The organism is Rhizobium sp. P1_B8, from assembly GCF_056406515.1.
Map to the genome: position 1 here is coordinate 57,672 of NZ_JBFTZZ010000006.1, position 112,396 is coordinate 170,067.

Sequence of the window (112,396 nt, forward strand, 5' to 3'; positions counted from 1 at the left end):
TCGATCGACCACTGCACGCGTGAAATAGAACCGTCGCATTCCTGTTACCGTCGAATCGGATAGAAAGGACCGCCGCCAATCCCCAAGGAGTGGGTCTTGTTCCTGATTTCGAAGCTTGTCTGGATTTTCGCTCAGCCGCTGTCGGTGGCATTCTTCCTCGTCTTCTTTGCCCTGCTTGCCGGTCTTCTGCGCTGGCGTACCTTAAGTATCCTCGGCGCAACGGGTGCGGCCCTCATCCTTTTCGTCGCGCTCTACACCACGGCCGGCAACCTTCTGATGCAGGGTCTCGAGCAGCGCTTCGCAAAGCCCGCCGCTGATCCGGGTAGCCTGCAATGCATGATCGTGCTCGGCGGCGCCTTCGAAAATGAGGTGAACACGGCGCGCCACGGCATAGAATTCAACGGCGGGGCCGACCGCTTCATCGAAGCCTTGCGGCTTGCGCAGAAATTTCCGCAGTCGCGCATTCTGGTATCGGGCGGCGACGGCTCCATTTCGGGCATCTACGAAGGCGATGCGGCGGCATCCGAGCGCTTCTTCCCGCTCTTCGGCGTTGGCAGGGATCGCCTGATCGAAGAGAGGCAATCGCGCACGACCTTTGAAAACGCCGTTAACACCAAGGAATTCCTGGCAAGCCAGGGGCTTTCCAATTGCCTGCTGATCACGTCGGGTTTCCACATGCCGCGGTCCGTCGGCATCTTCCGCAAGCTCGGCATCGATATCGTCCCCTGGCCGACCGATTATCGCACCGATGGCCAGGTGAGGCTCGGGCTCGATTTCACCCAGCCGAACCTCAACGCGCAGAACCTGGCGACGGCGATCCGCGAATGGTACGGCCTGGTGGGATATTATCTCGCCGGTCGCACGTCGGAACTTTATCCGCAATAGAGCGCCGCGCGTCCAGCAGGACGCGCCAAGGACGCTCTATCACTTTGAATTTGCGAATGACTCGAAAATCGATTCCGATTTCGGGTCATGCGCTGAGCTATTTCTTCGAGATGGTGACGAATTTCGTGCCGCGGACGCGGGCCGTCACGATGCAGGGATCACCTTCGGTGCGGTCGCAGAAACGCGGATGCATCTTCATCGCCAGCACCATGTTGCCGAAGCGCTGGACGAAATCGTAGCCATAGATCTGCGCCGTCGCGATCATGAAATAACCGCCCTCGGCAACCTGCAGGTAGAAATTATAGGTGCAGCCATCGTCATTGCATTGCGGCCCCTTCTGCCCGTCACAGGTCAGCTGGCCCTCGTTGACCACGGCGTCGATCAGGCCGTCATTGTTGATGTCCTGCCGGATGATGAAGCCGTCGGCAAATTCCGCCGTCTTGCACTGCTCCTGGAAGTGTTTCTTCTCGTAGATCTCAGGATCGGAAATCAGCGATTGCTGGCCGAAGGCGACAGCCGGCATGACAAGCAGCAGGACGATATTCAGAACGGCGAGCACCAGCGTTTTCACGGCTTTCCTCTTTTGGATAAAGGCTCTGTAGCCCAATGCATGTCGTCCAAAAGTGTGCAGCGGTTTTGGGACAACGACATGCATCAAATAAAGACCTTCGCTTTATGACGCCGCCGCCTTGCGCCGCCCTTGCCGCCGTGGTTCTTTCCCGAGAACAGGTAGAGCATGATGTCATCCGAAAACCGTTGACACTTTTCGGCATCATGCTCTGAAACTTCTGCCGGTTCCGAGGTTCGCATGTCCTTGCTCGTCTATCTCGATTATGCCGGCATTGCGCTGTTTGCCGCGACGGGCGCGCTCGCCGCCTCGCGCAAGCAGCTGGACCTGATCGGTTTTCTGTTTTTCGCCATGGTGACGGGAACGGGCGGCGGCACGGTGCGCGATATCGTGCTCGGCCGCGTGCCGGTCTTCTGGGTTCTGAACCCGGCCTATATCCTCGTCTGCTGCGTCATGGGCGTCATCGTTTTCTTCACCGCCCACCTGCTGGAATCGCGCTATCGCCTGCTGATCTGGCTAGATGCGATCGGCCTTGCCGCCTATTGCGTGATCGGCGCCGCCAAGGGCCTCGCCGCCACCGGCTCGCCGACCATCGCGATCGTCACCGGCACGCTGACGGCGACGTTTGGCGGCATCCTGCGCGATCTGATGGCAAACGAGCCTTCGGTGTTGTTGAGGCCGGAAATCTACGTGACCGCAGCCCTCATCGGCGCCGGCGTCTTCACGCTCGCCAATGCGCTCGGAATGCAGCTCTATCTGGCGTCTGCCTGCGGCGTCGTGGCGGCCTTTGCGGTGCGCGGTGGAGCCCTGTGGTTCGGCTGGACCTTCCCGACCTACAGGCACAAGCCTGGCCGGCATCCGGACGATGTCATGTGAAGCCTAATGCATGTCGCCCAAAAGTCCGCTGGGACACCGACATGCATAAAAAAAAGATCTAAAGGGCGTCGCATGAGGCCGATCCGGCGCGGCTCTAGAGGCGTCGTCAGCCCTGCTTCGCGCGCAGGCGGATCACCACGTCGACATGGGCGATCTCCATGCCTTCAGGCGKTTCAGGCAGATTGGCGATCGTCAGGTTGCTGACGGGAATGTCGAGCACCTCGTTTTCGCCTTCGACGAAGAAATGGTGATGGTCGGAAACATTGGTGTCGAAATAGGTCTTGGCGCTCTCGACGGCGAGAACCCGGATGAGACCGGCTTCCGTGAACTGATGCAGCGTGTTGTAGACGGTTGCCAACGACACTGGCACGCCGGCGGCAACAGCCTCCTCATGCAGTTCCTCGACGGTCAAATGCCGGTCGCCCTTGGCAAACAGGAGGTCGCCTAGCGCGACACGCTGGCGAGTAGGGCGCAAGCCCGCACCGCGCAGCCTTACCTCTATTGCGATCGGGAGTGCACCCGTCATCAAAACCAACTCCGGTTATTCTGGCATAAAGCAATCATGTTTCTTTAAGGGGTATAACTTTTGCATCGGAGCCTTTCAATAGTTCAATGGGGACAGGAGCCTGATAAACGCGGCAAAAACGGGCTTTTGACGCAAATAGGTCTGGTCCCGGCCCTAGCCTTCCTGTATGCGACCACCAAATAATGGCGCAAGCCTGGTCCGGGGAGATGAATGAAGCTGCCTTGCTTGTGCTTCATTTTCTGAAGAACTTGGACTACACGTTCACATCCATCGGCTTGATGCGGGGGGAAAAGAAACTTTATGACGACCAGACAGTCCAGCTTCTCGTATGAAGAACTCATTGCTTGCGCACATGGCGAGCTGTTCGGCCCCGGCAATGCGCAGCTGCCCCTGCCGCCTATGCTGATGGTTCACCGCATCACGGATATTTCCGAAACGGGCGGCACCTTCGATAAGGGCTACCTCCGGGCCGAATATGACGTTCGCCCCGACGACTGGTATTTTCCCTGCCATTTCGAAGGCAATCCGATCATGCCGGGCTGCCTCGGTCTCGACGGCATGTGGCAGTTGACCGGTTTCTTTCTGGGTTGGCTCGGCGAGGCAGGCCGTGGCATGGCGCTTTCAACAGGCGAAGTGAAATTCAAGGGCATGGTCCGGCCACAGACGAAGCTGATCGAATATGGAATCGACTTCAAGCGTGTCATGCGCGGTCGTCTGGTCCTCGGCACCGCCGACGGCTGGCTGAAGGCGGACGGCGAGACCATATACCAGGCGGCCGACCTTCGCGTCGGTCTATCGAAAGAAAAGACGGCCTGAAACCGCATTTCGAGCGGCTGACGAAAACAACAAAGGTTTGATCAGATGAGACGGGTAGTTGTCACAGGTCTGGGTGTCGTGTCCTCGATCGGAAACGACGCGGCCGAAGTCACCGAATCCTTGCGGCAGGCAAAGTCGGGTATCTCCTTTTCGAGCGATTTCGCCGAACATGGATTCAGGTGCCAGGTTTGGGGCAGCCCGAAGCTCGGTTCGGCGGAACTTGCCGAACTGGTCGACCGCCGCGCCATGCGCTTCCTGTCGCAGGGCGGTGCCTGGAACCATGTCGCCATGAAGCAGGCGATTGCCGATTCCGGTCTCGAGGACAAGGACATCGGCAACAACGAGCGCACCGGTATCATCATGGGCTCCGGCGGCCCGTCCACCCGCACCCTCATCGAGGCTGCCGAGATCACCGTGAAGAACAACAGCCCGAAGCGTATCGGCCCCTTCGCCGTGCCGAAGGCGATGTCCTCGACCGCATCGGCCACACTCGCCACCTGGTTCAAGATCCACGGCGTCAATTATTCGATCTCGTCGGCCTGCTCGACGTCGGCGCATTGCATCGGCAACGCCGCCGAGATGATCCAGTGGGGCAAGCAGGACGTGATGTTCGCTGGCGGCCACGAGGACCTCGACTGGACGATGTCCAATCTCTTCGACGCCATGGGCGCCATGTCCTCCAAATATAACGACACGCCGGACAGCGCTTCGCGCGCCTATGACGTCAACCGCGACGGTTTCGTCATCGCCGGCGGCGCCGGCGTGCTGGTGCTCGAGGAGCTGGAGCGTGCCAAGGCCCGCGGTGCAAAGATCTATGCCGAAATCGTCGGCTACGGCGCAACCTCGGACGGCTACGACATGGTTGCCCCCTCGGGCGAGGGCGCTATCCGCTGCATGCGCCAGGCGCTCGCCACCGTCAAAGGTGACGTCGACTATATCAACACCCACGGCACGTCGACGCCGGTCGGCGACAGCAAGGAAATCGGCGCCATCCGCGAGGTATTCGGCTCGAAGATTCCGCATGTCCAGTCGACCAAGTCGCTGACCGGCCATTCGCTTGGCGCTGCCGGCGTGCAGGAATCGATCTATTCCCTGCTGATGATGCAGCAAGGCTTCATTGGCGAAAGCGCTCATATCACCGAGCTTGATCCCGAATTCGAAGGTGTCCCGATCGTCCGCAAGCGCATCGACGACGCCAAGATCGATATTGCCCTCTCCAATTCCTTCGGCTTCGGCGGCACCAACGCCACGCTCGTCTTCCAGCGCTATAACGGATAATAATATGACGGGAATCATGCAGGGTAAGCGCGGGCTCATCATGGGCGTCGCCAACAACCACTCGATCGCCTGGGGGATTTCAAAAGCTCTCGCCGCACAGGGTGCGGAACTCGCCTTCACCTATCAGGGCGATGCGCTCGGCAAGCGCGTCAAGCCGCTTGCTGCCGAGGTCAGCTCGGATTTCGTGCTGCCCTGCGACGTCGAGGACACCGCCTCGGTCGATGCCGTGGTCGACGCGATCAAGGAGCGCTGGGGCAAACTAGATTTCATCGTCCATGCCATCGGCTTTTCCGACAAGAATGAGCTCAAGGGTCTCTACGCCGATACGACGCGTGAGAATTTCAGCCGCACAATGGTCATTTCCTGTTTCTCCTTCACCGAGATCGCCAAGCGCTGCGCTCCGTTGATGGAAGATGGCGGTGCGATGCTGACGCTGACCTACAATGGCTCGACGCGCGTCATCCCGAATTACAACGTCATGGGGGTTGCCAAGGCAGCGCTTGAGGCTTCGGTGCGCTATCTCGCCGCCGACTACGGCCCGCGCGGCATCCGCGTCAATGCCATTTCCGCCGGCCCGATCCGCACGCTTGCCGGCGCCGGCATCTCGGATGCGCGCGCGATCCTCTCCTGGAACCAGCGCAATGCACCGCTGCGCAAGACTGTGACCATCGATCAGGTCGGCAACTCGGCTCTCTACCTGCTCTCCGACCTTTCCTCCGGCGTCACCGGCGAAATCCACTTCGTCGACGCCGGCTTCAACGTCACCTCCATGCCGACGCTGGAAACGCTGCGCAAAGCGGACGTCGAATAGACATTATTCGATCGAAACTCAAAGGCCGTGCGCAGATGATGCGCACGGCCTTTTTCTATCGATAAGAATGATCGGATCGAGGCTGCTTGAGCCCTATTTCTTCGCCCACAGCACCTTGAAGCGGGCGTTGCGGCAGGTTTCCCCGCTTTCCCTGAAATTCGCCGCCAGAACCGGTTCGTAAGGCAGGCCGCGATTGGCGACGAGCATCAGGCGGCCGCCGCCGCGAAGGGCGGATGCGGCAGTCTTGATCATTGCCTGGCCGAGTGCCGGCTCGGCTGCGTGCCCCTCATGGAAGGGCGGGTTCATGATGACGAGATCGTATTTGTCCTTGACCGGCTCACCCGCCAGATCGTGCCAGTAGAAGCGCGCAGGCGCGTTCGGGCAGTTCTCCGCCAGATTATCCCTGGCAGCCCCCAGAGCCGCGTGATCGGCCTCGTAGAGGTCGAGGCGCGTCAGTCCACGCGACTTCTGGGCCAGCTCGACGGAGAGATAGCCCCATCCGGCGCCAAAATCCGCAACGTCGCCGGTGAAATCCTGCGGTAGGCGCGAGGCCAGCAGTTCCGATCCGGCATCGATGCGGTCATGCGAGAACATGCCGGCGGTTGCATTGAAACGGCCGTCGACACGCACCGGCGCCTTTGCCAGCTTGGAGACAATCTCATCGGCATCCGCCGGCCGGCCGAACCAGAAGGCGACGCCGTGATATTTCGGCATATGATCGACTGCGAGATTGAAACCTTCCATCCGCTTGCGCAGCGGCTGGATGCCGTCTTCCTTCGCGCCGGCAACGACGATCAGGCCGCCGAGCCGCGTGCGGGCGATAGCGGCAGCAAGATTGGCCTCGTTCTCACCCTTGTGCTTGGTGCACAGCACCAGAGCCGCATCGTAGTCCTCGCCGTCGATCTCCGGCTTCGCTTCGATGCGCTGCGCCAGCAGCTGCCGATAGAGCGGCCGGAAGCCCTGGACGGCGCTGAGCGAGGCGGCAAAGCCTTCCGGCAGCGCAAAGCCTGCCTCGGCGCCGAGGAAGAGCACGCGCTCGCCCTCGCCGGGTGCCTCGACTGTGCCGCTGGCAAAGGGATGGAACAGGGTCTTCAGCGTCTCGCTGCTCATGGGCCTCGTCTCGTCTTAAAGCATGTCGCGCAAAAGTGTTCAGCGGTGTTGCGATCACGACATGCGCAAAACCAAGGCCCTAAAGTGTGACAAGCGAATCTGAAAGATCGCGCCACGCTTTAGGATACAAAAAAGGGCGCGGAAGCATTCCCGCGCCCGATATTAAATTTGGAAGGCGGCTTATTCGGCCGCTTCTTCTTTCTTCTTCTCGTTCGGGATTTCCTGGCCGGTGGCCTGGTCGACGACCTTCATCGACAGGCGAACCTTGCCGCGTTCGTCGAAGCCGAGCAGCTTGACCCAGACCTTGTCGCCTTCCTTGACGACGTCCTGCGTCTTGGCAACACGCTCGGAAGCGAGCTGCGAGATGTGGACGAGACCGTCGCGGGCGCCGAAGAAGTTGACGAAGGCGCCGAAGTCGGCGGTCTTGACGACCGTGCCTTCGTAGACCTGGCCAATCTCAGGCTCGGCGACGATCGAGTGGATCCACTTGCGGGCCGCTTCGATCTCCTTGCCGGAGGACGAAGCGATCTTGACGGTGCCGTCGTCCTCGATGTTGATCTTCGCGCCGGTCTTTTCGACGATTTCGCGAATGACCTTGCCGCCGGAGCCGATGACTTCGCGGATCTTGTCGACCGGGATGTTCATGACTTCGATGCGCGGGGCGAATTCACCCAGCTGGCCGCGGCTTTCGGTAATGGCCTTGGACATTTCGCCGAGGATGTGAGCGCGACCGCCTTGGGCCTGGCCAAGGGCGACCTTCATGATCTCTTCGGTGATACCGGCGATCTTGATGTCCATCTGCAGCGAGGTGATGCCGTCGGCGGTACCGGCGACCTTGAAGTCCATGTCGCCGAGGTGGTCTTCGTCACCGAGAATGTCGGAGAGGACAGCGAAGCGATCGCCTTCCAGGATCAGACCCATGGCGATACCGGCCACCGGCTTTGCCAGCGGAACGCCGGCGTCCATCAGAGCGAGCGAGGTACCGCAGACCGTTGCCATCGAGGACGAGCCATTCGACTCGGTGATCTCGGAGACGACGCGCAGCGTGTAGGGGAACTGCTCGACGGTCGGCAGCATCGGACGGATCGCGCGCCATGCGAGCTTGCCGTGGCCGATTTCGCGGCGACCCGGGGAGCCCATGCGGCCGGTCTCGCCAACCGAGTAGGGAGGGAAGTTGTAATGGAGCAGGAAGCGCTCCTTGTACATGCCCGTCAGGCTGTCGACATACTGCTCATCTTCGCCGGTGCCGAGCGTGGCAACGACGATCGCCTGCGTTTCACCGCGGGTGAACAGCGCCGAACCGTGCGTACGCGGCAGAAGACCGACTTCCGAAACGATCGGACGAACGGTTTCGAGGTCGCGGCCGTCGATGCGGCTCTTGGTGTCGAGAATGTTCCAGCGGACGATCTTTGCCTGCAGGTGCTTGAAGATCGCGCCGACTTCTTCGGCCGTGTACCTGGCGTCGCCTTCCTCGGGGAGGAAGTGTGCCTTCACCTTCGCCTTGACGGCGTCGACGGCGGCGTAGCGGTCGGCCTTCTGGGTGATCTTGTAGGCTTCGCGAAGTTCACCTTCGGCAAGGCCGAGCATCTCGCTTTCGAGAGCGGAGTAGTCTTCCGGCTGGAAGTCGCGCGGCTCCTTGGCGGCAACTTCGGCGAGCTTGATGATCGCGTCGAGAACCGGCTGGAAGCCCTTGTGGCCGAACATGACGGCACCGAGCATGACGTCTTCGTTGAGTTCCTTGGCTTCGGATTCCACCATCAGCACGGCGTCGTAGGTGCCGGCGACGACGAGGTCGAGGCTCGATTCGTCCATCTCGTCGAGATGCGGGTTGAGAACGTATTCACCGTTGATGTAGCCGACGCGCGCACCGCCGACCGGGCCCATGAAGGGAACGCCGGACAGCGTCAGCGCTGCCGAGGTGGCAACCATCGACAGCACGTCGGGATTGTTTTCAAGGTCGTGCTGGATGACGGTGACGACGACCTGCGTGTCGTTCTTGTAGCCTTCCGGGAAGAGCGGGCGGATCGGGCGGTCGATCAGGCGGGAAACGAGGGTCTCGTTCTCGCTCGGGCGGCCTTCGCGCTTGAAATAGCCGCCGGGGATCTTGCCGGCAGCGTAGGTCTTTTCCTGGTAGTTGACGGTGAGCGGAAAGAAGTCCTGGCCGGGCTTCGGCGACTTGGCCGAGACGACGGTGGCGAGAACGACGGTTTCGCCGTAGGTGGCGAGAACCGCGCCGTCGGCCTGACGGGCGATCTTGCCGGTTTCGAGCTTCAGCGGGCGGCCGGCCCACTCGATTTCCACTGTGTGTGTATCAAACATCTCTTGTCCTTCGATGCGGGAGCACGCGCCATCGCCGATATCAAGGCGCAGCGCACAGTCGACCGCAATCAATGTGACGTATCACGGGCAAGACAACGGGAGGCTTTTCATCCTCGGCTTCCTCAGGAGTTCTTGAGAAACCGGGCCAAAGCTCATTGATAAGCCTTGGCCGAAAGCATCCGGCAATCCTGCCCCATGACAGGTCAACGGTTGGTTTGGCAGATCCGGCCCATCCGGGTCTACCGGTCTTTCCACCGCGTAAAATAGGGCGCGGCTGGAACATTTCATCGGGAGCCGTGTCCCGAAACACATCCGGCGGACGCTTGGAAAGCGCCCGCCGGATAATCTTAGCGGCGGATACCCAGGCTGGTGATCAGCTTGGAATAGCGGCCTTCATCCTTCTTCTTGAGATAATCAAGAAGCGAGCGGCGGCTCGAAACCATCGTCAGCAGGCCACGGCGGGAATGGTTATCCTTCTTGTGGTCCTTGAAGTGTTCGGTCAGGTTATTGATGCGTTCGGTCAGGATCGCGACCTGGACTTCCGGAGAACCGGTATCGCCTTCAACGGTCGCATATTCCTTGATCAGCGCAGACTTGCGCTCAGCAGTGATCGACATCGGGTGATCCTTTCTAAGAGGAGGAGATAGAGTCGCCAAAAGCCGGGATGTCGTCCAGCTTTGGCCGTGAATGCAAACGGGCGTACCCGATGCTGGCGCTGCCTATAAACCAAATATGGATCGATGGAAAGAGGGGTCGTCCTTGGCGGCTTCAACGGCCCGCCATGGCGCCCCGGATCATCCCGTCATAGGCTGAAGGATCCTGCAGCATGGCGAAATGGCTCACATCTTTCAGGATGACGAGTTTAGCGCCCGGAATCTGTTTTGCCATCATTTCCGTATGGTCGAGCTTTACGGCTTCATCATGATCGCCGATGGCAAGTGTGACCGGCACCGAGATCTTGCCAAGATCGGCGGCCGTCCAGGCAGGCTGGGTTGCCCACATTTCGGATATCTGCTTGACGAAGGCGTCGTATTCGTTCGGCGTCGGCGACAGCTTCCTGTAATATTCGCCGGCGACGTTGATGTAGTCGTTGAAGACCTTGTCGTTCAACACGTCTGGCTTGACGCCCTCTGTCGTGACATTGGCTGCCTGGGCAATGACCCGCGTCAGCTTCTCCGGATGTTTCATCGCCATGTCGATGCCGATGATGCCACCGTCCGACCATCCGACAAGCGTCACCTTGTCGATCTTCAGATAGTCGAGAAGTGCCACATAATCCGATGTCATCAGGTCGTAACCGAAGGGCTGCTGGCTGCGCGTCGAGCGTCCATGGCCGCGGCTGTCGGCAACGATGACCAAGTGGTCCTTGGCAAAATCGGCGACCTGATGACCCCAGACCTCGGCATTTCCAAGTCCGCCGTGAATGAACAGGATGGGGTCGCCTTCGCCGTATTCGGCGTAATACATCTTGATGTCGTTCACTTCGGCCATGCCGCTCGTCTTTGCCGCCGGCATCGAAGGAAAGGCCGGGAGCTCGGCCCAGCGCTCGGCGGATCGAGCGTTGGCCACGGTCAGGAACATCGAAAAGAACGTCAGTATTCCGATAGCAGTTACGCGCATATTCTTTCTCCTGTCGGGCCACCATGGCCCCTCGGGCCGCTATGGCGGCCCGACAGGGAAGATATCGCATCGTTACCGGCTGACAATCGCTATCGTTGTGGGTTCAGGCGAAAACACGCTTCGGGCGAAACTCGCCCTGGCCGATCTCGCCGATCGCGATCAGCCTGCCGCGGGCGGTCGCATAGGCTTCGCTTTCGGCAACCGGCGCATCGCGGCCACGCACCAGGATCGGGTTGCCCATCTTCAGCCTGTGCGCCTGGTCGTCGTTGATGACGAGATGGGGCAGGGCCGATAGCGCTTCGCAGGTGTCGATGAGCAGCGCGTCGAGGGCCGCCAGCCGCTCGTCCATATCCTCGATCGCCTCCAGTGCCACGAGATCTGCGAGCGGCACCATGGCCTCTTCCGCGAACGGCGCGACGAAGGTGCGCCGCAGCCCGGACACATGGCCGTAGCAGCCGAGTTCGCGGCCGAAATCGCGCGCCAGCGCCCTGACATAGGTGCCCTTGCCGCATTCCACTTCGAAATGCGCGCTGTTGGCGTCCGGGCAGGCAAGCAAGGTCAGCCGGAAGATATCGACCTCACGTGAGGGGATTTCGACGGTTTCGCCTTCGCGCGCCAGATCGTAGGCGCGTTCACCCGATATCTTGATAGCGGAAAACTGCGGCGGCACCTGGCTGATGGTGCCGATATATCGAGGCAGGATATCGCGGATCTGCTGTTCGCTCGGGCGTTTGTCCGAACTCTCAGTTACCTCGCCCTCGAGATCGTCGGTCGCGCGCTCCTCGCCCCAGCTCACCGTGAATTCATAGATCTTGCGGCCATCCATCACGTAGGGAACGGTCTTCGTCGCATCGCCGAGCGCGATCGGCAGCATGCCGGAGGCGAGCGGATCGAGCGTGCCGGCATGACCGGCCTTCTGCGCCTTGTAGAGCCACTTGATCTTGGAAACGGCTTCCGTCGAGCCGAAATCCACCGGCTTGTCGAGGATCAGCCAGCCGGAAATCGGCCGGCCCTTGGGTTTGCGTGGTTTGGACATGCGTCTCTTCTGTTTATTGTTCGTCATTATCGCCGTCGAGGTCGCGGCTCACCTCGGGCGAACGCAGCAGCTCGTCGATCTTCTTGTAGTTGTCGAAGCTGGTATCGTCGCGGAAGCGCACCTCCGGCATGTATTTCATCTGCCGGAGCTGCTGCCCGAGCCGGCCGCGGATGAACCTTGCATTACGGTTCAACGCCTCGATGACGACGCTGTGGTCTGAAACGCCGAGCGGCGTCACATAGGCGGTAGCGATCTTGAGGTCCGGCGACATGCGCACTTCCGAGATCGAGATCACGGTCGCTTCGATGACGTCATCACGCACTTCGCCGCGCTGTAGCACCTGGGTGATAGCGGCGCGAACCTGTTCGCCAACGCGCAGCATGCGCTGCGAAGGCGCGGAAGAAGTTGCTCTGGTCATTGTTATCTCTATTTGCCGATGCGGCTGGGAATCGAACCCGTCAAAGGAGAGCGTCCATGACTCTTTTGGTCGAAAAGGTCAAGGCGGCAGATGCCCGAAAGCCATCCGCCGGTGGCGGATGGCTTTTGGAAAGCTCAGGCGCAGCAGTTTAGAGCGTGCGCGTGATATGCTCGACGCGGAAGCACTCGATGACGTCGCCGGCGCGCATGTCTTCGTAGTTTTCGAAGGCCATGCCGCATTCCTGACCCATCGGCACTTCGGACACTTCGTCCTTGAAGCGCTTGAGCGTCTTGAGCTTGCCTTCGTGAACGACAACGTCGTTGCGGATGAGGCGGACGCCCGCACCACGTTCGACCTTGCCTTCGACGACACGGCAGCCTGCGACCTTGCCGACCTTGGTGATGTTGAACACCTCGAGGATCTCGGCATTGCCGATGAAGGTTTCGCGCCGTTCCGGAGACAAGAGGCCCGACATCGCTGCCTTCACGTCATCCACGAGGTCGTAGATGATGTTGTAGTAGCGGATTTCGATGCCTTCGCGTTCGGCGAACTGGCGTGCCTGCGTATTCGCACGAACGTTGAAGCCGATGATGGCCGCGTTCGAGGCTTCGGCGAGCGAGATATCCGACTCGGTGATGCCGCCGGCACCCGAATGGACGATGCGGGCGCGGACCTCGTCGGTGCCGAGCTTCTCCAGCGCGCCGGCAATCGCTTCGATCGAGCCCTGCACGTCGCCCTTGATGACCAGCGGGAACTCCTTGATGCCGACGCTTTGGCGCTGCATCATCATCTGTTCCAGCGAACCGCGCTGTCCCGACTGGCGGGCAGCCGCCTTGTCGCGGGCCAGACGCTGACGATATTCCGAGATTTCGCGGGCGCGGCTTTCGCTTTCGACGACGGCGAACTTGTCACCCGCCTGCGGCGTACCGGACAGACCGAGAACCTCGACCGGCGTTGCCGGACCGGCTTCCTTCACATGGTCGCCCTTGTCGGTGACGAGAGCGCGCACGCGGCCCCAGACGTCGCCGGCGACGATGATCTGGCCCGGACGCAGCGTGCCCTTCTGGACGAGCACGGTCGCGACCGAACCACGGCCACGATCGAGCTGGGCTTCGATAACCGTTCCTTCCGCGGTCCGGTTCGCATTGGCCTTGAGATCGAGAATTTCCGCCTGCAGCAGGATCGCCTCGAGCAGCTTGTCGAGGTTCTTGCCGGTCTTGGCCGAAACCTCGACGTCAAGCACTTCACCACCCATGGATTCCACGAAGACTTCGTGCTGCAGCAGCTGGTTACGGACCTTCTGCGGATCAGCCTCGTGCTTGTCGACCTTGTTGATCGCAACGATGATCGGAACACCGGCCGCCTTGGCGTGGTTGATCGATTCGATCGTCTGCGGCATCACGCTGTCGTCGGCTGCGACGACCAGGATCGCGATGTCAGTCGCCTGCGCACCGCGGGCACGCATTGCCGTGAAGGCAGCGTGGCCGGGCGTATCGATGAAGGTGATCTTCTGACCGTTCTGCTCCACCTGATAGGCGCCGATATGCTGCGTGATGCCACCGGCTTCGCCGGAGACCACGTTGGCATGGCGGATGGCGTCGAGCAGCGAGGTCTTGCCGTGGTCGACATGGCCCATGATGGTAACGACCGGCGGGCGCGAAACCAGTTCGCCATCCTCGTCGGACACGTTGAAGATGCCGAGTTCGACGTCGGATTCCGACACGCGCCTGACCGTATGGCCGAATTCGCCGGCGATGAGTTCGGCAAGGTCGGCGTCAATGACGTCGCCCGGCTTCATCATCTGGCCTTCCTTCATCAGGTACTTGATGACGTCGACGGCGCGTTCGGACATGCGCTGCGACAGTTCTTGAATGGTGATGGTCTCGGGCAGAACCACCTCGCGGGAGATCTTCTCGCGGGTTTCCTGCATCTGACCGCGGCGGAACTTCTCCTGCCGGCGACGCATCGCCGAGAGCGAACGACCGCGGGCATTGTCCTCGCCGTCCACGTTGGCAGTGGTGATCGTCAACTTGCCGCGACGGCGCTCTTCATCCGTCTTCGGACGCGTGGTGACCGGCTTTGCGGGTTCCGGGCGAACGACTCGGCCACGGACCGGACCGCCGCGCGCTGCGCCACGATCGTCGTCTTCCTTTTCCTCGCGACGGCCGCGAACGGCGCCGGGGACGGCAGCGCCGGGTGCCGGACGGGCAGCAGGTGCTCCAGCCGCATCGGACCGGCGTGCAGCCGGTGCCGACGATGCGGGCTGCGGCGGCCGTGGCGCGTCGGAGCGTGCTTCGGTCGGAGCCGGTTCTGCGACTGCGGGTTCTGCGACAGCGGGTGCCTCAGCCTGCCGGATAGCCTCTTCAGCGGCCCTGCGGGCAGCTTCTTCCGCTTCGGCGGCCTTGCGGATCACCTCTTCTGCGGCACGGCGCTTTTCTTCCTCGGCGCGGCGGATCGCATCCTGGGCGTCACGCGCCTGGGAGTCGGCAAGCGCGCGGCGCCGGGCGTCCATCTCTTCCGGCGACAGATGGTTCAGCACCACCGGGCGCGGACGATCGTTCTGGCGCGGCGGCTGGTGAGACTGCTGCGGCGGACGCTGGTTCGTCTGGTTGTTGTTGCCCTGCTGAACCCGCGGAGCCGGCGTCGGCTGCTGCGGACGCGCCTGCACGGGTGCGGGCGCCGGTTCGGCTGCACGGACGGGGGCCGCCGGAGCGACGGGCGTGATCGGCTTTTCATCTTCCGGGCGCATCGGGCGCCGCTTACGGGTCTCGACGACGACCGCCTTGGTGCGACCTCGACCCATATCCTGGCGAACGGTGCCCTGGCTCATCCCCGATGGTTTCAGGGTGAGTGTCTTTTTGCCCGCTACGCTGATTGTCTTGTCGTCGTTACTATCGGTCATTCGTTCCCGTTCCTTCGGACAGGGAGCGATGACTAGATCAGACCCTGTCGTTCAATACTGTCGATCAATGAGTATGGGACCGGCCGATGCCGGTGACCGCCTCATTGTTTTTGCCGGCCAGCGCCGCCCGCTGCCCGGGACTGACCGCCAATACGGTACTGTTCGAGCATCTTTGCGCGCTTCACTACACCTTCACCCGCCTGCCCTGCAAGCACTGCGGCATGGATAAAAGCATTCTGGCCCATCAGGCCTTCCATTTCGCTCTCCGAGAAGAGACGGAAGGAAGGTATCTCCTCCTCGGTCTCCATTCCGAGGTGCCAGGCCTTGCGGGCCTGGTCGATTTTCCGGACGCCGTCGTCCGCTGCCCCAGTCGCGTGGAACACCGCAAGGGCTGCTCCGCTTCTGACCGCGGCATCCACTTTCGAGGATCCACTGACGAACTGGCCGGCTTTCCGCGCCATGTTCATCATCTGCATCAGTTGCGCCGCGAGCAGCCGATCGACACTCGCGCCGAGATCGTCCGCCGCCTTTACATCCGTCTTCAGTGCACGGGCGAAGAGCTTCTTCGCCACTGCCCTGTCGACCAGCGACCGGTCGATCTTCACCCAGCATCCACGTCCCGGAAGCTCGCGCTTCAGGTCGGCGACAACTGTTCCATCGGGAGCGGCGACGAAGCGGATCAGCTCTTCCGGCGATCCGCTTTCGCGCGTCACGATGCACATGCGTCCGTTCACGTCATAACCTGCAAGATCGTCGTCCTCGAGAGGAGCGTCCGGTTCATGCGCGGTCATCATGCTTCTTGTTCGGCTTCGGTGACCTCTTCTTCGGTCCCCTTATCCAGGTCCTCTTGCGTGATCCAGCCGGCCGAAAGGCGGGCCTGGACGATCATCTGTTCTGCTTCGACGCGCGACACGTCGAACTTCGAGAACAGACCCTCGAACTTCTTCGTTTCGCCGTTCTTGCGCTCCGTCCAGCCGACGAGATCGTCGGCAGCACATCCGGCAAAGTCCTCGATCGTCTTGATGCCGTCTTCGCCGAGTGCCACCATCATCTGGGCGGTCATGCCGTTGATTTCACGCAGTTCGTCCTGAACACCGAGCGCCTTGCGCTTCTCGTCCATCTCGGCTTCGAGACGCTCGAGGAATTCGCGGGCGCGCTGCTGGATTTCCTGCGCCGTTTCCTCGTCGAAACCGTCGATCGAAGAGATTTCGTCGAGATCGACATAAGCCAGTTCTTCAACCGCGGCAAAACCTTCCGAAGCCAGAACCTGGCCGACCATCTCGTCGACATCGAGCGAATCCATGAACAAGTTGGTGCGCTCGTTGAATTCCTTCTGGCGGCGTTCCGATTCCTCGGCCTCCGTCATGATGTCGATATCCCAGCCGGTCAGCTGCGAGGCGAGGCGGACGTTCTGGCCGCGACGGCCGATTGCAAGCGACAGCTGCTCGTCGGGAACGACGACTTCGATACGCTCTGCATCCTCATCGAGAACGACCTTGGCGACTTCGGCCGGCTGCAGGGCGTTGACGACGAAAGTCGCCGGGTCCTGCGACCACGGAATGATGTCGATCTTCTCGCCCTGGAGCTCGCCGACGACGGCCTGAACGCGCGAGCCGCGCATACCGACGCAGGCGCCAACCGGATCGATCGAGCTGTCGTTCGAGATCACCGCAATCTTGGCGCGCGAACCCGGATCGCGGGCGACCGACTTCACCTGGATGATGCCGTCGTAAATCTCCGGCACTTCCATGGTGAAGAGTTTCACCATGAACTGCGGATGCGTGCGCGACAGGAAGATCTGCGGACCGCGCTGCTCGCGACGGACATCATAGACGTAGGCACGGACGCGGTCGCCATAGCGGACGTTTTCGCGCGGGATCATTTCGTCACGGCGGATGATGCCTTCGCCACGGCCGAGATCGACGATGACGTTGCCGTATTCAACGCGCTTGACGGTACCGTTGACGATTTCGCCGACGCGATCCTTGAATTCGTCGAACTGGCGGTCACGCTCGGCTTCACGCACCTTCTGCACGATCACCTGCTTGGCGGACTGTGCGGCGATACGGCCGAAATCCATCGGCGGCAGCGGATCGGCGATGAAGTCGCCGAGTGCGGCGTCCGGGTTGCGGTCGCGAGCAAGCTCCAGCGGGATCTGCGTCGAATAATCCTCGGCCTTCTCGACGACTTCAAGCAGGCGCTGCAGACGGATTTCGCCGGTCTTCGGATTGATGTCGGCCCGGATGTTGGACTCGGTGCCGTAACGGGAGCGTGCCGCCTTCTGGATGGCATCGGCCATTGCGGCCAGCACGATCTCGCGGTCGATGACTTTTTCGCGCGCCACTGCATCTGCGATCTGCAGAAGTTCGAGCCGGTTCGCACTGACTGCCATTGTCTTGTTTCTCCGTCTTTACTCGCCGGGTTCCCGTCCCTAGAGCGGTCTGTTGATCGGTTATTCTTCGTCTTCTGCTTCGTTCTGGTTGGCGGCCTGGGCTTTCGCCAGCTTGTCGGCGCGCAGCGCATCGCGGATCAGGTCGTCGGTCAGAATGAGCTTCGCATCGCTAAGCGCCGTGAAGGGAATGGTGACCTTCTGCTCTTCCCCATAGGCAACCTGGTCACGCTCGAGCGTGAAACCATCTGCGCCTGCTTCGACGATCTTGCCGCGGAAGCGCTTGCGATTGTCGATCAAGATCGACGTCTCGCATTTTACAAGGTGGCCCTGCCAGCGGACGAAATCGGATTTCCGCACCATCGGACGGTCGATGCCGGGCGAAGACACTTCCAGATGATACTCTTTATCGATCGGATCTTCCACATCGAGGACGGGAGAAATCGCCATCGAGACTTCTTCGCAATCCTGAACCGACATCGTGCCGTCGTTGCGTTCGGCCATAACCTGCATCGTCGCGCCGTTCTGGTTCAGCATACGGACGCGGATAAGCCTAAAGCCGATGCCGACGAGAACGGGTTCGATGATATCGGCAAGACGCTGGTCGAGCCCTGTTTCGGTAATCAGCCGCGGCTCAAGTTCGTTGTCTGCGTTTGTCATGTCCGACAAGCGGTGCGCTCCTCGCAATTTCATGCTGTTTAAGCGATCGCGGTAATAAAAAAGAGCGGGTCCTTGCGGCCCACTCTTCATCAAGCGATCAAGAATTTGAGAGGCATATAGTCGGGTTTTTCCGAAATTGCAAGGTCTGCGACCGATTCGGCCAATTCGCTTCCGGCGACGTGAACAGGCCTATGGCCAGTGCCGGTCTTGCGCATATATTGCCGTTGGCGCGCAATAACAAAAGCGGGAGAAATCGTGGCCTACACTTCGTCGACATTGGCGCCTTTGCGCCACGATACCTACCGCACCATCTGGTTTGCGAGCCTTTCCTCGAATTTCGGCGGCCTGATCCAGGCGGTTGGCGCCGCCTGGATGATGACGACGATCACCGCCTCGGAGGACATGGTCGCGCTGGTGCAGACCTCGACGGCGCTGCCGATCATGCTGTTTTCGCTGATATCGGGCGCTCTGGCCGACAATTATGACCGCCGCCGGGTCATGCTGACGGCGCAGTGCATGATGCTCACCGTCTCTGCGCTGCTGACGGCCTCAGCCCTTCTCGGCTGGATCACGCCCTGGCTGCTGCTCTTCTTCACCTTCCTGATCGGCTGCGGCACAGCGCTCAACAATCCCTCCTGGCAGGCCTCGGTCGGCGACATGGTGCCGCGCGCCGATCTGCCGGCTGCGGTCACGCTGAACAGCATGGGTTTCAACATCACCCGCAGCGTCGGCCCGGCAATCGGCGGCGTCATCGTGGCGGCTGCCGGCGCGGCCGCGGCCTTCGCGGTGAACACGCTGAGTTACCTCGCCTTGATTTATGCCCTGCTGCGCTGGCGGCCAGCCGCGCCCGTCTCGACCCTGCCGCGGGAGGCACTCGGCAGCGCCATCTTCGCCGGCCTGCGTTATGTCTCGATGTCCCCCAATCTCGAAAAGGTCCTCGTCAGAGGACTGCTCTTCGGCATCGGCGCCAGCTCGATCCTGGCGCTGCTGCCGGTCGTCGCCCTCGATCTCGTTGCCGGCGGGCCGCTGACCTATGGTTTCATGCTCGGCGCCTTCGGCATTGGCGCGATCGGCGGCGCGGTGCTGAATGCCAGGCTTCGCGAGGTGCTTTCCAGCGAGATGATCATCCGCCTCTCCTTTGCCGGCTTTGCACTGAGTGCCGTCATCGCAGCCTTCAGCCCGAGTGCCGTCCTCACCTCTGCCGGGCTGCTCGTCTCCGGCGCCTGCTGGGTCTCCGCACTTTCGCTCTTCAACACTATCGTTCAGCTTTCGACGCCGCGCTGGGTGGTCGGCCGTGCGTTGTCGCTTTATCAGACCGTCACCTTCGGTGGCATTGCCGGCGGCAGCTGGCTGTGGGGCGTCGTCGCCGATCGCTATGGCGTTGCCGATGCGCTGCTGATGTCATCCGTCGTCATGCTGCTCGGCATCGCCATCGGCCTGCGATTTTCGATGCCTGCCTTCGCCTCGCTCAACCTCGACCCGCTGAACCGCTTCACCGAGCCGGCTCTCAGTCTCGACATCACGCCACGCAGCGGGCCGATCGTCATCCAGGTCGATTACGAGATCGGAGATGACGACCTTGCCGAGTTCATGGAGTTGATGGGCGAGCGCCGCCGTATCCGCATCCGCGACGGCGCCCGCAACTGGGCGCTGATGCGTGATCTCGAAAATCCCAGCCTTTGGACGGAAACCTACCATACGCCGACCTGGGTCGAATACATAAGACACAACCAGCGGCGCACGCAGGCCGATGCCGAAAACACCGACAGGCTTCGTGCGCTTCACCGCGGCGAAGGTGCGCTGCATGTCCACCGCATGATCGAACGCCAGGCCATTCCACCAGGTGACGACGTCTTTCACAAGGCGCCGATCGATCTGCATCATTGAGATCAGCTATGCATAGATCAAGCATGTACAAATTCAGGCTCGCCCGCACGTCCGATCTTGCTGCCATCGTCCGGCTTCTGGCCGATGACGATCTCGGCGGCACCAGGGAGATCGTTTCGGATCCCGTCGACGCGCGTTATCTCTCGGCCTTCGCGGCGATCGAGACGGACGCCAATCAGCTTCTGGCCGTCGCAACCGATGCGGCCGATCGGGTCGTCGGCTGCCTGCAGCTGAGTTTTGTTCCCGGTCTTTCGAGGACGGGCATGTGGCGCGGCCAGATCGAAAGCGTGCGTGTCGCAAGCGATCTTCGCGGCTCAGGCCTCGGCTCGCACTTCATCGAATGGGCGATCGCCCAATGCGCCGAGCGTGGCTGTGGCCTCGTGCAGCTGACATCGGACAAGACGCGGGGGGATGCGATCCGCTTCTACGAGAAGCTCGGTTTCGTCGCCAGCCATGAAGGTTTGAAACGCACTCTCTGAAGCCGGTTACTTCAGCTTGCCCTTCATCGTGGCCTCCGGAAAACATGTCGGCTTCATGCCGTTCTTTGCCTGCCACTGGCCGATCGAGCGCCGCGTCTTGTAGCCCGGCAGGCCGTCGGAACCGCCGACATCATAGCCCTGCCGTTCCAGCGCCTTCTGCATGGCGGCGACGTCCGAGCGCAGCATCTTGCCGACATCGCCCCATCTGCCCTGGAAGGCGGTGCCATTATAGGCGATCCGGTCGGCGAGATTGCCGATATAGAGCGCGTAGAGATCGGAATTATTATATTCCTTGATGATGTAGAAATTCGGGGTGACGATGAATTCCGGTCCGTCGCGGCCGGCCGGTACCAGCATCATGCCCTCAGCCTTCATCTCGCCTGAGGGAAAGCCCTTGCCGGAGATGCGGTCGATGCCGAGCGAGGCCCAGTGCGACAGCGGCTTTGCCAGATCGGGTCCCTCCTGTGCGCAGGAGACCGCCTCCGGTATCGACACCTCGAAGCCCCAGTCGCGGCCGCGCTGCCAGCCTTTTTTGACCAGGTAATTGGCGATCGAGGCGAGCGTATCCGGCACCGAGGTCCAGATATTGCGGTGACCGTCGCCATCGAAATCCACCGCATATTTCAGATAGCTGGTCGGCATGAATTGCGGCTGGCCGAGTGCGCCCGCCCACGAACCCTTGAAATTGGCAGGTGTGACGTCGCCGCCGTCGAGAATATGGAGTGCGGCCACCAGCTCGGTGCGGAACATCTCCTTGCGCGTCGACATGAAGGCCTTGGTCGCCAGCACCTCGATCGCCGAATTCGGGATCTTCGCCGCACCGAAGCCCGTCTCCCGGCCCCAGATAGCCAGCACGATCGAGCCCGGCACGCCATAAGTCTTTTCGATCCGCTTCAGCGTCGAGCCATATTGGGCGGCAAAGCCGCGTCCCGTTGCGGCAAGCTTCTTCAGTTGGTCTTCGTTGAAATAGGGAGCGGGCGAGGAAAACTCGGCCTGCGTCTGCTTCTGTTCCTTCGGCGGCGGGAAGCCCGGCGGAGCGAGATCGGGCAGGCTCCAGTTCAGCGTGATGCCAGAGAAAGCTGCTTGAAAGACCTTCTCCGAAATGCCGTTGGCCTTCGCCTCCGGCCAGAGGTCGCTCTGCACCCATTTCTCGAACAGCGCCTCGACATCGGCTTTCGAAGTGGCCGCGTAACAGGAGAGGGGCAAGAGAGCTGCCGCCAACGCGAGTGCGAATATCCCCGTGCTCTTCGGCATAGACAAGCCTCTCATATCACCGTCCGCGCCCGAAGTGCCGCCGCAAGCGTGCCCTCGTCGAGATAGTCGAGTTCGCCGCCGACCGGCACGCCATGCGCCAGCCGTGTGATCTTCACGTCGAGCCCCTGCAACTGATCGGTGATGTAATGCGCCGTCGTCTGTCCCTCGACTGTGGCGTTGACCGCGATGATCAGTTCCCGGATGCCGCCTTCGCCGACCCGGTCGATCAGGCCGCGAATATTGAGATCGTCAGGACCGACCCCGTCGAGCGGTGACAGCGTGCCGCCGAGCACATGATAGGCGGCGTTCATCGCGCCTGCCCGCTCCAGCGCCCAGAGATCCGATACGTCCTCGACGACAATGATGACGGATTGATCGCGTTGCGTGTCGGTGCAGACAATGCAGGGATCGACCGTATCGACATTGCCGCAGCGCGAGCAGATCTTCACCTTGTCATAGGCCTCGCCCATCGCATTCGACAGCGGGCCGAGCAGCTGGTCCTTCTTCTTGATCAGATGCAGTGCCGCCCGGCGCGCCGAGCGCGGCCCGAGGCCCGGCACCTTCGCCAGAAGCTGGATGAGTTTTTCGATTTCGGGGCCGGTGACTCGTTTTGCCATGCGCCGTTCTTAGCTGATATGGAACGGAAACGGAATCGCGGAAGGATTGCCCGTCTCATGAAAATCCTGGCCTTGTGCACCGGCAATCCCGAAAGACTGCCCGGCAAGAGCTACAAGACCGGCATCTTCAAACAACCCGTCAATGGCGCGGTGATGATCGATGATGAAGGTCTTGTCGGCGATGCGATCTGCAACCGCAAACACCATGGCGGCGTCGACCAGGCTGTTTATGTCGAGGGATCGCTGACACTCGACTGGTGGAGCAGGGAGCTCGGCAGGCCTTATGAGCCCGGCACTTTCGGCGAAAACATGGTGATATCGCATCTCGACAATCGCGACGTCGCAGTCGGCGACCGTTTCGTCGCCGGCGATTTCGTCCTCGAAGTCACGTCATGCCGCATTCCCTGCGCCACCTTCGCGGCCAGGATGGCCGATCCGACATTCGTCAAGCGCTATACGGACGCCGCCCGTCCCGGCATCTATTGCCGCGTCATCAAAGGCGGTGTGGTCGAGGCCGGAATGCCGGTCGACCATCGGCTCTTTACGGGAGAGAAGGTGACGATGCCGGAGCTGATGAAAACCCTTGGCCGGCGGCTTTCGGAGGCGGACTGGGCGCGATATCTCGCCTCACCGATCCACTACAAGCTGAGAGCGTTGTTGGAAGCCGGGCGCTGACCACTGGGCATAGGCGGCGTATAGATCAAAACGGCAGCTTGAAGCCGGGCGGGATCGGCAGGCCGGCCGTCAGTGCCTTGGTCTTTTCGGCGGCCAGCGCCTCGGCCTTGTCCTTGGCGTCCTTGTGGGCGGCGACGATCAGGTCCTCGAGAATCTCGACGTCGTCTTCCTTGAACAGCGACGGGTCGATCTTCAGGCTCTTCAGCTCGCCCTTGCCCGTGATGATGACGGTGACGAGCCCGCCGCCCGCCTTGCCTTCGGCCGTGAGCTCGGCGATCTCCGCCTGCATCTGCTCCATCTTGGCCTGCATTTCCTTGACTTTGCCCATCATGCCCATGATGTCGCGCATCGTCTCGCTCCTTCTTGAAACCTCAGAATTCTATGTCGTCGCCCGGCAGGATGTCACCTTCCTCGGATTCGGCGGCGGCCGGCGGCGTCGCCTCGCCTTCCTCCTCCGGTTCGGGCGCCCGTACGCGCACGTCAATGATCTTGGCACCGGGGAAATGCGCAAGGATTGCCGCTACGTCAGGGTCCTGGCGCGCGTCGATCACATGCTGTTCCCGGGTCCTGGCCTCCGCTTCGACAAGCGTCGGCTGGCCCTCGTCGCGGCTGAGGCTGACGATCCAGTGGATGCCGGTCCATTCCTTCAGTTTGACGGCAAGCTCGTTGAGCAGTGTCGTCGGCGCACCGGGAGCCAGGCTGACGTCGAGCCGGCCGGCTTCGATCCGCACGGGGCGCAGGAAGGTGCGCACCATCGCCTTCAGCTTCGGATCGCGTTTCTCGGTGGCGAGGTTGACGATATCATTGACCGTATTGACCGGGACGAGCGGCTTCAGGGCTTCCGCCGGTTTTGGCTCGATCCGCCCGACAGACATCGTCTCGGGCTGGCTGCTCGGCACGGCACGCAGCATCGCCACCGGCGCCGAAGGCTGTGGCGGGCTCGGTGCGGCTTCCGCGGCGCGCGCCGCGACACTATTCTGATAGGGCCGCATCCTCGGGTGCCGGCAGATGCGCGGCATGTGCAAGCCGGATCAGCACCATCTCGGCGGCCCCTGCCGTCCGCGACGAGCCTTCCGTTTCCGGAATGCCCTTCAGCAGCATCTGCCAGATGCGCGACAGCGTCGTCACCGCAACGCCCTTGGCGAATTCCGCCGCCTTGGTGCGCTCGACCTCGCTGAGCGAAGGATCGTTTGCCGCATCCGGCACATATTTCAGCCGCGTCACCAGATGGGTGAAATCGGCAAGGTCGGTCAGCACCACCACCGGATTGGCGCCGGCTTCGTATTGGTTCTGGAACTCGCCGAGTGCGGCGGCCACATCGCCTTTGACGATATGCTGGAAGAGATCGACGATCCGGGCGCGATCGGCAAGGCCGAGCATGCCGCGCACGGCTTCCGCCTGCACGACGCCCGCGCCATGGGCGATCGCCTGGTCGAGCAGCGACAGGCCGTCGCGCGCCGAACCTTCGGCAGCACGCGCGATCATCGCCAGCGCGTCGGCTTCCGCCTCGATGCCTTCCTTGGCGGCGATCGTCGTGAACAGCCCGACGAGATCGGAGGCGCTGATGCGGCGCAGGTCGAAACGCTGGCAGCGCGATAGCACGGTGATCGGCACCTTGCGGATTTCGGTGGTGGCGAAGATGAACTTCACATGCTCCGGCGGCTCTTCCAGCGTCTTCAACAGGCCGTTGAAGGCCTGCGTCGACAGCATATGCACTTCGTCGATGATATAGACCTTGTAGCGCGCCGAAACCGGGCGGTATCGCACTTGCTCGATGATCTCGCGGATATCGTCGATACCGGTATGGGAGGCGGCATCCATCTCGATCACGTCGACATGCCGGCCTTCCATGATCGCCTGGCAGTGCTCCCCCGGCGTGCGAAGGTCGATCGTTGGCTTGTCGATTTCCGATGTCTTGTAGTTCAGCGCCCGCGCCAGGATGCGCGCCGTCGTCGTCTTGCCGACACCGCGCACACCCGTCAGCATGTAGGCTTGCGCAATGCGGCCGGTTTCGAAGGCGTTGGTGAGGGTACGGACCATCGGCTCCTGGCCGACCATCAAGTCCGTGAAATCCTTGGGGCGGTATTTGCGAGCCAGCACCCGGTATCCGGTGCCCGTCGAGGCGGCATCTTTTGATTGTCGCTCGGTGTCGCTCATCGCCCTGCTTGTCGCCCGGATCGTCGGGCACTTCGTGGAGAGAAGGTGGGAGGCTGGCACGATGACCCGTGCCGGGCTCGTTAGGGCTGCTTCCTTCCGGACCTGACCCGGTTGGCGAGTGGCTCGTCCACCACCAACCTCCCGGATGCACATATCGGCAATATCGTCATCAAAAGCAAGCCAACATGCAAAAAAACTGCTAGTCGTTGGAAAACATGAGGAGAATGCCCTTTGAAAGGTTTCGCGCTCGACCCTCGGCTGGAAAACGACAGCGTCAGCATCATGGTCACCGGTCTCTGCGATCTGAGATTGTCGAGGGATGCCCGCTGGCCCTGGCTCATTCTCGTGCCGCGCCGGGCCGGTATCACGGAAATCTTCGAGCTGACGCCGCTCGACCAGGTGCTGCTTGCCTTCGAGACGGAGCTGGTCGCCAAGGCGCTGAAGGAGATCACCGGCGCGACAAAAATCAATGTCGGGGCTCTTGGCAATATCGTCCGCCAGCTTCATGTTCATATCATTGCCCGCTTCGAAGGCGATGCGAACTGGCCGGGTCCCGTCTGGGGCTTCGGGCGCGCGGAGCCCTACGAGGACGGAAAGAGAGACGAATTTATAGCGAAGCTGCGGGAAGCCCTTTCATCATGAGTCATTCGCTTTTCGATTCGGATGTGCCGCATCCGGAACCCAGCAATCTCACGGCCTTTGCCGCCAACGACCTCAATCGTGATTCCGAACATCGCGATGAACAATCCGTCGAAAAGGCGCTGGCAAAGGAAGGCACCCATATCTTCGCCTTCGCGGGGGATAAGCTGGTGCTGAAGCATGACGGCCAGGTGCTCGACCCGCTCTTTGCCCGCTATGAGCTGCAGGGATTGCAGCCGGATTGGGATGAAACGGTGCTTCTCGGCTACCGCAAGACCGGCGAGCCGCGCCTTGCCGTTCCCGTCGGCATCGATGTCGACGACCTCACCAGCCAGTACAAGCCTGCCGACGGCCGCACGCTGTTTCGCGAAATGCTGATCGACGAAGTGTTGCTCGGCGAATTCGCCCAGGCCGCAAGCCTCATCCGCTGGAACGGCGACAATCGCTTCTGCGGCCGCTGCGGCTCAGCGATGGAGATCCACATCGGCGGCTACAAGCGCGTCTGCGCCGCCTGCGAGCACATGATCTTCCCCCGAACCGACCCCGTGGTCATCATGCTGACGATCGATGAGCAGCGCGACCTCTGCCTGCTCGGCCGCAGCCCGCATTTCGCGCCCGGCATGTATTCTTGTCTTGCCGGCTTCCTCGAACCCGGCGAGACCATCGAGAACGCCGTGCGTCGCGAAACGCTGGAGGAATCGGGCATCCGCACCGGCCGCATCCGCTACCACGCCTCGCAGCCCTGGCCGATGCCGCATTCGCTGATGATCGGTTGTTACGCCGAGGCGAAATCCACCGAAATCAGCCGCGATGAGACGGAACTGGAGGATTGTCGCTGGTTTACCCGCGAGGAAACGATCGAGATGCTGGAACGCCCGAGCGCGACAGGCAAGGCCTCGCCGCCGAAAGGGGCGATCGCCCACCGCCTGATGCGTGACTGGGTGGAGTGGAAGCGGTAGCGCCATGCCGGTCGCCCGCTCGGAACGGCTGCTGACGCTGCTCCAGACGCTCCGGCGTTACCGGCGGCCGGTGACCGGCTCGGTGCTCGCTGAGGAGACCGGTGTCAGCCTGCGCACGCTCTATCGCGATATTGCCAGCCTGCAGGCCCAGGGTGCGATGATCGAAGGCGAAGCCGGCATTGGCTATGTGCTGAAGCCCGGTTTCATGCTGCCGCCGATGATGTTTTCCGAAGAAGAGCTGGAGGCATTGGTGCTTGGCTCGCGATGGGTCGCCCGCGCCGCCGAGCCGCGCCTTGCCGGCGCCGGCGCCGACGCGCTGGCCAAGATTGCCGCCGTCCTGCCGGCCGATATGCGAGAGATGATCGATTCGGCAGCGCTTTTCGTCGGCCCTAAACGCAGGGATGAGGACAAGGCCGATGTCTCGGCCATCCGCAAGGCGATCCGCTTGGAACGTATCCTCGAACTGCATTATGGCGACGAGCAGGGCCGTATTTCGCGCCGCCGCGTCTGGCCTTTCGGGCTCGGCTATTACGAGCATGTGCGGGTCCTCATGGCCTGGTGCGAACTGCGCCAGGATTTTCGGCATTTCCGCACCGATCGCATCATCGATATGGCGTTGCATGAGGGGCGTTATCCGCGCCGCCGCACGGTGCTCCTCAAGGAATGGCGCGAGACGCAGGACGTGCCGATGGAGAACTGAACGCTGCTGCCATAAACTGTCAGCAGATGGAGTTATTATCAGTGCCAATCCACCAGGAAGGAGTACTGATCATGGTAACGCCTCCAGCCATTCATTTCACCAACGACCGTTTTGCGGCCGAGGCCTTTGCCGATGTCATTTCGGCCGAGACTTTTGCCGATGTTCGCCAGTCAGCGCCGTCCGGCCTGCTGGACCTGGTCATGAACATTTTCCGATTTCGCAGAGGAGACCGCACCGGCCTCGACCTTGAAGCGACACCGGATTACTTGAAGCGCGACCTCGGCTTCATCGACGGACGCGACCCGCGCTGCGAGGACCGTTTTCCGCTCTAAAGCATATCGCGCAAAAGTGTGCAGCGGTTTTGCGACAACGACATGCGCGACCGCTTTGGGCCGCCCATCCTTATCAACACTCTGCCCGACGAGAACGGGGCGTTGCGATCGCAACGCCCTCGGTAATCTGCTGCCATAATCTGTCAGCAGACGAGATCTCTCGCGGCGCCATTCTTAAATAACGGGAGAACCGAAATGACCAGCCCCAATCTCATCATTCTTTACGTCAAGGACCCCGGTGAAAGCGCCAGTTTCTACCGGAACCTGCTCAATCGCGAACCGGCCGTGGAGGCGCCGAATTTCGTCGCTTTTCCGCTTGAGGGTGGCTTCACGCTCGGTCTCTGGCGGCGCAGCAAGGTCGAACCGCAGCCTTCCGCCATCGGCAATCGAGGCGAAGTGGCCTTCATGGTCGAGGGAGAAAATGCTGTCGCCAGACATTATGAGGACTGGCGACAGCGCGGCCTGCCGATCGCCCAGGAACTGACCGAACTGGATTTTGGTCCGACCTTCGTCGTGCTCGATCCGGATGGGCATCGGCTGCGTGTCTGTGAGCCGGATAAATAATTAAGGCGACTTGCGGGGCTTACCTTACAGCTGGCCTCGCATCGCATGCCCCTTGTAGACGCCGAGGATGCGGACTTTCTCGGAAAAGAAACGCAGTTCCTCCAATGCCCGGCGCACGTTCGGATCGTTCGGATGGCCTTCGATATCGGCGTAAAACTGCGTCGCCACGAATTTTCCGCCGAGCTGGTAGCTTTCCAGCTTCGTCATGTTGATGTTGTTGGTGGCAAAACCGCCGAGCGCCTTGTAGAGCGCGGCCGGAATGTTGCGGACGTTGAAGACGAAGGTGGTGACGACCTTTTCTTCCGCCGAATTCCGCTGCGCCCATTCCTCGTCGCGGGACAGGACGACGAAACGGGTGACATTGTTTTCGGTATCCTCGACATTTTCGGCAATGATCTCGAGCCCGTAGAGATCGGCGGCAAGGCGTGGTGCCAAGGCGGCCATCGAGCGGTCGCCGGTTTCCTTGACGAGTTTTGCCGCCCCTGCCGTATCGCCGGCGATCACCGGTTTCCAGCCGTTGGCGCGAACGATCTTCCGGCACTGGCCGAGCGCGTGGATATGGCTGTGCACCGTGCGGATCTCGTCCTTGGTGACACCGGGCAGCACCATCAGCTGGAAGCGGATCGGCATGAAATATTCGCCGATAATGTGCAGCCGCGACTCCGGCAGCAGATGGTGGATATCGGCGACGCGCCCGGCAATCGTGTTCTCGATCGGGATCATCGCGATATCGGCGTCGCCGTTGTCGACCGCCGTGAACGCATCCTCGAAGGTCTGACAGGGCAGCGGCTCCATGGTCGGAAACATGTCGCGGCTGGCCATATCGGAATTGGCGCCGAATTCGCCCTGGAAGGCGATCCTGTTGGTCTTGATGTTCATGATGGTTCCGTCAGTTCGACTTTGCGGAGAGGATGCGCCGCGCTTTTTCGAGGTCGGCCGGAGTATCGACACCGAGCGGAACCGTGTCAACGATCTCGGCGTCGATGCGCATGCCGGCTTCCAGCGCCCGTAGCTGCTCCAGCGATTCGCGCTTTTCGAGCGTCGAAGGACCGAGCGAGACGAACTGTTCGAGCGCCGCCCGCCGATAAGCATAGAGGCCGATATGGTGGTAGAGCGGCCCTTGGCCGTAAGGGGCCGTTGCCCGCGTGAAGTAGAGCGCGTGCAGCCGGGCGTCGGAAATCGGCGAGCCGACGATCTTGACGATGTGCGGCGCGGTCTTGTCCTCCTCATTGTCGATTTCGGTTGTCAGCGTTCCGATATCGACCGCCTCGTTCTCGAGAGGGCGCAAAGCCGCGCGCACCGTTTCGGGATCGATCGTCGGCAGATCGCCCTGGACGTTGACGATGATTTTCGCCTTTCCGTCCGGATCGACTTTCTTCAGCGCCTCAAAGATTCGATCAGAACCCGATTGGTGGTCTACGCGGGTCATGACGACTTCGAAGCCGGCGGCGGCGACGGCATCGAACACTCGATCATCGTCGACGGCGACGACAACGCGGCCGATGGCTGCCTCCCTAGCGCGTAGCGCCACCTGGACGATCATCGGCAGGCCGCAAATATCGGCGAGCGGCTTGCCAGGAAGCCGGGTGGAGGCCATGCGCGCCGGGATCAATACGAGCACGCCGTCTAAATTTGAATCACTCATTGTTCGGGCCTTCTATTCCGGGCTGAAAAGTGTCAAAAAGTCTCACGCACAAGACCATTTAGACAGTTGCAACGATCAACCAAAAGACATAGGTTCCGCGCGATTTCAAGATGGTCCGGTTTATGGTCTGCCGGCTGCAAGGGGAGCATTGCAGATGAATTCATACGTCAATACGGCCGTGGGGGCGCTGCTCGGAACGATTTTCGTTCTGATGTCGGTCTCCATCGCGTCCGAAGGGATCTTCCATTCCGAAGCACCGGAAAAGGAAGGTTTCGCGATCGTTGCCGAAGAAGCGCCCGCCGCTGGTGGTGAGGCTGCGCCTGCCGTTGCTGTTCCGATCGCGCAATTGCTCGCTTCTGCAGATGCCAAGGCCGGTGAAACGGTCTTCAAGAAGTGTCAGGCCTGTCATGACGGCACCAAAGGGGGACCGAACAAGGTCGGTCCCAACCTCTTTGGTGTCGTAGATCGCCCGATCGCCTCGCATGAAGGCTTCGCCTATTCCGCTGCCATGAAGGATTTCTCCAAGGGCAGCAGCGAGAAGTGGACTTTCGAATTTCTCAACAAGTTCCTGCTGGCGCCGAAAAAGGACGTTCCGGGCACCGCCATGGGCTTCGCCGGTCTGGCGAAGGATCAGGACCGCGCCAACGTCATTCTATACCTGCACACGCTCGCCGATTCGCCGGTGCCGCTGCCGGATCCGAACGCCGCAACGCAGTGACGTGGCAGACAATCGCATGACATCGAAGCCCGGCCCGCAAGCCGGGCTTTTCGTTGTGCAGAGAGCCGCTTAAAGCATGTCGCGCAAAACTGTGCAGCGGTTTTGCGCTAACGACATTACGACGCGCTTTAGGCGCCGAGGAAATAGGCCCAGAGCGAGACCGTGATGGCGCCGAGCGCCGTCGTCACCGTGATCGTCGAGGCGGCGAGGCTGTGACCGACGCCGAAGCGATTGGCAATCAGCCAGGCGTTGACGCCTGTCGGGACGGAGGAAGTCAGCACGATCGCTGCCGTCCATTCGGGACTGAGACCGAGGAGATGGCTCGCCGCCCACACGCAGCCGGGCAGCAGCAGCAGCTTCAAGGTCGAGGTGACGCTGGCGATGCCGAGATTGCCGGAGACGCCGTATCTCTCCAGCGCCATGCCAAGCGATATCAGCGCCGCCGGACCGGCAATGCCGGCGATCTGCCCGACGACCGTTGCCACCGTCGTCGGCATGGTGAGACCGGAAAGGTGCATTGCCATGCCGGCCGCAAGCCCGATCACCAGCGGGTTGCGCACGAGATTGACCGCGATCTGGCGAAGCACGAGCACCATGCTGCGATCGCTTTTGCCGGCGATCTTGCGCTCGGCATGCTCCATCAGGACCGTGCCGGCGACCATCATCACCGGCAGATGCACGGCAAGCAGGATCGACAGCGCCACCAGCCCTTCGTCGCCGACGGTTCGCTCGACCAGCGGCAGGCCGATGAAAATATTGTTGGCGAAGGCCGAGGAAACGCCGGCCAGCACGCCGATCCGTTCGTCGCGGCCGAAGAGGCGTGTGGCCGCGATATGGCCGGCCGTCCAGGTGATGGCAACGCCGGAAAAATAGACGATCCAGAGTCGGAAGGGCGAGGCGCCATGAAAATCCGCCTCGGCGATGGTGCGGAAGAGCAGAAGCGGCACGGCGATCTTGAAGACGAATTCGCTGAGCGCTTCGCCGACATTCGACGCCATCAATCCGCTGCGGACGATCACCCAGCCGATGAGAATCAGGATGAAGATGGGAAGGACGTCGAGAATGATGGCTGACATGGGGGAGGCTGCTCTGCGCGGGGGAGTATTCGACGTCTACAGCGCCGCGCGTCTTTTCGAGAGCCGCAAAGGACGCTGTAGCACTTTGAATTGCTGCATAATTCCTTAAATCGATTCCGATTTAAGGAATTATGCAGTAGCAGCAAACCGCTTGGATTGAAAAGGCAATCGCCGTCCAATCAGGCGCATCGGCAAAACAAAAAAAGCGGGCATAGCCCGCTTTTCCGCTCCGGTCTTGCCGGAAACCCGGATCACGAAGCTGCCAGTTCATCCGTGGTCAGCGTCGCGCCGGTAAGATCGAAGGGATCATCCCTCGTGCGCCCGGCTGCAACTGAAAGCTGCTCATGCCGGTCTTCTTGCGAGTATTTCTAGATTTGGAAGATGACAGGGGCATGACGAATAGGCGGCACTTTTGCGAAGAAATAGATGCGCCATCCACCATTTATCCTTCCAAACCGCGGAAATTTCGCTAAGACCAAACCCCGGCTATCACAAATCCGGGACCCCCCATTTCATGACAAGATTCGATGTTCTGACAGTCGGCAACGCAATCGTGGATATCATTGCCCGTTGCGACGACCAGTTCCTCATTGACAACCAGATCACCAAGGCGGCGATGAACCTCATCGATGCCGAACGCGCTGAACTCTTGTACTCGCGCATGGGACCGGCGCTCGAAGCCTCCGGCGGCAGCGCCGGCAACACGGCGGCGGGCGTGGCTAACCTCGGCGGCAAGGCTGCCTATTTCGGCAATGTCGCCGAAGATCAGCTCGGTGATATCTTCGCGCACGACATCCGCGCCCAGGGCGTCCACTACCAGACCCGGCCCAAGGGCACCTTCCCGCCGACGGCACGTTCGATGATCTTCGTCACCGAGGATGGCGAGCGCTCGATGAACACCTATCTCGGCGCTTGCGTCGAGCTCGGCCCGGAAGACGTCGAGACCGACGTCGTGGCCAACGCCAAGGTCACCTATTTCGAAGGTTATCTCTGGGATCCGCCGCGCGCCAAGGAAGCCATCCTCGATTGTGCCCGCATCGCCCATGAAAACGGCCGCGAAGTGTCGATGACGCTGTCCGACAGTTTCTGCGTCGACCGCTATCGCGGCGAATTCCTCGATCTGATGCGCTCCGGCAAGGTCGATATCGTCTTCGCCAATCGCCAGGAAGCGCTGTCGCTCTACGAGACCGACGATTTCGAGGAGGCGCTGAACAGGATCGCCGCCGATTGCAAAATCGCCGCTGTGACGATGAGCGAGAATGGTGCCGTCATCCTGAAGGGCCGTGAGCGTTTTTACGTCGATGCGATCCGGATCAAGGAAGTTGTGGATACGACGGGTGCCGGCGATTTGTTCGCCTCTGGCTTCCTCTATGGCTACACCCAGGGACGTTCTTTGGAAGATTGCGGCAAGCTCGGTTGCCTGGCTGCCGGCATCGTCATCCAGCAGATCGGCCCGCGCCCGATGACCTCGCTTTCCGAGGCAGCCAAACGGGCGGGGCTTATTTGAAGGCTTCGCCAGGATAGGCGCCCCAGATCTCCGACTGCGCCACCCAGCCCGAGGCGCCGTCGGTTTCGGCGCGGCACCAGTCGCCGTTGCATTCGCCAATGGTGATCATCACGCCGGGTTCCAGCTTGGCGACGATCGAGGCGGAGGGCTGCGCCTCGCGGCGCAGATTGACATAGACGCCTTTGCCCTTGGTCTTCATCCACGGGGCGGCAATCGCCGCGCGTTGGCCGGACAGCAGCGACTGGTTGACCCAGCCTTCGGTGCCGTCGGCATCGCGGATGCGGCGCCAGTTGTCGTATTCCTGGATGATCTCCACCGGCAGGCCGGATTTCAGGTACATCCACGAAACGGCGTAATCCGTTCCCGGACCGATGCGCAGGTTGACGCGCTTGGATTTCAGCGTGACGAAGCGCGGCAACGGCAGTCCGCTTGGCCCCTTGGCCGCCTGCGCATGGGCGAATTCGACACTTCCCATGGATGCGGCCAGTGCGATGGCAAGGGCGAGGCAGGACTTCAGGACTTTGCTGCTCATGGAAGTTTCCGTTTGCTCGAATTCGCGGGCAGGCCCGGCCTGCTCGCGGTCCGGGCTTTGACATTCCCCGGCTGCACCGCGAGTTTTGTTTGTCTTCGCGTGCGGGTCTGGTAGAAAATGCCCGGAATGGGAAAATTATCACCCCTCTTGGTTAAAGACCTCTGAACAAGGCACCACAGGCAGCCATGACAGCGAAGAAAAAACCGAAGGTCTACATCACCCGCAAGCTGCCGGATGCCGTCGAAACCCGCATGCGTGAACTCTTCGACGCCGAGCTGAACATCGACGACGCGCCGCGTTCCGTTCCCGAGCTTATCGCCGCGGTCAAGACCGCCGACGTGCTGGTGCCGACCGTCACCGATCGCATCGACGCGGCGTTGATCGAGCAGGCGGGACCGCAGATGAAGCTGATTGCAAGCTTCTCCAATGGCACCGATCACATCGACGTCGAGGCGGCGGCGCGCAAGGGCATCACCGTTACCAACACGCCGAACGTCCTGACCGAAGACACCGCCGATATGACCATGGCGCTGATTCTCGCGGTGCCGAGAAGGCTCGGCGAAGGTGCGCGCGTGCTGACCGACAAGCCGGGTGAATGGGCAGGCTGGTCTCCCACCTGGATGCTCGGTCGGCGCATTCACGGCAAGCGAATCGGCATCGTCGGTATGGGCCGCATCGGCACGGCGGTGGCCCGCCGCGCCAAGGCTTTCGGCCTGTCGATCCACTATCACAACCGCAAGCGCGTCAATCCGGCTGTTGAGGACGAACTGGAGGCGACCTATTGGGAAAGCCTCGACCAGATGCTCGCTCGTGTCGACATCGTTTCGATCAATTGTCCGTCGACGCCGGCGACCTTCCACCTGATCTCGGCCCGCCGTCTGGCGCTGCTGCAGCCGACGGCCTATCTCGTCAACACCGCGCGCGGCGACGTGGTCGACGAAGCTGCGCTGATCAAATGCCTGAGGGAGGGCCGGATCGCCGGCGCCGGCCTCGACGTCTTCGAGAACGAGCCTGCCGTCAATCCGAAGTTGGTCAAGCTCGCCAATGAGGGCAAGGTCGTGCTGCTGCCGCATATGAGCTCGGCGACGATCGAAGGCCGCATCGACATGGGCGACAAGGTCATCATCAACATCCGCACCTTCATCGACGGTCACAGGCCGCCGAACCGCGTGCTGCCGGGTCGTTGAAAAACGCTGTAAATCAGGCGACGCAGATTGGAGGCGCAAGGACCTTGCGCATCTCGACGAATGTCGTCCTGGCAAAGCCGGGATGCGTCTTTTCGGCGGTTCTGGAAAATCCACAGGCGGCAAAGACGGCGTGATTGTCGGTGAGTTCGATCCGCGTTTCCAGCCGCAAAGCGTGAAGACCGAGCGCCGCAGCCGTTTCCTCGGCAATCGCCAGCAGCCGCTTGCCGAGGCCCTTGCCCTGCATCTCAGGCAGGACGGCGAGCTTGCCGACATAGAGACAATCGGCCTCCGGCCGCAGGAAGAGGCAGCCGATCAGCTTTTCGCCGTCGATGGCGACATGGCCGATCTCGGCCCTGGCCTTTTCGGCCAGTGACTCCGTCGTCAGCTTGAGCGCCGAAGATGGCGGGTCGATCCTGCCGTTCATCGAGGCGAAGGCGGAAAGGACGAGCGTCAGCAGTTCGTCCCAGCGCGTGAAGCTATGATCAAGACGAATAATCGTCATCCGGCTGGTCTTTGTGTTGTACGGCGTCGTTTGTAGCGAACCGTGTCGAAGCGGGCCGAGAGCGCGTCGTAGAGCAGCAACCGTCCGACCAGCGGTTCGCCGGTGACGGTGACGAGCTTGATCGCCTCCATCGCCATCATCGTGCCGATGACGCCTGTGAGCGCGCCGATGATGCCGGCCTCGGCGCAGGAGGGAATCAGACCCGCCGGCGGCGCTTCCGGAAACAGGTCGCGATATCTAGGGTTGGACGTTCCGTCCTCAGCCGTCTCATAGGGCTTGAGAACCGTCAGCGAACCATCGAAACGCCCGACGGCGCCGCTGACGAGCGGGATGCGCGCTTCTTCCGCCGCATCGGCGGCGGCATAACGCGTGTCGAAATTGTCGGAGCCATCGATCAGCAGATCGAAGCCGGAGAGCTGACGGCGGGCGGCCTCCGGGGAAAAGCGTTCCTCGAAGCGGATCAGTCGGACATGCGGATTGAGCCTGGCGATGGCGAAGGCGGCACTCTCCGTCTTCAGCTCGCCGATCGTGCCGGAATCATGGATCACCTGGCGCTGCAGGTTCGACAGCGACACCCGGTCGTCGTCGACGATACCGAGCGTGCCGACGCCGGCTGCGGCCAGATATTGCAGGACCGGTGCACCGAGGCCGCCGGCGCCGATCACCAGAACGCGGGCGGCTTTCAGTTTCTGCTGGCCGGCGCCGCCGATCTCGGGGAGCAGGATGTGGCGGTGATACCGCGCTATTTCTTCTGGGCTGAGCGGTTCCATGGCGCCGATGTTATCATGACGCCCGACGCCGGGAAAAGCCGCCTCCGTCATTCGAACACCCTTCCGTCGGAAACCGTGAAAAACTGCGCCCTGTCGCCGAGTGCTGAAAACATCGCGCGATCCGTTCCGGTCATGAAGGCCTGGCCGCCGAGCCCGTCGATAAGGTCGAACAGCGCGGCGCGTCTGTTCTCGTCGAGATGCGCTGCGATCTCGTCGAGCAGCAGGATCGGCGCATGGCCGGTGAGATTGCCGACGAGCCGCGCATGCGCAAGCACCAGGCCGACAAGCAGCGCTTTCTGCTCGCCGGTGGAGCAACGTTCCGCCTCCATCGCCTTTTCGCGGTGATGCACGATGAGATCGGCCCGGTGCGGCCCCTCGAGCGTGCGCCCTGCGCCGGCATCGCGGTAGCGGCTCTCTGCCAGCATCGCCGCGTAGTCATCCTCGAGGTCGACCGAGGGGCGCGAGAACTGACCGTCCATGAAGCCCGAGAGCTGCAGCGATGCCGAAGGGAAGGGCGAGCTCTCCCGTGTTTCCTCGATCAGCCGGGTCAGGAGGCCGAGCATCTCCTGCCGGGCGAGCGCCATGGCGATACCGAGGCTTGCCATCTGCTCCTCGATGCCGGCAAGCCAGGACGGATCGAAGCGGCCTTCGTCCAGCAATTTGTTGCGGCTGCGCATGGCGCGCTCGAAATCGCTGGCGCGGCGGCCATGAGCGGGATCGAGTGACAGAACCAGCCGGTCGAGAAAGCGGCGCCGGTCGGAGGAGGCGCCGGTAAAGAGCCCGTCCATCGCCGGTGTCAGCCAGAGAAGGCGCAGATGGTCGGTCAGTTCGTCCGCAGTCTTTGCCGTCGTGCCATTGATGCGCAGCCTGCGGGCGATGGACTCCTCGCTCGTTTCGATGCCGGTGCCGATCTCGACGTCGCCCTCCATGCCGTCGAGCGCGGCGAAGATCGAAAAGCCACCGGCGGCGCCGACGCGGGTAATATCGCCATAAGCCGCGCGGCGCAGGCCGCGGCCAGGCGAAAGCAGGGAGACGGCCTCCATGAGATTGGTCTTGCCGGCGCCGTTATCTCCCGTCAGTACGGCATGCCGACCGTCAAGGGTAAGGGCCGCCGCCGCATAGTTGCGGAAGTCTGTCAGCTTCAGACGGGAAAGAGAAACCTTGTGCGGCATCGAATGTCCGGAATCGTAAAGCGTGACAGCTAAGCCGAAGCGGCGCTGATGGCAAGGCTGGCAGCTTTTTGGCCGTGGGATCGTACCGTCGGTGCTGCCGCAAGTCAGGGACGCGGCGGCTGGCGGCACCCAGGACATATATTCCAGAGATCCCGTGACCGAAGTCCTGGTGTCCGACATCTTCCCGGTGTAACGGCAGCCATGACACTTTCGAAATTCTGCTAAAAATACAACCACCGGAGATGGTCTGACATCGCCAAGCCGATACTGTCGACAGTTATTGTCAATGCCTCCCAGCTCCGGATATTCAGGGTTTGCTGCCATCCTTTAAGGCTATTGACGTAACGTAAAGCCCAAAAAAAGTCGGTTGAATTTTGCAACTGCAGGGTTGAGTTATCTGGTGCAGACGATATGGTAAACGGAACGTTTATGTATGAGAGAGTGATGAAGTGCCAGATCCGGTTGATATTATCGTCGGTCGCAACGTCAGACAGTTTCGCGCCCTTCGCCGTGTTTCCCAACTTGAGCTTGGCGAAGCACTCGGACTGACTTTCCAGCAGATCCAGAAATACGAAAAGGGAACGAACCGCGTTTCCGCCAGCAAGCTGCATCAGATCGCGGTTTTTCTTGACGTTGAGATCTCTGCTCTTTTCGAGGGCGCCGGCATGTCACCATTCGGCAGCCGTGTCGAACTCAGCCCCGACGCCTATGCGCTTGCGCTGAGCTACGACAAGCTGAACTCACCGGCAGGCAAGGAAGCGGTCAAGACCATCGTCACCCTCATGACTGGCGAAGTGGCCGAAACCGCCGCTTGATTCCACGACAGCGCCAGGCATCTTTTCGAGAGCCGCAAGGACGCTCTAGCACTTTGAATTGCTGCATGATTTTAATCCTGCATCGGTTCCGATTTAAGAAGCTATGCAGCGGGCAATGGATTCCCACCGAAAGCACGACCTGTTCAAGGTCTGGATGATCTCGGACCGATGCGGGTGTACAGCGGTTTTGGAAGGACGGCGTGCCTCAAGGCGAAGACCGGGAAGCAGGTCGCCCGGTTCAGGTTCGATGCCGCGCGCTTCAGTGAATCTCGCATTCGTGCAGCGCCATCAGCAGATCGTCCTGCGTCTGGTGGCCGGCATGATAGAGGTCGATCGCGATGTTGGCGATTGAAAGGCCCTGCTGGCTGCGAAGCTTGATGTTGCGCTCGGCGCACCAGGTGTAGATGGCGCCGGCGAGAACGTCGACGTCTTCGGACTGAGAGGAAAAGGCTGGCGCCATGGTCGATACCCTTGGTTTGGTTGTCCCCCGCTAGAGCGCCGCGCTAAGGACGCTCTATCGCTTTGATTTGGTGCATAACCCCAAAAGGAGATTCCGATCTTCGGAGTTATGCGCTGACCGCAGAGACTGAATTCATTTGGAAAACTTGCAAGCGGCATCATCTGGCTGCGTTAACGCAAGTCGTCTTCCCGTCCGCCGCCGTATCGATCCGGGACAGATTGGCCGGCGCGGGCGGCGAATGTCGCAAATCAGGATTCCTGGAACAAAAAAACCGGAGACGTTTCCGTCCCCGGCTTTCAAAATAGGCGTGTCGATTGCGGCTCAGCCTTCGAAGAATTCCTTCATGCGGGCAAAGAAGCCCGTCGATTCCGGATTGTTCTCCTTGGAGGAAAGCTGCTCGAATTCCTGAAGCAGTTCGCGTTGGCGCTTGGTGAGCTTTTGCGGCGTCTCGATCTGGATCTGGATGTAGAGGTCGCCCGTCTGCACCGAACGCAGCACCGGCATGCCCTTGCCCTTGAGGCGGAACTGTTTGCCGACCTGCGTGCCCTCAGGCACGGTTACGCGCGACTTGGTGCCGTCAAGCGTCGCTACGTCGAAGGTTCCGCCGAGCGCGGCCGTCGTCATCGAGATCGGAACCGCGCAATAGAGATCGGCTCCGTCGCGCTGGTAGAATTCATGCGGTTTGACCGACAGGAAGATGTAGAGATCGCCCGCTGGTCCGCCGCGGGCGCCGGCTTCGCCTTCGCCCTGCAGCCGGATGCGCGTGCCGTCCTCGATACCGGCAGGGATATTGACCGAGAGCGAACGCTCTTCCGTCACCCGGCCCTGGCCGTGGCACTTCGGGCAGGGATCGGGAATGATCTGGCCGCGGCCATGGCAGGTCGGGCAGGTCCGCTCGATCGAGAAGAAGCCCTGTGCCGCGCGCACGCGCCCCGTTCCCTGGCAGGTGCCGCAGTTCTTTGGCTGCGTGCCGGGCTTGGCGCCCGAACCCGTACAGACGTCGCAGGTGATCGAGGTGGGAACGCGGATCTGCGCCGTCTTGCCGGAGAAAGATTCTTCCAGCGTTATTTCCATGTTGTAGCGAAGATCAGCACCACGCTCGCGGCCGCCCGACGAGCGCTGGCGAGCGCGCCCACCACCCATCATTTCGCCGAAGATATCCTCGAAGATGTCTGAGAAACCGCCGCCGGCAAATCCGCCTCCACCACCGCCCATACCGCCATGCTCGAAAGCCGCATGGCCATAGCGATCATAGGCCGCCCGCTTCTGCGGGTCCTTGAGCATCTCGTAGGCTTCGTTGATTTCCTTGAACTTCCGTTCGGCGTCCTTGTCATCCGGGTTTTTGTCCGGATGAAATTTCATCGCCAGTTTGCGGAAGGCGCTTTTCAGCTCTTTCTCGTCCGCCGACTTGGCTACACCCAGAGTTTCGTAAAAGTCCGCTTTTGCCATTAAGGATTAAACCCCGGAAATGGATTTTCCGGCTGCCATGGTGAGCAGCCGGATCAGGTGTTGAAGCATAACCACGCCGTCGCGGATTACGCGGACTTCTTGCGGTCGTCGTCCTTGATTTCCTCGTAGTCGGCATCGACGACATTGTCGCCGCCTTCCGCGGAGGCATCGCCAGCAGCGCCGCTTTCAGCCTGCTGTGCTTCATAGATCGCCTGGCCGAGCTTCATCGACACTTCCATCAGCGTCTGGGTCTTGGCCTTGATGTCGTCGGCATCGGGCTCCGACGCTTCCGACGCCGTCTTCAGCGCAGCGATCGCATCCGAGATCGCGGTGCGGTCGGCCTCGGAAACCTTGTCACCGTAATCCTTCAGCGACTTTTCCGAGGAATGGATCAGGCTTTCAGCCTGGTTCCGGGCTTCGACGGCCTCGCGGCGCTTCTTGTCTTCGGTGGCATGGGCTTCGGCATCCTTCACCATCTTCTCGATGTCGGCGTCGGAAAGACCGCCGGAAGCCTGGATGCGGATCTGCTGTTCCTTGCCGGTGCCCTTGTCCTTGGCCGAAACCTGCACGATGCCGTTGGCGTCGATGTCGAAGGTGACTTCGATCTGCGGCATGCCGCGCGGCGACGGTGGCAGACCAACGAGGTCGAACTGGCCGAGCAGCTTGTTGTCGGCAGCCATTTCACGCTCGCCCTGCGAAACGCGGATGGTCACGGCCTGCTGGTTGTCTTCGGCGGTCGAGAAGGTCTGGCTCTTCTTCGTCGGGATCGTCGTGTTGCGTTCGATCAGGCGGGTGAAGACACCACCTAGGGTCTCGATGCCGAGCGACAGCGGCGTCACGTCGAGGAGCAGGACATCCTTGACGTCGCCCTGCAGAACGCCGGCCTGGATGGCAGCACCAAGCGCCACCACTTCATCCGGGTTGACGCCCTTATGCGGCTCCTTGCCGAACAGCTGCTTGACGACTTCCTGTACCTTCGGCATGCGGCTCATGCCACCGACGAGAACCACTTCGTCGATTTCGGCAGCGGTGACACCGGCATCCTTGAGCGCTGCCTTGCACGGCGCGATCGTGCGCTGGACGAGATCGTCGACCAGGCTCTCGAGCTTGGCGCGGGTCAGCTTCAGCGTCAGATGCTTCGGGCCGGAGGCGTCGGCCGTGATGAACGGCAGGTTGATTTCGGTCTGCTGCGAGGACGAAAGCTCGATCTTTGCCTTTTCCGCAGCTTCCTTGAGGCGCTGCAGGGCAAGCTTGTCGTTCTTCAGGTCGATGCCGTTGTCCCTCTTGAACTCGGCAACGAGATATTCGACGAGACGCATGTCGAAGTCTTCACCGCCGAGGAAAGTATCGCCGTTGGTGGACTTCACTTCGAAGACGCCGTCGCCGATCTCGAGGATCGAAATATCGAAGGTGCCGCCGCCAAGGTCGTAGACGGCAATTGTCTTGCCTTCTTTCTTGTCGAGGCCGTAGGCGAGGGCTGCAGCGGTCGGCTCGTTGATGATGCGCAGAACTTCAAGACCAGCGATGCGGCCGGCATCCTTGGTTGCCTGGCGCTGCGCGTCGTTGAAATAGGCGGGAACGGTGATAACGGCCTTCTCGACCTTTTCGCCGAGATAGGATTCGGCGGTTTCCTTCATCTTCTGAAGGATCATCGCGGAAATCTGTGCGGGCGAATAGCCCTTGCCATTGGCTTCGACCCAGGCGTCGCCATTGTCGCCCTTGACGATGGTGAAGGGAACGAGGTGCTTGTCCTTCTCGACGGTCGGATCTTCGTAGCGGCGGCCGATCAGGCGCTTGACCGCAAAGAGCGTGTTCGTCGGGTTGGTGACTGCCTGGCGCTTGGCCGGCTGGCCGACGAGGCGTTCGCCATCATCGGAAAATGCCACCATGGAAGGGGTCGTGCGTGCACCTTCCGCATTCTCGATAACCTTCGCGTCCTTGCCGTCCATGACTGCGACGCAGGAATTCGTCGTTCCAAGGTCGATACCAATTACTTTTGCCATGTCATTCTCTCCTTGAAGCAAGCTGTCGGAACCCCGAGAAGGCATTTCCCTGACAGCCCCTTACGGGATGGGTCTACTTGCGATTACGCAATCGTGATTGCGGTGATGCGGCGTATATAAGGAGCGGTTTTCTGGACTGCAAGGCGAGAAATGCCCCGGAATCCAGCAAAACGAATGTGTTGCGTTCAATTTTTACAGTAGCCGGGAAAGAGGTCGCCCCATGTCCGGGAAGCGGCCGATTTTTAGAGCATGTCGCGCAAAACTGTGAAGCGGTCTTGCGACGACGACATGCGTAAAACGAAGACCTAAAGCGCGAGGAGCGATTCTGAAAGATCGCGATGCGCTTTAGAGCATCGGGCTTGTGTTGGACGTGCAGCAAAGATCTCACTGGCCCATGATCAGATCGAGCAGCGTCGTGCGCCGCGGCTGGACAGAAGAGGTTGTCTGCGCGCCTCCGACATCCCCGGGTGGCACCACGCCCTCATAGTTCGAGCCGCCGCCTTCGGCAATGTCTGCGGGCGGAACCGGGCCATTGCCGGAGCTTGCCGCCTGCTGCCGGACAGGCGCTTGCGGATAGCGGTTTGCATTGTCGTCGCCGCCGAAGACGCCGGAAATGATACCGCCGATCGTCGACGGCGGCGCCTCGGCCGTCATCGGTTGCCCGCTGCCCAACTGCCCATCGCCCGCTTGTCCATCACCAGGGGCTGCCTGCGCCATCGGCTGACCATTGTTCGGATCGGCGATCAACTGGCCGTTGCCGAAGAGCGGTGCCGGCGAAAGACCCTTGTGGGCGGCGATCATGAATTCCTTCCAGGCCTTGGCGGGCAAGCCGCCGCCTGTCACCTTCTTCATCGGCTTGCCGTCGTCATTGCCGAACCAGACCCCCGTGGTGAGGTTGCTGGTGAAGCCGACGAAGAGCGCGTCGCGCGAATTCTGCGTTGTGCCGGTCTTTCCCGCCGCCTGCCAGCCTGGGATCTTAGCGCTCTTGCCGGTGCCGTTGTCGATGACGCCCATCATCATCGCATCCATCTCGGCGACGATCTGCTCGGAGAGCACGCGCGGCGGGCTGTCGTAGGTATTTTCGTAGAGAACCTTCCCTTCGGCAGTCGTCACCCGGCGGATGACGTGCGGCGTCGCCTTGTAGCCGCCGTTCATGAAGGCGGCATAGGAGGCGGTAAGTTCCATCAGCGACACCTCGGACGTACCGAGCGCGATCGAGGCGTTCGGCTGCAGCTCGCTTTCGATGCCGAGCCGGTGGGCAAGCTTGATCACCTGATCCGGCCCGTCATACATCACCAGCTGGGCGGCCACCGTGTTCAGCGACTTGGCCAGCGCGGTCGCCAGCGTCACTTCGCCATTGTATTTCTTCTCGTAATTTTCGGGCGTCCAGTCACCAATCCGGATCGGCGCGTCGTTGAACACCGAATAGGGCGTCAGCCCCTTCTCGAGTGCTGCGGCATAGACGAAGGGCTTGAACGAGGAACCCGGCTGGCGTTTGGCCTTGACGGCGCGGTTGAACTGGCTCGTCGCATAGTCCCTGCCGCCGACGAGCGCCCGGATCGCGCCGGTGCCGTCGATCGAGACGAGGGCCGCCTGCGAGGCGTCGAGCTTCCCGCCCTCCTTGTCGAGCACGTCGACCAGCGATTGCTCGGCCTTCTTTTCCAGCGACTTGTCGATCGTCGTATCGACGATGACGTCTTCCTTGACGTCGCCGATCAGACCCGGCAGCTCGTCCATCACCATGTCGGCGACATAGTGCCCGGCGCCCGACCAGTAGCTCTTGGCCGAAGCCGGGGTCTGTGACATCGCCGTCTTGACCTCGGAATCGGTGATGAAACCCTGTTCGCGCATTGCTGCGAGCACGAGTTGGGCGCGGGCATTCGCCGCGTCGGCATCGCGGGCCGGCGAAAGCCGCGACGGCGCCTTGAGCAGGCCGGCCAGCACCGCGGCCTCGCCGAGGTTCACGTCACGCGCCGATTTGTTGAAGTAGCGGCGTGATGCCGCCTCGACACCATAGGCGTTCGATCCGAAGAACACCCGGTTGAGATACATCGCAAGGATCTGGTCCTTGGTGTATTTCTGCTCCAGCCACAGCGCGAGCAGCACCTCCTGCACCTTACGTTCCAGCGTCCTGTCCGGGGAGAGGAAGAGGTTCTTGGCAAGCTGCTGCGTCAGCGTCGAGCCACCCTGCACCATGTGGCCGGCCGTGAAGTTGGTCACGATCGCCCGGCCGAGGCCGAGCGGATCGACGCCGAAATGCGAATAGAAACGCCGATCCTCGATGGCGATGACGGCTTCCGGAATATAGGGCGACATGTTTTCGAGCGACAGCGCCTCGCCGCCGGTCGCGCCGCGATTGGCGATGACGCTGCCGTCGACGGCGGTAATCTTCACATTCGGCGGCCGTTCCGGGATCGCCCATGTGCTGGCGCTCGGCATGCGCGAGCCATAATAGACCACAAGCCCGGCAACGCCGATGCCCGCCCAGATGAAAAGCACGACGCACCAGTAGATCACGCGGCGCAGGAATCCGAAAAACCCGCCGCCTTCACGCTCCCGCGGCTCGCGCCGCCGCCGGGGGGCTGCACGTTGCGGCGGGGGTTTCGAGCCGCCGCGGCGCTGGGATCGGCCTCCGGCAATGCGATCGTCGGCATCGAGCGAGAATTCGTCATCGTCGCGCGCCGGGCGGCCGCTGAAGGACGGTTCTATTCTGTCGCCTGATCTGCCTCTGCCTGCCATCGCGGACCGGTCACACCCCATGTTCGATCGCGAAGCCAGCTTCGCATAACGGTGCTCTTCTCCAGCGCGCCGCGCGTCTTTTCAGACGCGCAAAGGACGCTGGAGCACTTTGAGTGCCGCCGTGATCATCCGACTGAACTGTAAATGCGGCGATTTAACGGGGTGTTAATAATGGAAAGTAAAGCAGATCGCGCCGGGCGACAGCATTGGCCTTCAGAACTGCCGGGCCTCGTAATCGTCGAGCGTTTCCGGGTCCTGCTTATATTCCCACTCGCCCAGATGAAAGCGGCGCCAGATCTGGCCGGAAGGGTTGAGGTTCGCCCCATCGGTAAGGCGTACAGGCAGGATAGGGTTGTGTTTATGCCAAACGGTAACATCTGCGGCGGCTGCCCGAGGGGCAAAAAGCCCGAAGAAAGCCAGGTAGTCTTGCGTCATCAGGGTCCAGCCTCGAACGGATTAAAATCAATCCGCAACGCCACAAAACTGCAATAAAGAATCCCGCAAAACAAGAGCCTCGCGATGGCTTCACATCAAATTGTCGGTGAGCGCATTCGAGGATCGATGCTTCCCCCGCGGTTCCTGTCTTGCGCTCGCCGGCGAAGCGGCGCGCGTCGTGAAAACAAAGGCCCCGAAGTGCGTGGCGTGAGTTACGTGCGATACGACGTGGATTACCGCGCCGCGCGTCTTTTCGAGAAGCGCAAAGGACGCTGTAACACTTTGAATTACTGCATAATTTCGTCCTTAAATTCGATTCCGATTTAAGGAATTATGCAGGAGGCGGAACCAATAGGCTCCGCGATTGTTTAAGTACAAGCGGGACAACCCCTCACGTCCCGCGCATGATCGGCCGTCTCCCCTCAACACGCGCCGATCGACATCAGGCCCGGTGCATCCCTCATGGGAGCGCCGGGCTTTTTCTTGGGTGTTTTCCCTTGGCTTCAAGCCTCGGAAGAGGACGGCGCTGCCGTCCCCTTTCTGTTTCATTCGTCGCAGGAGGGATCGCCGGGGCGGCAATCAAAGTCCCTGCGGTCCGGCCTGCGATCATCGCCTCTCCGGTCGTCCCTCTGCCGTTCACCTCTTTGCCGATCGCCCCTCTGCCGATCGTCCCTTTGATTGTCGTCGCGCCAGTCACGATCGCGGTCGCGCCCATCTCGGTCGCGATCCCGCTCGCGCCAGTTACGGTCGCGATCCCGGTTATCCCGATCGCGATCGCGATCCCGATCCCGATTGTCGCGGTCGCGATAGTAATAGTCCGGGCCGCGGCTCCAGCGGTCACGGTCGCGATAGAAATCGCGGTTGCGGTAGTAGCGGTCCCAATAATTGTCGACGCTGAAGCGAATCATCGGAATGCCGAGCGGACGGTAATATTGCGGGCCGACATAGACGCGGCGCTGCTGGTAGAGGGCCTGCACGTACTGGCCGGAAACCCAGCCGCGGCCGTCGTAGAATTCCACGTCGCACCAGTTGACGTCGGAAAGGCATCCGCGGATTTCGACGGAAGAACCAGCCGGGATGACCGCGACGGCAGGATAACGGGTGCTCGGACCCGCACGCATGTTGACGTTCGCCGTCGAGTAGCCCTCGGCAGCCTGCGCTGCGGCAGGCGCCAGCATAAGCAGGCCGACCGCTGCGATTTTAACAAAGAGATTTTTCACGCTTCTCAGTCCTTGTTGGCACGTTTTTCAGGCAGCGCTGGGCCGCGTTTCCTTGGCATATGCCACTGAAACAAAAGATAGACGGATCGCCCGCAGGTGTTTAGGGCGTTATCATTCGTCTTATCTTTCAATGGCTTATACGTCGCTCGCGATGAACGTAGGTTGAACGGCGAAATGTCTGTCAGCGCCCTTGAGCCGCGAGTAGTGCTTCCGGCAAGGGCGGGCACTGTTAACGGTCCGTTAACCTTTCGGCGGCAGTCTCATTGCAATACCCGCTTGCTCCTTGACCACGGATGAACTGGCACTGAGATGAGCAGATGACGAAAGGCCGGGTCGAACCGGCCTTTTTGTTTGTCGCGACTTTGCGTGGCGCATCTTGATGGAAGGTGCGCCTTTTCCATCAGGCAGCGAGCGACTGAAGAATCCGCACCCAGGAGCGGATGCCCTTGTGGTAGGAGATAAGCTCGTATTTCTCGTTCGGCGAGTGGATGCGATCATCGCTGAGACCGAAGCCGACGAGCAGCGATTCCATGCCGAGCATCTTCTGGAAATCCCCGACGATCGGGATCGACCCGCCCATGCCGATGACGATGGCGGGTTTCGGCCACTCGTCGGAAAGCGCGTTCTTCGCCTTGGTCAGAACCGGCGAATCATAGGAGAGATGGATTGCCGGCGAGCCGCCATGCGGATGGAACTCCACCGAGCAATCGGCGGGAATCTTCGAGCTGATATAGCTGCGGAAAGCCTCGCGGATGGCGGCCGGATCCTGCGTGCCGACAAGCCGGAACGAAACCTTGGCCGAAGCCTTGGCAGCGATCACCGTCTTGAAGCCTTCGCCGGTATACCCGCCCCAGATGCCGTTGATTTCGGCGGTTGGCCGCGCCCAGGTGAGTTCCAGCACCGAACGACCCTTCTCGCCGGATGGAATGGAAAGGCCGACTTCGCCGAGGAAGCTCTCCGCGGTCTTGCCGAGCGTCTCCCATGATGCCTTGATGTTGTCAGGCGTTTCCTCGACGCCGTCATAGAAGCCGTCAAGCGTGATGCGGCCGGTCTCGTCATGCAGGCCGGCAAGAGCCCCGACGAGAATATGGATCGGATTGGCAGCCGCGCCGCCGAAGAGACCGGAATGCAGGTCGCGGTCGGCGGCCGTCACGATCACTTCCTCGCCGACGAGGCCGCGCAGCGCTGCGGCGATCGCCGGCGTGTCGCGGTCCCACATGCCGGTATCGCAGACGAGCGCATAATCGGCCTTCAGTTCGGCGGCATTGGCTTCAAGGAAGGGCTTCAGCGATGGCGAACCGGATTCCTCCTCGCCCTCGAAGAGAATGGTAATGCGGCAGGGAAGCGCGCCGTTGATCTCCTTATAGGCGCGACAAGCCTCGACGAAGGTCATCAACTGGCCCTTGTCGTCGGAGGTGCCGCGGCCGGTCAGGATCTTGCGGCCCTCGCCGACATCCTTGATCGATGGCTCGAACGGGTCGTTTTCCCAGAGTTCGATCGGATCGACCGGCTGAACATCGTAATGGCCGTAGAAGAGAACATGCGGCGCATCGGCGGACGCGCCGGCATGATGGGCGACGACCATCGGATGGCCTGGTGTATCGCGCACCGAGGCCGTAAAACCGAGCGTCCCGAGATAAGCGACGAGCCATTCCGCAGCCTTTAGGCATTCGGCTTTGTAGGCGGGATCGGTGGATATCGACTGGATGCGCAGAAGCTCGAACAGCTTGTCGAGGCTCGATGGAAGATTCTGATCCGCGCGCGCAAGCACTTGACGTACATCGGTCATTTTCGACTCCTTTTTGAAATTCGGCCGGACGATAGACCAAACCAGATAGGCAGGCGAGGCGGAAAAACAAAAAATCGGCGGCGCGAAAGACCGGCGGGGCATAGACTAATATCAAGAAGATTTGCTGGATAATATAGAAGAGAATTCTAATTCAATTTACCGTTATTTAGCATAACCTAAATAGCCTGACCGAATTCAGCTGTGCGAGGTTCGGATGTTTTCGGTCATTACATGTATTCGGGACAACCACGATTGGCGGCTGGTGCTTGCGGCTGCCGCCGTCTGCCTGGTCGGCGCTACGGCGGCTATGCTGCTGCTTTCCCGCGCCCAGGAATGCGATGCCGGGCGGCGCAAGCTCTGGATCGGCGCCTCGGCTTTCGCTTTCGGCACCGGCGTATGGGCAACGCACTTCATCGCGATGCTGGCCTATGACGGCGGCATGCCGATCGGCTACCAACTGGGCCTGACGACGCTTTCTTTCCTCCTGTCGGTTGTCGGTTCGTGGGCGGCGATCCTCGTCGCTTCGGAAAGCCGCGGCAGGTTTTCTCGCATCCGCGGCGGCGTCCTGATGGCGCTCGGCATCGCCTCCATGCACCTGACCGGCATGCAGGCGATCGAAACGCAGGCGGTCATCCTTTATGATCCCTTGATGACGCTGAGTGCGGTTCTCGCAGGAGCGCTGTTGTCGGGCGCCGCCTTCCACGCCTTTTTCCAATTGAAGGGACTGAGGCGGCTCCTCGCCTCGTCAATCACTTTCGTCCTCGCGATCTGCGCTCTCCATTTCATCTCGATGGCTAGCATCACACTGGTGCCGGATCCCGGCAAGCAAGTTCCGGCAACGGTGCTCGACGCCAGCCTGCTTGCTGTGATCGTCGTGGTGGCGGCGACGACGCTCATTCTGATTGCGCTCGCAGTGGTCTTTATCGAAAGCCACCTGACGGATCTGAGGGGGCTTGCGAATGCCTCGCAGGAAGGGCTGCTGATCCTGCGGGAAGGCCGGATCATCGATGCCAATGAACGCTTCCAGGGGCTTTCCGGCTGGAAGCTTGCCGATCTTGCCGGCAAGGCGCCCTCGGCTGTTTTGTCCGCTATTCAGGGAACTGGGCAGAACAGACCCAGCGAGACGCTGCTCAACACCAGGAACGGCAGGGAGATCGCCGTCGAAGTGACCGCGAGCAGGATCGTCTATCGCGGGCACAATTGCGAGGTGCTGGCGGTGCGTGATCTCACCGAGCGCAGGCAGGCCGAGGAGATGATCGAGCATCTCGCCCACCACGATGTGCTCACCGATCTGCCGAACAGGTCGCTGTTCGATACCCGCATCCGGCAGGCGCTGCAGATGGCCGAACGAAAGAACAGCGAGGTTGCCCTCTTCTATCTCGACCTCGATCGCTTCAAGGCCGTCAACGATATCTTCGGTCATGCCGAAGGCGACCGGATTCTCCGCAAGGTCGCCTCGATCCTGCGCCGCGTGGCCGATGAGAGCGATACGGTCGCCCGCCTCGGCGGCGATGAATTCGCCATCATTCAGCCCGCCGGGCAGCAGCCGGCGGCGGCGCAGAAGCTTGCGGCTGATATCCTCGACGAATTCGCCGCCGAGATGGACACGGCGCGTGACCCCACAGCCGTCGGCGTCAGCCTCGGCATCGCACTCTATCCCGCGGATGGCGCTGCTGCTGAAGAGCTCTGCAACAATGCCGATACTGCACTCTACCGCGTCAAGCATGACGGTCGCGGCAAGGTCTGTTTCTTCGACGCGGAAATGGACAAGGCGGCACGGAACCGCCGCCAGATCGAAAGCGAACTGCGCCATGCGATCTCCCGCAACCAGATCCATGTCAGCTATCAGCCAATCCTCGATGCGCTGAGCGGCGAGATCGGCGGCTACGAGGCCCTGATGCGCTGGAACCGGCCAGGTTACGGCCTGACCGAGCCCGATATTTTCATCCCGATCGCCGAGGAAAGCGGCTCGATCGTCCAGCTCGGCGAATGGGTGTTGCTGCAGGCCTGCAGGGAGGCCGTGCGCTGGCCGCTGCCGCTGATGATCGCCGTCAATCTCTCACCGGTGCAATTCATGCTGCCGAACCTCTGTGAGCGGATCGAGTCGATCCTCGCCGAAACCGGGCTTGCGCCCGGCCGGCTGGAGCTCGAGATCACCGAGGCGGCCCTCATTCGCGATCGCGACCGGGTGATGACGACGCTGCTGCGGCTGCACAAGCTCGGCGTGCACATCGTCATGGATGATTTCGGCACCGGTTTTTCCTCGCTGTCCAACCTGCGTTCATTCCCTTTCGACAAGATCAAGGTCGACCGCAGTTTCACCGGCGTGCTGGAACATGATGCGTCGGCACGCTCGATCGTGCGCGCCATCATCGGCCTTGGTCATAGCCTCGGCATGCCTGTCGTGACGGAGGGCGTGGAAACGGAGATGCAGCGCCGGATCGTCGTCGAGGAAGGCTGCGCGCAAGTGCAGGGCCTTTTACTCGGCAAGCCGGATATCGAGCCGAGCGTCAAGCTTGCCGCCGACGAAAACGTCCTGACCATGCAGATCGAAACCGGCGTGTCCCTATTGCGACGCGCACAGCGTGCCGGCGAGTGATCTTACAGCGCCGCGCGTCTTTTCAGACGCGCAAAAAACGCTGTAACACTTTGAATTGCTGCATAATTTTATCCTTAAATCGATTATGATTTAAGGATAAAATTATGCAGCGGTCAGAGCGCCTTGGCGTTTTCCAGCAGCCGGCGGATATATTCGAGCGTCAGCTCGCGCTCGAAAACCCGAAAACCTTTAAACAGCGCAAGGTCGGCCTCACGCGCGGTCTCGATCGCCTCGGCCTCCATGGCGCGCGCCCTCGGCGTCAGGAAGAGCAGTTGCGCCCGCTTGTCGGACGGATGCGGCCGGCGCTCGATCAGCCCGTCGCGCACCATGCGCGAAAGCGTATTGGCCATGGTCGCCTGCTCGATATCGACCCGCTCGAGAAGCTGTTTCTGGGTCAGCCCGTCCTCGGCCCAGAGTTCCAGCAGGATGGGGAACTGGCCCGGAGAAAAACCAAGCCCGACCGCGCGCTGGTGCAGCGAGCGGGCAAAACCCTTCGCCAGCTGGCTGGCAAGGTAGGCTCCCGAATCCATGCGGTTAAATCCCATGATTGCAAGTTAGGCTCAAAACCATGCCGGAGACAATGCAGCAAATCGCATACGATGCTCCTTAACATGCAAGCCGTGATGATAATTTCGAGTGCCTGGAAAAAACAAAAGTCGCCATGGCCTGGAGGTTGGCCATGGCGACTTTAAAGTGGGGACAAAGGCCCGGAGAGGGGGATAAGGCCTTTGTCCAAGCCTGACGCGGCGGGGGACAAGCCGGTAATCAGACCCGCGACGCAATCAAGCGCCGGTGACATGGATTTGTGGCTCAGAATGTGGTTTTTCAAGGGAGGGCGATCGTTACAAATCGGTAACAGTTTGGTGAGCTGGAATCGCTGCCGCACAATTCCTGAGATCGGAATCGATGGAAGGATAAAATTATGCAGCAACGCCAAGTGCTCAGCGTCCTTTGCGCGTCCGAAAAGACACGCGGCGCTGTGTGACGCTCCGAACGCCATAATCCTTTTCGCGCGCCGAACTTTATGCCGAACTCTATATGGACCTCGTCCGATGCCCGCGCTATCCATGCACGCATGAAAAAAGGCGATCACCTCTTCCTAGTCGATGGTTCCGGATTCATCTTCCGGGCGTTTCATGCATTGCCGCCGCTGACCCGCAAGACCGACGGCCTGCCGATCGGCGCCGTGTCCGGTTTCTGCAACATGCTGTGGAAGCTGCTGAGGGATGCGCGCAATACCGATGTCGGTGTGACGCCGACACATCTTGCCGTCATCTTCGATTATTCCGCCAAGACGTTTCGCAAGGATCTCTACGACGCCTACAAGGCGAACCGCTCCGCCCCGCCGGAAGAGCTCATCCCGCAATTCGGCCTTATAAGAGAGGCGACCCGCGCCTTCAATCTGCCCTGCATCGAGACCGAAGGCTTCGAAGCCGACGACATTATCGCCACCTATGCCCGCCAGGCCGAGGCAACCGGCGCCGATGTCACCATCGTCTCCTCCGACAAGGATCTGATGCAGCTCGTCAGCCCCAATGTCCATATGTATGACAGCATGAAGGACAAGCAGATCGGCATTCCCGATGTCATCGAGAAATGGGGCGTGCCGCCGGAAAAGATGATCGACCTGCAGGCGATGACCGGTGATTCCGTCGACAACGTTCCCGGCATTCCGGGCATCGGCCCGAAAACCGCCGCCCAGCTGCTTGAGGAGTACGGCGATCTCGACACGCTGCTCGAACGCGCCACCGAGATCAAACAGGTCAAGCGCCGCGAGACGATCCTCGCCAATATTGACATGGCCAGGCTCTCGCGCGACCTGGTGCGGCTGCGCACCGATGTGCCGCTCGAACTCGATCTCGACGCGCTGGTTCTGGAACCGCAGAACGGCCCGAAGCTGATCGGCTTCCTGAAGACGATGGAATTCACCACGCTGACGCGCCGCGTCGCCGAGGCCTGCGATTGCGATGCGAGCGCCGTCGAACCGGCGACCGTCCGCATCGAGTGGGGCGAGACGGCCCGCGGCCCGGATCTCGACGCGGCGGAGCCCGAGACTGTTGCCGGCGGCATCCCCGACGTTTCGGGCGAATCTGTGCCGGTGCCGCCGCGCGCGAAGGCGAAGAGCGCCGTCGAAGGCGCCTTTTCGCCCGCCGATCTTGCCAAGGCGCGGGCCGAGGCCTTTGCGACGCTGCCCTTCGATCATTCGGCCTATGTCACGATCCGCGACCTGGCGACGCTCGACCGCTGGATCGCCGATGCGCGCGCTACCGGCCTCGTTGCTTTCGATACCGAGACCACGTCGCTGGATGCGATGCAGGCCGAACTCGTCGGCTTTTCGCTGGCGATCGCCGACAATACGGCCGATCCCACTGGCACGAAGATCCGCGCCGCCTATGTGCCGCTTGTCCATAAGAACGGCGTCGGCGATCTGCTCGGCGGCGGCCTTGCCGAAAACCAGATCCCGATGGGCGATGCCCTGCCGCGGTTGAAGGCATTGCTGGAGGACGAAGCGGTTCTCAAGGTCGCCCAGAACCTGAAATACGACTACCTGCTGTTGAAGCGCTACGGCATCGAGACCAGGAGTTTCGACGACACAATGCTGATCTCCTACGTGCTCGACGCCGGCACCGGCGCGCACGGCATGGATCCGCTCTCGGAAAAATTCCTCGGCCATACACCGATCCCGTACAAGGACGTGGCGGGCAGCGGCAAGGCGAATGTCACCTTCGATCTGGTCGATATCGACCGCGCCACCCACTATGCCGCCGAAGATGCCGACGTGACGCTGCGCCTCTGGCTGGTGCTGAAGCCCCGGCTGGCGGCAGCAGGGCTGACCAGCGTCTATGAACGGCTGGAGCGGCCGCTATTGCCCGTGCTTGCGCGTATGGAAGCGCGCGGCATCACCGTTGACCGGCAGATCCTGTCGCGGCTCTCCGGCGAGCTGGCCCAGGGTGCAGCAAGGCTGGAGGACGAGATCTACGTGCTGGCCGGCGAACGTTTCAATATCGGCTCGCCGAAGCAGCTGGGCGATATCCTGTTCGGCAAGATGGGCCTTTCCGGCGGCAGCAAGACGAAGACAGGCCAATGGTCCACCTCCGCGCAGGTGCTCGAGGATCTGGCCGCCGCCGGTTTCGAACTGCCGCGCAAGATCGTCGACTGGCGCCAGGTCACCAAGCTGAAATCCACCTATACCGACGCGCTTCCCGGCTATGTCCATCCGGAGACCAAGCGGGTCCACACCTCCTATTCGCTGGCATCGACGACCACGGGGCGTCTGTCCTCGTCCGAGCCGAACCTGCAGAACATTCCGGTGCGCACCGCAGAAGGCCGCAAGATCCGCACCGCCTTCATCTCGACGCCTGGCCACAAGCTGATCTCCGCCGACTACAGCCAGATCGAACTGCGCGTGCTTGCCCATGTGGCCGAGATCCCGCAGCTGACCAAGGCCTTCGAAGATGGCGTCGACATCCACGCCATGACGGCTTCGGAAATGTTCGGCGTGCCGGTGGAAGGCATGCCGGGCGAGGTGCGCCGCCGCGCCAAGGCAATCAATTTCGGCATCATCTACGGCATTTCGGCCTTCGGGCTTGCCAATCAGCTTTCGATCGAGCGTTCGGAAGCCGGCGACTATATCAAGAAGTATTTCGAGCGTTTCCCCGGCATCCGCGATTATATGGAAAGCCGAAAGGCAATGGCGCGCGACAAGGGTTATGTCGAAACGATCTTCGGTCGCCGCATCAACTATCCCGAAATCCGCTCTTCCAATCCATCCGTGCGCGCCTTCAACGAGCGTGCGGCGATCAATGCGCCGATCCAGGGTTCGGCTGCCGACGTCATCCGCCGGGCGATGATCAAGATAGAGCCGGCGCTTGTTGAAGTCGGCCTTGCCGATCGCGTCCGCATGCTGCTGCAGGTGCACGACGAACTCATCTTTGAGGTCGAGGACCAAGATGTCGAAAAGGCGATGCCGGTCATCGTCTCGGTGATGGAAAACGCCACCATGCCGGCGCTGGAAATGCGTGTGCCGCTGAGGGTCGATGCACGCGCCGCCACCAATTGGGACGAGGCGCACTAACGACTTCCCCAAAATTGGCAAAGATTTTTCTCACTGCCAGAACTCATTGAAAGTGCAGCGATTTATCCCAACGGGTCGTATCGGAACGATACGGCAGGAAGGAACTTATTAACCTTCCTTTTCTATCCCGGTAGGGTCGTAATTTGCAAAGCATGAGTGAGTAGCGGACGCATGCGTTTTCCCAGAACCAATTTGACTGATGCCGGAGATTTTTCCAGCGAGATTGAAACGGACCTTCCGGCGGAAAACCCAGGGGAGAAGCCGGCGCCACCCATCTGGCAGAGCAACTTTTCCCTCGCGCCGAATGTCCGTTTCACCCGTACGCCGGAAACGCTGATCAGCAGGCGGCGCGCGCCGAATGAGCCCGTTCGCGATGATTCGCAGATTGGACAGCAGGCGATACGGATAGAGCCGGTAGCCGTCGACGTGCCCTTCGATATCTATCTGCCAGAGCCGGACGAAATTTCCGTAGCACCGCATAGGGTCGAACTGCAGCAGTCACCTTTGCCTGACGAGCCCGGCGCGCCGGCTTTCCGCGCCAGCGCCGAGCTTTCCTCCATTTCGGATTTCGCCTTTTGGGAAGTCATGGCCTTCGAAGAGGCCGAGCCGGTTCGCGCACCGCCCTTGATATCGTTCCCGAAGACCGAGACCTCGCCCGAATCGATCACGTCGCTGTTCCGGATCATGGAATGGCGTCCCGGCCGGTCGGCCCCTGCTCCCGTCATCTCCCGCCCGCTCCCGCAGCCGGCTGCGATCTCCGCAAAGGTCGCTGTGCGCCCTCCGGCCGCCTCGTCCCTGGAAAGACCCAGGCGCATCGCTGTCGAGGCACCGGTCGCGCCCTTACCTCAGGCGGCGCCAACCTCTCAGGTCGCGCCAGCCCCTCAAATTGCATCAGCCCCTCAGGCAGCACCAGCGCCGCAGCGCACGCCGCCTGTCGCCGCGGTCCTGCCGTCGCCGCGCCTGGCCGCGCGGCCCGAAAGGATCGACGCATCCGGCTATCAATTCCCGCCGCGTGCCCTGCTGCAGGAACCGCCGGAACGCCTCGGCGAGATCATGTCGCAGGAGACGCTGGAACAGAATGCCGGGCTTCTGGAAAGCGTGCTGGAAGATTTCGGCATCAAGGGCGAAATCATCCATGTCCGTCCCGGTCCTGTCGTCACCCTCTATGAATTCGAGCCGGCGCCGGGCGTGAAATCGTCGCGGGTCATCGGCCTTGCCGATGATATCGCCCGCTCGATGTCGGCGCTTTCGGCCCGCGTGGCCGTCGTCCCCGGCCGCAACGTCATCGGCATCGAATTGCCGAATGTGACACGTGAAACCGTCTATTTCCGCGAGATGATCGAGAGCCAGGATTTCGAGAAGAGCGGTTACAAGCTGGCGCTCGGCCTCGGCAAAACCATCGGCGGCGAGCCTGTCATCGCCGAGCTCGCCAAGATGCCGCATCTGCTCGTGGCCGGCACCACCGGCTCCGGCAAGTCGGTCGCCATCAACACGATGATCCTGTCGCTGCTCTACCGCATGACGCCGGAACAGTGCCGCCTGATCATGGTCGACCCGAAGATGCTCGAACTGTCAGTCTATGACGGCATCCCGCATCTGCTGACGCCCGTCGTCACCGATCCGAAGAAGGCGGTCATGGCGCTGAAATGGGCCGTGCGCGAAATGGAGGAGCGCTATCGCAAGATGTCGCGCCTCGGCGTGCGCAATATCGATGGCTATAACGACCGCATGGCACAGGCCCGCGAAAAGGGCGAGACCATCCATGTCATGGTCCAGGTCGGCTTCGATAAGGGCACCGGTGTTCCGATCGAGGAAAGCCAGGCGCTGGACCTGACGCCGATGCCCTATATCGTCGTCATCGTCGACGAGATGGCCGACCTGATGATGGTCGCCGGCAAGGACATCGAAGGGGCAATCCAGCGCCTCGCCCAGATGGCCCGCGCCGCCGGCATCCATCTGATCATGGCGACACAGCGTCCGTCGGTCGACGTCATCACCGGCACGATCAAGGCAAACTTCCCGACCCGTATCTCCTTCCAGGTGACCTCGAAGATCGACAGCCGCACCATTCTCGGCGAACAGGGCGCCGAGCAGCTGCTCGGTCAGGGAGATATGCTGCATATGCAGGGCGGCGGGCGGATTTCCCGCGTCCACGGTCCTTTCGTCTCGGATGTCGAAGTGGAAAAGGTTGTCGCCCATCTGAAAACCCAGGGCCGCCCGGAATATCTCGACACCGTCACCGCCGACGAGGAGGAAGAGACGGAAGAGGAAGAAGCCGGCGCCGTCTTCGACAAGAGCGCCATGGCCTCGGAAGATGGCAATGAACTCTACGAGCAGGCGGTCAAGGTCGTCATGCGCGACAAGAAGTGCTCGACGTCCTACATCCAGCGCCGCCTCGGCATCGGCTACAACCGCGCCGCCTCACTGGTAGAACGCATGGAAAAGGAAGGTCTCGTCGGCCCAGCCAACCACGTCGGCAAGCGCGAGATCGTATCGGGACGGGGTGACGGCGATTAATCGGGCGCGGAGTGCGGCTGCGCACTCCACGTCCTCAAGTCTGCCAACCGCAGCGTCTCGCTGACGAACGTGGTTTTTCCGGCGGTGTAAAAATCCCAATCGCCGCCTGCCTCTGCGGCCAGCCGGCGTTTCAACTCGGCATAAGCCTTGGCTCTCTCGGGGTGAACCCTGAGATAATCGCGAAACAGAATGCGCTCCCGATGTCCGCGATTATCGGGTCCGCAAAGGTAGAGCTTGAAGCCGTAAGCTTTATGATCGCGGGTGAAAGCCCATCGTTGCTCTCCGGTATCGCCGTGGAAGACGAAATCGGCAGCGCGCACCACCTCGATCGCCGTCGGCAGGAACTCGTCGGATATCATCACGGCATTAAGGTCGATCTTCGGCTTGGCTGCCAGCCCAGGCACTGATGTGCTGCCGATATGATCGATGGAAAGCAGGCGGTCACCGAGCAAGGCGGAAACCTCCGCGCTGATCTCGTCAAACAGCAGTGGCCAAGAGGGATCGTAGTCGGCCACTTTGATGGCGCGCATGCCTTTTCCCTCGAGCCTGGTCAATGCGCCTTGGTCAGCAATCCGTCGAGGATCTCGATCATCTTCTGCTCGGCCTCTTCGAGCGAGCCGCTATTGTCGAGCTCCACCACGTCATATTCGCCGCGCACCGTCAGCGGTCCGCGGGCGAGCCGGGCCATGATATCTTCATGCGTCTCGCGTCCGCGCGCCTCCAGCCGGCCGGCAAGCACTTCGGGGCGGGCGGTGACGTTGATGACTTTCAGCCGCGGGAAGGCGGCCTGGAAGCGGTGAAGCGCCGAGCGCGAGCCGTTGGCGACAACGACATGGCCTCTGGACAGCGCCACCGAGACCTCGGCGGGAATACCGTATTTCAGGCCGTGCGCTTCCCACCAGACGGCGAAGGAGCCTGATTGCTCCATGGCGGCAAACCCTTGGAGGGAGACGGAAAGATGGTCCTCGCCGCCGGCATCGCGGTGGCGGGTGATGACGCGGCGGACGAAATGCACGTTCTCACGGCCGGCAAAACGCCGGGCGGCGAGGTTCATCAGCGTGTCCTTGCCAGCACCGCTCGGACCGACGACAACGACCATGATGCCGCGCTCGGCACCGGCTCCTGCGTGGGGTTCGTGCGGCATCATGCGACACGGCGTCCTTGGCGCCAGACGGAGCGTGTCACCGGCACGCCGTGCGAACGATGGACGCGGACAAGATCGGCGCGCAGCCCGGTTGCGATCCGGCCGCGATCGTCGAGGCTGACGGTGCGGGCGGGCGTCGACGTCACCATGGCGATCGCCTTCGGCAGGCTGATGCTCTCCACCTCATCGGCGAGGATGAAGGGCGCATGCAGCAGGCTGAGCGGTACGTAGTCGGAGGAAAGCACGTCGAGCACGCCCATCTCGGCAAGGTCGCGGGCGGCGATATTGCCGGAATGCGACTTGCCGCGCACGATGTTCGGCGCGCCCATCAGCACGCTCATGCCATGTTCGTGCGACGCCCGGGCGGCATCGAAACTGGTCGGGAACTCGGCGAGGCGCACACCGTTGTCGATCGCCTCGTCGACATGCGAGAGCGTCGCGTCGTCATGGCTTGCCACGGTGATGCCGCGTTCGGCGCAGACCTTGGCGATGGCATTGCGGTGCGGCGTCGAATTGCGCGCCGATTCTGCCTGACGCTTGGCGACGAAACGCGCGAAAGCCTCGTCGCTCAGGCCCCGCTTCTTCTGGTAGTAGAAGATATATTGGTCCATCGTCTGGAATTGCCGCTGGCCGGGTGCATGATCCATCAGCGAGACGAGCCGCACATGCCGGTCGTTTTCGAAATCGGCAAAATGTTCGAGCACGTTGTCGGCCGAGACCTCGCAGCGCAGGTGGATGAGGTGCTCGGCGCGCAGCCTGCCTTCCTTCTCCGCCGATTGGATGGCGTCCGCCATCTCGCGCATCTCGCCATGTTCGAAGCCGCCGTCCTCGTCCGCACCCATGCGCAGGCAGTCGAACACCGTGGTGATGCCTGACGTGACGATCTGGGCGTCATGCGCCTGGACTGCGGCGGTCTTGTTCCAGCGAATGCCGGGACGCGGCTGATAATGGCCTTCGAGATGATCGGTGTGCAGCTCGACAAGGCCTGGAATGACGTAGTCGCCTTCGAAATCTTCGCCGGCTACCGAGTTACCCTCGGAGATGTCGGCAATCTTCCCGTCGCGGATGAGGATCGAGCCTGAGAGGATGTCATCCTCGAGAACGATGCGGGCGTTGGAAAACACGGTCTCTTTGCTCATGTCGTCAGGTCTTTCAGCTTTTGGCGCCGGCAAGCGGCAGCCAGGAATGAACTTTGAACGGGGCACCGCGCGTCTCCTCGATGAAGACGGCAAGGCCGGAAATCGAAAGCGGCCGGCCGGTGAAATCGGCAAAACGCTCTGTCAGGATCGCTTTCATCACCTGAGCACGTGTCTCGGGCACTTGGCCGCTCAGCGTCATGTGAAAGCCGAAATCCTCCATGACGTAAGGATAACCCCAGCGCTGCAGATGGGCGCGCTGGCTGTCGCTGAGCTTCTCCGGATTGCGCCGCGCCATATCGGCCTCGGAAAGCGCCGCCCGGAACGGTTCGAAGGACCTTACCACTTTCGCGGCGAAATCCTGAAGAGGTTGATGAAGTGAACCGGGAACGAGGGCAAAAAAACGGCCGAGCTGGCCGAGCACGAGCTCAGGAATCTCGAAGGCTTGCGTGCGCTGGGCAAAATCCTCGGCAACGGTCATGAGATCCTCCTCGGTGACCGAGGAGGCGAGGGAAAAGGGCGCCTTGATCGTGGCGTGAAAGCCGTAACGGCGCGGGTCGGCAGTCAGCTCGAACTGTTCCGCCGCACCCAGTTGCTCATATTCCGGTGCAGGGTAGGTCTCGCCGGTGAAAGCATTGCGGCCGAGCCAGAGCGAGGCCGCGCCGGTCAGGGGATCATCCTTCGGCGGCGAGAAATAGAGAGCGTAGCGCAAGGCTTTTATCCTGGAGATCGTCCAAACGGGGAGGGCACTGTGCAGTGATTTGGCGGCGAACCGCAAGCAGGCTCCCGGCTAAAAGATTTCCGTGACAGAATGATGATGGCGGCAGCGGCGCCACTGCTTTGATGGATGGATCAGTGGGCTTTCGTGCCCATCAGCCGATGGCGCAACGCGTTCGAGGCGGCGTCGAAAATGAAGACGACGATCAGGATCAGAATGACCATGTAGGCGACGTTTTCCCAGTTGGCATTGGTGCGCATGGCCTCCCACAGTTTCAGGCCGATGCCGCCGGCGCCGACGGCGCCGATAATGGTCGCGCCGCGCACGTTCGATTCCCATTGGTAGAGCGTCTGGCTGACGAAGACGGGAACGATCTGCGGCATAATGCCATAACGATGAACGAGCACGGTCTGAGCGCCTGTTGATTTGATGCCTTCCCGCGGCTTGTTGTCGATATTCTCAAGGCCTTCGGAATAGAGCTTGCCGAGCGTGCCGGTCTCGGTGAGGAAGATCGCACCGCTGCCGGCGAGCGGGCCGGGGCCGAAGGCGCGCGTCAGGAACAGCGCCCAGATCAGCATATCGACCGAGCGCAAGAAATCGAAGAAGCGCTTCAGGATCTGGTTCAGCAGGCGGTTCGGCGTGATGTTGCGCGCTGCCAGGAAGGCGAGCGGAAAGGCGGTAAGCGCGCCGAGCAGCGTTCCGAGGAACGCCATGACGATCGTCTGGAAAAGCTTGGTCCAGACGTCGCCGTGCTGCCATTCGCTGTTGTTCCAGATATCGTCGAAGGCGAGCGACAGGTTGGATTGGTCGGGCTTGATGCGCGGACCGGAGACGATGAGGCTGACGACCTCGCCGACCGGCTTGTCGAAGAAGGATGATTGCGTGTCGAAGATGAAATTCGCCCAACCGATGAAACGTTTGCGGATCTTCACCCGGTCGACTGAGATGCTGACATTGCCGGCAAAGCCGAGATCCGCCAGCACGTTGTCATCATAGACTGTCATCCAGCCGGGTACCGGTCCGACGACTTTCGGCGCGCCGCTCGAAACTTCCACCGGGACGCTGACGCCATGCGCGGTGACGATCGTCTCGCTCCTCGAGACGGTGACGCTGCGGCTGGTGCCGCTGATCGAAACGGTGATGCTGCCGTCGGGATTGTTGACCAGCCAGTCCGGATGCGGATTGTCGCCGAGCGGCGAGAAACGCGGATAACGGATGTCGATCGAGCCGTCATCCCCAATGCGGAATTCCGGTTGAACGTCGTAGCTCACCCATTGGGTGAGATAGATGCCGACGCGCTCCCAATGGGCTTCGGCAAAAAGCTTGGGCAGGTCGAAGAACCACACGGCATAGAGGCTGTAGAGCAGTGTCGCGATGAGGATCATCAGCCCGCCGAAACGCTGGCGGAACGACCGGTGGAAATATTCCGGATAGCGCGTTTCTATCTCATGCATGCGGTTTGCGTCGATCACCGTCATGGCGGCCTCAATGTTGCAGGAGGAAGGCCTGCTCGCCGACGAGGCGGCGGCGCAGCCATGCGGAGAACTGGTCGACGGCGACGATCGTCACGAACAGCAGCAGAACGAGCGCTACCGTCTTGGCGCCGAAGCCGCGCGAAATCGAGAGCTTCAGTTCCTCGCCGATGCCGCCGCCGCCGACGGCGCCGATGATGGTCGAGGCGCGCACGTTGATCTCAAGGCGCAGCAGCGCATAGGAGGTGAAATTCGGCAGCACTTGCGGCAGGGCGGCAAAGCGCACGCGTTCCCACCAGTTGGCGCCGACGGCTTTCATACCCTCGTGGGGCTTCATGTCGATATTTTCGGCCACTTCGTAGAAGAGTTTGCCGAGCGCGCCGATCGTGTGCAGGGTGATGGCGATGATGGCGGCGACCGGCCCGATCGACAGGATCGCCGAAAACAGCCCGGCTATGACGATTTCAGGGAAGGCGCGCAGGAACTCCATCAGCCGCTTGGTGAAGATGCGCAACGGCCATGAATTCGTCAGGTTGCGCGCGGCAAAGAAGCTCAATGGGACGGCAAAGACGAAGGCGATGATCGTCGAGATCAGCGCGACGTTGATCGTGACGATCATCAGCTCGAAATATTCGGGAATGTAGAAGGCGCCCCAGACGTAGACACGGCCCCTGTCGAAATTGAATTCCTCGCCGCCCTTGTCGTTGACGCTCGCTATATCAAACAGCGCGCGCCAGACGTCGTGCCAATCCCTGGGGATGAGCCAGCTCAGGAAGTCGAAGAGATGCGGCAGACGGTCGAAGAAATGGCCGGCATTGCTCTCGTCGGCGAAGCGGACGGAGCTGACGAAAGCCGCAATGAGGATAACCAGGCCGAGGACGGTATAGAAGCGGCGCTTGGCGACCATCCGGTCCCAGGCGGTGCCGATCTCCTTGGTGCTCTGCATCTGCGGCTGTGTATCGGCAATAGTCATCAACGCCTCGCCTACTTCATAATTCTATCCTCAAATCGGAATCGAGTTGAGGATAGAATTACGCAGCAATTCAAAGTGCTACAGCGTCCTTTGCGCGTCTAAGACGCGCGGTGCCGTAGTCAAAAGATAGAGGGCGGCCGTTGCCGGCCGCCCTCATTCGAAACGGCTCGATCAGCCGCCGATGGCAGCTTTGCGGACGTCGACGACGGCGTTGTAGAAGTCGTGCTTCACGGGCGCGTAGCCCTTGTAGTCGCCGCCTTCGACAGCGGCGAAGCACTTGTGATCCTTCTCCGGCAGAGCCGTGAAGAAGGCTGCAAGCTTCGTCTGCCACTCTTCGCCCAGAGCATTGCGAACGACGAGCGGGCCGTTCGGGATCAGCGGCGAACGCCATACTTCGACCAGCTTGTTCGGATCGACGGCGCCCTTGTCGACTTCCTTGCGGAAGGTACCGGAGGTGTAGCCGTCCTTGAAGTCGCCGATGCCCGAGCTATCGTCGACGGCAATGTCGACCTTGCCGTCATAGGCAGCGAGAAGGTTGTTCTCGTGACCGCCGTTGAACTGGGTCGAGGCGAAAAACTTGTCGTTCGGCATGCCCGTGTCCTTCGGGATCTGCGTCAGCGGAACGAGGTAGCCGGAGGTGGAATCCGGATCGGCGTAGCCGAGCTTCTTGCCCTTGGCGTCCTTGATGGACTTGATGCCGGAGGACTTCAGAGCAAGGCCGATCGAGTAATAACCCGTCGAGCCGTCCTTCTGCTGCGTCGTCAGGATCGGCGTGACAGCCTTCGAATCCTTGATGTAGACGGCGGCGTAGCCGGAGGCGCCGAGTTCGGCGAAGTCGAGCGTGCCGCCGAGCAGGCCCTGGATCACGCCGTCATAGTCGGCGGCCGGGAAGAGCGAAACCTTCTCGAAGCCGAATTCCTGCTTCAGATGGTCGGCAAGGCAGGCATAGTTGCGCAGGCGGTCGGTTTCGTTTTCGCCGCCGAGGATGCCGATGCGGAATTCCTTGAGGTCTGCAGCGTGGGCAGCGCCGGCGAGCGCGAAGAGCGCCGTTGCCGCAAAGAGTGCTTTCTTCAACATGTTCTCTCCTATTGACCGGTGTCCCCGGCCTTCCCGTTACGAAGAAGTGTGCCCTTGACGCGGGCGCTCGATCGCGGCTGCCTCTCTCAGAGGCCGGCCAGCGCCAGCGGCTGTGTGCCGGCGGATTGATGGTCTGCCCGCTCGGGGGCGATATTGATCGATGTCGAGGTCACCGTTTCGTCGATGCCGGCGCCGTCCTTGTCCGTCCCGTAGATTTCCTTCACCGCTTCGGCGGTCAGCTCCGAGGGCTTGCCGTCGAAGACGACGCGGCCGCCGGCCATGCCGACGATGCGCTCACAATAGTTGCGGGCGGTGTCGAGCGTGTGAAGGTTGGTGACGACGGTGATGCCCTCGCGCTCGTTGATATCGCGCAGCGCATCCATGACGATCTTGGCGTTCAACGGATCGAGCGAGGCGATCGGCTCGTCGGCGAGAACCATCTTCGGGTTCTGCATCAGCGCGCGGGCGATCGCCACGCGCTGCTGCTGACCGCCGGAAAGCGTGCCGGCTGCCTGCAGCGCCGTCTGCTCGATGCCGAGGCGTTCGAGTGCCGCGATGGCATGCACGCGTTCCTCGCGGGTGAAGATGTTGAGCAGGCTCATAAGCGTCGAGCGATGATTGAGGCGGCCGAGCATGACATTGGTGAGGACGTCGAGGCGCGGCACCAGGTTGAACTGCTGGAAGATCATCGCGCAGTCGCGCTGCCAGTTGCGCAACGCCTGGCCGCGAAGCCCGGAGACCTCGACGCCGGCGAAATGAATGGAGCCGGAGCTCGGCTCCTGAAGGCGGTTGATCATGCGCAGCAGCGTCGACTTGCCGGCGCCGGAGCGGCCGATAATGCCGACCATCTGGCCCTGAGGAATGGCGAGCGTGACGGAATCGACGGCGAGCTTTTTTCCGAAACGACGTGTGACATTCTTCAGCTCGAACACCATGCTCTTCCCTTGCGATCCAGGCCTTGTTCAGCATCGCATTAGTCCCGCTTGATGAACCTCGCATGTCATATTTGTGTAAGTCCTGTCACAATTCTCCGCCCCTATATCGGGGGTTTAAACGCCGTAACGGGACAGAAAATCTTCCGCGCTCAGGTTGCGGAAATCGGAGAGCGCTTGGCGCAGCCGGTCGTGCTCCCAGTCCCACCAGGAAAGCCTGTCCATCCGTTCGCCGACCTCTCCTGGAAAGCGCTCGCGGATGAGCTTTGCCGGCACGCCGCCGACGATCGTATAGGGCGCGACGTCCTTCGAGACGACGGCGCCGGCTCCGATCACCGCGCCGTTGCCGACGTTGACGCCCGGCAGAATGGTCGCCCCGTGGCCGATCCAGACGTCGTTGCCGATCGTCACGCGGTTTGCGCGCCGCCAGGCGAAGAAGTCCGTCTCCATGTCGCCATCCGGCCAGTAGTCGGCGGCGCGATAGGTGAAATGATGCAGCGTCGCGCGCCAGGTCGGATGGTTGGTGGCGTTGATGCGCACGGCGGCGGCGATATTGACGAACTTGCCGATCGTCGCACACCAGACGGAGCCGTCCTGCATGATGTAGGAATAGTCGCCGAACGTGGCCTCGCTAATGCGGCAGCGTTCAGAGACCTCCGTATAGCGCCCGAAGGTGGAATCGCTGACGGACGCCGTCTCATGAAAATAGGGCTCGATACCCAGTTTGCGGCTCATGCAGCGATCTTTCTCGGTGAGAATTGCTGGACGTCGAGGATGCGGTCGGCGACGGCTTCGCGCACCTCTTCGTCGTGGAAGATGCCGAGAAGGGCCACCCCCGCCTTCTTCTTTTCCGCGATCATGCCGACGACGACGGCACGGTTCCTGGCATCGAGCGAGGCTGTGGGTTCGTCGAGAAGCAGGATCGTATGCTCGGTGATGAAGCCGCGCGCGATGTTGACGCGTTGCTGCTCGCCGCCGGAGAAGGTGGCGGGCGGAAGCTGCCAGAGCGTTTCCGGCAGATTGAGCCTGGCAAGCAGGGCGCCCGCCTTTTCCCGCGCGGTGACGGCGTCCTCGCCGCGTGCCACCAGCGGTTCCGCAACCACGTCGATCGCCGCGACGCGCGGCACGGTGCGCAGGAACTGGCTGACATAGCCGAGCGTATCGCGGCGGACGTTGAGCACGGTGCGCGGATCGGCGGAGGCGAGATCGACGATGCGGTCATTGTGACGGATGAGGATCTGACCGGTGTCGACGGCATAATTGCCGTAGATCATCTTGAGCAGCGAGCTCTTGCCGATGCCCGATGGGCCACCGAGCACGACGCATTCGCCCGATGCGACCGAGAAGGCGACATCGGAGACGACAGGTAGCTTGATGCCGTCGCGCAGATGCATGGTGAAGCTCTTCGAGACTTCGGAAACGACGAGGGGCGTTGCCATGATTTCTTCTTCCTTGGTTTCGCCGCGTATCTGAAAGGACGCGCAATGGACACGTAACATGCTGAATTGCTGCATAATTTTACCGAAAATCGATTCCGATTTAAGGAATTATGCAGTAGCGCTCAGACCTGCAGGATCGAGGAGACGAGCAACTGCGTGTAGGGTTCGCGCGGATCGTCGAGCACGCGGTCGGTAAGCCCGTGTTCGATGACGTAGCCGTCCTTCATCACCATCATCCGGTGCGAGAGCAGGCGGGCGACGGCGAGATCGTGGGTGACGATGATGGCCGAGAGACCGAGATCGTTGACGAGGCCGCGGACCAGATCGAGCAGGCGCGCCTGCACCGAGACGTCGAGGCCGCCGGTCGGCTCGTCCATGAAGACGAGGCGCGGCCCGGTGACGAGGTTGCGGGCGATCTGCAGGCGCTGGCGCATGCCGCCGGAAAAGGCGCGCGGCTGATCGTCGATGCGGTCGGCGTCGATCTCGACGCGTTCGAGCCAGTCGATCGCCGAAGCGCGGATCTTGCCGTAGTGCCGGTCGCCGATCGCCATCAGCCGTTCGCCGACATTGGCGCCGGCCGAGACGGTCATGCGCAGGCCATCGGCCGGATTCTGGTGTACGAAGCCCCAATCGGTGCGCATCAGGAAGCGCCGCTCGGCCTCGTTCATGCGGTAGAGGTCGCGGTAGCTGCCGTCGCGCATGTGATATTCGACGCTGCCGGTGCTGGGCAGCAGCCGGGTGGAGAGGCAGTTGAGCAGCGTCGTCTTGCCGGAGCCGGACTCGCCGACGATGGCAAGCACTTCGCCGGGCCAGAGCTCGAAGGAGACGTCGCGGCAGCCGATACGGTTGCCGTAGAATTTCGAAACGTCATGGACTTTGAGAAGCGGGGTATCGCTCATTCTGCAGCCTCCCGGGCCAGCATCTCGCCGGCATGTCCGTGCGCGCGGCGGTCTTCGCAATGATCGGTGTCGGAGCAGACGAACATCCGCCCGCCCTTGTCGTCGAGAACCACTTCGTCGAGATAGACATCCTCCGCACCGCAAAGGGCGCAGGGTTTATCGAAACGTTGGATATCGAAGGGATAGTCCTCGAAATCCAGGCTGACGACGTCGGTATAGGGCGGAACCGCATAGATGCGCTTCTCGCGTCCGGCGCCGAAGAGCTGCAGCGCGTCCGACATGTGCATCTTCGGATTGTCGAATTTCGGCGTCGGCGACGGGTCCATGACATAGCGGCCGTGGACCTTCACCGGATAGGCGTAAGTCCGCGAGATGCGGCCGTTATGGGCGATATCCTCGTAGAGCTTCACATGCATGAGACCGTATTCTTCGAGCGCGTGCATCTTGCGCGTCTCGGTCTCACGCGGCTCGAGGAAGCGCAGCGGCTCGGGGATCGGCACCTGGTAGACGAGCACCTGCCCGACCCCGAGCTTTTCTTCGGGAATGCGGTGGCGCGTCTGGATGATCGTCGCATCCTTGGTATGCGTCGTCACCGCGACATTGGCGACCTTCTGGAAGAAGGCGCGGATGGAAACGGCGTTGGTCGTATCGTCGGCACCCTGGTCGATGACCTTCAGCACGTCATCAGGTCCGATGATCGAGGCCGTCACCTGCACCCCGCCGGTGCCCCAGCCATAGGGCATCGGCATTTCGCGCGAGGCGAAGGGCACCTGGTAGCCGGGAATGGCGATTGCCTTCAGGATGGCCCGGCGGATCATCCGCTTCGTCTGTTCGTCGAGATAGGCGAAGTTGTAGCTGGCCAGATCGGTCATTCGGCGGCTTCCTTCATGTCTTCGCCACCGTTGCGGGCGGATTCGAATTCGCGGCGCATGCGGCGGACGAGATCGAGTTCGGCCTGGAAATCCACATAATGCGGAAGCTTCAGGTGCTCGACGAAGCCCGTCGCCTGGACGTTGTCGGAGTGCGAGATGACGAATTCCTCGTCCTGTGCCGGCGCGGTGATATCCTCGCCGAGCTCTTCGGCGCGAAGCGCCCGGTCGACCAGCGACATCGCCATCGCCTTGCGCTCGCTCTGGCCGAAGACCAGGCCGTAGCCGCGGGTGAATTGCGGCGGCGCCTTGGCCGAACCCTTGAACTGGTTGACCATCTGGCATTCGGTGATCTGGATCGTGCCGAGCGAGACGGCGAAACCGAGTTCCGGCACGTCGAATTCCACCTCGACGTCGCCGATGCGGATTTCACCGGTGAAGGGGTGGTTACGGCCGTAGCCGCGCTGGGTGGAATAACCGAGCGCCAGCAGGAAGCCCTCGTCGCCACGGGTAAGCGCCTGTAGGCGCAGATCGCGGGTCATCGGGAATTCCATCGGCTCGCGGGTCAGATCGCCGATCTCATGATCTTCCGGCATGTCGCCGTCGGCCTCGATCAGGCCCTCTTCGCCGAGGATTTCGGAGACGCGCATGACGCGGCCGATCTCGGCTGCACGCTGAGCGGGCGTCTCGACCGCCTCGTCAGAAAGCAGCGAGGGGTCGAGCAGGCGGTGGGTATAGTCGAAGGTCGGACCGAGGAGCTGGCCGCCCGGCAGATCCTTGTAGGTCGCCGAGATGCGGCGTTCGATCGTCATATCAGCCGTGTCGAGCGGCCTGGAATAGCCGAAACGCGGCAGCGTCGTGCGGTAGGCGCGCAGCAGGAAGATCGCCTCGATCATGTCGCCGCGTGATTGGCGGATGGCAAGTGCAGCGAGCGTGCGGTCGAAAAGCGAGGCCTCGGCCATGACGCGATCGACGGCGAGCGCCAGCTGCGCGACGATCTGTTCGATGCCGATCGCCGGCAGCGAACGGTCGCCGCGGCGGCGGTCGGCCAGCAGGCGGTGGGCATTGGCGATGGCGGCCTCGCCACCCTTGACGGCAACATACATGAGCTCAGATCTCCGTTGCTGTGATCTTGGTGGTGCGCGGTAGGCAGAGGAAACGCTTGCCCGCCGTCAGCACGATGTCGACGCCGCGCGGAAAGAGCGCACGGTTCTCGGTCCAGAGCCGCAGGAAGGTCTCCGGCAGGCCGATGGGCGCGATCTCCGTCACGCTTTGGATGCCCGGACCCATCAGCGCCAGCCTGCGGCCGCCCGCGAGTTCGGCGAGCTCGATGACAACGGTCGTCGAGCGGTCGGGATATTCCTGCGTGCCTGATGCAAAGAGGCCGAAGGAGGAAAGTGCGGTGCCGGCCTCGGTGAAGGCAAAGCGCGCCTCGGCCTTATCGCTGGTCAACGGCGCGCCGGTATGGAAGCCGAGCCATTCCGGCACGGCGGATTTCACCAGTCCCTGGGAAAGCCAGACGGGCGTGTCGTGGTCGCAAAGCGTCAGCGCGATCGTGCCGGCGGCGATGCCGAGCGGTGCCGGCGGAGCGACATGGGGCTGAACGGTCTGGATCGTGCCGGGGCGAGCCATGCCGTCCATCAGCATCTTGAAGACGCTCTGGGCATGGAAGACCGGCTCGGCAAAGCCGCCGGTCAGAGCTTCTGTCTTCAGGCCCATCAGTTGTCTCCCCGCACCATGGTGAAGAAATCGACGCGTGTCGCCGCCGTCTCGTCCGCCTTGCGGCGTTCGGCATCGGCGATGCGTTCGGCGATTGGCAAAAGCAGTGCCTGTTCGACAAAATCCTTCGTCGCGTCCTCCTGCCAGAGCGCGTCGAAGATCGCCGCAAGCCGGGCCTTCTCGCGGTCGGTGCCGAGCGCCTGCGCATGGCCGACCGAGCCGGAGTCGAGCCGGACGGTGGCCCGCGTCACGGTCACTTCGCCCAGATTGAAGGGAGCGCCGCCGCCGCCGATGCGTCCGCGCACCATCACCAGCCCGGTCTCCGGTCCGCGCACCTGATGGGCCACAGGCTTTTGCGGCAGCGCATCGAAGACCGCTGTGAGTTCGCTGCGTTCCGCACGCGCCAGCAGATCGGCGGCGCGTTTGCGCCCGGATGCCATCTGTGACGCAGCGTCTTTCCTGTCCGCTGGTATCATCGCCGCTTCCCTTAAAATGTCTATTGATATAGACAACCATACAAGATACATTTAGCTCTAAATCGATGTCGTGACAAGCGTGTGACATCTACGGCGCCGCGCGTCTTTTCAGACGCGCAAAGGACGCTGTAGCACTTTGAATTGCTGCATAATTCGATCCTGAAATCGGGATCGTTTTCAGGATCGAATTATGCAGAAGGCGAGAAATAGCAGGCAGGGGTGGAATGGCGGGATTGAAGCAGGTGCAAAGGCAAACCGGCGTGGCGCTGTGGCGCCAGATCGCCGATCGGATTCGCGAGGCGATCAGCAACGGAGCCTATGACGAAACGGGAATGGTACCGCCGGAAACCATGTTGGCGGTGCAATTCGGCGTCAACCGGCATACGGTGCGCAGTGCGCTGGCGGCACTGGCGCAGGAGGGGATCGTCCGTGCGGTACAAGGTCGCGGCACGCTGATCGAACGCAAGGAGCGGCTGAATTTCCCGATCACAAGGCGCACGCGCTTTACCGCCGGCATTGGCGATCAGGCGCGTGAAATGCGCGGCCTTCTGCTCGATGAGGCGAAAGAGGAAGCGAATGCAGAGGTCGCCCGCTGGCTGGGCCTGAAGCAGGGTGAGCCAGTGATCCGCCTGGAAACCTTGCGCCAGGCGGACAAGCGGCCGGTTTCAAGGGCGACGAGCTGGTTTCCGGCCGAACGCTTCGCCGGTATCGGCGAGGCCTACCGGGCGGGGGAATCGATCACCAAGGCTTTCGCCGAACTCGGCCTGCCGGATTATGTCCGGGCGACGACCGAGGTGACGGCCGCCCATGCAAGCGCAGCCGATATGGCCGACCTTGAACTCACTCCCGGTGCCATCCTTCTGATCGCCAAGGCAATGAATACCGATCTTGACGGCGTGCCGGTGCAATATTCGATCAGCCGTTTCGCGGCCGACCGGGTGCAGTTCACCATCGAGAACTGAGCGTCTTTCCCCGCCGAAGCGGGGAAAGGTCAGCTGAGATCAATGCGCGCCCGACATGTCGCCGAGCACTTCCTTCGAAGCGACGGTGGAATCCGCCTTCAGCTTGTAGACCATCGGCACGCCGGTCGCGAGGTTGAGGGCGAGCACGCCTTCTTTGTTCAGCTTGTCGAGCACCATCACCAGCGAGCGCAGCGAATTGCCGTGTGCGGCCACCAGCACCTTCTCGCCCCTGAGCACGCGCGGCAGGATCTCGGTGAGGTAGTAGGGCCAGACGCGGGCGCCGGTGTCGCGCAGGCTTTCGCCGCCGGGAGGCGGCACGTCATAGGAACGGCGCCAGATGTGCACCTGTTCCTCGCCCCATTTGGCGCGGGCATCGTCCTTGTTGAGGCCGGAGAGATCGCCATAGTCGCGCTCGTTCAGCGCCTGGTCGCGGATCGTCTGGAGATCGGGCTGGCCGACCTTGTCGAGGATGAGCTTCAGCGTGTGCTGCGCACGCACCAGCACCGAGGTATAGGCGACATCGAATTTGATCCCGTATTCGGCAAGCGCCGTACCGCCGGCATTGGCTTCCTGGATGCCGAGCTCCGTCAGATCGGGATCCTTCCAGCCGGTGAAGAGATTCTTCAGGTTCCAGTCACTCTGGCCGTGGCGAACGAGGACGAGGGTACCGCTCATGAATATGCCTCCGTAGTATCGTTATGAGGAAGAAAGCCCGAGCACATCGAGCATGGAATAGAGACCCGGCTTCTTGTCGCGCGCCCAGAGCGCCGCCTTGATGGCGCCGCGCGCAAAGATCGAGCGGTCGGCCGCGCTGTGCGACAAGGTGACGATTTCGCCTTCTCCGGCGAAAAGCACGGAATGCTCGCCGATGACGGAGCCGCCGCGCAGCGTCGCAAAACCGATCGTGCCGGCTTCACGGGCGCCGGTATGGCCGTCGCGCACCCGGACCGACTTCGAGGCCAGATCGATGCCGCGCCCCTTTGCCGCAGCCTCGCCGAAGAGAAGGGCGGTGCCGGAAGGCGCATCCACCTTGTGCTTGTGGTGCATTTCCAGGATCTCGATATCCCAGTCATCAGGGTCGAGCGCACGCGCCGCCTGCTCTGCGAGCACGCTGAGCAGATTGACCCCGAGGCTCATATTGCCTGATTTGACGATGCGGGCATGGCGGGCGGCCGCGGCGATCCTGGCGTTGTCATCGGGTAAACAGCCCGTCGTGCCGACGACATGGACGATGCGGGCCTGCGCGGCGAGACCTGAGAATTCCACTGTTGCAGCGGGCGAGGTGAAGTCGAGCACGCCTTCGGCATTGAGAAAGGCGTTGAGCGGATCGTCGCCGATGATGACGCCGGTCGGGCCGAGACCGGCGATCTCGCCGGCATCCTTGCCGACGAAGGGCGAACCGGCGCGCTCGACCGCGGCATGCAGCGTCACGCCGTCGATGGAATGGATGAGCCGGACTAGCGTCTGCCCCATGCGTCCTGCTGCGCCAACCACCACCAGTTTCATCGCAGCATCGCTCATGTCAGTCTCACCAGGTCAGTTTGAATCGGAGGCCGAGGGCCTCTGCAGGTTGTTGAGGCGAGCGTAAAGACCGTCGCTGACCTTCGCAAGCGTCTCGTGATTGCCTTCCTCGACGACACGGCCCTGCTGCATGACGACGATCTTGTCGGCGCGCACCACGGTCGAGAGCCGATGGGCAATGACGACGACAGTGCGTCCGGTCATCGCTTCGTCGAGCGCCTTCTGCACGGCGGCTTCCGATTCGGTGTCGAGGGCGGAGGTCGCCTCGTCGAGAAGCAGGATCGGCGCATTGCGCACCAGGGCGCGTGCGATCGACAGGCGCTGACGCTGGCCGCCCGAAAGCGTCACGCCGTTTTCGCCGACCGGCGTCTCGTAACCCTGCGGCTGTGCCGAGATGAAATCATGCGCATAGGCAAGCCTGGCCGCCTCTTCCACTTCGGCATCGGTCGCCTCCGGCCGGCCATAGCGGATATTGTCGCGGATCGTGCCCTCGAACAGATAGGGCTGCTGCGAGACATAGGCGAGTTGCTGGCGCAGCGACTTCTTGGTGATGTGGGCGATGTCCTGCCCGTCAATCAGAATTTCGCCTTCGCGCGGATCGTAGAAACGCGGAATGAGGCTGATGACGGTGGATTTGCCGGCACCCGAGGGACCGACAAGTGCGGTGGTCGACCCGCCCTCGGCGATGAAGCTCACGCCGCTGAGGACGCTTTCGTTGCCATAGGCGAAGGAAACGTTGCGGAATTCGATCCTCGCCTGCGTCACGGTCAGCGGCCGGGCATCTGGCAGGTCGCGCTGGCGCGGTTCCATGTCGAGCAACTCGTAGATCATCCGCGCATTGACGACGGCGCGCTCCATCTGCACCTGCAGGCGGGCAAGCCGTCGAGCCGGGTCATAGGCAAGCAGCAGCGCCGTGACGAAGGAGAAAAAGGCGCCGGGTGGCACATTAAAGTAGATCGAGCGGTAGGCGGCATAGGCAAGCACGCTGGCGACGGCAAAGCCCGCGAAACTTTCCGTCAGCGGAGACGTGCGCTCGGAAAGCCGGGCAATCCGGTTGGCCCGGCTTTCGGCGCCCTTGATGAGTTTGTTGACCTTGCGCTCCAGTTCTTCTTCCATCGTGAAGGCCTTCACGATGGCGATGCCCTGGATCGTCTCCTGCATCGCGCCGAGCACGTGGCTGTTCAGATGCACGGCCTCGCGGGTCGCCGAGCGCAGCCGCTTCGAAACATAGCGCAGCGCGTAAAGCAGCGGCGGCGCCATGATGAACACGGCAAGGCTGAGCAGCGGATCCTGCAGGATCATCACGGCGAGCAGCGATACGAAGGTCAGCAGATCGCGCACCGTCGAGGTGATTGTCAGGTTGAGCACGTCGCGGATGCCGCTGACGTTCTGGCTCACCTGCGCGGCGATATGGGCCGAGCGCGCCTCGCTGAAGAAGCCGACCGAAAGCGTCATCAGATGCGCATAGAGCCGGCGCTGGTAGCGGGCGACGATATCGTTGCCGACCCTGGAAAGCGCCACCGCCTGGCCGTAGCTCGCAAAACCGCGCAGCACGAAGGCGATGAAGATCGAAAGACAGATGATCCAGACGACGTCGGCGCGGCGGTTAGCGAAGGCCTCGTCGATGATCGCCCGCATGATCCAGGCGGTAAACGCCGTCGAAAGCGCCACCACGATGAGGCAGGCAATCGCAAAGACATAGCCCCAGAGATGGTCGCGGCCGTTTTCAGCGATGATGCGCTTCAGGATACCGGTTACGGTATCGCTGCTAACGCTCTGCGTTCTGCTTTCCGCCGCTTCCAAATAGGATTTCCTGTCTCGGACCAAGCGCCTCGCGAGGGCGACACGCACTTTTGCCGGGGTCTATAAAGAGTTGGGACCGGTTTGGCTAGAGCGCCGCGCGTCCGGATAGGACGCGCCAGGGACGCTCCATTTACTTTGCGCGCCGGGCTAGCGCCGCCAGCGGCGGCCTTCCGTCGAGACGCCGAAATTCGCCGGCATGCGCGCATAGGAGGAAAGCCCGGCAAGCGCTGCTAAGGGATGCGTCACCACATAGGTCGGGATGGTCCGGAGCAATGCCGTATGCGGCGCCTTGTCCTCGAAGGCCATGCGGAATTCCGGCTTTTTCAGCGCCGGGATGATTTTCTGCGAGATGCCGCCGGAGAGATAGACGCCGCCGCGCGCCATGAACACCATCGCCATGTCGCCTGCCACGCGGCCGAGATAGGTGGCAAACAGCGAGACGGTCTCTATGGCCGCCTTGTCGCTGCCGGCAAGCGCGTGAGAGGTGATATCGGCGGGATCCTTCATCGTCGGCTGGATGCCGTCGACAATGCAGATGGCATGGTAGAGGTTGACGAGGCCGCGGCCGCAGAGGATCTGCTCGGCCGAAACGCGGCCTTCGATCGTCTCTATATGCGGAAAGATATCATAGTCGCGCTTGCTGCGCGGTCCGAGATCGACATGGCCGCCTTCGCCGGGAACCGGGATCCAGCTGTGCTGGGCATGCACGAGCCCGCCGACGCCGAGGCCGGTGCCGGGTCCGAGCACGACGCGGGAGGCGATCATGTCGCCGGTAGCGTCGCCGATGCGTTCGCGGTTTTCATCCGACAGGGCGGCGATTGCCAGCGCCTGCGCCTCGAAATCGTTGACGACGAGCACGTCCTCCATGCCGAGGCCCTCGATCATCGTCTTTGGCCGCACCACCCAGTCGCAATTGGTCAGCGGGATCTCGTCGTCGTTGATCGGACCGGCGACGGCGAGGATCGCCGAACGCGGCTGCACGGCCGTCTTGTCGAGCACGCCTTTCTGGATCGCTTCGTCGATCGTGGCGAAATCTGCCGTGCGCACGTTCGGAAACTGCTTCGGCTCGGCATAGGCGTCGGTCAGGATGGAAAAGCGGGCATTGGTGCCGCCGATATCGCCGATCAGGATCGGGAAAGGCAGCGGAGCGGTGCTGTTGTTCGGTTTTGGCATGGCCGGTTCCGTGCTGATCAGGCTTCGAGTGTGGGAAGAAGTTTTATAGCGGTCGCGTGGTTGAGCGCCATCGGAATATCATAGACGATCGCCAGCCGCATCAATGCCTTCACGTCGACATCGTGCGGCATTGGCGTCAAGGGGTCGACGAAGAAGATCAGGGCGTCGACCTCGCCGGTCGAAATCAGCGCGCCGATCTGCTGGTCGCCGCCGAGCGGCCCGCTTTTCAGCCTGGTGACGTCGAGATCGGGGGCGGCGTCGAGCACGCGTCCACCTGTCGTGCCGGTGGCGACGATCTTCCAGCGGGAGAGAATGTCCCTGTTGGCGCGGGCGAAATCCGCCATGTCGTCCTTCTTCTGGTCATGCGCAATCAATGCAAGGCATTTGCCGCCGGCCATCAACCCCTCCGCCCGAGCAATTCAATCGATTTGATGGCTTCTATACCAAGAGTTTGCGATTTGAAAGACAGCGCACCTCGGGCCTTACTCATTGTATCGCCGGCTTGTCGTTCGGAACCGGGCCGACATCGGGCAAAGCGTCGTCGGCGTCGGCGGCAGGTGCTGCTGCCGGCGCGGTGGTGAGCGCGCTGGCGGCGGAAGGTCCGCCATAGGTCGCAGCCTGCATCGAGGCGACGGAAGCAGCATCGAGCACGGCGGCACAGGCCTTGGGCAGATCGGAAACCATCATCTCGCGCGGCGGTTTTGGCGGCTTGGCGCCGGGCTTCGGCGGCTTCGGCGGTGCCCAGGGCGCCGGCGTGAACCACCAGGCGAGCGACTTGTCACAGCCGTCGCCGGCGGCGACAGAGGCCTGCGGTGTGCAGCCCGCAGCACCGGGCGGGCACTTGATGCGGATGTGGAAATGCGAGTCATGGCCGTATTCCGGCCGGAGCTTGCCGAGATTGGTGCGGTCGCCCGTCCAGGTGTCGCACATCTTCTTCTTGATCGCCGGATTGACGAAGATGCGCTCCACCTCGGGATAGCTTGCCGCCAGCATCAGCAGCCGCGCCCGCGATTGCGTCCACACCTTCGGGTCTACGGTCAGAAACTTGTCCTTTTGCAGCATGGTGGTGAAGGGCAGATTCTCGCGCTCCTCGGCCGTCATGCGGCGCGCGGGCATCGGCGTAAACCAGACGTCGGCATCGAGACCGATCTGATGCGAGGCATGACCGTTGAACATCGGCCCGCCGCGTGGCTGCGCAATGTCGCCGACGAGAATGCCCGGCCAGCCGGCATATTTGACCCCATCCTGCGAAAGACGTTCGAGCAGCGCGATCATCGCCGGATTGCCCCAGCGGCGATTGCGCGAAAGCCGCATCGCCTCCCAGGTCGGCCCGTCGGTCGGCAGCGCCACCGCACCCGTCATGCAGCCCTTCGCGTAAAAACCGATCGGCTGCGCCGGTCCTTGCGTCGGCAGGCTGACGGCGCCGAACTGCCCCTTGGCGCTGCCCGGGCTTGGCGTCTTCTGCTCCGCGCCGACGTCGCCAGCGGCAAGGCTTGCGCCGATTGCGCCGGCAAGCGTCAGTTTGCTGATTGTCCTGAAAGCCTGAGCGAAGCCGAAAGCCATACTGTTCCCTTGAGCCGCTGCCGAAGTGATTTGCGATCGAATCTATCGTGAAAAGCGATTTTGGTGAATCGATGTTTTGGCCAGCCGCCATCGAGGGAAGCGGTGACGGATCGCCGCATGCTGCGAAGGCGGCCCGAAGAGGCGACACCCCGACACCAGCCGATGCTCAAAATTTCGCGCGCCCGGCAAAAACCAAACTCTCTCCTGTTTTTCGCCCGTATTTTTCGTATTGTCGAACCCATCAATAATCAGGGGAAAGCGTGAATGGCGGTTCTGTGGTCGAAGATCGGTTTGTTTCTGTCGCTTGCGGGTGCCCTCATCCCGCTCTCGTCCATGGCGGAGGAGCAGGAGTTCCGCATCGGAAGTTCGGTCATCAATGAACTGAAATACCAGCCCGGCTTCACCCATTTCGACTACGTCAACACCAACGCCCCGAAGGGCGGCGACCTGCGCCTCTCGACAACAGGCACTTTCGATACGTTCAATCCGCTGCTGGAAAAGGGTGAAGTGGCGACCGGCTTGGCGCTGGTTTACGACACTCTCATGAAACCCGCCGATGACGAGGTTCTCGCATCCTACGGCCTGCTTGCCGAAGGGCTCTCCTACCCCCCCGATGTCTCCAGCGCGACCTTCCGCCTGCGCAAGGAGGCGAAATGGGCGGACGGCCAGCCCGTAACGCCGGAGGACGTGGTCTTCAGCTTCGACAAATCCAAGGAGCTCAATCCGCTCAACTTCAATTATTACAGCCATGTGGTGAAAGCTGAAAAGACCGGTGATCGCGACGTCACCTTCACCTTCGACGAGAAGAATAACCGCGAGCTTCCGAATATCCTCGGCCAATTGACCATCGTGCCGAAACATTGGTGGGAGGCGCCGGGACCGGATGGCAAGCCGCGCGACATCTCCAAGACGACGCTGGAGCCCGTCATGGGCTCGGGTCCCTACAAGATCGCCGATTTCTCTCCGGGCGCGACCACGCGTTTCGAATTGCGCGATGATTATTGGGGCAAGGACCTCAATGTGAATGTCGGCCAGAACAATTTCCGCAACATCATCTACACCTATTTCGGCGATCGGGATGTCGAGTTCGAGGCCTTCCGTGCCGCCAACGTGGACTATCGCCAGGAAAACCAGGCAAGCCGGTGGGCGACAGCTTACGACTTTCCTGCCGTGAAGGACGGCCGTGTCAAGCGCGAGGAGCCGCCGAACGCGCTGCGCGCAACGGGCATCATGCAGGCTTTTGTACCCAATATGCGGCGCGACCTCTTCAAAGACATCAAGGTGCGCGAGGCATTGAACTATGCCTTCGACTTCGAGGACCTCAACCGTAACCTCGCCTTCAATGCCTTCGAGCGGATCGACAGCTTTTTCTGGAACACCGAACTCGCGTCCTCCGGTCTGCCGCAGGGACGGGAACTGGAAATACTGCAAGGTCTGAAAGACAAGGTTCCGCCGGAGGTGTTCACGACGCCATACACCAATCCCGTTGCCGGTGATCCGCAGAAAATCCGTGACAATCTGCGCAAGTCCATCGCTCTTTTCAAGGAGGCAGGCTGGGAGCTCAAGGGCAATCGCATGGTCAACGTGAAGACCGGTCAGCCGATGAGCTTCGAAATCCTCTTATCCAACCCCTCCTTCGAGCGCTCGGTTCTTCCCTATGCGAACAACCTCAAGAAGATCGGCGTCGATGCCCGTCTGCGCACCGTCGATGCATCGCAATATACCAACCGTGTCAGAAGCTTCGATTACGACATGATCTGGGGCATCTGGGGCGAGACAATGAATCCCGGCAACGAGCAGGCCGACTACTGGGGTTCCCAAGCGGCGAACCAGCCCGGCTCGCGCAACTACGCCGGCATCGCCGATCCTGCCGTCGATGCCTTGGTCCGCATGATCATTTTTGCTCCGAACCGAGACGAGCAGGTCGCGTCGATCAAGGCCATGGATCGCGTCTTGCTAGCCAATCACTATGTTGTGCCGTTGTTTTATTCCAGGACATCGCGCCTTGCCTATTGGAACAGGATCACTCGGCCGACCGAGTTTCCGGCCTATGGCCTGGGTTTCCCGGAAGCCTGGTGGTCCACCTCGGCAAAATGAGTGGGCTTGCAATGCAGAGGCCCTCGGCTCCAAATGGCACGAGCGAATCACGACAAGCCGGCAGGGCCGGCAAGGGAAGGCTGGCGGATTGAGCGGCATGAGACTGGACGGCAGGCAGACAAGAAAAACATTCCCGGAGGCTGAAGGCTGATGGGCGCCTATATCCTTCGCCGCCTGCTTCTAATGATCCCGACCATCGTCGGCATTATGGCGATTTCCTTCATCGTCATTCAGTTCGCCCCCGGCGGTCCCGTCGAGCAGGTGATCGCCCAATTGACCGGTCAGGCCGACAGTGCCGACCAGCGCCTGTCCGGCGGCGGCGATCTTCTCGGCGGCACCGGCAGCGATGAAGGCTCGAAATATCGCGGTGCCCAGGGGCTCGATCCGGAACTGATCGCCAAGCTCGAAAAGCAGTTTGGTTTCGACAAGCCGCCGCTGACCCGTTTTGGCGAGATGATGTGGAATTACATCCGCTTCGATTTCGGCGAGAGTTTCTTCCGCAACACCTCCGTGCTCGAACTCGTCAAAGAAAAGCTGCCGGTGTCGATCTCGCTCGGCATCTGGATCCTGATCTTCTCCTATGCCATCTCCATCCCGCTCGGCATCCGCAAGGCGATCAAGGATGGGTCGACCTTCGACGTCTGGACGTCGGGCGTCATCGTCGTCGGCTATGCTGTCCCGAGCTTCCTCTTCGGCATTCTCCTGATCGTGCTGTTTGCCGGCGGCTCCTTCTACGACTGGTTTCCGCTGCGCGGCCTGGTCTCCGACAATTTCGACCAGCTGGCCTGGTGGCAGAAGCCGCTCGACTATTTCTGGCACCTCACCTTGCCGCTGATCTCGCTTTCCCTGTCGGCCTTTGCGACGACGACGCTTTTGACCAAGAATTCCTTCATCGAGGAGATCAAGAAGCAATATGTCGTCACCGCCCGCGCCAAGGGCCTGAACCAGCGGCAGGTGCTCTATGGCCATGTCTTTCGCAACGCCATGCTGATCATCATTGCCGGTTTTCCCGGCGCCTTTATTTCCGCTTTCTTCACCGGCTCGCTGCTGATCGAAAACATCTTCTCGCTGGATGGCCTCGGCCGTCTCGGCTATCTCTCGGTCATCAACCGGGATTACCCGATCGTCTTCGCCACGCTCTACATCTTCTCGCTGCTCGGCCTCGTCGTCAGCCTGGTTTCCGACCTGATCTACACCTGGATCGATCCGCGCATCGATTTCGAGCGGAGGGATGTCTGATGGACGCCGCCGCAAATCCTGCCGTCGCAACACCCGTCAAGCCGCCGCGCAAGGGCCTGCTCTCGCCGACCAATATCCGCCGCTGGCATAATTTCCGGGCGAACGGCCGCGGTTACTGGTCGCTGTGGTTGTTCATGCTGCTGTTCGTCCTCAGCCTGTTTGCCGAGTTCATCGCCAACGACCGGCCGATCATCGCCTCCTACAAGGGCGAGGTCCTGTTTCCGGTCCTCATCGACTATCCCGAGGAGAAATTCGGCGGCTTCCTGGCCGAAACCGACTATCGTTCCTCGGTCATTGCCGACGAGATCAATGCCAATGGCTGGATGATCTGGCCGCCGATCCGCTATTCCTACCGCTCGGTCAATTCCAACATTCCGCATTCGGCGCCCACGGCCCCCTTCTGGCTGATGACGAAGGAGGAGCGCTGTGCCGGCTACCCGCAAGGGGTGAACGATCCGGATTGCACCCTCGGCAATCTCAACTGGCTCGGCACTGACGACCAGGCGCGCGACGTGCTGGCGCGCGTCATCTACGGCTTCCGCATATCGGTGCTCTTCGGCCTGGTGCTGACCATTTGCTCGGCGATCATCGGCGTGACGGCAGGTGCTGTGCAGGGTTATTTTGGCGGCTGGACCGATCTGCTGTTACAGCGCTTTATCGAGATCTGGTCGTCGATGCCGGTGCTCTACATCCTGCTGATCATCGCCGCACTCCTGCCGCCCGGTTTCTTCGTGCTGCTCGGCATCATGCTGCTCTTCTCCTGGGTCGGCTTCGTCGGCATCGTGCGCGCCGAATTCCTGCGCGCCCGCAATTTCGAATATGTCCGCGCCGCCCGCGCGCTTGGCGTCAACAATCGCACCATCATGTGGCGCCATCTGCTGCCGAACGCCATGGTCGCGACGCTGACCTTCTTGCCCTTCATCCTCTCCGGCTCGATCACCACGCTGACGTCGCTCGATTTCCTCGGCTTCGGCATGCCGCCGGGCTCCCCCTCGCTCGGCGAGATGATCGCGCAGGGCAAGACCAATTTGCAGGCGCCATGGCTCGGGCTGACGGCCTTCTTTGCCATGTCGATCATGCTTTCCCTGCTGATCTTCATCGGCGAAGCCGTGCGCGATGCCTTCGATCCGAGGAAGACGTTTCAATGAGTGATATGCCAGAACCGCTGCTTTCCGTCCGCGATCTCTCGGTTGCCTTTCATCAGGGCGGCGAGACCTCGCTCGCCGTCGATCATATCTCCTTCGATATCGCTAAAGGCGAAGTCGTGGCGCTCGTCGGCGAGTCCGGCTCCGGCAAGTCGGTCTCGGCCAACTCGATTCTGCGGCTTTTGCCTTATCCGTCCGCAAGCCATCCCTCGGGCGAAATCCTCTTCAAGGGCAAGGACCTCCTGAAGGCGTCGGAGCGGGCACTGCGGGAAGTGCGCGGCAACGACATCACCATGATCTTCCAGGAGCCGATGACCTCGCTCAATCCGCTTCATACGATCGAGAAGCAGATCGCCGAGATCCTGGCCTTGCACCAGGGCCTCACCGGCCAGCCGGCGCGCCAGCGCGTTCTGGAATTGCTGAACCAGGTCGGTATCCGCGAGCCGGAGAAGCGATTGAAGGCCTATCCGCACGAACTGTCAGGCGGCCAGCGCCAGCGCGTCATGATCGCCATGGCGCTCGCCAACCGGCCGGAATTGCTGATCGCCGACGAGCCGACCACCGCCCTCGACGTCACCGTGCAGGCGCAGATCCTCGAATTGCTCCGGCAGTTGAAGGCCGTCCACGGCATGTCGATGCTGTTCATCACCCATGATCTCGGCATCGTGCGCAAATTCGCCGATCGCGTCTGCGTCATGACCAAGGGCAAGATCGTCGAAACCGGCACGGTCGAGGACGTCTTCGCCAATCCGAAGCATGAATATACCCGGCACCTTCTCGCCTCCGAGCCGCGGGGCGAACCACCGCTGGCCGATCCCTCGAAACCGATGGTGATGGAAGGGTCGGATATCCGTGTCTGGTTCCCGATCAAATCAGGGCTGATGCGCCGCGTCGTCGATCACGTCAAGGCGGTCGACGGTATCGACCTTTCGCTGCGCGCCGGCCAGACGCTCGGCGTCGTCGGCGAGTCCGGCTCCGGCAAGACCACGCTCGGCCTGGCGCTCACCCGGCTGATTTCCTCAGAAGGACGGATCGCCTTCGTCGGCAAGGATATAGCCGGCTATTCGTTCAGTGAGATGCGGCCGCTGCGCAACCAGCTGCAGGTCGTCTTCCAGGATCCCTACGGATCGCTCAGCCCGCGCATGTCGGTCGGCGATATCGTCGCCGAAGGGCTGAAGGTGCATGAGCGCTCCCTGACATCAGAAGAACGCGACCAGCGCGTCTGCTGGGCGCTGGAGGAGGTGGGTCTGGATCCCCTGACCCGCTGGCGTTATCCGCACGAATTCTCCGGCGGCCAGCGCCAGCGCATCGCCATCGCCCGGGCCATGGTGCTGAAACCGCGCTTCGTCATGCTCGACGAGCCGACCTCCGCGCTCGACATGAGCGTCCAGGCTCAGGTGGTCGATCTCCTTCGCGATCTGCAGAAGAAGCACGACCTCGCCTATCTCTTCATCAGCCACGATCTGAAGGTGGTGAAGGCGCTCGCCAACGACGTCATCGTCATGCGGTTCGGCAAGGTGGTGGAGCAGGGACCATCCTCGGAAATCTTCCGCGCGCCGAAGAATGATTACACCAGGGCGCTGATGGCGGCCGCTTTCAACATCGAGGCGGTGCCGACGCTCGCCGTGCAGCAGTAAAGAAGATCATGTCCGCCCGTCCTCCCGTTCTCGTCGATATCAAGTTCAATCCCGAAGGCGTCGCCCGCGTGCTGAAGACGGCGTTTGCCGACCGGGGCAGCATCAATCTCGCCGATCCGGGCCATCAGGCCCGCGATCTCCGCGCGGTCGAATACGCGCTTCTCTGGAAACCGGATGCCGACCTTTTCGCGCGGGCGCCGAACCTCAAGGTAATCTTTTCGGGAGGCGCCGGCGTCGACCACATCATCGGCATGGCCGGCCTGCCCGAGATCCCGATCGTTCGCTTCGTCGATCGCAGCCTGACGACCCGCATGAGTGAATGGGTTGTCATGCAATGCCTGATGCATCTGCGCGGGCAACACGCCCATGACAACCACCAGCGGCAACGTGAATGGGCCAAGCTGATCGCGCCGGAGGCGGCTGAGGTGACGGTCGGCGTCATGGGCCTCGGCATTCTCGGGCAGGACGCGGTCGCCAAGCTGAGGGTGATGGGTTTTAACGTTATCGGCTGGTCGCGCAGCCGCAAACAGATCGACGGCGTCGAAACTTTCGATGCCAGCGAGTTGGACAACTTCCTCGCAAGGACCGACATCCTCGTCGGCCTGCTGCCGCTGACGCCTGAAACGTCAGGCTTCTATGACGCCGGGCTGTTTGCGAAGCTGCGCCGCAACGGCGCGCTTGGGCAAGCGGTCTTCATCAATGCCGGCCGCGGCAAGAGCCAGGTCGAGGCTGATATCGTTTCCGCCATCCGTGACGGCACCCTCGGCGGCGCATCCCTCGATGTCTTCGAGGCGGAGCCGCTTGCATCAGACAGCCCATTGTGGGACTTGCAGAACGTCTTCCTCACGCCGCACGACGCGGCGGTGTCCGAAGAAAATGCGCTGTTCCGTCATGTCGAGACGCAGATTGCCCGTTTCGAGCGCGGCGAGCCGCTGCAATTCGTGGTCGACCGCGCCGCCGGCTATTGAGCTTTCGGAACCTTCCAGACAGCCACCCGTTTCCTTTGCGGAAATTCTTGCGGCCGGCAAGGCCGGTTAAGACAGCGGAAGGAGACGATGATGGCGCATCAGACGGAAACACGCTGGGAAAAGTCCGATGGCAAGCTTCACAAGGAAGAGCTGATCCCGCCGGTGAAGGCAAGGCAGGGACGCACGGGTTATCGCATTCTGACCGTATTGATCGTCGCGCTGGTGCTTGCCTTCGTTGTTTGGATACCGGTCGAGATTTGGGGAAAGCGCGAAGCGAACGAGGTGGCGCCGCAGCAGCCAGGCCAGCAGCTTCAGTCGCAGCAGCCTGCTCCGCCCGCCGCGCCGGCGCTACAGAACGGCACTGCCGTTCCAACCGAAACGCCGAACACCACGCCGGCCGCTCCGAATGTGGCGCCCGCAACGCCGGCCCGATAATCGTGAGCAAAACCATGTTCACGTCCCGCCGTGACACTGCGGCGGGACGTTTATTGTTTTGTCTGGACTTTAGCCGCCGATTTTTCGATAAGAAGGCACACGAGCCGGTTTCGTGCGCTGGCCCGGAACTTGGCAATACCCGGGAATTTGGCAGCACCTGACCGGAGTGGACAGGGGCAGGAATTTCATGGCCAGGACTGATATCGCAAGACGCGTCTACAATCACGCCTGGAAACTCGATCCGATCATCCGCAGCCTGATCGATACCGACTTCTATAAGCTCCTGATGCTGCAGATGATCTGGAAGCTCTATCCTGACGTGAACGCGTCCTTCACCCTGATTAACCGCACCAAACGGGTGCGTCTCGCCGAGGAGCTCGATGAAGGCGAATTGCGCGAGCAGCTCGATCATGCCCGCACGCTGAGACTCTCCAAGAAGGAGATGATCTGGCTTGCGGGTAACAGCTTCTATGGTCGCGCCCAGATTTTCGAACCGGAATTCCTCGCCTGGCTTTCCAATTTCCAGTTGCCCGAATACGAGCTGTCGAAGAAGGACGGCCAATATGTGCTGGATTTCCACGGATCGTGGAAGGAAACCACCATGTGGGAAATCCCCGCGCTCGCCATCGTCAACGAGCTGCGGTCGCGCTCGGCGATGAAGGCGCTCGGTCCCTTCACCCTCGATGTGCTCTATGCCAGGGCCAAGGCGAAGATGTGGTCGAAGGTCGAGCGGCTGAAGGAATTGCCGGGCTTACGGATCTCCGATTTCGGCACCCGCCGCCGTCACAGTTTCCTCTGGCAGCGCTGGTGCGTCGAGGCACTGAAGGAAGGCATCGGGCCTGCTTTTGCCGGTACCAGCAACGTATTGCTGGCTATGGATTCCGATCTCGAGGCGGTCGGCACCAATGCTCACGAGCTGCCGATGGTGGCCGCCGCCCTTGCCGAAACCGACGAGCAGTTGCGCAACGCGCCCTACAAGATCCTGCGCGACTGGAACAAGCTCTATGGCGGCAACCTTCTGATCGTGCTGCCCGATGCCTTTGGCACCGCCGCCTTCCTGCGCGATGCGCCGGAATGGGTCGCCGACTGGACCGGTTTCCGCCCGGACAGTGCCCCGCCGATCGAAGGCGGCGAGAAGATTATCGACTGGTGGAAGAAGATGGGCCGCGATCCGCGCCAGAAGCTGCTGATCTTCTCCGACGGCCTCGATGTCGACGCCATCATCGATACCTACCGGCATTTTGAAGGCCGCGTGCGCATGAGCTTCGGCTGGGGCACCAACCTGACGAATGATTTTTCCGGCTGCGCGCCGATCGAGATCTCCGGCCTCAACCCGATCTCCGTCGTTTGCAAGGTCAGCGACGCCAACGGCCGGCCGGCGGTGAAGCTCTCCGACAATCCGCAGAAGGCGACTGGCGAACCGGCCGAGGTCGAGCGCTACCTGAAATTCTTCGGCGCCGAGGACAGGATCGATCAGACCGTTCTGGTGTAGGTCTGGGCCAATGTGCCGCCATCCCGGGGCATATTGATGTGCCCCGCCATCGCATCCTCGATCGACCAACCGAAGCGCCAGGCGTCGAACATCGAGTACCATTCCTGAAAATCGGTAATCGGCAGGATATCCGGCTTCGACATCGGATTGTCGGCCAGACTGCGGCCACGCGCACGGTCCCGTGCGCCACGCTCCTGCATCTCAAGCAGATTCTCGAACATCATTACCCCCGTCTTTAACCCGATTTATGCAATCATGCTAATAAAGCATTGTCGAGTCCGGATGCGACAATTCGGGTTTTTCACAGGATTAGCCCCAATTCGTTAGTTCGGGGGACGATTAGGTCGCAACCGGCCCGGGGTCATCTCAATCAGACAAGCAGAGCATGGCGGCGTCCGCGAGCCGCTCATGCGCTTCGTCATCACGCACACAACGAGCACCCGTGACGGGGAGGCTCGACTTCCTGGCTGGGGTCCGCCGCCGAGCCTCCCGGCTGGCCGACCTTGAACAGGCCGGCAGCGCCGACAGGTTGCCGCTTTCCGGCAGGGGCTATCCAACCCAGATGATATCGAGGGTTAACAGCCGGTTAATATCCACCGGCCTCGTCCCGATCTCGCGCAATCCCGCAATGCGTGCTGGCGCTATCCGCTCGGGTTTTCAGGCTGCCAATCTGCGAAACCGGGTTCTGATCCGGTCGAGATAATAATGGCCGGGAGACGGCGCCACCGTCATCGCATGCGCTTCCGAGGAGGGAACGCCTTCGAACAGACGCTCCTCGCCATTCTTGAAACAAATCCTGAGCCGCCCGTCGTCCTGGCTGAAATAGACGGATTTGATGATCTTCGACTTTACCGAAAGTTCTTCCACCTGTTTTACCTCTGTTTTTGATTTTGTCAGACGGTAAACCCAAACGTGCAAAGACGCGGTGAAGCCGCATGGTAAAAAATCAGGAATCTTTCGGCGCTTTGAACCTCGCCGCGCCGCCGGAGCGACGGGTTCGATTAGACGAACGCACGCTTGCGAGCGGGGCATTTCGTTGCTCCGTCCCGACACGTCCAGCACAGGCAAGGCCTGTTTGGGCCATTTGATCGTGAACTCGAAAACAAGATCAAGGCCGATCAGATTTTGCCAATCCGGCGGAAAACGCCGTCAGCAAGGCCTTTCCCTGGCCCCAGTCCTCAAGGCCGCTTTGCCCGTTGATATGGCCAAAAGGACCGATCGCGACAAGACCGCTGCCCCACAGATCCGCTCGCGCATGGGCATGGTCGAGCGTGCCGAAAGGATCATCGGCGCTTGCGATGATCAGAGTGGGGAAGCGTATCTTTTGCGGCGGCGGATCGGCGAATCCGGGCCGCCTGAGGGAATGACGCGGACTGCGGATCCGGGACCGCCACAAGAAATGCTCCGGCAACGGCAAGCGAAGAAGCCTGCTGCCAATGAGCGACCAGCAGACAGGCAAGGCTGTGGGCGACCAGCAGGGGAGGGGTTGCCGATGCGCCGACGGCGCGCTCCAGGGCTGAAATCCAGTCCGCCAGATCGGGTTTTTCCCAATCGGCTGGTTGAAAACGTCGCATTTCCGGGTTCGACTTTTCCCAGCGTGTTTGCCAATGAGCCTCGCCCGAACCGCCAATCCCCGGCAATATGATGATGTCCTTCATGTCTTTTCCTCTGATCGTCCGTGCAGGTGAAAATGATGCATTTTCATTTGCTTCGGAATGAATGATCATCGGAAAACCGCGTCTCTCTCCGATGATTTCAAGGTGATCCCATGGCTTTTCAGGAAAACAATCGGGTACTGCTCGATCCAACCGATATCGCCATTATCGAAGCGATGCAGGAAAATGGCCGCATTGCGATTTCCGAACTCGGTCGAAGGGTCGGGCTCTCTCAGCCGGCAGCATCGGAACGGGTCAAGCGGCTGGAAGACCGCGGCATCATTGTCGGTTACTCCGCCCGTATCGACCCCACCGCTTTGGGAATTGGAATGACGGCTGTGCTTCGCCTGCGCACGACGCATGAGCATATCAAAGCCTGCCTGAAACAGTTCGCGGAGATGCCGCAGGTCATGGAAGTATTGCGCCTCACCGGAGAGGACTGTTTCCTTTTGAAGGTGCTGGTTCCGTCGCCGGGAGAGCTGGAAACGATCGTTGACACGATCGCGCGTTTTGGGGCCGTGACGACATCTCTCGTGTCGCGCAGCGAGAATCCGAAGCCGATTGGACGCGCCTTGCTTCAGCGCCCCTGAGAATATGCGGACGACCGGCTTGTTCCAGCGAAGCGTGCCGCCACAACGCTTCCGCGTCCCGCTCTCGATACGGTTTGAATCAATATTGAAAATGAGGGATATGGCGGACAGGGTGGGATTCGAACCCACGGTACGCTTTCACGTACACACGCGTTCCAGGCGTGCGCCTTAAACCACTCGGCCACCTGTCCTTTTTTGGCGTTCGCGCCCGGATAGGAGCAAATCGTCGGAACGGCGCGATATATACCGATGAATTTTTGTCGATCAACCGAAATCTAACAGTTTTTTGACTTCTTCCGATAAAACTCGCCTCGGCCACTCCATTGTGCTTCACCTCATCGACGACTATGTAATTCTCTAAGGTGGAGAATGGCGCGGCCGGCCGGAATTGTCCGGCATATCGAGCGTCGGAGGAATTGATGCGTTTCCTGTTGCGTCTGGCGAGTCTTGTCGCGCTTGCGGCGGCGGTTATTGCCGGGACCATCGATTCGATCCAGTCGGTTGCGGCGTCCTCCGTGGTGATGACGCCGATCTCCGATGCCTGGCAGGATGTGAGTCCGACAACCCTTACGTCGCTGCAATCCTCCCTTTCCTATTATATCCACCCGCGTTTCTACACCTTGATCTTCCAGTGGCTGATGCTCCAGCCGGCCTTTGCCGTTTTCCTGGTGATCGCGCTGCTTCTGTGGATGATCGGCTACAAGAAGCCGCCGGTGGCCGGTCGCTTCACCGCATAGCAAGGTGGTTTTACCGGCACGATCCGGCGGGAAATCCCGTTGGGCATCGCCAGCTCTTCGACCTCGGTATCTGCCGTCGGATTGGCTAGAAAATCCGCATTCTGATGCAAGGAATGTCCAAAAATCAGCCCCGAAGAGCTGATTTTCGGCAATCGCTGCAAATCTTTACCAGCTGAAAAATTTCTGGTGAATTTTTCCGTGAGCCATGCAAGGATGCGCGCAGCCAGGCCTCCGGGGGGAGGTCGGTGGTTCCGCAGACATGCCCGGAAAGGGCTTGCGGGAGGACCCCTAACGAATAGCAACAACAGGGCTGCACAATGAAAAAATCCCTTCTCACTCTCTTTGCCGTGGCTGCCATGTCGACGACGGCGCTTGCCGCCGATGTCAAGCCGGCGCTGGTTTACGGCACCGGCGGGAAGTTCGATAAGTCCTTTAACGAGGCGGCCTATAACGGTGCCGAGAAGTTCAAGGCCGAGACGGGCATTGCCTATCGCGACTTCGAGCCGACGGGCGACACCCAGGGCGAACAGGCCATCCGCAATTTCGCAAGCCGCGGTTTCAATCCGGTGGTTGCTGTTTCCTTCGCCTGGACTTCGGCCATCGAGAAGGTTGCAGCCGAATTCCCGGATACCAAGTTCATCATCGTTGACTCCGTCGTCGACAAGCCGAACGTCCGCTCGGTTGTCTACAAGGAAGAAGAAGGCTCCTACCTCGTCGGCGTTCTCGCCGGCATGGCGTCGAAGTCAGGCAAGGTCGGCTTCGTCGGCGGCATGGACATTCCGCTGATCCGCAAGTTCGAATGCGGCTACGAGCAGGGCGCACGCTCCGTCAAGGCCGATATCGAAGTCTTCCAGAACATGACCGGCACCACGGGCGCTGCCTGGAACGACCCGGTCCGCGGCGGTGAGCTCACCAAGAACCAGATCGACCAGGGCGCTGACGTCGTTTACGCGGCAGCTGGTGCCACCGGTCTCGGCGTTCTGCAGACGGCCGCCGACAACAAGAAGCTGTCGATCGGCGTCGACTCCAACCAGAACTACCTGCATCCGGGCTCGGTCCTGACCTCGATGGTCAAGCGCGTCGACCTCGCCGTCTACAATGCTTATAACGACACCAAGAACGACAAGTTCACCGGTGGCGTCCAGGCGCTCGGCGTCAAGGAAGACGGTGTTGGCGCGGCGATCGATGAGCACAACAAGTCGCTGATCACGCCGGAAATGCAGGCTGCCGTCGACAAGGCCAAGGCCGACATCATTGCGGGAACCATCAAGGTTCACGATTACACCTCGGACAACGCTTGCCCGAAGTGATCCTCGCCCGAATGTGATCGACGATTGAGATCGGGCGTATGGCGGAGGGGACTTTCGCCATACGCCCTTTTCTTATTTGGAGTCTGCAGTGACAGATAAGCCCGCTATCGAGCTTGTCGGCATCGATAAGAAATTCGGTGCCGTCCACGCCAACAAGGACATCAACCTCACCGTTGCCAAGGGGACGATCCACGGCATCATCGGCGAAAACGGCGCCGGCAAATCGACCTTGATGTCGATCATCTATGGTTTCTACCATGCCGACAGCGGCGAGATCCGCGTCAACGGCAATCCCGTCACCATCCGTGACAGCCAGGCGGCGATCGCCACCGGCATCGGCATGGTGCACCAGCATTTCATGCTGGTCGACAATTTCACGGTGCTCGAGAACATCATGCTTGGCGCCGAAGGCGGCATGTTGCTGGCCAAGGGTGTTGCCTCGGCCCGCGCCGAGCTCAAGCGGCTGGAAACGGAATATGGCCTGGAGGTCGATCCCGACACGCTGATCGAGGAACTCCCGGTCGGCCTGCAGCAGCGTGTCGAGATCCTGAAAGCCATGTATCGCGGCGCCGAGATCCTGATCCTCGACGAGCCCACAGGCGTGTTGACCCCGGCCGAGGCCGATCACCTTTTCCGCATCCTCAAGGTGCTGCGCGATCAGGGCAAGACCATCATCCTCATCACCCACAAGCTGCGCGAGATCATGGCAATCACCGATACGGTCTCGGTCATGCGCCGCGGCGAAATGGTCGCGACCCGCAAGACGTCGGAGACGACGGTGGAGGAACTGGCCGAGCTGATGGTCGGCCGCCGCGTGCTGCTGCGCGTGCAGAAGGGCGAGGCGAACCCGCAAGCCGCCGTGCTGTCCGTCCGCAACCTCACGGTCAAGGATAATCGCGGCGTCACCATGGTCGACAACGTCTCCTTCGACGTGCGCGCCGGTGAGATCGTCGGCATCGCCGGTGTCGCCGGTAATGGCCAGTCCGAATTGCTGGAGGCGATTGCCGGCATCCGCAAGCCGACCTCCGGTGAAATTCTTCTCGACGGTCAGACGATCGACAAGGCCGATCCAGCCCGCCTGCGTGATCTCGGCCTCGCTCATATTCCCGAGGATCGCCACCATATGGGCCTGGTGCTGAAATTCGAGGAATATGAAAATTCCGTGCTCGGCTACCATCGCCGCCCGGCTTACAGCAAAGGCCCGCTGCTCGATCTCGATGCGATCCGCAAGGATGCAATGGAAAAGATCGAAAAATACGATATCCGCCCGCCGAACCCGCGGCTGAAGACGGCGAATTTCTCCGGCGGCAACCAGCAGAAGATCGTCGTTGCCCGTGAGATCGAACGCGATCCGAAGATGCTGATCATTGGCCAGCCGACACGCGGCGTCGATATCGGCGCCATCGAATTCATCCACCGCCGGATTATCGAAATGCGTGACGCGGGCAAGGCGATCCTGCTCGTCTCCGTCGAACTCGATGAAATCCGCTCCCTTTCAGACCGTATCCTTGTCATGTTTGCCGGCCATATCGTCGGCGAGAAGACGCCCGATGCCGGTGAACAGACCCTCGGCCTGATGATGGCCGGCATTGCCGCGTGAGGCCTTTATGAGCACTGCTTCCGTTCCGCTACCAAACTGGATCAATTACGGCCTCATCCCGATTTTGAACCTCGTCGTCGCCTTCCTGATCTCCGGCTTCGTCGTCTGGATAATCGGGGAAAGCCCGCTCGCTGCGCTGTCGCTGCTGATCCAGGGCGCGCTCGGCAATGGCGAAGGCATCGGCTTCACGCTGTATTACGCGACGAGCTTCATCTTCACCGGCCTCTCCGTCGCGGTGGCGATCCATTCCGGCCTCTTCAACATCGGCTCCGAAGGCCAGGCCTATGTCGGCGGCCTCGGCTGCGCGCTGGTGGCGCTGGCGCTCGATCGTTACGTGCCATGGTATGTGACGATGCCGATCGCCGTCGTTGGCGCCGGCCTGTTTGGTGCGGCCTGGGCCTTCATCCCGGCCTTCCTGCAGGCAAAACGCGGCAGCCACATCGTCATTACGACGATCATGTTCAATTATATCGGCGCGACACTGATGGTGTATCTCCTGGTGCATGTGCTGATCGTGCCCGGCAAGATGGCGCCGGAAACCCGCACCTTCCTCGAAGGCGGCCAATTGCCGAAGCTCGGCTGGGTTATGCAGCTGTTCGGCGCCAAGCTGGGGGCTGCCCCGTTCAACGTCTCCTTCATCATTGCGCTCGTTGTCAGCTACCTCGTCTGGTTGCTCGTCTGGCGCACCAAGCTCGGTTTCGAGATGCGCACGCTGGGCGTCAGCCCGACGGCGGCGGCCTATGCCGGCATCCCCTATGCCCGCACCGTGATCATCGCCATGCTGCTCTCCGGAGCGCTTGCCGGCATGATGGCGCTGAACCCCGTCATGGGCTCGTCGGCCCGCCTGCAGGTGGAATTCGTCGGTGGTGCCGGCTTCGTCGGCATCGCCGTCTCGCTGATGGGACGCAACCATCCGCTCGGCATCATCATGGCGGCGATCCTCTTCGGTATTCTCTACCAGGGCGGTGACTGGATTTCCTTCGAAATGCCGAACATCACCCGCGAGATGATCCTCGTCATCCAGGGTCTGGTGATCCTCTTTGCCGGCGCGCTGGAATACATGTTCCGGCCGGCAATGGTGCGCCTCTACCAACAGTTCAAGCGCGGTTAAGGAGCGGGCGATGGATTATTATGACATCTTCATCAGCGTTCTGAGCTCGACCATCCGCCTGTCGATCCCGCTGATCTTCACTGCCCTTGCCGGTCTGTTTTCGGAGCGCGCCGGCATCTTCGATATCGGCCTTGAGGGCAAAATGCTGGGCTCGGCCTTTGCCGCCGCCTGCGTTGCCTATCTCACCGATTCGGCCTGGCTCGGGCTCGGTGCCGGCATCCTTTGTTCGGTGGCGCTGAGCCTGGTGCATGGCTTTGCCTCGATCACCAACCGTGGCAACCAGATCGTCTCCGGTGTCGCGATCAACTTCTTCATCGCCGGCATCACCATCGTGCTTGGGCAGGCCTGGTTTGGCCAGGGCGGACGCACGCCGCAGCTGTCGCCGGAGTCGCGCTTCGCACCGATCATCCTGCCGGGCGCCGATACTGCTCGCAACATACCGATCATCGGCCCGATCTATGCCAATGTCATATCGGGCAACAATGTCCTCACCTACCTCGCCTTCCTCGCCGTGCCGTTTTCCTGGTGGGTGCTTTACCGCACACGTTTCGGCCTGCGGCTACGCGCCGTCGGCGAAAACCCGGGTGCGGTCGATACGGCCGGCATCTCGGTCGCCTGGCTGCGTTACCGCGCCGTCATGTGTGCGGGCATTCTCTGCGGCTTTGCCGGCACCTATCTGGCAATCGCCCAGTCAGCCGCCTTCATCAAGGACATGTCGGCCGGCAAGGGCTACATCGCGCTCGCAGCTCTCGTCTTTGCCAAGTGGAAGCCGGTACCCGTCATGTTTGCCTGCCTGCTCTTCGGCTTCCTCGATGCGCTGGCAAATTTCATGCAGGGAAAGCAGGTGCCGCTGATCGGCGAAGTGCCGGTTCAGGTTTTCCAGGCGCTGCCCTATGTCCTGACCTGCGTCCTGCTTGCCGGCTTCATCGGCGTCGCGACCCCGCCAAAGGCCGGTGGCGTGCCCTATACGAAGGAGCGTTGATATGTCTCACGATCTGTTCGAAGCCGCCCGCGGCGCCATGGTCTTTGCCCATGCGCCCTATTCGAAATTTCCGGTCGGCGCGGCGATCCGCGCCGAGGACGGCAAGGTCTATACCGGCGCCAACATCGAAAACCTCTCCTTTCCGCAAGGATGGTGCGCCGAGCCGACGGCGATCAGCGCCATGATCATGGGTGGCGCGAAGAAGATCGTTGAAATGGCCGTCATTGCCGAGAAGCTGCCGCTCTGCCCGCCCTGCGGCGGCTGCCGCCAGAAGATCTCCGAATTCGCCTCCAAGGGGACGAAGATTTACCTCTGCGATGAAACAGGCGTGAAGAAGACCATGACGATGGAAGAGCTTCTTCCCTTCAGCTTCGAGACTGAACTCGGATGAAGGCGACGGTCAGCCTGCTCGCCGCACTGCTCGGCGGAATCAAGCCGCGCCACGGCATCGTGCTCGGCTCCGGTCTCGGCTCCCTCGTCGGTGAGCTGGACGGCGCCGTCCGTGTTCCCTATCGCGACCTGCCGGGCTTTCCCGTCAGCGCGGTCTCCGGCCATGCAGGCGAAGTCGTCGCCGGCCGCCTCGGCGGCGTGCCTGTCGTCATGCTCTCCGGCCGCGTGCATTATTACGAGAAGGGCGATGCCAACGCCATGCGCCTGCCGATCGAGGTGCTGAAGGCGCTCGGCGTCGAAGCGCTGATCCTGACCAATTCGGCCGGATCGTTGCGTGACGACATGCCGCCCGGTTCGGTGATGCAGATCACCGACCACATCAACTATTCCGGCATGAACCCGCTGATCGGTGAGGAAAGCGATCATCGTTTCGTTGGCATGACCAATGCCTATGACGCCGGACTTGCCGCGGCGATGCAGAGGGCAGCGGCAAAGCTTAAAATCGAGCTGGCGCAGGGTGTCTATATGTGGTTCTCCGGTCCAAGCTTCGAAACGCCGGCGGAAATCCGCATGGCGCGCATCCTTGGCGCCGATGCCGTCGGCATGTCGACGGTGCCCGAGGTGATCATCGCAAGAATGCTGGGTCTGAGGGTTGCCGCCGCCTCCGTTATCACCAACTATGGGGCAGGCATGACCGGCAATGAGCTTAGCCATGAAGAAACCAAGGACATGGCGCCCATCGGCGGCGCCCGTCTCGCCGCGATACTGAAAGACATGATTGCGGCTAGAACAGGATGATTTTAGGCCGGGTCGGCCTAAAATCTGAATCCTGTTCTAAATTATATAGTTAGAGCATGATGTCGTCCGAAAACCGCGCACACTTTTCGGCCTCATGCTCTAGAGGAAGCGAAGATGAATAGCTATTCCAACCGGGAAACGGCGGCTGTCGCCCTTTCTCTTCTCGACCTCACCAATTTGAAGGATGATTGCACCGAGGCGCAGATCGACGCGCTCTGCGCCCGCGCGCAGACGCCCTACGGCAACAGTGCTGCGATCTGCATCTGGCCGCGGTTCGTCGCTCAGGCCCGCAATATCCTTGGCACCGGCCATGCCGTGCGTATCGCGACCGTCGTCAACCTCCCCTCTGGCGATATGGAAGTGGCCGATGTCGCTGCTGAAGCACGCGAGGCGATTGCCGATGGGGCCGATGAGATCGATCTGGTCATTCCCTACCGCAAGCTGCTCGCCGGCAACGAGAAGGCGGTGACCGACATGGTCAAGGCCGTGCGCGCCGAATGCGCCGGCCCCGTTCTTCTGAAGGTCATCATCGAGACTGGCGAGCTGAAGGATGCGGCATTGATCCGCCGTGCCGCCGAACTCGCCATCGAAGCCGGCGCCGATTTCATCAAGACCTCCACTGGCAAGGTCGCCGTCAACGCGACGCTCGAAGCCGCCGATATCATGATCCGCGCTATCCGCGAAAGCGGCCGCAAGGTCGGCTTCAAGCCGGCAGGCGGTATCGGCTCGGTGGCTGATGCCGCACTCTATCTGAGCCTTGCCGAAACCATCATGACACCGGACTGGGCGATGCCGTCGACGTTCCGTTTCGGCGCTTCCGACCTGCTCGACGATATCCTGGCGGTTCTAAGTGGAACACAGTCGGCACCGGCTGCGGCGTCGAGCTACTGAAATGATTCCGCAGGAGATCATTCGGCGTAAGCGCGATGGCGACGAACTCGACGCCGCCGATATCAGGTCCTTCATCGCGGCACTCGCTGCCGGTCGATTGTCGGAAGGCCAGATCGGCGCATTCGCCATGGCCGTCTGGTTCAAGGGCATGTCGCGGGCCGAAATCGTGGCCTTGACGCTGGCGATGGCCGATTCCGGTGACAGGCTGCAATGGGCCGATATCGACCGCCCGATCGCCGACAAACATTCGACCGGCGGCGTCGGCGACAATGTTTCGCTGATGCTGGCGCCGATCGCCGCCGCCTGCGGCCTCGCCGTTCCGATGATCTCCGGACGCGGTCTCGGCCATACCGGCGGCACACTGGATAAGCTCGAATCCATTCCCGGCTATAGGATCACTCCGGACGCCGACCTGTTCCACAAGGTCGTGAAGGAGGCGGGATGCGCCATCATCGGCCAGACCGGCACCTTGGCGCCCGCCGACGGCAGGCTCTATGCCGTGCGCGATGTGACTGCCACCGTCGATTCCATTCCCCTCATCACCGCCTCTATCCTCTCGAAGAAACTTGCGGCCGGGCTCGAGACGCTGGTGCTTGACGTCAAGGTTGGCAACGGCGCCTTCATGGCTGACCGCGGCCAGGCGGAGATCCTGGCGCAGTCGCTGGTCGAGGTGGCCAATGGCGCAGGCGTGAAAACCTCGGCCCTGATCACCGACATGAACCAGCCGCTTGCCGATAGTGCCGGCAATGCCGTCGAGATGCGCAACTGCCTGGATTTCCTGGCAGGCAGGAAAAGAGACACGCGGCTTGATATCGTCGTTCTCGCCTTCGCCGCCGAGATGCTGGTGAAATCAGGCATCGCCGCTTCGCCTGACGAAGCCGAGGGGATGGCGCGTCAGGCCTTGTCATCGGGAAAGGCGGCTGAAGTCTTCGCGCGTATGGTATCGATGCTCGGCGGCCCGTCCGACCTCATCGAAAATCCCGACCGACACCTGGCCAGGGCGCCTGTGGAAAAACCCGTTCCGGCCGCCCGTTCCGGCTGGCTTGCCGCCTGCGATGCGCGCGGTATCGGCGTTAGCGTCATCGATCTCGGCGGCGGAAGACGCCATCCGTCGGATCGGATCGACCATCGCGTCGGCTTTTCCGAACTCCTGCCGCTTGGCACCCGTGTGACCGCGGGCGAACCGATCGCTCTCGTTCATGCCGCTGACGAAGCCGCGGCGGAGAGGGCGGCTGCGGCGCTTGCTATGCACTACCGCATTACTGACGACAAGCCGGAGACGACGCCGGTGATTGCAGGCCTTGTTTGACGCAGTTTACTGCTTGAGGCTGAGCGAACCGTCGGCGACGGAATAGGAGGCGAGCTTCTGCAGGAAGCTCATGCCGACCAGCGTCGTCGTCAGCGCATCGTCCCTCAGGACGAAGGCTTCGACATCGCGCACGCGAATGCCGCCGATTTCGACCCGGTCGAGTGTCACATGCGCGGCTTTCGTCTGACCGTTCGCAGTATTCACCCCATAACGGAAATCGAGTTGGTTGGCGGTGAAGCCCAGTCGGCGGGCGAGCGTCTCGTTGAGCGCCACATAGGTGGCGCCTGTATCGATCAGACCTTGCACCGGCTTGCCGTTGATCTTGAAGCTGCCGGTATAGTGGCCCTGTGCATCGGCCTGCAGGCGGATCGCATTGCTGCCGTAGACGGGCTCCGGTGCGGCCGGTTGGTCGGCTTCGGTCGATACATAATTGGCGGAGAGAGCGTCAGCAGGCTGCTGGCTGGTGCCTCCGAAGAAGGAAGGCACCTGTGTGGCGAGCACCGCGGCGATGCTGGCGAATAGGACGGTACGCACGAGCATGAAACAGAAATCCTTCCTGTATAAACCCCGCTTCATGCGGGGCCTCATGCTTCAGACCTCCTAAACCTCAAGTGCTGATAAGTTGCTAATATCGACGCCGAAAGGCCCGGAGCGAACCACCGGGCCGTAAAGTCTTTCGATTTGGTAAAGGAAGGCTGAAATTACTTGGTGCCGTACATGCGGTCGCCGGCATCGCCGAGACCGGGCACGATATAGCCCTTCTCGTTGAGATGACTGTCGATCGAGGCGGTGAAAACCGGAACATCGGGATGCGCCGCACGGAAGTTGCGGATGCCTTCCGGCGCGGCAAGCAGGCAGAGGAAGCGGATATTGTGGGCACCGCGTTCCTTGAGCTTGTCGATCGCCGCGATCGAGGAATTGCCGGTCGCAAGCATCGGGTCGACGACGATGATCAGCCGCTCGGCCACGTCCTCCGGCGCCTTGAAGTAATATTCGACCGGCTGCAGCGTTTCGTGGTCGCGATAGACGCCGATATGCGAGACGCGGGCGGATGGCACGAGATCGAGCATGCCTTCGAGCAATCCGTTGCCGGCGCGCAGGATCGAGGCGAAGACCAGCTTCTTGCCTTCGAGGATCGGCGACTCCATCGTCTGCAGCGGTGTCTCGATCGTTTCCATTGTGAGTTCGAGATCGCGGGTCACCTCGTAGCAGAGCAGTGTCGAGATTTCGCGCAGCAAACGCCGGAAACTTCCCGTCGATGTCTCCTTGCGCCGCATGATGGTAAGCTTGTGCTGCACAAGCGGATGATCGATGACCGTGACGCCGTCCATGGGGAAGCCTTTCATTCTTTCTATCGAATGTTTCTTTCACGGAAATCGGCCCGACCGCAAGAGTGGTGGTCAATTTGCGCCGATCTTCCCCAACCTCTACCCTCAAAGCCGGGCAAGCAAGACCTTGCGCGTCTGCTCGTCGACGAAGGCGGCCTCGATCGCAGTGCGTGTCATCGAGTCGATCTCGGCGTCGCTGAAACCGAAAACCCCTGCGGCAAATTCGTATTCCTGCTTAAGCGAGGTATGGAAGAAAGGCGGATCGTCCGAGCTGATCGTCACCCCCACGCCTGCTTCCTTCAGCCGGCGCAGCGGATGGGAAGCAAAATCGGGAAACACCCCGAGCGCGATATTGGAGCCCGGGCAGATCTCGAGCACGGTGCCGAGATCGGCAAGCCGCTTCACCAGATCGAGATCCTCGATGGCGCGCACCCCATGACCAATGCGCGAGGGGCGCACCGCATCGAGCGCGTCGGCGACGCTGAAGGCGCCGCAGACCTCACCGGCATGGATGGTTAGCCCAAGGCCGGCATCGCGGGCGATATCGAAGGCGCGGGCATAATCGGCGACGCGCCCCATGCGCTCCTCGCCGGCAAGGTTGAAGCCGGTAATCAGAGGATTGCCGGCCTTAACAGCATATTCGGCAGCACCAATCACGCTCTCCGGACCGAAATGCCGCTCGCCGGTGACGATCAGCCGGGCCTCGATGCCGCTCTTTTCCCTAGCCCGCCGGATGCCTTCGCAGATACCCGCAATATAGGCGTCGGCCCCCAGGCCGATGCGCTTGCCGTGATCGGGCGAGACGATGAGTTCGCTGTAGATCGTATGGATGCCGGCGAGTTCGTCGAGATAGGTTTCGGTCAGAAGCGCATAGTCCTCCTCGGTCCTGTAGACCTCGGAAACCTTGTCGTAACATTCGAGGAAGCTTGCGAAATCATGCCAGACATAGGCTCCGTCGCGAAGTTCAGCGCTAATGTCGACGCCATATTTCTGCGCCTGCGCCGCGGTCAGAGCTGGAGGGGCCGCACCCTCCAGATGGCAGTGCAGTTCGACCTTCTTCAAATGCGATGTCACAGAAAACTCCTTCCGTGCGGCCCGGTCGGGATGCCGAGATGCCGAGCGATGCTCTCGCCGATATCGGCATAGCTGCGGCGCACGCCGATCGAACGCGACCGGATGCCGGGACCATAGGCGATGACAGGCACGCGCTCGCGCGTATGGTCCGTGCCGCGCCAGGTCGGATCGCAGCCGTGATCGGCGGTGAGCACGACGAGATCGCCGGGCTTCAATTTTTTGTGGACCTCGGGCAAGCGCGCATCGAAGGCTTCGAGGGCGGCGGCATAACCCGGCACGTCGCGGCGATGGCCGTAGATCATGTCGAAATCGACGAAATTGGTGAAGACGAGATCGCCGTCCTCAGCCTCGTCAATCGCCGAAAGCGACGCATCCATCAGCGCCTCGTTGCCGTTCGCCTTGATGACCCGCGAGATACCCTGATGCGCGAAGATATCGCCGATCTTTCCCACCGCGTGCACGTGCCGTCCGTGCTCGATAAGCCGGTCGAGCAGCGTCGGCTCCGGCGGCAGCACGGAAAAGTCGCGCCGGTTTCCGGTGCGCTGGAAGGAAGCGGCAGACTGGCCGATGAAGGGCCGGGCGATGACGCGGCCGATATTGTAGGGATCGAGCAGCCCCCTGGCCAAACGGCAGAAGGCGAGCAGACGATCGAGGCCGAAATGCACCTCGTGCGCAGCGACCTGGAAGACGGAATCCGAGGAGGTATAGCAGATCGGCTTGCCGGTGCGGACATGTTCCTCGCCGAGCCGGGCGATGATCTCCGTTCCCGAGGCATGGCAGTTGCCGAGAATGCCGGACACCCCGGCTTCCCTGCACAATGCGTCGATAAATTCCTGAGGAAAGGCGTCGCCCTCGATCGGGAAATAACCCCAATCGAAACTGACAGGTGTTCCCGCGATCTCCCAATGGCCTGATGGCGTGTCCTTGCCGCGTGAGATTTCGGTGGCGGCGCCATAAATGCCGTAGACCTTTTCTGGGACCTGCATGCCGGCCGGGAACCGGCCTGACGCCGATCGCGCAATGTGCATCAGCCCGAGTTCCGACATGTTGGGCAGGCAAAGCGGCCCTTCGCGCAATCCGGCGCGGTCCCCGGCGCCGGCTGAGCAGAACTCGGCGATATGGCCGAGCGTATCGGCGCCCTCGTCGCCATAGGCCGACGCATCCGGCGCTCCGCCAACGCCGAAGGAATCCAGAACGAAAAGAAAGGCACGCGCCATTTTACACCCGAGAGAGCCGATCGCCGGCCTCTGGAATGTTGGAGGCGGCTGAAATCCAGCCATATAATGCTGCGGCCGGCTTGGCAAATTCGAGAAGTGGGAAGGGCCGTCAGCAGTCGCCGCAGGGGATCGAGTCGCCTTGCCGCTGGCGGTAGAAATAACTGCGGCTGATGGTGATCGTGCGCATGCCGTCCGGCATGAAGTTCGGGGCGAACAGGAACATCGTATAGGGGATGCTGAGCTCGGTACGGACCAGGAAACTGTTCGCCGTCTTCATATCAGACGGCACGTTGGTCACCGTGGCGTTCTTGGCATAGGGCACCGTCCCGTCCTGCGCCCAGGACCAGAGCACCTTCGCATTGGCGCTGGCATCGATGGTAATGCCGGTGATCTTCAGCGTTAGCGACGTCGAGTTGTAGGGTACGAAGATCGCCGTTGCGACCGATGGCATCTGCGCGAGCGCGCTCTTCGTGACGGATTGCTGCTGGGTGACGAGATCGGCCACCGTTCCTGCGGCGCGTGTCGCGCGCTTGCTGACGCTGAGGCCGATCGTAATCTCGAAAGCGCCGATATAGAGCATGATCAATACGGGAAAGAGGATCGCGAATTCGATCGCTCCGGCGCCCTTGCGGTCTCGGGCCAGTCGCCGCGCCGTCAGGACCAATCTGGTGAACGGGTTGCGCAACGCCATTATGGATACTGCTCGTTCTGGAAGGCCGCGGTTGCGACGATCAGATATTGGCTCGGCATCGAACCGTCGGAGGGGCGTATCGTGGTGATATAGGGCCGGACCAGGTCCGTGATGATTTCCCAGCGGTAATAGGCGCGCATCATGTTGATCGTGCCGGCGCCGCCCGGCGCATATTTGAAGGCCGCCGTGTTGATATCGGCATATTTGTCGGTGGAAAGCTTGGGGATCGTCGTCGGAATGGCCGAGAAGGTACTGAACGTCTGTACGTCCAGGTAGAGCTTGCTCGGTGTGGCGACTTCGCTCGCCGAGCAGCGGACCAGGATCGAGATCTCATCGCAGAAAGCCTGGCGGAATTGCGCCTGGTTCATATCTGTCGTGCGGCCGAGATTATAGGTGATCTGCCCGGTTCGCATCCGGCGGCTCATCGTATCAACGCCGTTGGAGACGAGTTCTTCGGCGGCGAAGGCGACGAAAGTTTCGAGGATTGCGAAAATCACCAGGAAATAGGGAATGGCGAGCAGCGCGAATTCGATCGCCGCTGCGCCGTCGCGCGAACGGGCGAGAGCGCGAAACCGTGAGAAACGGAACGGGGCGAAGGCGCGCCGCTTATCCGTCTGCTGATCAATTGCCGTCATTGCCTGGACCCGAGCGATATTTTCCACTCGTCAGACTACGGTCTGTTCGTTGATTTTCCGTTTCAACCTGACACGACGATTTTAACGAATGGTCGAGGAAGCTCCCAGATAGTACTCAGGGTGAGGCGGTCGTGGTGGCCGCTTGCTGCGCATGCTGCTCGCAGTTCGGCGTGCAGGACAGCACGGAGCGCTCGGTCTGTCGGTAGACGCGCACCGTATTGCCCTCGTCGATCGACACCAGGATGCGCTCGTCGAGGATCGCATTGCCGTCGGCATCGAGAAGGACCAGATTGGTGGTGCCGAAGCTGCGTCCTGTCAGCACGATGGTCTTGGCGTCGGCGACGGTCGCATCGGCGACCTTGGCATTGCCGACGATCACCTTGCTGACGGGGCGGTCGAGCTTCAATACGCGCGCGTGATCCATATAGACGCGCAGCATGTCATCGTCTGCGGCCGCGGAAACTCCCGAAATACCGAAAACGGCGATCATGCCGGCAAAGAAAATGGTTTTGCCGCTCGATGACATTTGGTCCTCTTTCACGATCACAGCGCAATATGCACATAGAATGGAAAAAAATGGTGAACGAAGCCTTAAGTCTGCCGCTCTGTTCCAGGATGAAGCGTAACGCTCCGATCTGGCACGGTCTCCGGGCGACGCACGCTTCGGTTGGAGACGGAATTTGTGCTATTTCCGGATGAATGCAGCGATTATTCCCGGAATATTGTTAAATATTGAGGTAAGCGCGTAAGAAAATACTGACTCTACAAAGGCCTGTTGTCTCGTTCACATCTCGTTAACTCTTTTCCTTAAGCCGATGGAAACGGCCATTCGCTAGGTTGAAGTCATCCGATCAACGGCAAACAGTTGGCGGACGTGCTGAACATCAACTGGAGTTAGGAGTTACCATGACCAAGCTTTTTAGCCGTTTTCTGAAGGACGAATCCGGCGCGACCGCAATCGAATACGGCCTGATTGCCGCCCTCATTTCCGTAGCGCTCATCACCGGCGCAACGAGCCTCGGCGGCAAGATCGGCAATACGTTTAACGGCCTGAGCACCAAGATGGACAGCTCCGTCACCGCGAGTGGCGGCTGAGCCAGCGACCGCCTAGCGGCATCCGCACAATGCCGGCCGGATTTGCTCCGGCCGAACTATCCGAGCGGGCTCACAGGCTGAACGGCCGTGAGCCTTTTTGCATCTCGTTATGATCGGGTATACGCATGATCGCAGACGCTGTCTTCGTGATACTGCCACTCTGCCTCGCTATGGCGGCTTTCTCGGATCTGTTCACCATGACGATCCCGAACCGTATTTCCCTGATCCTGACCGCCTCTTTCCTCGTACTCGCGCCGCTCTCAGGCCTGGGCCTGGAGGCGATCGGCATGCATGTTGCCGCTGCCGCCATTGTCTTTAGCGCCTGTTTCGCCCTATTTGCCTTCAATGTGATGGGCGGCGGCGACGCCAAGCTGTTGAGCGCCACCGCGCTCTGGTTCGGTCTCAATCAATCCCTTGCGTTCCTGATGACCGACGTTGCCATGATCGGTGGCCTCGTCACCTTGTTGATCCTGCTGGTGCGAGCACAATCAGACAGCATCCTCGCAATCGGCCTACCCCTGCCGAACTCGGTCCTCCACGCCAAGAAGATCCCCTACGGCATCGCGATCGCGATCGGCGGCTTCATGGCCTTTCCTTCCTCGCCGCTGTTCCTCGCCGCGCTGGAAAGCCTGAAATAACGGCATTTTAAATGCCCGTTAACTTAAAATGTAAGCGTTCCATTAACCATAATTATACCAATTGCTGAGCATTCTACAGGGCGAACATATCGTGCCCTGAGGAATGATCGATGAAGCCGGCTCGCCTTATAATCCTAGCTGTCGCCGTGGTGGCAGCCGGCCTCGCCGGCCTCCTGGCAATGCGCATGGCGGGCAGTGGCGGTGTCGTCACCCAGGTGCGCTCGGTCGTCGAGAAGGAGCCTACCGTCAACATCCTCGTCTCGAGCGCCAATCTGCCGGTCGGCGCAAGGCTGGACGACAAGTTGGTGCACTGGATGGCCTGGCCGCAGGGCGGCGTCGTCCCGGGCCTCATCACCGAAGCCGACAAGCCGGATGCGATCAAGGATCTGCAGGGCGCCGTCGTGCGTCTTCCGATCTTCGAAGGCGAACCGATCCGGCCGGAAAAGGTCGCCGATTCCAGCAGCCGCATCCTTTCCTCGCTATTGCCGGCCGGCAAGCGCGCCGTGGCGACCGAGATATCGGTGGCAACCGGCGCCGGTGGTTTCATCCTGCCGAACGACCGCGTCGACGTCATCATGGTCCGCAAGGGTACCGAAGCCGACAAGCTCATTACCGAAACCGTGCTGAGCAATGTCCGCGTTCTCGCCATCGACCAGCAGATCCAGGAAAAGGACGACGGCTCGAAATCGGTGGTCGGCACGACCGCAACACTCGAGCTCACCCCTGATCAAACGAAGGTTCTGGCTGTCGCCCAGCAGATGGCGGACCGGCTGTCGCTCGCGCTGCGCTCAGTCGCCGATGCGCAGGAGCAGGATACAAGTGCAGCCGACTATCTCCTGAGCGGCGACAACGGCAGTGCGATCATTCAGGTCATCAAGTCGGGCGCCATCGTCACGGATGCCAGCGCAGCACCGAAGGCGGAGTAAAAGGACGTGCAAATGGGCAATTCAACGCGGCGCGCCGGACCTCTCCTGACAGGTTGCCTTTCGCTGGCAATCGGAGTCTCCGGTATAGTGCCCGCCTCTTTCGTTCCGGTTCTCGGCGCAGGCGAGGCGCGCGCCGATTCCGATAGCCTGGTCCGGATCTCGCAGACCGGCTCCAATGCCCATCGCCGGCTGAAGCTCGGCCTCAACAAGGCCGTCGTCGTCGATCTGCCGGAGGACGCGCATGATATCCTCGTCTCCGATCCGACCATGGCCGATGCTGTGACCCGCACATCGCGGCGCATCTACCTGTTCGGCAAGAAGGTCGGCCAGACCAATATCTTTGTCTTCGGCGCCGGTGGACAGGAGATCGTCAATCTCGATATCGAGATCGAGCGCGACGTCTCCGGCCTCGAAGTCAATCTTCGCCGCTTCATTCCCGACTCCAACATCAACGTCGAAATCGTCTCCGACAACATCGTGCTGACCGGCACCGTGCGCACGCCACAGGATGCCACGCAGGCGGCCGATCTGGCGCAGGTCTTCCTGAAGGGTGGTGAGGCGACGACCAGAACAGAGACGGCATCTGGCACCGGCGGCGACAGTTCCGTCGCGCTCTTTGCCGAAGGCCGTCAGACTTCGCAGGTCGTCAACCTCCTGCAGATTGAGGGCGAGGACCAGGTCACCCTCAAGGTGACGATCGCCGAGGTCCGCCGCGAGGTGCTGAAGCAACTCGGCTTCGACAATCTGGTTTCCAATTCCTCCGGCATGACGGTCGCCCAACTCGGCAGTCCCGGCACCGACAGTGCAACATCGACGGTTGGCGGCGGCCTGGCGGCGCTCTTCAAGAGCTCGATCGGCAAATACGATATTTCGACCTACCTCAACGCGCTGGAGCAGGCCAAAGTCGTCAAGACGCTCGCCGAGCCGACGCTGACGGCGATATCGGGCCAGGCCGCGACCTTCAATTCCGGCGGCCAGCAACTTTATTCGACGACCGACAGCAACGGCAATGTCACCGTCACGCCGTTTAACTACGGTATCAACCTCGCCTTCAAACCAGTCGTGCTGTCATCGGGACGCATCAGCCTGCAGATCAAGACCAATGTCTCCGAACCGGTGGCCGGCAGCGGCAACGCCACCTATCAGCGCCGTTCGGCGGAGACTTCGGTGGAGCTGCCCTCGGGCGGTTCGATCGCGCTCGCCGGCCTTATCCGCGACAACGTTTCCCAGACGATGGGCGGCACACCAGGCGTCTCGAAGATCCCACTGCTCGGCACGCTCTTCCGCCAGAAAGGTTTCGAGCGTCAGGAAACCGAGCTCGTCATCATCGCAACGCCCTATCTGGTACGTCCGGTGGCGCGCAATCAACTCAACCGGCCGGACGACAATTTCAGCCCCGAAAACGATGGCGCAACCTTCTTCCTCAACCGTGTCAACAAGGTCTATGGCCGCAGCGAGGCGCCTGTCGCCGACGCGCAGTTCCACGGCTCGATCGGGTTCATCTACAAATGAGCGGGGCACGATCGGCAGCAATGGCAGAAAACAGAGATCAGGCGATGGCCCATATGAATTCGACGACACCCCACCTCGGAATCTCGAAGGCGCTTTTGGCCGCAGCCGCCATTTCGATGGCCGTCCTTTCCGGATGCGCCGGTCCGCACGACCAACTGACGACCGGCGGCATTCCGGATGACTACCGCGCCCGCCACCCGATCATCGTCACGGAGGCGGAGCAGACGGTGGATATACCCGTCGCCTCGACCGATCGCCGCCTGACCATCGCCCAGCGCGACCTCATCCGCGGCTTTGCCGCAAACTACATCTCGCGCGCCTCAGGCCCGGTTTACGTGCTGTCGCCGCAAGGTTCGCCCAATTCGGCAGCAGCCTATCAGCTGCGCAATCAGGTCCGTGCCGAGCTGGCGTCGCGGGGGATCGCAAGCTCGAAGATCGTCAACACATCCTATGCCGCCGCCGGCGCGGGCGATGCGGCGCCGATCCGGTTGAGTTTTACCGGCACCACCGCGATCACCACGCAATGCGGTCAGTGGCCCAAGGACATCTCGAACGATTTGACCAACCAGAATTACTATAATTTCGGCTGCGCTTCGCAGAACAACCTGGCCGCCCAGATAGCCAATCCGGAGGATCTGGTGGCACCCCGCGGCATGACTCCGATCGACGCGCAGCGGCGCAACAATGCGATCCAGGAATACCGGACGACGACATCCACGATCGAAGATGTTGCCGACAGCAACAGCGGCTTCTGAGGCGGAACGGAACGATGAGCGCGATCGAATACGAAATCCGGAATCCCAGCGAGCTTCGCAACGCCGAGGAGGCGGTGCGTATGGCGGATCTGGAAAACATGCGGCCGCTGCCGCGCATCTCCGTCCATGCCTTCTGCGAGAGCGAGGCCCTGCAGCACGTCATGGAACGCTGCGCCAATGATCGGCGTGTGGCGAAGGTCAGCATGCGCATCACCAGCGGCGGCATCGCCGCTGCCGCCAATATGTTTTCCGGCGCCCCGACGCCGAACCTCATCATCCTCGAGACCAAGGCGAATGCCGCGAACCTCCTTGCCGAACTCGCGCCGCTCGCCGCCGTCTGCGATCCGACGACCAAGGTCGTCATTATCGGTTATTACAACGATATTGGCCTTTATCGCGAACTCATCCGCAACGGCATTTCCGAATATATGGTCCAGCCTGTCGCCATGCCCGATATCCTTGCGGCGATGGCCTCGATCTTCGTCGATCCGGACGCCGAGCCGCTTGGCCGCAGCATCGCCTTCATCGGCTCGAAGGGTGGCACCGGTGCCTCGACCATCGCGCATAATTGCGCCTTCGGCATTTCCAATCTCTTCTCCACCGAGACGATCCTCGCCGATCTCGACCTGCCCTATGGCACGGCGAACATCGATTTCGACCAGGATCCGGCCCAGGGCATCGCCGAAGCGGTCTTCGCGCCCGATCGTCTCGACGAAGTCTTCCTCGACCGCCTGCTGACGAAATGCTCCGAGCATCTGTCGCTGCTTGCGGCACCCTCGCTGCTCGACCGGGCCTATGATTTCGACGGCCAGGCTTTCCAGCCGGTGCTCGATGTTCTGCAGCGCAGCGCGCCTGTCACCGTGCTCGATGTTCCGCATGCATGGTCGGAATGGACGCGCTCAGTGCTGTCGAGCGTCGACGAGGTGGTCATCACAGCGGTTCCCGATCTCGCCAACTTGCGCAACGCCAAGAACATGCTGGACGCGCTGCGCAAGATGCGGCCGAACGACAGGCCGCCGCATCTCATCCTCAATCAGGTCGGCATGCCGAAACGTCCGGAGATTTCGCCGTCGGATTTCTGTGAACCGCTGGAGATCGATCCGATCGCGATCATCCCCTTCGACATCAATCTTTTCGGCAACGCCGCCAATAGCGGCCGGATGATTTCCGAAGTCGACCCGAAATCGCCGACGGCGGAAACATTTTCGCAGATATCGCACATCGTCACCGGCCGGGTCGCAATCAAGAAGGCGAAGAAAGGCGGCCTGCTGGGCCTCTTGAAGCGCAAGTAGACGATGAGCAATTCCAGCAAAACTGTGCAGCGGTTTTCGTCCGGAATTGCGTGAAAACTAAAAGATAGAGCATTTCCTTGACTCGGAGAGATCGGGAAATGCTCTAGAACGAGCAGATTGGATCGAGCGGTATGTTTGGAAAACGCGGAAACGAAGGTTCCGGAAAGGTCGGAGGGGCGATTGCTCCGCCGCCGGTTCCGGCCGCCGCCCCTGCGGCCTCTTCCCCCTCCATTCTGGTCGAACCCTCGCGCGAGCCCGTGCGCCAGCAGGTGACGCCACCGCCGATGCAGACGCCGCAGCGCAAGCGCCCGGCCCGCACCGATGAATATTACGACACCAAGGCGCAGGTCTTTTCCGCGCTGATCGATACGATCGATCTCTCGCAGCTTTCCAAGCTTGACGGTGAAAGTGCGCGTGAGGAAATCCGCGACATCGTCAACGACATCATCACCATCAAGAACTTTGCGATGTCGATCTCCGAGCAGGAAGAGCTGCTCGAGGATATCTGCAACGACGTCCTCGGCTACGGCCCGCTGGAGCCGTTGCTCGCGCGCGACGATATCGCCGACATCATGGTCAACGGTGCTGGCCAGACTTTCATCGAAGTCGGCGGCAAGACGATCGAATCGGAGATCCGCTTCCGCGACAATGCGCAGCTTCTCTCGATCTGCCAACGCATCGTCAGCCAGGTCGGCCGCCGTGTCGACGAATCAAGCCCGATCTGCGACGCGCGCCTGCCGGATGGCTCGCGCGTCAACGTCATCGCGCCGCCGCTGTCGATCGACGGGCCGGCGCTCACCATCCGCAAGTTCAAGAAGGACAAGCTGACGCTCGATCAGCTCGTCCGTTTCGGCGCGATCACGCCGGAAGGCGCAACCGTGCTGCAGATCATTGGGCGCGTGCGCTGCAACGTCGTCATTTCGGGCGGTACCGGCTCGGGCAAAACGACGCTTCTGAACTGCCTTACCAACTATATCGATAGGGATGAGCGCGTCATCACCTGCGAAGATACGGCCGAACTGCAGCTGCAGCAGCCGCATGTCGTGCGCCTCGAAACGCGCCCGCCGAATATCGAGGGCGAGGGCGAGATCACAATGCGCGATCTCGTCAAGAACTGCCTGCGCATGCGTCCCGAGCGCATCATCGTCGGCGAAGTGCGCGGACCTGAAGTTTTCGACCTGCTGCAGGCGATGAACACCGGTCACGACGGTTCGATGGGCACGATCCACGCCAACACGCCGCGCGAATGCCTGAGCCGTATCGAATCGATGATCGCCATGGGCGGCTTTACCCTGCCGGCAAAGACGGTGCGCGAGATCATATCCAGCTCGGTTGACGTCGTCATTCAGGCGGCACGCCTTCGTGACGGTTCGCGCCGCATCACCCAGATCACCGAGGTGATCGGCATGGAAGGCGATGTCATCATCACCCAGGATCTGATGCGCTACGAGATCGAAGGCGAGGATGCGAACGGCCGCCTGATCGGCCGGCACATATCGACCGGCGTCGGCAAGCCGCATTTCTGGGATCGCGCCCGCTACTTCAATGAGGAAAAACGTCTTGCCGCTGCCCTCGACGCGATGGAAGCGAAAACCAAGGAATAGGCGTGATGTTTGGGTTCGATCCGGTAGTGCTGGCAATCGTCGTCCTCGCCGCCGTCTCCGCGGCGGCGGTCGCCTATGCCCTGTTGTTTTCGAAGATCGAGGCCGACAAGAAATCGGCAAGCCGCATCAACCGCGTCAAATCGGCCGAAAGCGACCGCGTCAAGGTCAAGGCTGCCCGTGACCGGGTGCAGGAACTGTCGAAGCGCCGCAAATCGGTGCAGGACAATCTGAAGGATCTGGAAAAGCGCCAGCACGAAAAGACCAAGAAGACCCTGTCGATGAAATCCCGGCTGGTGCAGGCCGGCCTGACGATCACAGTGGCGAAATTCTATCTTATCAGCGCCATCTTCGCCTCCGTGCTGCTGTTCGTCGCCTTCGTCGTTGGTGTATCGTGGATGGTCATGGTCGGTATCGCCGTCGTCGCCGGTCTCGGTCTGCCGCGCTGGGTTCTCGGCTTCCTGATCAAGCGCCGCCAGACCAAGTTTCTCAACGAGCTTCCCAATGCGCTTGACGTCATCACGCGCTCGATCAAATCGGGTCTGCCGCTCAACGATGCGATCCGCCTTATCGCCACCGAAGGCACCGACCCGGTGAAGAGCGAATTCCGGCGCGTGATCGAGGCGCAGCAGGTAGGCCTCAGCATCCCCGACGCCTGCGCCCGCATGACGCTCCACATGCCGCTCCAGGAAGTCAACTTCTTCGCCATCGTCATCGCCATCCAGTCGCAGGCCGGCGGCAATCTGTCGGAAGCGATCGGCAACCTCTCGAAGGTACTGCGTGAGCGCAGGAAGATGAAGGCCAAGGTCTCGGCGCTGTCGATGGAAGCCAAGGCATCGGCGGTTATCATCGGCGCTCTGCCCTTCATCGTCGCGACCCTCGTCTATCTCACTTCGCCGAATTACATGATGATCCTTTTCACCGATCCGCGCGGCCATTTCATCATGGGTGTCTCGGCGATCTGGATGTCGATCGGCATCTTCGTCATGCGCAACATGGTCAATTTTGACATTTAGCCGGAAGGAAGCACCATGTCGCAGGACCTTGCCGCAACGCTGACCAATTCGAGCATGCTGATCGCCGTATTCGTTGCGATCGCCGTCTTCGCCACCTTTTACACGATCGCCATTCCTTTCTTCGAGCGCGGCGATCTCAACAAGCGCATGAAGGCAGTTTCGACTGAGCGCGAGCAGATCCGTGCTCGCGAACGCGCCCGCATGAATATGGAAACCGGCGCTGGCAAGGCCTCGCTCAGGAGCCAGAACAATCGCTCGGTCCGTCAGATCGTCGAGCGCTTCAACCTGCGTAAAGCGCTCGTCGACGACAATACGGTCAACAAGCTGCGTGCCGCAGGGTTTCGCTCGGAGAACGCGCTGAATACCTTCCTCGTGGCGCGTTTCCTGCTGCCCTTCCTTTTCCTGACGCTTGCCGCTGTCTGGGTCTTCGGCCTCGGCAACCTCGCCGGACGAGGCACGCCCATCCGCCTCTTTGCCGTCATCGGCGTCGGCTATCTCGGCTTCTACGCGCCGAATATCTTTATCTCGAACCGCATGGGCAAGCGCCAGCACTCGATCAAGCGCGCCTGGCCGGATGCGTTGGACCTGATGCTGATCTGCGTTGAATCCGGCATCTCGATCGAGGCCGCGATGCGTCGTGTGTCGGAAGAGCTCGGCGAGCAGTCGC

At 61.4% G+C, this 112,396-nt stretch carries 109 protein-coding genes, 1 tRNA gene, 1 other RNA gene and 2 pseudogenes (2 of these 113 only partly in view); 48 read left to right on the plus strand and 65 right to left on the minus strand.

Annotation, left to right across the window (positions count from 1 at the left end):
- Positions 1-28, plus strand: partial view of a YoaK family protein gene (locus tag AC1D2N_RS09840; protein ID WP_130653375.1) — the 3' end only. Its footprint begins 695 nt before the window's first position; 28 of the gene's 723 nt are visible here — the last part of the coding sequence; the start codon falls outside the window, past its left edge; it ends in the stop codon at positions 26-28.
- 68 nt (positions 29-96) lie between these two features.
- Positions 97-885: a YdcF family protein gene (locus tag AC1D2N_RS09845; RefSeq protein WP_130653376.1), complete on the plus strand. Its 789-nt coding sequence runs from the start codon at positions 97-99 to the stop codon at positions 883-885.
- A 97-nt stretch (positions 886-982) separates the two neighbouring features.
- Here the strand turns inward: AC1D2N_RS09845 and AC1D2N_RS09850 are convergent, their stop codons facing one another.
- Entirely contained in the window at positions 983-1,456 is a 474-nt protein-coding gene (locus AC1D2N_RS09850) for a hypothetical protein (RefSeq protein WP_018448035.1), read from the minus strand.
- Between the two features lie 83 nt (positions 1,457-1,539).
- Complete coding sequence (locus AC1D2N_RS09855) at positions 1,540-1,695, minus strand: hypothetical protein (RefSeq protein WP_018244250.1); 156 nt, start codon at positions 1,693-1,695, stop codon at positions 1,540-1,542.
- Here AC1D2N_RS09855 and AC1D2N_RS09860 point away from each other — a divergent pair.
- Entirely contained in the window at positions 1,694-2,329 is a 636-nt protein-coding gene (locus AC1D2N_RS09860) for a trimeric intracellular cation channel family protein (protein ID WP_018244251.1), read from the plus strand. The genes AC1D2N_RS09855 and AC1D2N_RS09860 overlap by 2 nt on opposite strands.
- A gap of 106 nt (positions 2,330-2,435) precedes the next feature.
- Here the strand turns inward: AC1D2N_RS09860 and irrA are convergent, their stop codons facing one another.
- A complete protein-coding gene (irrA, locus tag AC1D2N_RS09865) occupies positions 2,436-2,855 on the minus strand; it encodes an iron response transcriptional regulator IrrA (RefSeq protein ID WP_477981189.1) in 420 nt (139 codons plus the stop codon).
- 300 nt (positions 2,856-3,155) lie between these two features.
- On the opposite strand from irrA, the gene fabA reads away from it, so the two are divergent.
- From fabA to fabI, 3 genes are read left to right on the plus strand one after another with little or no spacing between them, the layout of a single operon-like run.
- On the plus strand, positions 3,156-3,671 hold the full coding sequence (fabA, locus tag AC1D2N_RS09870; protein WP_018244253.1) for a 3-hydroxyacyl-[acyl-carrier-protein] dehydratase FabA: 516 nt from the start codon (positions 3,156-3,158) through the stop codon (positions 3,669-3,671).
- A gap of 45 nt (positions 3,672-3,716) precedes the next feature.
- The gene (gene fabB, locus AC1D2N_RS09875; protein WP_130653377.1) at positions 3,717-4,949 is read left to right on the plus strand and encodes a beta-ketoacyl-ACP synthase I; all 1,233 of its coding nucleotides are present in this window, start codon (positions 3,717-3,719) and stop codon (positions 4,947-4,949) included.
- Positions 4,950-4,953: 4 nt separating this feature from the next.
- The gene (gene fabI / locus AC1D2N_RS09880) at positions 4,954-5,760 is read left to right on the plus strand and encodes an enoyl-ACP reductase FabI (RefSeq protein ID WP_018244255.1); all 807 of its coding nucleotides are present in this window, start codon (positions 4,954-4,956) and stop codon (positions 5,758-5,760) included.
- A gap of 93 nt (positions 5,761-5,853) precedes the next feature.
- Here the strand turns inward: fabI and AC1D2N_RS09885 are convergent, their stop codons facing one another.
- From AC1D2N_RS09885 to rimP, 10 genes are all read right to left on the minus strand, one after another.
- Entirely contained in the window at positions 5,854-6,870 is a 1,017-nt protein-coding gene (locus AC1D2N_RS09885) for a class I SAM-dependent methyltransferase (RefSeq protein WP_130653378.1), read from the minus strand.
- Between the two features lie 180 nt (positions 6,871-7,050).
- Positions 7,051-9,189 (minus strand): polyribonucleotide nucleotidyltransferase, encoded by a 2,139-nt coding sequence (gene pnp, locus AC1D2N_RS09890; protein ID WP_026188572.1) that lies wholly within the window; start codon positions 9,187-9,189, stop codon positions 7,051-7,053.
- A 347-nt stretch (positions 9,190-9,536) separates the two neighbouring features.
- Entirely contained in the window at positions 9,537-9,806 is a 270-nt protein-coding gene (gene rpsO / locus AC1D2N_RS09895; protein ID WP_003544317.1) for a 30S ribosomal protein S15, read from the minus strand.
- A gap of 151 nt (positions 9,807-9,957) precedes the next feature.
- Positions 9,958-10,809, minus strand: coding sequence for an alpha/beta fold hydrolase (locus tag AC1D2N_RS09900; RefSeq protein ID WP_065277615.1), 852 nt, complete (start codon positions 10,807-10,809; stop codon positions 9,958-9,960).
- A 103-nt stretch (positions 10,810-10,912) separates the two neighbouring features.
- On the minus strand, positions 10,913-11,845 hold the full coding sequence (gene truB, locus AC1D2N_RS09905; protein ID WP_018244259.1) for a tRNA pseudouridine(55) synthase TruB: 933 nt from the start codon (positions 11,843-11,845) through the stop codon (positions 10,913-10,915).
- Positions 11,846-11,858: 13 nt separating this feature from the next.
- Positions 11,859-12,263 carry a 30S ribosome-binding factor RbfA gene (gene rbfA / locus AC1D2N_RS09910; protein WP_130653379.1) on the minus strand — a complete coding sequence of 135 codons (405 nt, stop codon included), beginning with the start codon at positions 12,261-12,263 and terminating at the stop codon, positions 11,859-11,861.
- Between the two features lie 148 nt (positions 12,264-12,411).
- Positions 12,412-15,165 (minus strand): translation initiation factor IF-2, encoded by a 2,754-nt coding sequence (infB, locus tag AC1D2N_RS09915; RefSeq protein WP_018244261.1) that lies wholly within the window; start codon positions 15,163-15,165, stop codon positions 12,412-12,414.
- A gap of 101 nt (positions 15,166-15,266) precedes the next feature.
- On the minus strand, positions 15,267-15,959 hold the full coding sequence (locus AC1D2N_RS09920) for an RNA-binding protein (RefSeq protein WP_017989926.1): 693 nt from the start codon (positions 15,957-15,959) through the stop codon (positions 15,267-15,269).
- Positions 15,956-17,557 (minus strand): transcription termination factor NusA, encoded by a 1,602-nt coding sequence (nusA, locus tag AC1D2N_RS09925; RefSeq protein WP_018244263.1) that lies wholly within the window; start codon positions 17,555-17,557, stop codon positions 15,956-15,958. Before nusA ends, AC1D2N_RS09920 begins: the two co-directional genes overlap by 4 nt.
- Before the next feature lie 60 nt (positions 17,558-17,617).
- Positions 17,618-18,223: a ribosome maturation factor RimP gene (gene rimP, locus AC1D2N_RS09930; RefSeq protein WP_018244264.1), complete on the minus strand. Its 606-nt coding sequence runs from the start codon at positions 18,221-18,223 to the stop codon at positions 17,618-17,620.
- Positions 18,224-18,421: 198 nt separating this feature from the next.
- On the opposite strand from rimP, the gene AC1D2N_RS09935 reads away from it, so the two are divergent.
- The gene (locus AC1D2N_RS09935) at positions 18,422-20,101 is read left to right on the plus strand and encodes an MFS transporter (RefSeq protein WP_197728279.1); all 1,680 of its coding nucleotides are present in this window, start codon (positions 18,422-18,424) and stop codon (positions 20,099-20,101) included.
- Positions 20,102-20,124: 23 nt separating this feature from the next.
- A complete protein-coding gene (locus tag AC1D2N_RS09940; protein WP_130653585.1) occupies positions 20,125-20,580 on the plus strand; it encodes a GNAT family N-acetyltransferase in 456 nt (151 codons plus the stop codon).
- Between the two features lie 6 nt (positions 20,581-20,586).
- Here AC1D2N_RS09940 and AC1D2N_RS09945 read toward each other — a convergent pair whose 3' ends face one another.
- Both AC1D2N_RS09945 and recR read right to left on the minus strand, forming a co-directional pair.
- A complete protein-coding gene (locus AC1D2N_RS09945) occupies positions 20,587-21,834 on the minus strand; it encodes a lytic murein transglycosylase (RefSeq protein ID WP_130653381.1) in 1,248 nt (415 codons plus the stop codon).
- 11 nt (positions 21,835-21,845) lie between these two features.
- On the minus strand, positions 21,846-22,451 hold the full coding sequence (gene recR, locus AC1D2N_RS09950) for a recombination mediator RecR (RefSeq protein ID WP_003555792.1): 606 nt from the start codon (positions 22,449-22,451) through the stop codon (positions 21,846-21,848).
- A gap of 57 nt (positions 22,452-22,508) precedes the next feature.
- Between recR and AC1D2N_RS09955 the strand changes: the two genes are divergently transcribed.
- On the plus strand, positions 22,509-23,126 hold the full coding sequence (locus AC1D2N_RS09955) for an MOSC domain-containing protein (protein ID WP_130653382.1): 618 nt from the start codon (positions 22,509-22,511) through the stop codon (positions 23,124-23,126).
- Positions 23,127-23,151: 25 nt separating this feature from the next.
- Here the strand turns inward: AC1D2N_RS09955 and AC1D2N_RS09960 are convergent, their stop codons facing one another.
- From AC1D2N_RS09960 to ffs, 3 genes and pseudogenes are all read right to left on the minus strand, one after another.
- Positions 23,152-23,475, minus strand: coding sequence for a YbaB/EbfC family nucleoid-associated protein (locus AC1D2N_RS09960; protein WP_018244269.1), 324 nt, complete (start codon positions 23,473-23,475; stop codon positions 23,152-23,154).
- A gap of 22 nt (positions 23,476-23,497) precedes the next feature.
- Positions 23,498-25,283, minus strand: a pseudogene (locus AC1D2N_RS09965) (DNA polymerase III subunit gamma/tau).
- 45 nt (positions 25,284-25,328) lie between these two features.
- Positions 25,329-25,425, minus strand: an RNA gene (ffs, locus tag AC1D2N_RS09970) — signal recognition particle sRNA small type.
- Positions 25,426-25,514: 89 nt separating this feature from the next.
- Between ffs and AC1D2N_RS09975 the strand changes: the two genes are divergently transcribed.
- The 5 genes from AC1D2N_RS09975 (at position 25,515) to AC1D2N_RS09995 (ending at position 28,477) form a co-directional block, all read left to right on the plus strand.
- A complete protein-coding gene (locus AC1D2N_RS09975; RefSeq protein WP_026242289.1) occupies positions 25,515-25,925 on the plus strand; it encodes an HIT domain-containing protein in 411 nt (136 codons plus the stop codon).
- Positions 25,922-26,881, plus strand: a complete 960-nt coding sequence (gene nudC / locus AC1D2N_RS09980) for an NAD(+) diphosphatase (protein WP_047617612.1) — start codon at positions 25,922-25,924, stop codon at positions 26,879-26,881. Before AC1D2N_RS09975 ends, nudC begins: the two co-directional genes overlap by 4 nt.
- A gap of 4 nt (positions 26,882-26,885) precedes the next feature.
- On the plus strand, positions 26,886-27,581 hold the full coding sequence (locus tag AC1D2N_RS09985; protein WP_130653384.1) for a helix-turn-helix transcriptional regulator: 696 nt from the start codon (positions 26,886-26,888) through the stop codon (positions 27,579-27,581).
- Positions 27,582-27,652: 71 nt separating this feature from the next.
- Entirely contained in the window at positions 27,653-27,913 is a 261-nt protein-coding gene (locus tag AC1D2N_RS09990; protein WP_018244273.1) for a hypothetical protein, read from the plus strand.
- A 195-nt stretch (positions 27,914-28,108) separates the two neighbouring features.
- On the plus strand, positions 28,109-28,477 hold the full coding sequence (locus AC1D2N_RS09995; RefSeq protein ID WP_003555800.1) for a VOC family protein: 369 nt from the start codon (positions 28,109-28,111) through the stop codon (positions 28,475-28,477).
- Positions 28,478-28,501: 24 nt separating this feature from the next.
- Here the strand turns inward: AC1D2N_RS09995 and AC1D2N_RS10000 are convergent, their stop codons facing one another.
- Both AC1D2N_RS10000 and AC1D2N_RS10005 read right to left on the minus strand, forming a co-directional pair.
- Positions 28,502-29,356, minus strand: coding sequence for a prephenate dehydratase (locus tag AC1D2N_RS10000; protein WP_018244274.1), 855 nt, complete (start codon positions 29,354-29,356; stop codon positions 28,502-28,504).
- A 10-nt stretch (positions 29,357-29,366) separates the two neighbouring features.
- Positions 29,367-30,122, minus strand: a complete 756-nt coding sequence (locus tag AC1D2N_RS10005; RefSeq protein WP_130653385.1) for a 3-deoxy-manno-octulosonate cytidylyltransferase — start codon at positions 30,120-30,122, stop codon at positions 29,367-29,369.
- 154 nt (positions 30,123-30,276) lie between these two features.
- On the opposite strand from AC1D2N_RS10005, the gene AC1D2N_RS10010 reads away from it, so the two are divergent.
- Complete coding sequence (locus AC1D2N_RS10010; protein ID WP_018244276.1) at positions 30,277-30,840, plus strand: c-type cytochrome; 564 nt, start codon at positions 30,277-30,279, stop codon at positions 30,838-30,840.
- A 128-nt stretch (positions 30,841-30,968) separates the two neighbouring features.
- On the opposite strand, the gene AC1D2N_RS10015 is transcribed toward AC1D2N_RS10010, so the two are convergent.
- Positions 30,969-31,916: an AEC family transporter gene (locus AC1D2N_RS10015; RefSeq protein ID WP_003555804.1), complete on the minus strand. Its 948-nt coding sequence runs from the start codon at positions 31,914-31,916 to the stop codon at positions 30,969-30,971.
- Between the two features lie 514 nt (positions 31,917-32,430).
- On the opposite strand from AC1D2N_RS10015, the gene AC1D2N_RS10020 reads away from it, so the two are divergent.
- Positions 32,431-33,423 (plus strand): adenosine kinase, encoded by a 993-nt coding sequence (locus AC1D2N_RS10020; protein WP_018244277.1) that lies wholly within the window; start codon positions 32,431-32,433, stop codon positions 33,421-33,423.
- Here the strand turns inward: AC1D2N_RS10020 and AC1D2N_RS10025 are convergent.
- The gene (locus AC1D2N_RS10025) at positions 33,416-33,955 is read right to left on the minus strand and encodes an SH3 domain-containing protein (RefSeq protein ID WP_018244278.1); all 540 of its coding nucleotides are present in this window, start codon (positions 33,953-33,955) and stop codon (positions 33,416-33,418) included. The two genes, AC1D2N_RS10020 and AC1D2N_RS10025, sit on opposite strands and share 8 nt — an antisense overlap.
- 185 nt (positions 33,956-34,140) lie before the next feature.
- On the opposite strand from AC1D2N_RS10025, the gene AC1D2N_RS10030 reads away from it, so the two are divergent.
- The gene (locus tag AC1D2N_RS10030) at positions 34,141-35,142 is read left to right on the plus strand and encodes a 2-hydroxyacid dehydrogenase (protein ID WP_018244279.1); all 1,002 of its coding nucleotides are present in this window, start codon (positions 34,141-34,143) and stop codon (positions 35,140-35,142) included.
- A 13-nt stretch (positions 35,143-35,155) separates the two neighbouring features.
- Here AC1D2N_RS10030 and AC1D2N_RS10035 read toward each other — a convergent pair whose 3' ends face one another.
- Genes AC1D2N_RS10035 through recF form a run of 3 tightly spaced genes read right to left on the minus strand, consistent with a single transcriptional unit; the run spans position 35,156 to position 37,586 of the window.
- Positions 35,156-35,644: a GNAT family N-acetyltransferase gene (locus AC1D2N_RS10035; RefSeq protein WP_130653386.1), complete on the minus strand. Its 489-nt coding sequence runs from the start codon at positions 35,642-35,644 to the stop codon at positions 35,156-35,158.
- The gene (locus AC1D2N_RS10040) at positions 35,641-36,465 is read right to left on the minus strand and encodes a molybdopterin-synthase adenylyltransferase MoeB (RefSeq protein ID WP_130653387.1); all 825 of its coding nucleotides are present in this window, start codon (positions 36,463-36,465) and stop codon (positions 35,641-35,643) included. The genes AC1D2N_RS10035 and AC1D2N_RS10040 overlap by 4 nt, the downstream gene beginning before the upstream one ends.
- Positions 36,462-37,586 (minus strand): DNA replication/repair protein RecF, encoded by a 1,125-nt coding sequence (gene recF / locus AC1D2N_RS10045; protein WP_130653388.1) that lies wholly within the window; start codon positions 37,584-37,586, stop codon positions 36,462-36,464. The genes AC1D2N_RS10040 and recF overlap by 4 nt, the downstream gene beginning before the upstream one ends.
- Before the next feature lie 449 nt (positions 37,587-38,035).
- Here recF and AC1D2N_RS10050 point away from each other — a divergent pair, with 449 nt between their 5' ends.
- Positions 38,036-38,401 (plus strand): helix-turn-helix domain-containing protein, encoded by a 366-nt coding sequence (locus tag AC1D2N_RS10050; protein WP_018244283.1) that lies wholly within the window; start codon positions 38,036-38,038, stop codon positions 38,399-38,401.
- Positions 38,402-38,660: 259 nt separating this feature from the next.
- On the opposite strand, the gene AC1D2N_RS10055 is transcribed toward AC1D2N_RS10050, so the two are convergent.
- From AC1D2N_RS10055 to AC1D2N_RS10085, 7 genes are all read right to left on the minus strand, one after another.
- Positions 38,661-38,861 (minus strand): hypothetical protein, encoded by a 201-nt coding sequence (locus AC1D2N_RS10055; RefSeq protein ID WP_018244284.1) that lies wholly within the window; start codon positions 38,859-38,861, stop codon positions 38,661-38,663.
- A 321-nt stretch (positions 38,862-39,182) separates the two neighbouring features.
- On the minus strand, positions 39,183-40,310 hold the full coding sequence (gene dnaJ / locus AC1D2N_RS10060) for a molecular chaperone DnaJ (RefSeq protein WP_018244285.1): 1,128 nt from the start codon (positions 40,308-40,310) through the stop codon (positions 39,183-39,185).
- A gap of 86 nt (positions 40,311-40,396) precedes the next feature.
- On the minus strand, positions 40,397-42,313 hold the full coding sequence (dnaK, locus tag AC1D2N_RS10065) for a molecular chaperone DnaK (protein ID WP_018244286.1): 1,917 nt from the start codon (positions 42,311-42,313) through the stop codon (positions 40,397-40,399).
- A 384-nt stretch (positions 42,314-42,697) separates the two neighbouring features.
- Positions 42,698-45,052, minus strand: coding sequence for a transglycosylase domain-containing protein (locus tag AC1D2N_RS10070; RefSeq protein ID WP_047617596.1), 2,355 nt, complete (start codon positions 45,050-45,052; stop codon positions 42,698-42,700).
- A gap of 213 nt (positions 45,053-45,265) precedes the next feature.
- On the minus strand, positions 45,266-45,487 hold the full coding sequence (locus AC1D2N_RS10075) for a hypothetical protein (RefSeq protein ID WP_018448009.1): 222 nt from the start codon (positions 45,485-45,487) through the stop codon (positions 45,266-45,268).
- A 545-nt stretch (positions 45,488-46,032) separates the two neighbouring features.
- Positions 46,033-46,707, minus strand: coding sequence for an SH3 domain-containing protein (locus AC1D2N_RS10080; RefSeq protein WP_130653389.1), 675 nt, complete (start codon positions 46,705-46,707; stop codon positions 46,033-46,035).
- A 400-nt stretch (positions 46,708-47,107) separates the two neighbouring features.
- The gene (locus tag AC1D2N_RS10085; protein ID WP_130653390.1) at positions 47,108-48,496 is read right to left on the minus strand and encodes a M20/M25/M40 family metallo-hydrolase; all 1,389 of its coding nucleotides are present in this window, start codon (positions 48,494-48,496) and stop codon (positions 47,108-47,110) included.
- A gap of 214 nt (positions 48,497-48,710) precedes the next feature.
- Here AC1D2N_RS10085 and AC1D2N_RS10090 point away from each other — a divergent pair, with 214 nt between their 5' ends.
- Positions 48,711-51,095, plus strand: a complete 2,385-nt coding sequence (locus AC1D2N_RS10090; protein WP_130653391.1) for a bifunctional diguanylate cyclase/phosphodiesterase — start codon at positions 48,711-48,713, stop codon at positions 51,093-51,095.
- A gap of 113 nt (positions 51,096-51,208) precedes the next feature.
- Here AC1D2N_RS10090 and AC1D2N_RS10095 read toward each other — a convergent pair whose 3' ends face one another.
- On the minus strand, positions 51,209-51,625 hold the full coding sequence (locus tag AC1D2N_RS10095) for a MarR family winged helix-turn-helix transcriptional regulator (protein WP_003544385.1): 417 nt from the start codon (positions 51,623-51,625) through the stop codon (positions 51,209-51,211).
- Positions 51,626-52,170: 545 nt separating this feature from the next.
- Between AC1D2N_RS10095 and polA the strand changes: the two genes are divergently transcribed.
- Positions 52,171-55,170 (plus strand): DNA polymerase I, encoded by a 3,000-nt coding sequence (gene polA / locus AC1D2N_RS10100; RefSeq protein WP_130653392.1) that lies wholly within the window; start codon positions 52,171-52,173, stop codon positions 55,168-55,170.
- A gap of 171 nt (positions 55,171-55,341) precedes the next feature.
- Positions 55,342-57,687 (plus strand): DNA translocase FtsK, encoded by a 2,346-nt coding sequence (locus AC1D2N_RS10105; RefSeq protein ID WP_130653393.1) that lies wholly within the window; start codon positions 55,342-55,344, stop codon positions 57,685-57,687.
- Here AC1D2N_RS10105 and AC1D2N_RS10110 read toward each other — a convergent pair.
- From AC1D2N_RS10110 to phnG, 15 genes are all read right to left on the minus strand, one after another.
- Positions 57,684-58,217, minus strand: a complete 534-nt coding sequence (locus tag AC1D2N_RS10110; protein WP_130653394.1) for a GrpB family protein — start codon at positions 58,215-58,217, stop codon at positions 57,684-57,686. The two genes, AC1D2N_RS10105 and AC1D2N_RS10110, sit on opposite strands and share 4 nt — an antisense overlap.
- Before the next feature lie 20 nt (positions 58,218-58,237).
- Positions 58,238-58,834, minus strand: coding sequence for a phosphonate metabolism protein/1,5-bisphosphokinase (PRPP-forming) PhnN (gene phnN, locus AC1D2N_RS10115; protein WP_018244296.1), 597 nt, complete (start codon positions 58,832-58,834; stop codon positions 58,238-58,240).
- Positions 58,831-59,970 (minus strand): alpha-D-ribose 1-methylphosphonate 5-triphosphate diphosphatase, encoded by a 1,140-nt coding sequence (locus tag AC1D2N_RS10120; RefSeq protein WP_028731839.1) that lies wholly within the window; start codon positions 59,968-59,970, stop codon positions 58,831-58,833. Before AC1D2N_RS10120 ends, phnN begins: the two co-directional genes overlap by 4 nt.
- A gap of 13 nt (positions 59,971-59,983) precedes the next feature.
- Entirely contained in the window at positions 59,984-60,679 is a 696-nt protein-coding gene (locus AC1D2N_RS10125) for a DUF1045 domain-containing protein (protein ID WP_130653395.1), read from the minus strand.
- A 140-nt stretch (positions 60,680-60,819) separates the two neighbouring features.
- Positions 60,820-62,163, minus strand: a complete 1,344-nt coding sequence (phnE, locus tag AC1D2N_RS10130) for a phosphonate ABC transporter, permease protein PhnE (protein WP_130653396.1) — start codon at positions 62,161-62,163, stop codon at positions 60,820-60,822.
- 7 nt (positions 62,164-62,170) lie between these two features.
- Positions 62,171-63,130 (minus strand): phosphonate ABC transporter, permease protein PhnE, encoded by a 960-nt coding sequence (phnE, locus tag AC1D2N_RS10135; RefSeq protein WP_130653397.1) that lies wholly within the window; start codon positions 63,128-63,130, stop codon positions 62,171-62,173.
- Between the two features lie 171 nt (positions 63,131-63,301).
- Positions 63,302-64,207, minus strand: a complete 906-nt coding sequence (gene phnD, locus AC1D2N_RS10140) for a phosphonate ABC transporter substrate-binding protein (RefSeq protein ID WP_018244301.1) — start codon at positions 64,205-64,207, stop codon at positions 63,302-63,304.
- A gap of 86 nt (positions 64,208-64,293) precedes the next feature.
- Positions 64,294-65,139 (minus strand): phosphonate ABC transporter ATP-binding protein, encoded by an 846-nt coding sequence (gene phnC, locus AC1D2N_RS10145; RefSeq protein ID WP_113541785.1) that lies wholly within the window; start codon positions 65,137-65,139, stop codon positions 64,294-64,296.
- Between the two features lie 117 nt (positions 65,140-65,256).
- Positions 65,257-65,874: a DapH/DapD/GlmU-related protein gene (locus AC1D2N_RS10150; protein ID WP_130653399.1), complete on the minus strand. Its 618-nt coding sequence runs from the start codon at positions 65,872-65,874 to the stop codon at positions 65,257-65,259.
- Complete coding sequence (phnL, locus tag AC1D2N_RS10155) at positions 65,871-66,578, minus strand: phosphonate C-P lyase system protein PhnL (protein WP_026230920.1); 708 nt, start codon at positions 66,576-66,578, stop codon at positions 65,871-65,873. The genes AC1D2N_RS10150 and phnL overlap by 4 nt, the downstream gene beginning before the upstream one ends.
- Positions 66,579-66,700: 122 nt before the next feature.
- Entirely contained in the window at positions 66,701-67,477 is a 777-nt protein-coding gene (gene phnK / locus AC1D2N_RS10160) for a phosphonate C-P lyase system protein PhnK (protein WP_003544413.1), read from the minus strand.
- A complete protein-coding gene (locus tag AC1D2N_RS10165; protein ID WP_003544415.1) occupies positions 67,474-68,349 on the minus strand; it encodes an alpha-D-ribose 1-methylphosphonate 5-phosphate C-P-lyase PhnJ in 876 nt (291 codons plus the stop codon). The genes phnK and AC1D2N_RS10165 overlap by 4 nt, the downstream gene beginning before the upstream one ends.
- The gene (locus tag AC1D2N_RS10170; protein ID WP_130653400.1) at positions 68,346-69,452 is read right to left on the minus strand and encodes a carbon-phosphorus lyase complex subunit; all 1,107 of its coding nucleotides are present in this window, start codon (positions 69,450-69,452) and stop codon (positions 68,346-68,348) included. The genes AC1D2N_RS10165 and AC1D2N_RS10170 overlap by 4 nt, the downstream gene beginning before the upstream one ends.
- A gap of 4 nt (positions 69,453-69,456) precedes the next feature.
- On the minus strand, positions 69,457-70,065 hold the full coding sequence (gene phnH / locus AC1D2N_RS10175) for a phosphonate C-P lyase system protein PhnH (protein ID WP_130653401.1): 609 nt from the start codon (positions 70,063-70,065) through the stop codon (positions 69,457-69,459).
- A complete protein-coding gene (gene phnG, locus AC1D2N_RS10180) occupies positions 70,065-70,541 on the minus strand; it encodes a phosphonate C-P lyase system protein PhnG (protein ID WP_130653402.1) in 477 nt (158 codons plus the stop codon). Before phnG ends, phnH begins: the two co-directional genes overlap by 1 nt.
- A 224-nt stretch (positions 70,542-70,765) precedes the next feature.
- Between phnG and phnF the strand changes: the two genes are divergently transcribed.
- Positions 70,766-71,503: a phosphonate metabolism transcriptional regulator PhnF gene (phnF, locus tag AC1D2N_RS10185; protein WP_065277014.1), complete on the plus strand. Its 738-nt coding sequence runs from the start codon at positions 70,766-70,768 to the stop codon at positions 71,501-71,503.
- A 39-nt stretch (positions 71,504-71,542) separates the two neighbouring features.
- Here phnF and AC1D2N_RS10190 read toward each other — a convergent pair whose 3' ends face one another.
- From AC1D2N_RS10190 to mepA, 6 genes are all read right to left on the minus strand, one after another.
- A complete protein-coding gene (locus AC1D2N_RS10190; RefSeq protein ID WP_028731826.1) occupies positions 71,543-72,178 on the minus strand; it encodes a 2,3-bisphosphoglycerate-dependent phosphoglycerate mutase in 636 nt (211 codons plus the stop codon).
- Between the two features lie 21 nt (positions 72,179-72,199).
- Positions 72,200-73,024: a 4-hydroxy-tetrahydrodipicolinate reductase gene (gene dapB / locus AC1D2N_RS10195; protein ID WP_130653403.1), complete on the minus strand. Its 825-nt coding sequence runs from the start codon at positions 73,022-73,024 to the stop codon at positions 72,200-72,202.
- A 15-nt stretch (positions 73,025-73,039) separates the two neighbouring features.
- The gene (locus AC1D2N_RS10200; RefSeq protein WP_028731824.1) at positions 73,040-74,827 is read right to left on the minus strand and encodes an ABC transporter ATP-binding protein; all 1,788 of its coding nucleotides are present in this window, start codon (positions 74,825-74,827) and stop codon (positions 73,040-73,042) included.
- Positions 74,828-74,974: 147 nt separating this feature from the next.
- Positions 74,975-76,000 carry a glucokinase gene (locus AC1D2N_RS10205; RefSeq protein WP_018244313.1) on the minus strand — a complete coding sequence of 342 codons (1,026 nt, stop codon included), beginning with the start codon at positions 75,998-76,000 and terminating at the stop codon, positions 74,975-74,977.
- A 17-nt stretch (positions 76,001-76,017) separates the two neighbouring features.
- The gene (locus tag AC1D2N_RS10210; RefSeq protein WP_003583482.1) at positions 76,018-76,398 is read right to left on the minus strand and encodes a methylglyoxal synthase; all 381 of its coding nucleotides are present in this window, start codon (positions 76,396-76,398) and stop codon (positions 76,018-76,020) included.
- 88 nt (positions 76,399-76,486) lie between these two features.
- Entirely contained in the window at positions 76,487-77,563 is a 1,077-nt protein-coding gene (gene mepA, locus AC1D2N_RS10215; protein ID WP_047617558.1) for a penicillin-insensitive murein endopeptidase, read from the minus strand.
- Between the two features lie 264 nt (positions 77,564-77,827).
- Between mepA and AC1D2N_RS10220 the strand changes: the two genes are divergently transcribed.
- From AC1D2N_RS10220 to pncB, 7 genes are all read left to right on the plus strand, one after another.
- Positions 77,828-79,660 (plus strand): extracellular solute-binding protein, encoded by a 1,833-nt coding sequence (locus AC1D2N_RS10220; RefSeq protein WP_130653404.1) that lies wholly within the window; start codon positions 77,828-77,830, stop codon positions 79,658-79,660.
- A gap of 150 nt (positions 79,661-79,810) precedes the next feature.
- A complete protein-coding gene (locus AC1D2N_RS10225; protein WP_018447986.1) occupies positions 79,811-80,899 on the plus strand; it encodes a microcin C ABC transporter permease YejB in 1,089 nt (362 codons plus the stop codon).
- Positions 80,899-82,047, plus strand: a complete 1,149-nt coding sequence (locus tag AC1D2N_RS10230) for an ABC transporter permease (RefSeq protein WP_018447985.1) — start codon at positions 80,899-80,901, stop codon at positions 82,045-82,047. Before AC1D2N_RS10225 ends, AC1D2N_RS10230 begins: the two co-directional genes overlap by 1 nt.
- Entirely contained in the window at positions 82,044-83,681 is a 1,638-nt protein-coding gene (locus AC1D2N_RS10235) for an ABC transporter ATP-binding protein (RefSeq protein WP_130653405.1), read from the plus strand. The genes AC1D2N_RS10230 and AC1D2N_RS10235 overlap by 4 nt, the downstream gene beginning before the upstream one ends.
- A gap of 8 nt (positions 83,682-83,689) precedes the next feature.
- A complete protein-coding gene (locus tag AC1D2N_RS10240) occupies positions 83,690-84,649 on the plus strand; it encodes a 2-hydroxyacid dehydrogenase (RefSeq protein WP_130653406.1) in 960 nt (319 codons plus the stop codon).
- A gap of 87 nt (positions 84,650-84,736) precedes the next feature.
- Positions 84,737-85,084: a hypothetical protein gene (locus tag AC1D2N_RS10245; protein ID WP_026230918.1), complete on the plus strand. Its 348-nt coding sequence runs from the start codon at positions 84,737-84,739 to the stop codon at positions 85,082-85,084.
- Positions 85,085-85,271: 187 nt separating this feature from the next.
- The gene (gene pncB, locus AC1D2N_RS10250) at positions 85,272-86,576 is read left to right on the plus strand and encodes a nicotinate phosphoribosyltransferase (protein ID WP_011650004.1); all 1,305 of its coding nucleotides are present in this window, start codon (positions 85,272-85,274) and stop codon (positions 86,574-86,576) included.
- On the opposite strand, the gene AC1D2N_RS10255 is transcribed toward pncB, so the two are convergent.
- From AC1D2N_RS10255 to AC1D2N_RS10265, 3 genes and pseudogenes are all read right to left on the minus strand, one after another.
- Complete coding sequence (locus AC1D2N_RS10255; protein WP_018244322.1) at positions 86,558-86,797, minus strand: CrpP-related protein; 240 nt, start codon at positions 86,795-86,797, stop codon at positions 86,558-86,560. The two genes, pncB and AC1D2N_RS10255, sit on opposite strands and share 19 nt — an antisense overlap.
- A 436-nt stretch (positions 86,798-87,233) precedes the next feature.
- Positions 87,234-87,443, minus strand: a complete 210-nt coding sequence (locus AC1D2N_RS10260; protein ID WP_003589248.1) for a KTSC domain-containing protein — start codon at positions 87,441-87,443, stop codon at positions 87,234-87,236.
- A gap of 241 nt (positions 87,444-87,684) precedes the next feature.
- Positions 87,685-88,303 (minus strand): annotated as a pseudogene (locus AC1D2N_RS10265) (RBBP9/YdeN family alpha/beta hydrolase).
- A gap of 41 nt (positions 88,304-88,344) precedes the next feature.
- Here AC1D2N_RS10265 and AC1D2N_RS10270 point away from each other — a divergent pair.
- Positions 88,345-88,821, plus strand: coding sequence for an Lrp/AsnC family transcriptional regulator (locus AC1D2N_RS10270; RefSeq protein WP_477981211.1), 477 nt, complete (start codon positions 88,345-88,347; stop codon positions 88,819-88,821).
- A 101-nt stretch (positions 88,822-88,922) separates the two neighbouring features.
- Here the strand turns inward: AC1D2N_RS10270 and AC1D2N_RS10275 are convergent.
- Positions 88,923-89,012, minus strand: a tRNA-Ser gene (locus AC1D2N_RS10275).
- A 228-nt stretch (positions 89,013-89,240) separates the two neighbouring features.
- On the opposite strand from AC1D2N_RS10275, the gene AC1D2N_RS10280 reads away from it, so the two are divergent.
- The 9 genes from AC1D2N_RS10280 (at position 89,241) to deoA (ending at position 97,949) form a co-directional block, all read left to right on the plus strand.
- The gene (locus AC1D2N_RS10280; protein WP_003544459.1) at positions 89,241-89,558 is read left to right on the plus strand and encodes a hypothetical protein; all 318 of its coding nucleotides are present in this window, start codon (positions 89,241-89,243) and stop codon (positions 89,556-89,558) included.
- Positions 89,559-89,875: 317 nt separating this feature from the next.
- Positions 89,876-90,868 carry a BMP family lipoprotein gene (locus tag AC1D2N_RS10285; protein ID WP_018070332.1) on the plus strand — a complete coding sequence of 331 codons (993 nt, stop codon included), beginning with the start codon at positions 89,876-89,878 and terminating at the stop codon, positions 90,866-90,868.
- 88 nt (positions 90,869-90,956) lie between these two features.
- A complete protein-coding gene (locus AC1D2N_RS10290; protein ID WP_028731817.1) occupies positions 90,957-92,468 on the plus strand; it encodes an ABC transporter ATP-binding protein in 1,512 nt (503 codons plus the stop codon).
- Positions 92,469-92,475: 7 nt separating this feature from the next.
- A complete protein-coding gene (locus AC1D2N_RS10295; protein ID WP_130653407.1) occupies positions 92,476-93,579 on the plus strand; it encodes an ABC transporter permease in 1,104 nt (367 codons plus the stop codon).
- A gap of 10 nt (positions 93,580-93,589) precedes the next feature.
- Positions 93,590-94,561 carry an ABC transporter permease gene (locus AC1D2N_RS10300; protein WP_130653408.1) on the plus strand — a complete coding sequence of 324 codons (972 nt, stop codon included), beginning with the start codon at positions 93,590-93,592 and terminating at the stop codon, positions 94,559-94,561.
- Between the two features lies 1 nt (position 94,562).
- Positions 94,563-94,952, plus strand: coding sequence for a cytidine deaminase (locus AC1D2N_RS10305; RefSeq protein ID WP_130653409.1), 390 nt, complete (start codon positions 94,563-94,565; stop codon positions 94,950-94,952).
- Entirely contained in the window at positions 94,949-95,749 is an 801-nt protein-coding gene (locus AC1D2N_RS10310) for a purine-nucleoside phosphorylase (RefSeq protein WP_028731814.1), read from the plus strand. The genes AC1D2N_RS10305 and AC1D2N_RS10310 overlap by 4 nt, the downstream gene beginning before the upstream one ends.
- Before the next feature lie 114 nt (positions 95,750-95,863).
- The gene (deoC, locus tag AC1D2N_RS10315) at positions 95,864-96,640 is read left to right on the plus strand and encodes a deoxyribose-phosphate aldolase (protein ID WP_018447978.1); all 777 of its coding nucleotides are present in this window, start codon (positions 95,864-95,866) and stop codon (positions 96,638-96,640) included.
- A gap of 1 nt (position 96,641) precedes the next feature.
- Positions 96,642-97,949 carry a thymidine phosphorylase gene (deoA, locus tag AC1D2N_RS10320; protein WP_018244333.1) on the plus strand — a complete coding sequence of 436 codons (1,308 nt, stop codon included), beginning with the start codon at positions 96,642-96,644 and terminating at the stop codon, positions 97,947-97,949.
- A 6-nt stretch (positions 97,950-97,955) separates the two neighbouring features.
- Here deoA and AC1D2N_RS10325 read toward each other — a convergent pair whose 3' ends face one another.
- The 7 genes from AC1D2N_RS10325 to AC1D2N_RS10355 all read right to left on the minus strand — a co-directional run bounded on the left by AC1D2N_RS10325 (position 97,956) and on the right by AC1D2N_RS10355 (position 103,420).
- The gene (locus AC1D2N_RS10325; protein ID WP_130653410.1) at positions 97,956-98,525 is read right to left on the minus strand and encodes a TIGR02281 family clan AA aspartic protease; all 570 of its coding nucleotides are present in this window, start codon (positions 98,523-98,525) and stop codon (positions 97,956-97,958) included.
- 125 nt (positions 98,526-98,650) lie between these two features.
- The gene (gene upp / locus AC1D2N_RS10330) at positions 98,651-99,280 is read right to left on the minus strand and encodes a uracil phosphoribosyltransferase (RefSeq protein ID WP_012759721.1); all 630 of its coding nucleotides are present in this window, start codon (positions 99,278-99,280) and stop codon (positions 98,651-98,653) included.
- Between the two features lie 102 nt (positions 99,281-99,382).
- Entirely contained in the window at positions 99,383-100,351 is a 969-nt protein-coding gene (locus AC1D2N_RS10335; protein WP_130653411.1) for an adenosine deaminase, read from the minus strand.
- Complete coding sequence (locus AC1D2N_RS10340; RefSeq protein ID WP_130653412.1) at positions 100,348-101,568, minus strand: phosphopentomutase; 1,221 nt, start codon at positions 101,566-101,568, stop codon at positions 100,348-100,350. Before AC1D2N_RS10340 ends, AC1D2N_RS10335 begins: the two co-directional genes overlap by 4 nt.
- Before the next feature lie 109 nt (positions 101,569-101,677).
- Positions 101,678-102,259 carry a TadE/TadG family type IV pilus assembly protein gene (locus AC1D2N_RS10345; protein ID WP_130653413.1) on the minus strand — a complete coding sequence of 194 codons (582 nt, stop codon included), beginning with the start codon at positions 102,257-102,259 and terminating at the stop codon, positions 101,678-101,680.
- The gene (locus AC1D2N_RS10350) at positions 102,259-102,894 is read right to left on the minus strand and encodes a TadE/TadG family type IV pilus assembly protein (protein ID WP_047617523.1); all 636 of its coding nucleotides are present in this window, start codon (positions 102,892-102,894) and stop codon (positions 102,259-102,261) included. The genes AC1D2N_RS10345 and AC1D2N_RS10350 overlap by 1 nt, the downstream gene beginning before the upstream one ends.
- Before the next feature lie 115 nt (positions 102,895-103,009).
- Positions 103,010-103,420 (minus strand): pilus assembly protein N-terminal domain-containing protein, encoded by a 411-nt coding sequence (locus AC1D2N_RS10355; RefSeq protein ID WP_027682168.1) that lies wholly within the window; start codon positions 103,418-103,420, stop codon positions 103,010-103,012.
- Between the two features lie 380 nt (positions 103,421-103,800).
- Between AC1D2N_RS10355 and AC1D2N_RS10360 the strand changes: the two genes are divergently transcribed.
- From AC1D2N_RS10360 to AC1D2N_RS10400, 9 genes are all read left to right on the plus strand, one after another.
- On the plus strand, positions 103,801-103,989 hold the full coding sequence (locus AC1D2N_RS10360; RefSeq protein ID WP_003555874.1) for a Flp family type IVb pilin: 189 nt from the start codon (positions 103,801-103,803) through the stop codon (positions 103,987-103,989).
- A gap of 125 nt (positions 103,990-104,114) precedes the next feature.
- The gene (locus AC1D2N_RS10365; RefSeq protein ID WP_047617518.1) at positions 104,115-104,627 is read left to right on the plus strand and encodes an A24 family peptidase; all 513 of its coding nucleotides are present in this window, start codon (positions 104,115-104,117) and stop codon (positions 104,625-104,627) included.
- Between the two features lie 110 nt (positions 104,628-104,737).
- Positions 104,738-105,553, plus strand: coding sequence for a Flp pilus assembly protein CpaB (cpaB, locus tag AC1D2N_RS10370; RefSeq protein WP_047617516.1), 816 nt, complete (start codon positions 104,738-104,740; stop codon positions 105,551-105,553).
- Between the two features lie 12 nt (positions 105,554-105,565).
- Positions 105,566-107,065: a type II and III secretion system protein family protein gene (locus AC1D2N_RS10375; protein ID WP_032981355.1), complete on the plus strand. Its 1,500-nt coding sequence runs from the start codon at positions 105,566-105,568 to the stop codon at positions 107,063-107,065.
- Complete coding sequence (locus tag AC1D2N_RS10380) at positions 107,062-107,820, plus strand: CpaD family pilus assembly protein (protein ID WP_130653414.1); 759 nt, start codon at positions 107,062-107,064, stop codon at positions 107,818-107,820. Before AC1D2N_RS10375 ends, AC1D2N_RS10380 begins: the two co-directional genes overlap by 4 nt.
- A gap of 14 nt (positions 107,821-107,834) precedes the next feature.
- The gene (locus AC1D2N_RS10385; protein ID WP_047617511.1) at positions 107,835-109,112 is read left to right on the plus strand and encodes a CpaE/TadZ family protein; all 1,278 of its coding nucleotides are present in this window, start codon (positions 107,835-107,837) and stop codon (positions 109,110-109,112) included.
- Between the two features lie 131 nt (positions 109,113-109,243).
- A complete protein-coding gene (locus AC1D2N_RS10390) occupies positions 109,244-110,716 on the plus strand; it encodes a TadA family conjugal transfer-associated ATPase (protein ID WP_130653415.1) in 1,473 nt (490 codons plus the stop codon).
- A 5-nt stretch (positions 110,717-110,721) separates the two neighbouring features.
- Positions 110,722-111,729 carry a type II secretion system F family protein gene (locus AC1D2N_RS10395; RefSeq protein WP_130653416.1) on the plus strand — a complete coding sequence of 336 codons (1,008 nt, stop codon included), beginning with the start codon at positions 110,722-110,724 and terminating at the stop codon, positions 111,727-111,729.
- Between the two features lie 15 nt (positions 111,730-111,744).
- Positions 111,745-112,396: the 5' portion of a type II secretion system F family protein gene (locus tag AC1D2N_RS10400; protein ID WP_130653417.1), read on the plus strand. Its footprint extends 335 nt past the window's final position; only the first 652 of its 987 coding nucleotides appear in the window; it begins with the start codon at positions 111,745-111,747; the stop codon falls past the right edge of the window.

What these genes read in the sequence shown, in the direction of transcription:
- AC1D2N_RS10280 (WP_003544459.1), top strand. Translation starts at nt 89,241, where the DNA reads ATGCGTTTCCTGTTGCGTCTGGCGAGTCTTGTCGCGCTTGCGGCGGCG.
- AC1D2N_RS10000 (WP_018244274.1), bottom strand. Translation starts at nt 29,356, where the DNA reads ATGAACATCAAGACCAACAGGATCGCCTTCCAGGGCGAATTCGGCGCC.
- AC1D2N_RS10190 (WP_028731826.1), bottom strand. Translation starts at nt 72,178, where the DNA reads ATGAGCGGTACCCTCGTCCTCGTTCGCCACGGCCAGAGTGACTGGAAC.
- fabA (WP_018244253.1), top strand. Translation starts at nt 3,156, where the DNA reads ATGACGACCAGACAGTCCAGCTTCTCGTATGAAGAACTCATTGCTTGC.
- truB (WP_018244259.1), bottom strand. Translation starts at nt 11,845, where the DNA reads ATGTCCAAACCACGCAAACCCAAGGGCCGGCCGATTTCCGGCTGGCTG.
- AC1D2N_RS10230 (WP_018447985.1), top strand. Translation starts at nt 80,899, where the DNA reads ATGGACGCCGCCGCAAATCCTGCCGTCGCAACACCCGTCAAGCCGCCG.
- deoA (WP_018244333.1), top strand. Translation starts at nt 96,642, where the DNA reads ATGATTCCGCAGGAGATCATTCGGCGTAAGCGCGATGGCGACGAACTC.
- mepA (WP_047617558.1), bottom strand. Translation starts at nt 77,563, where the DNA reads ATGGCTTTCGGCTTCGCTCAGGCTTTCAGGACAATCAGCAAACTGACG.
- AC1D2N_RS10015 (WP_003555804.1), bottom strand. Translation starts at nt 31,916, where the DNA reads ATGTCAGCCATCATTCTCGACGTCCTTCCCATCTTCATCCTGATTCTC.
- AC1D2N_RS10025 (WP_018244278.1), bottom strand. Translation starts at nt 33,955, where the DNA reads ATGAGCAGCAAAGTCCTGAAGTCCTGCCTCGCCCTTGCCATCGCACTG.
- phnD (WP_018244301.1), bottom strand. Translation starts at nt 64,207, where the DNA reads ATGTTGAAGAAAGCACTCTTTGCGGCAACGGCGCTCTTCGCGCTCGCC.
- AC1D2N_RS10355 (WP_027682168.1), bottom strand. Translation starts at nt 103,420, where the DNA reads ATGTCATCGAGCGGCAAAACCATTTTCTTTGCCGGCATGATCGCCGTT.
- infB (WP_018244261.1), bottom strand. Translation starts at nt 15,165, where the DNA reads ATGACCGATAGTAACGACGACAAGACAATCAGCGTAGCGGGCAAAAAG.
- upp (WP_012759721.1), bottom strand. Translation starts at nt 99,280, where the DNA reads ATGGACGGCGTCACGGTCATCGATCATCCGCTTGTGCAGCACAAGCTT.
- deoC (WP_018447978.1), top strand. Translation starts at nt 95,864, where the DNA reads ATGAATAGCTATTCCAACCGGGAAACGGCGGCTGTCGCCCTTTCTCTT.
- AC1D2N_RS10310 (WP_028731814.1), top strand. Translation starts at nt 94,949, where the DNA reads ATGAAGGCGACGGTCAGCCTGCTCGCCGCACTGCTCGGCGGAATCAAG.
- AC1D2N_RS09995 (WP_003555800.1), top strand. Translation starts at nt 28,109, where the DNA reads ATGACCAGCCCCAATCTCATCATTCTTTACGTCAAGGACCCCGGTGAA.
- AC1D2N_RS10075 (WP_018448009.1), bottom strand. Translation starts at nt 45,487, where the DNA reads ATGACGCAAGACTACCTGGCTTTCTTCGGGCTTTTTGCCCCTCGGGCA.
- rbfA (WP_130653379.1), bottom strand. Translation starts at nt 12,263, where the DNA reads ATGACCAGAGCAACTTCTTCCGCGCCTTCGCAGCGCATGCTGCGCGTT.
- AC1D2N_RS10030 (WP_018244279.1), top strand. Translation starts at nt 34,141, where the DNA reads ATGACAGCGAAGAAAAAACCGAAGGTCTACATCACCCGCAAGCTGCCG.
- phnN (WP_018244296.1), bottom strand. Translation starts at nt 58,834, where the DNA reads ATGATGCCGCACGAACCCCACGCAGGAGCCGGTGCCGAGCGCGGCATC.
- pncB (WP_011650004.1), top strand. Translation starts at nt 85,272, where the DNA reads ATGGCCAGGACTGATATCGCAAGACGCGTCTACAATCACGCCTGGAAA.
- AC1D2N_RS10120 (WP_028731839.1), bottom strand. Translation starts at nt 59,970, where the DNA reads ATGAGCAAAGAGACCGTGTTTTCCAACGCCCGCATCGTTCTCGAGGAT.
- AC1D2N_RS10380 (WP_130653414.1), top strand. Translation starts at nt 107,062, where the DNA reads ATGAGCGGGGCACGATCGGCAGCAATGGCAGAAAACAGAGATCAGGCG.
- AC1D2N_RS10110 (WP_130653394.1), bottom strand. Translation starts at nt 58,217, where the DNA reads ATGCGCGCCATCAAAGTGGCCGACTACGATCCCTCTTGGCCACTGCTG.
- AC1D2N_RS10220 (WP_130653404.1), top strand. Translation starts at nt 77,828, where the DNA reads ATGGCGGTTCTGTGGTCGAAGATCGGTTTGTTTCTGTCGCTTGCGGGT.
- AC1D2N_RS10055 (WP_018244284.1), bottom strand. Translation starts at nt 38,861, where the DNA reads ATGGCGCCAGCCTTTTCCTCTCAGTCCGAAGACGTCGACGTTCTCGCC.
- AC1D2N_RS10305 (WP_130653409.1), top strand. Translation starts at nt 94,563, where the DNA reads ATGTCTCACGATCTGTTCGAAGCCGCCCGCGGCGCCATGGTCTTTGCC.
- AC1D2N_RS10300 (WP_130653408.1), top strand. Translation starts at nt 93,590, where the DNA reads ATGGATTATTATGACATCTTCATCAGCGTTCTGAGCTCGACCATCCGC.
- AC1D2N_RS10350 (WP_047617523.1), bottom strand. Translation starts at nt 102,894, where the DNA reads ATGACGGCAATTGATCAGCAGACGGATAAGCGGCGCGCCTTCGCCCCG.
- AC1D2N_RS10345 (WP_130653413.1), bottom strand. Translation starts at nt 102,259, where the DNA reads ATGGCGTTGCGCAACCCGTTCACCAGATTGGTCCTGACGGCGCGGCGA.
- AC1D2N_RS10245 (WP_026230918.1), top strand. Translation starts at nt 84,737, where the DNA reads ATGATGGCGCATCAGACGGAAACACGCTGGGAAAAGTCCGATGGCAAG.
- recR (WP_003555792.1), bottom strand. Translation starts at nt 22,451, where the DNA reads ATGGCAAAACGAGTCACCGGCCCCGAAATCGAAAAACTCATCCAGCTT.
- AC1D2N_RS10205 (WP_018244313.1), bottom strand. Translation starts at nt 76,000, where the DNA reads ATGCCAAAACCGAACAACAGCACCGCTCCGCTGCCTTTCCCGATCCTG.
- fabI (WP_018244255.1), top strand. Translation starts at nt 4,954, where the DNA reads ATGACGGGAATCATGCAGGGTAAGCGCGGGCTCATCATGGGCGTCGCC.
- AC1D2N_RS10020 (WP_018244277.1), top strand. Translation starts at nt 32,431, where the DNA reads ATGACAAGATTCGATGTTCTGACAGTCGGCAACGCAATCGTGGATATC.
- AC1D2N_RS10390 (WP_130653415.1), top strand. Translation starts at nt 109,244, where the DNA reads ATGTTTGGAAAACGCGGAAACGAAGGTTCCGGAAAGGTCGGAGGGGCG.
- phnG (WP_130653402.1), bottom strand. Translation starts at nt 70,541, where the DNA reads ATGATACCAGCGGACAGGAAAGACGCTGCGTCACAGATGGCATCCGGG.
- AC1D2N_RS10295 (WP_130653407.1), top strand. Translation starts at nt 92,476, where the DNA reads ATGAGCACTGCTTCCGTTCCGCTACCAAACTGGATCAATTACGGCCTC.
- AC1D2N_RS10375 (WP_032981355.1), top strand. Translation starts at nt 105,566, where the DNA reads ATGGGCAATTCAACGCGGCGCGCCGGACCTCTCCTGACAGGTTGCCTT.
- fabB (WP_130653377.1), top strand. Translation starts at nt 3,717, where the DNA reads ATGAGACGGGTAGTTGTCACAGGTCTGGGTGTCGTGTCCTCGATCGGA.
- AC1D2N_RS10085 (WP_130653390.1), bottom strand. Translation starts at nt 48,496, where the DNA reads ATGACCGATGTACGTCAAGTGCTTGCGCGCGCGGATCAGAATCTTCCA.
- phnF (WP_065277014.1), top strand. Translation starts at nt 70,766, where the DNA reads ATGGCGGGATTGAAGCAGGTGCAAAGGCAAACCGGCGTGGCGCTGTGG.
- recF (WP_130653388.1), bottom strand. Translation starts at nt 37,586, where the DNA reads ATGCCGCACAAGGTTTCTCTTTCCCGTCTGAAGCTGACAGACTTCCGC.
- AC1D2N_RS10165 (WP_003544415.1), bottom strand. Translation starts at nt 68,349, where the DNA reads ATGACCGATCTGGCCAGCTACAACTTCGCCTATCTCGACGAACAGACG.
- AC1D2N_RS10395 (WP_130653416.1), top strand. Translation starts at nt 110,722, where the DNA reads ATGTTTGGGTTCGATCCGGTAGTGCTGGCAATCGTCGTCCTCGCCGCC.
- AC1D2N_RS10040 (WP_130653387.1), bottom strand. Translation starts at nt 36,465, where the DNA reads ATGACGGAGGCGGCTTTTCCCGGCGTCGGGCGTCATGATAACATCGGC.
- AC1D2N_RS09960 (WP_018244269.1), bottom strand. Translation starts at nt 23,475, where the DNA reads ATGCGCGACATCATGGGCATGATGGGCAAAGTCAAGGAAATGCAGGCC.
- AC1D2N_RS10360 (WP_003555874.1), top strand. Translation starts at nt 103,801, where the DNA reads ATGACCAAGCTTTTTAGCCGTTTTCTGAAGGACGAATCCGGCGCGACC.
- AC1D2N_RS10150 (WP_130653399.1), bottom strand. Translation starts at nt 65,874, where the DNA reads ATGAGCCGCAAACTGGGTATCGAGCCCTATTTTCATGAGACGGCGTCC.
- AC1D2N_RS10325 (WP_130653410.1), bottom strand. Translation starts at nt 98,525, where the DNA reads ATGAAGCGGGGTTTATACAGGAAGGATTTCTGTTTCATGCTCGTGCGT.
- AC1D2N_RS10095 (WP_003544385.1), bottom strand. Translation starts at nt 51,625, where the DNA reads ATGGATTCGGGAGCCTACCTTGCCAGCCAGCTGGCGAAGGGTTTTGCC.
- dapB (WP_130653403.1), bottom strand. Translation starts at nt 73,024, where the DNA reads ATGAGCGATGCTGCGATGAAACTGGTGGTGGTTGGCGCAGCAGGACGC.
- pnp (WP_026188572.1), bottom strand. Translation starts at nt 9,189, where the DNA reads ATGTTTGATACACACACAGTGGAAATCGAGTGGGCCGGCCGCCCGCTG.
- rpsO (WP_003544317.1), bottom strand. Translation starts at nt 9,806, where the DNA reads ATGTCGATCACTGCTGAGCGCAAGTCTGCGCTGATCAAGGAATATGCG.
- AC1D2N_RS10210 (WP_003583482.1), bottom strand. Translation starts at nt 76,398, where the DNA reads ATGGCCGGCGGCAAATGCCTTGCATTGATTGCGCATGACCAGAAGAAG.
- AC1D2N_RS09940 (WP_130653585.1), top strand. Translation starts at nt 20,125, where the DNA reads ATGTACAAATTCAGGCTCGCCCGCACGTCCGATCTTGCTGCCATCGTC.
- AC1D2N_RS10340 (WP_130653412.1), bottom strand. Translation starts at nt 101,568, where the DNA reads ATGGCGCGTGCCTTTCTTTTCGTTCTGGATTCCTTCGGCGTTGGCGGA.
- AC1D2N_RS09885 (WP_130653378.1), bottom strand. Translation starts at nt 6,870, where the DNA reads ATGAGCAGCGAGACGCTGAAGACCCTGTTCCATCCCTTTGCCAGCGGC.
- nudC (WP_047617612.1), top strand. Translation starts at nt 25,922, where the DNA reads ATGAGTCATTCGCTTTTCGATTCGGATGTGCCGCATCCGGAACCCAGC.
- AC1D2N_RS10035 (WP_130653386.1), bottom strand. Translation starts at nt 35,644, where the DNA reads ATGACGATTATTCGTCTTGATCATAGCTTCACGCGCTGGGACGAACTG.
- AC1D2N_RS09900 (WP_065277615.1), bottom strand. Translation starts at nt 10,809, where the DNA reads ATGCGCGTAACTGCTATCGGAATACTGACGTTCTTTTCGATGTTCCTG.
- AC1D2N_RS10170 (WP_130653400.1), bottom strand. Translation starts at nt 69,452, where the DNA reads ATGTATGTTGCCGTCAAGGGTGGCGAGGCCGCCATCGCCAATGCCCAC.
- phnH (WP_130653401.1), bottom strand. Translation starts at nt 70,065, where the DNA reads ATGGGCCTGAAGACAGAAGCTCTGACCGGCGGCTTTGCCGAGCCGGTC.
- phnL (WP_026230920.1), bottom strand. Translation starts at nt 66,578, where the DNA reads ATGGCAACGCCCCTCGTCGTTTCCGAAGTCTCGAAGAGCTTCACCATG.
- AC1D2N_RS09985 (WP_130653384.1), top strand. Translation starts at nt 26,886, where the DNA reads ATGCCGGTCGCCCGCTCGGAACGGCTGCTGACGCTGCTCCAGACGCTC.
- AC1D2N_RS10285 (WP_018070332.1), top strand. Translation starts at nt 89,876, where the DNA reads ATGAAAAAATCCCTTCTCACTCTCTTTGCCGTGGCTGCCATGTCGACG.
- AC1D2N_RS10070 (WP_047617596.1), bottom strand. Translation starts at nt 45,052, where the DNA reads ATGGCAGGCAGAGGCAGATCAGGCGACAGAATAGAACCGTCCTTCAGC.
- AC1D2N_RS10240 (WP_130653406.1), top strand. Translation starts at nt 83,690, where the DNA reads ATGTCCGCCCGTCCTCCCGTTCTCGTCGATATCAAGTTCAATCCCGAA.
- AC1D2N_RS09920 (WP_017989926.1), bottom strand. Translation starts at nt 15,959, where the DNA reads ATGATGACCGCGCATGAACCGGACGCTCCTCTCGAGGACGACGATCTT.
- phnE (WP_130653396.1), bottom strand. Translation starts at nt 62,163, where the DNA reads ATGACGGTGATCGACGCAAACCGCATGCATGAGATAGAAACGCGCTAT.
- AC1D2N_RS09860 (WP_018244251.1), top strand. Translation starts at nt 1,694, where the DNA reads ATGTCCTTGCTCGTCTATCTCGATTATGCCGGCATTGCGCTGTTTGCC.
- phnE (WP_130653397.1), bottom strand. Translation starts at nt 63,130, where the DNA reads ATGACTATTGCCGATACACAGCCGCAGATGCAGAGCACCAAGGAGATC.
- AC1D2N_RS09855 (WP_018244250.1), bottom strand. Translation starts at nt 1,695, where the DNA reads ATGCGAACCTCGGAACCGGCAGAAGTTTCAGAGCATGATGCCGAAAAG.
- phnK (WP_003544413.1), bottom strand. Translation starts at nt 67,477, where the DNA reads ATGAGCGATACCCCGCTTCTCAAAGTCCATGACGTTTCGAAATTCTAC.
- AC1D2N_RS10010 (WP_018244276.1), top strand. Translation starts at nt 30,277, where the DNA reads ATGAATTCATACGTCAATACGGCCGTGGGGGCGCTGCTCGGAACGATT.
- AC1D2N_RS09990 (WP_018244273.1), top strand. Translation starts at nt 27,653, where the DNA reads ATGGTAACGCCTCCAGCCATTCATTTCACCAACGACCGTTTTGCGGCC.
- dnaK (WP_018244286.1), bottom strand. Translation starts at nt 42,313, where the DNA reads ATGGCAAAAGTAATTGGTATCGACCTTGGAACGACGAATTCCTGCGTC.
- polA (WP_130653392.1), top strand. Translation starts at nt 52,171, where the DNA reads ATGAAAAAAGGCGATCACCTCTTCCTAGTCGATGGTTCCGGATTCATC.
- AC1D2N_RS10235 (WP_130653405.1), top strand. Translation starts at nt 82,044, where the DNA reads ATGAGTGATATGCCAGAACCGCTGCTTTCCGTCCGCGATCTCTCGGTT.
- AC1D2N_RS10090 (WP_130653391.1), top strand. Translation starts at nt 48,711, where the DNA reads ATGTTTTCGGTCATTACATGTATTCGGGACAACCACGATTGGCGGCTG.
- nusA (WP_018244263.1), bottom strand. Translation starts at nt 17,557, where the DNA reads ATGGCAGTCAGTGCGAACCGGCTCGAACTTCTGCAGATCGCAGATGCA.
- dnaJ (WP_018244285.1), bottom strand. Translation starts at nt 40,310, where the DNA reads ATGGCAAAAGCGGACTTTTACGAAACTCTGGGTGTAGCCAAGTCGGCG.
- AC1D2N_RS09955 (WP_130653382.1), top strand. Translation starts at nt 22,509, where the DNA reads ATGAAAATCCTGGCCTTGTGCACCGGCAATCCCGAAAGACTGCCCGGC.
- AC1D2N_RS09945 (WP_130653381.1), bottom strand. Translation starts at nt 21,834, where the DNA reads ATGCCGAAGAGCACGGGGATATTCGCACTCGCGTTGGCGGCAGCTCTC.
- AC1D2N_RS10385 (WP_047617511.1), top strand. Translation starts at nt 107,835, where the DNA reads ATGAGCGCGATCGAATACGAAATCCGGAATCCCAGCGAGCTTCGCAAC.
- AC1D2N_RS10005 (WP_130653385.1), bottom strand. Translation starts at nt 30,122, where the DNA reads ATGAGTGATTCAAATTTAGACGGCGTGCTCGTATTGATCCCGGCGCGC.
- AC1D2N_RS10105 (WP_130653393.1), top strand. Translation starts at nt 55,342, where the DNA reads ATGCGTTTTCCCAGAACCAATTTGACTGATGCCGGAGATTTTTCCAGC.
- AC1D2N_RS10270 (WP_477981211.1), top strand. Translation starts at nt 88,345, where the DNA reads ATGGCTTTTCAGGAAAACAATCGGGTACTGCTCGATCCAACCGATATC.
- AC1D2N_RS10225 (WP_018447986.1), top strand. Translation starts at nt 79,811, where the DNA reads ATGGGCGCCTATATCCTTCGCCGCCTGCTTCTAATGATCCCGACCATC.
- AC1D2N_RS10255 (WP_018244322.1), bottom strand. Translation starts at nt 86,797, where the DNA reads ATGTTCGAGAATCTGCTTGAGATGCAGGAGCGTGGCGCACGGGACCGT.
- cpaB (WP_047617516.1), top strand. Translation starts at nt 104,738, where the DNA reads ATGAAGCCGGCTCGCCTTATAATCCTAGCTGTCGCCGTGGTGGCAGCC.
- AC1D2N_RS10365 (WP_047617518.1), top strand. Translation starts at nt 104,115, where the DNA reads ATGATCGCAGACGCTGTCTTCGTGATACTGCCACTCTGCCTCGCTATG.